92 protein-coding genes, 1 tRNA gene, 1 other RNA gene and 4 pseudogenes are annotated in these 87437 nt (G+C 64.2%); 66 read left to right on the forward strand and 32 right to left on the reverse strand.

Annotated elements, in window-relative coordinates:
• Positions 1 to 59: 59 nt before the first annotated feature.
• Positions 60 to 149 (reverse strand) — tRNA-Ser (locus AU465_RS08025).
• 327 nt (positions 150 to 476) lie between these two features.
• Between AU465_RS08025 and AU465_RS08030 the strand changes: the two genes are divergently transcribed.
• The 3 genes from AU465_RS08030 (at position 477) to AU465_RS08040 (ending at position 2265) form a co-directional block, all read left to right on the forward strand.
• A complete protein-coding gene (locus AU465_RS08030) occupies positions 477 to 1184 on the forward strand; it encodes a 50S ribosomal protein L21 (protein WP_192245642.1) in 708 nt (235 codons plus the stop codon).
• A gap of 100 nt (positions 1185 to 1284) precedes the next feature.
• Positions 1285 to 1554 carry a 50S ribosomal protein L27 gene (rpmA, locus tag AU465_RS08035; protein ID WP_059189273.1) on the forward strand — a complete coding sequence of 90 codons (270 nt, stop codon included), beginning with the start codon at positions 1285 to 1287 and terminating at the stop codon, positions 1552 to 1554.
• Positions 1555 to 1677: 123 nt separating this feature from the next.
• A complete protein-coding gene (locus AU465_RS08040; protein WP_192245644.1) occupies positions 1678 to 2265 on the forward strand; it encodes a GNAT family N-acetyltransferase in 588 nt (195 codons plus the stop codon).
• Between the two features lie 12 nt (positions 2266 to 2277).
• Here AU465_RS08040 and AU465_RS08045 read toward each other — a convergent pair whose 3' ends face one another.
• Complete coding sequence (locus AU465_RS08045) at positions 2278 to 3141, reverse strand: endonuclease/exonuclease/phosphatase family protein (RefSeq protein ID WP_192245646.1); 864 nt, start codon at positions 3139 to 3141, stop codon at positions 2278 to 2280.
• A 152-nt stretch (positions 3142 to 3293) separates the two neighbouring features.
• Here AU465_RS08045 and obgE point away from each other — a divergent pair, with 152 nt between their 5' ends.
• The 5 genes from obgE to AU465_RS08070 all read left to right on the forward strand — a co-directional run bounded on the left by obgE (position 3294) and on the right by AU465_RS08070 (position 8975).
• Positions 3294 to 4331, forward strand: a complete 1038-nt coding sequence (obgE, locus tag AU465_RS08050; protein ID WP_192245648.1) for a GTPase ObgE — start codon at positions 3294 to 3296, stop codon at positions 4329 to 4331.
• A complete protein-coding gene (gene proB, locus AU465_RS08055; RefSeq protein WP_192245650.1) occupies positions 4328 to 5467 on the forward strand; it encodes a glutamate 5-kinase in 1140 nt (379 codons plus the stop codon). The genes obgE and proB overlap by 4 nt, the downstream gene beginning before the upstream one ends.
• 13 nt (positions 5468 to 5480) lie before the next feature.
• A complete protein-coding gene (locus tag AU465_RS08060; RefSeq protein ID WP_192245652.1) occupies positions 5481 to 6767 on the forward strand; it encodes a glutamate-5-semialdehyde dehydrogenase in 1287 nt (428 codons plus the stop codon).
• A gap of 249 nt (positions 6768 to 7016) precedes the next feature.
• The gene (locus AU465_RS08065; protein WP_192245813.1) at positions 7017 to 7604 is read left to right on the forward strand and encodes a nicotinate-nucleotide adenylyltransferase; all 588 of its coding nucleotides are present in this window, start codon (positions 7017 to 7019) and stop codon (positions 7602 to 7604) included.
• An 84-nt stretch (positions 7605 to 7688) separates the two neighbouring features.
• The gene (locus tag AU465_RS08070; protein ID WP_192245654.1) at positions 7689 to 8975 is read left to right on the forward strand and encodes an MFS transporter; all 1287 of its coding nucleotides are present in this window, start codon (positions 7689 to 7691) and stop codon (positions 8973 to 8975) included.
• A gap of 59 nt (positions 8976 to 9034) precedes the next feature.
• Here the strand turns inward: AU465_RS08070 and AU465_RS08075 are convergent, their stop codons facing one another.
• On the reverse strand, positions 9035 to 9886 hold the full coding sequence (locus AU465_RS08075; protein WP_192245656.1) for a mechanosensitive ion channel family protein: 852 nt from the start codon (positions 9884 to 9886) through the stop codon (positions 9035 to 9037).
• Positions 9887 to 10128: 242 nt separating this feature from the next.
• Between AU465_RS08075 and rsfS the strand changes: the two genes are divergently transcribed.
• From rsfS to AU465_RS08115, 8 genes are all read left to right on the forward strand, one after another.
• Positions 10129 to 10506: a ribosome silencing factor gene (gene rsfS / locus AU465_RS08080; protein ID WP_192245658.1), complete on the forward strand. Its 378-nt coding sequence runs from the start codon at positions 10129 to 10131 to the stop codon at positions 10504 to 10506.
• Positions 10507 to 10567: 61 nt separating this feature from the next.
• Entirely contained in the window at positions 10568 to 11050 is a 483-nt protein-coding gene (gene rlmH / locus AU465_RS08085) for a 23S rRNA (pseudouridine(1915)-N(3))-methyltransferase RlmH (RefSeq protein WP_192245660.1), read from the forward strand.
• Positions 11051 to 11197: 147 nt separating this feature from the next.
• Positions 11198 to 12532, forward strand: coding sequence for a murein hydrolase activator EnvC family protein (locus tag AU465_RS08090; protein ID WP_192245662.1), 1335 nt, complete (start codon positions 11198 to 11200; stop codon positions 12530 to 12532).
• Between the two features lies 1 nt (position 12533).
• A complete protein-coding gene (locus tag AU465_RS08095) occupies positions 12534 to 13865 on the forward strand; it encodes a S41 family peptidase (RefSeq protein ID WP_192245664.1) in 1332 nt (443 codons plus the stop codon).
• A gap of 211 nt (positions 13866 to 14076) precedes the next feature.
• Positions 14077 to 15276, forward strand: coding sequence for a divergent polysaccharide deacetylase family protein (locus AU465_RS08100; RefSeq protein ID WP_192245666.1), 1200 nt, complete (start codon positions 14077 to 14079; stop codon positions 15274 to 15276).
• Between the two features lie 33 nt (positions 15277 to 15309).
• Positions 15310 to 15828 carry an RNA pyrophosphohydrolase gene (locus tag AU465_RS08105; RefSeq protein ID WP_192245668.1) on the forward strand — a complete coding sequence of 173 codons (519 nt, stop codon included), beginning with the start codon at positions 15310 to 15312 and terminating at the stop codon, positions 15826 to 15828.
• An 82-nt stretch (positions 15829 to 15910) separates the two neighbouring features.
• Positions 15911 to 17059, forward strand: a complete 1149-nt coding sequence (gene alr, locus AU465_RS08110) for an alanine racemase (protein ID WP_192245670.1) — start codon at positions 15911 to 15913, stop codon at positions 17057 to 17059.
• Between the two features lie 193 nt (positions 17060 to 17252).
• Entirely contained in the window at positions 17253 to 18512 is a 1260-nt protein-coding gene (locus AU465_RS08115) for a D-amino acid dehydrogenase (RefSeq protein ID WP_192245672.1), read from the forward strand.
• Between the two features lie 2 nt (positions 18513 to 18514).
• Here AU465_RS08115 and AU465_RS36370 read toward each other — a convergent pair whose 3' ends face one another.
• The 3 genes from AU465_RS36370 to AU465_RS08125 form a co-directional block, all read right to left on the reverse strand.
• Positions 18515 to 18661 carry a hypothetical protein gene (locus tag AU465_RS36370; RefSeq protein WP_246505921.1) on the reverse strand — a complete coding sequence of 49 codons (147 nt, stop codon included), beginning with the start codon at positions 18659 to 18661 and terminating at the stop codon, positions 18515 to 18517.
• Positions 18628 to 19287, reverse strand: a complete 660-nt coding sequence (locus tag AU465_RS08120; protein ID WP_246505922.1) for a phospholipase D-like domain-containing protein — start codon at positions 19285 to 19287, stop codon at positions 18628 to 18630. Before AU465_RS08120 ends, AU465_RS36370 begins: the two co-directional genes overlap by 34 nt.
• A 290-nt stretch (positions 19288 to 19577) precedes the next feature.
• Entirely contained in the window at positions 19578 to 20018 is a 441-nt protein-coding gene (locus tag AU465_RS08125) for a phospholipase A2 family protein (RefSeq protein WP_192245674.1), read from the reverse strand.
• A gap of 139 nt (positions 20019 to 20157) precedes the next feature.
• Here AU465_RS08125 and AU465_RS08130 point away from each other — a divergent pair, with 139 nt between their 5' ends.
• Positions 20158 to 20724, forward strand: a complete 567-nt coding sequence (locus tag AU465_RS08130) for a hypothetical protein (RefSeq protein ID WP_192245676.1) — start codon at positions 20158 to 20160, stop codon at positions 20722 to 20724.
• 110 nt (positions 20725 to 20834) lie between these two features.
• On the opposite strand, the gene AU465_RS08135 is transcribed toward AU465_RS08130, so the two are convergent.
• On the reverse strand, positions 20835 to 21716 hold the full coding sequence (locus AU465_RS08135; protein WP_192245678.1) for a LysR family transcriptional regulator: 882 nt from the start codon (positions 21714 to 21716) through the stop codon (positions 20835 to 20837).
• Between the two features lie 374 nt (positions 21717 to 22090).
• Here AU465_RS08135 and AU465_RS08140 point away from each other — a divergent pair, with 374 nt between their 5' ends.
• The 3 genes from AU465_RS08140 to AU465_RS08150 all read left to right on the forward strand — a co-directional run bounded on the left by AU465_RS08140 (position 22091) and on the right by AU465_RS08150 (position 24801).
• Complete coding sequence (locus AU465_RS08140; RefSeq protein WP_192245680.1) at positions 22091 to 23587, forward strand: CoA-acylating methylmalonate-semialdehyde dehydrogenase; 1497 nt, start codon at positions 22091 to 22093, stop codon at positions 23585 to 23587.
• A gap of 331 nt (positions 23588 to 23918) precedes the next feature.
• Positions 23919 to 24224 carry a hypothetical protein gene (locus AU465_RS08145; protein WP_192245682.1) on the forward strand — a complete coding sequence of 102 codons (306 nt, stop codon included), beginning with the start codon at positions 23919 to 23921 and terminating at the stop codon, positions 24222 to 24224.
• Between the two features lie 259 nt (positions 24225 to 24483).
• Positions 24484 to 24801: a hypothetical protein gene (locus AU465_RS08150; RefSeq protein WP_192245684.1), complete on the forward strand. Its 318-nt coding sequence runs from the start codon at positions 24484 to 24486 to the stop codon at positions 24799 to 24801.
• A 54-nt stretch (positions 24802 to 24855) separates the two neighbouring features.
• Here the strand turns inward: AU465_RS08150 and AU465_RS08155 are convergent, their stop codons facing one another.
• The gene (locus AU465_RS08155) at positions 24856 to 25560 is read right to left on the reverse strand and encodes a GntR family transcriptional regulator (protein ID WP_246505923.1); all 705 of its coding nucleotides are present in this window, start codon (positions 25558 to 25560) and stop codon (positions 24856 to 24858) included.
• A gap of 68 nt (positions 25561 to 25628) precedes the next feature.
• Between AU465_RS08155 and AU465_RS08160 the strand changes: the two genes are divergently transcribed.
• The 3 genes from AU465_RS08160 to AU465_RS08170 are packed head-to-tail and all read left to right on the forward strand — an operon-like array spanning position 25629 to position 28915.
• The gene (locus tag AU465_RS08160) at positions 25629 to 26558 is read left to right on the forward strand and encodes a dihydrodipicolinate synthase family protein (protein WP_192245686.1); all 930 of its coding nucleotides are present in this window, start codon (positions 25629 to 25631) and stop codon (positions 26556 to 26558) included.
• Positions 26559 to 26572: 14 nt separating this feature from the next.
• A complete protein-coding gene (locus AU465_RS08165) occupies positions 26573 to 27877 on the forward strand; it encodes an NAD(P)/FAD-dependent oxidoreductase (RefSeq protein ID WP_192245688.1) in 1305 nt (434 codons plus the stop codon).
• Between the two features lie 36 nt (positions 27878 to 27913).
• Positions 27914 to 28915: a 4-hydroxyproline epimerase gene (locus tag AU465_RS08170; protein WP_192245690.1), complete on the forward strand. Its 1002-nt coding sequence runs from the start codon at positions 27914 to 27916 to the stop codon at positions 28913 to 28915.
• 21 nt (positions 28916 to 28936) lie between these two features.
• On the opposite strand, the gene AU465_RS08175 is transcribed toward AU465_RS08170, so the two are convergent.
• Entirely contained in the window at positions 28937 to 29824 is an 888-nt protein-coding gene (locus tag AU465_RS08175) for a LysR substrate-binding domain-containing protein (protein ID WP_192245693.1), read from the reverse strand.
• 165 nt (positions 29825 to 29989) lie between these two features.
• Between AU465_RS08175 and AU465_RS08180 the strand changes: the two genes are divergently transcribed.
• The 12 genes and pseudogenes from AU465_RS08180 to AU465_RS08235 all read left to right on the forward strand — a co-directional run bounded on the left by AU465_RS08180 (position 29990) and on the right by AU465_RS08235 (position 42403).
• Positions 29990 to 30376, forward strand: coding sequence for an ectoine synthase (locus tag AU465_RS08180; protein ID WP_192245695.1), 387 nt, complete (start codon positions 29990 to 29992; stop codon positions 30374 to 30376).
• 77 nt (positions 30377 to 30453) lie between these two features.
• Positions 30454 to 30780: pseudogene (locus AU465_RS36375) on the forward strand (HAD family hydrolase); the annotation flags it as partial.
• Between the two features lie 338 nt (positions 30781 to 31118).
• Entirely contained in the window at positions 31119 to 32021 is a 903-nt protein-coding gene (locus tag AU465_RS08190; protein WP_192245700.1) for a branched-chain amino acid ABC transporter permease, read from the forward strand.
• Between the two features lie 88 nt (positions 32022 to 32109).
• Positions 32110 to 33621, forward strand: a pseudogene (gene livM / locus AU465_RS08195) (high-affinity branched-chain amino acid ABC transporter permease LivM); the annotation flags it as partial.
• Positions 33621 to 34793 (forward strand): annotated as a pseudogene (locus AU465_RS08200) (ABC transporter ATP-binding protein); the annotation flags it as partial. The pseudogenes livM and AU465_RS08200, both read left to right, overlap by 1 nt.
• Positions 34794 to 34810: 17 nt before the next feature.
• Positions 34811 to 35539 (forward strand): ABC transporter ATP-binding protein, encoded by a 729-nt coding sequence (locus AU465_RS08205; RefSeq protein WP_192245704.1) that lies wholly within the window; start codon positions 34811 to 34813, stop codon positions 35537 to 35539.
• Positions 35540 to 35555: 16 nt separating this feature from the next.
• Positions 35556 to 35903: a DUF6867 family protein gene (locus tag AU465_RS08210; protein ID WP_192245706.1), complete on the forward strand. Its 348-nt coding sequence runs from the start codon at positions 35556 to 35558 to the stop codon at positions 35901 to 35903.
• A gap of 137 nt (positions 35904 to 36040) precedes the next feature.
• Positions 36041 to 37159 (forward strand): branched-chain amino acid ABC transporter substrate-binding protein, encoded by a 1119-nt coding sequence (locus AU465_RS08215; protein WP_192245708.1) that lies wholly within the window; start codon positions 36041 to 36043, stop codon positions 37157 to 37159.
• 263 nt (positions 37160 to 37422) lie between these two features.
• Positions 37423 to 40881: a pyruvate carboxylase gene (pyc, locus tag AU465_RS08220; protein ID WP_192245710.1), complete on the forward strand. Its 3459-nt coding sequence runs from the start codon at positions 37423 to 37425 to the stop codon at positions 40879 to 40881.
• A 337-nt stretch (positions 40882 to 41218) separates the two neighbouring features.
• Positions 41219 to 41479, forward strand: coding sequence for a DUF2312 domain-containing protein (locus AU465_RS08225; RefSeq protein ID WP_095804728.1), 261 nt, complete (start codon positions 41219 to 41221; stop codon positions 41477 to 41479).
• 176 nt (positions 41480 to 41655) lie between these two features.
• Positions 41656 to 42096: a hypothetical protein gene (locus AU465_RS08230; protein ID WP_192245712.1), complete on the forward strand. Its 441-nt coding sequence runs from the start codon at positions 41656 to 41658 to the stop codon at positions 42094 to 42096.
• Positions 42097 to 42103: 7 nt separating this feature from the next.
• Positions 42104 to 42403, forward strand: a complete 300-nt coding sequence (locus AU465_RS08235; protein WP_192245714.1) for a hypothetical protein — start codon at positions 42104 to 42106, stop codon at positions 42401 to 42403.
• 68 nt (positions 42404 to 42471) lie between these two features.
• Here the strand turns inward: AU465_RS08235 and msrB are convergent, their stop codons facing one another.
• The 5 genes from msrB to AU465_RS08260 all read right to left on the reverse strand — a co-directional run bounded on the left by msrB (position 42472) and on the right by AU465_RS08260 (position 46024).
• Positions 42472 to 42876: a peptide-methionine (R)-S-oxide reductase MsrB gene (msrB, locus tag AU465_RS08240; protein ID WP_192245716.1), complete on the reverse strand. Its 405-nt coding sequence runs from the start codon at positions 42874 to 42876 to the stop codon at positions 42472 to 42474.
• 94 nt (positions 42877 to 42970) lie between these two features.
• Positions 42971 to 44161 carry a vWA domain-containing protein gene (locus AU465_RS08245; RefSeq protein ID WP_192245718.1) on the reverse strand — a complete coding sequence of 397 codons (1191 nt, stop codon included), beginning with the start codon at positions 44159 to 44161 and terminating at the stop codon, positions 42971 to 42973.
• A gap of 10 nt (positions 44162 to 44171) precedes the next feature.
• Positions 44172 to 44576 carry a type II toxin-antitoxin system HicB family antitoxin gene (locus AU465_RS08250; protein WP_192245721.1) on the reverse strand — a complete coding sequence of 135 codons (405 nt, stop codon included), beginning with the start codon at positions 44574 to 44576 and terminating at the stop codon, positions 44172 to 44174.
• A gap of 73 nt (positions 44577 to 44649) precedes the next feature.
• A complete protein-coding gene (locus AU465_RS08255) occupies positions 44650 to 45096 on the reverse strand; it encodes a GNAT family N-acetyltransferase (protein WP_192245723.1) in 447 nt (148 codons plus the stop codon).
• A gap of 88 nt (positions 45097 to 45184) precedes the next feature.
• Positions 45185 to 46024 (reverse strand): AAA family ATPase, encoded by an 840-nt coding sequence (locus tag AU465_RS08260; RefSeq protein ID WP_192245725.1) that lies wholly within the window; start codon positions 46022 to 46024, stop codon positions 45185 to 45187.
• Between the two features lie 138 nt (positions 46025 to 46162).
• Here AU465_RS08260 and ssrS point away from each other — a divergent pair.
• The 4 genes from ssrS to AU465_RS08280 all read left to right on the forward strand — a co-directional run bounded on the left by ssrS (position 46163) and on the right by AU465_RS08280 (position 48839).
• Positions 46163 to 46318, forward strand: a non-coding RNA gene (gene ssrS / locus AU465_RS08265) — 6S RNA.
• Between the two features lie 194 nt (positions 46319 to 46512).
• Positions 46513 to 47094: a 5-formyltetrahydrofolate cyclo-ligase gene (locus tag AU465_RS08270; RefSeq protein ID WP_192245727.1), complete on the forward strand. Its 582-nt coding sequence runs from the start codon at positions 46513 to 46515 to the stop codon at positions 47092 to 47094.
• Positions 47095 to 47176: 82 nt separating this feature from the next.
• Positions 47177 to 48001, forward strand: a complete 825-nt coding sequence (locus AU465_RS08275) for a TIGR00282 family metallophosphoesterase (RefSeq protein WP_192245729.1) — start codon at positions 47177 to 47179, stop codon at positions 47999 to 48001.
• Between the two features lie 70 nt (positions 48002 to 48071).
• Positions 48072 to 48839, forward strand: a complete 768-nt coding sequence (locus AU465_RS08280; protein WP_192245731.1) for a TerC family protein — start codon at positions 48072 to 48074, stop codon at positions 48837 to 48839.
• Positions 48840 to 48864: 25 nt separating this feature from the next.
• On the opposite strand, the gene AU465_RS08285 is transcribed toward AU465_RS08280, so the two are convergent.
• From AU465_RS08285 to AU465_RS08295, 3 genes are read right to left on the reverse strand one after another with little or no spacing between them, the layout of a single operon-like run.
• Positions 48865 to 49332: an SRPBCC family protein gene (locus AU465_RS08285; protein ID WP_192245733.1), complete on the reverse strand. Its 468-nt coding sequence runs from the start codon at positions 49330 to 49332 to the stop codon at positions 48865 to 48867.
• 54 nt (positions 49333 to 49386) lie between these two features.
• On the reverse strand, positions 49387 to 49776 hold the full coding sequence (locus AU465_RS08290) for a VOC family protein (RefSeq protein ID WP_312891224.1): 390 nt from the start codon (positions 49774 to 49776) through the stop codon (positions 49387 to 49389).
• A gap of 29 nt (positions 49777 to 49805) precedes the next feature.
• The gene (locus AU465_RS08295) at positions 49806 to 50288 is read right to left on the reverse strand and encodes an SRPBCC domain-containing protein (RefSeq protein ID WP_192245735.1); all 483 of its coding nucleotides are present in this window, start codon (positions 50286 to 50288) and stop codon (positions 49806 to 49808) included.
• 51 nt (positions 50289 to 50339) lie between these two features.
• Here AU465_RS08295 and AU465_RS08300 point away from each other — a divergent pair, with 51 nt between their 5' ends.
• From AU465_RS08300 to AU465_RS08310, 3 genes are all read left to right on the forward strand, one after another.
• Positions 50340 to 50663 (forward strand): ArsR/SmtB family transcription factor, encoded by a 324-nt coding sequence (locus AU465_RS08300; RefSeq protein WP_192245737.1) that lies wholly within the window; start codon positions 50340 to 50342, stop codon positions 50661 to 50663.
• A gap of 214 nt (positions 50664 to 50877) precedes the next feature.
• Positions 50878 to 51627: a YebC/PmpR family DNA-binding transcriptional regulator gene (locus tag AU465_RS08305; protein WP_192245740.1), complete on the forward strand. Its 750-nt coding sequence runs from the start codon at positions 50878 to 50880 to the stop codon at positions 51625 to 51627.
• An 11-nt stretch (positions 51628 to 51638) separates the two neighbouring features.
• The gene (locus tag AU465_RS08310; RefSeq protein ID WP_192245742.1) at positions 51639 to 51950 is read left to right on the forward strand and encodes an Rdx family protein; all 312 of its coding nucleotides are present in this window, start codon (positions 51639 to 51641) and stop codon (positions 51948 to 51950) included.
• Between the two features lie 30 nt (positions 51951 to 51980).
• On the opposite strand, the gene AU465_RS08315 is transcribed toward AU465_RS08310, so the two are convergent.
• Complete coding sequence (locus AU465_RS08315) at positions 51981 to 52457, reverse strand: anthrone oxygenase family protein (protein WP_192245744.1); 477 nt, start codon at positions 52455 to 52457, stop codon at positions 51981 to 51983.
• Between the two features lie 134 nt (positions 52458 to 52591).
• Here AU465_RS08315 and AU465_RS08320 point away from each other — a divergent pair, with 134 nt between their 5' ends.
• Positions 52592 to 53233, forward strand: a complete 642-nt coding sequence (locus AU465_RS08320) for a TetR/AcrR family transcriptional regulator (RefSeq protein WP_192245746.1) — start codon at positions 52592 to 52594, stop codon at positions 53231 to 53233.
• Between the two features lie 180 nt (positions 53234 to 53413).
• Here AU465_RS08320 and rpmE read toward each other — a convergent pair whose 3' ends face one another.
• The gene (gene rpmE, locus AU465_RS08325) at positions 53414 to 53635 is read right to left on the reverse strand and encodes a 50S ribosomal protein L31 (RefSeq protein WP_040974396.1); all 222 of its coding nucleotides are present in this window, start codon (positions 53633 to 53635) and stop codon (positions 53414 to 53416) included.
• Positions 53636 to 53841: 206 nt separating this feature from the next.
• Between rpmE and AU465_RS08330 the strand changes: the two genes are divergently transcribed.
• The gene (locus AU465_RS08330) at positions 53842 to 55644 is read left to right on the forward strand and encodes an ABC transporter transmembrane domain-containing protein (RefSeq protein ID WP_192245748.1); all 1803 of its coding nucleotides are present in this window, start codon (positions 53842 to 53844) and stop codon (positions 55642 to 55644) included.
• A gap of 22 nt (positions 55645 to 55666) precedes the next feature.
• Here the strand turns inward: AU465_RS08330 and AU465_RS08335 are convergent, their stop codons facing one another.
• Positions 55667 to 57154 (reverse strand): carboxypeptidase M32, encoded by a 1488-nt coding sequence (locus AU465_RS08335; RefSeq protein WP_192245750.1) that lies wholly within the window; start codon positions 57152 to 57154, stop codon positions 55667 to 55669.
• 148 nt (positions 57155 to 57302) lie between these two features.
• Here AU465_RS08335 and AU465_RS08340 point away from each other — a divergent pair, with 148 nt between their 5' ends.
• Positions 57303 to 57656 (forward strand): DUF1304 domain-containing protein, encoded by a 354-nt coding sequence (locus AU465_RS08340; RefSeq protein ID WP_192245752.1) that lies wholly within the window; start codon positions 57303 to 57305, stop codon positions 57654 to 57656.
• A 184-nt stretch (positions 57657 to 57840) separates the two neighbouring features.
• On the opposite strand, the pseudogene AU465_RS08345 reads toward AU465_RS08340, so the two are convergent.
• The 7 genes and pseudogenes from AU465_RS08345 to AU465_RS08375 form a co-directional block, all read right to left on the reverse strand.
• A pseudogene (locus AU465_RS08345) lies at positions 57841 to 58131 on the reverse strand (hypothetical protein); the annotation flags it as partial.
• A gap of 166 nt (positions 58132 to 58297) precedes the next feature.
• The gene (locus tag AU465_RS08350) at positions 58298 to 59326 is read right to left on the reverse strand and encodes a peptidoglycan -binding protein (protein WP_192245754.1); all 1029 of its coding nucleotides are present in this window, start codon (positions 59324 to 59326) and stop codon (positions 58298 to 58300) included.
• Between the two features lies 1 nt (position 59327).
• On the reverse strand, positions 59328 to 60347 hold the full coding sequence (locus tag AU465_RS08355) for a MotA/TolQ/ExbB proton channel family protein (protein ID WP_192245757.1): 1020 nt from the start codon (positions 60345 to 60347) through the stop codon (positions 59328 to 59330).
• A gap of 102 nt (positions 60348 to 60449) precedes the next feature.
• Positions 60450 to 61160 carry a PAQR family membrane homeostasis protein TrhA gene (gene trhA, locus AU465_RS08360; RefSeq protein ID WP_192245759.1) on the reverse strand — a complete coding sequence of 237 codons (711 nt, stop codon included), beginning with the start codon at positions 61158 to 61160 and terminating at the stop codon, positions 60450 to 60452.
• A gap of 109 nt (positions 61161 to 61269) precedes the next feature.
• Positions 61270 to 62070 (reverse strand): inositol monophosphatase family protein, encoded by an 801-nt coding sequence (locus AU465_RS08365; RefSeq protein ID WP_192245761.1) that lies wholly within the window; start codon positions 62068 to 62070, stop codon positions 61270 to 61272.
• Positions 62071 to 62094: 24 nt separating this feature from the next.
• Positions 62095 to 62661, reverse strand: a complete 567-nt coding sequence (gene efp, locus AU465_RS08370) for an elongation factor P (RefSeq protein ID WP_192245763.1) — start codon at positions 62659 to 62661, stop codon at positions 62095 to 62097.
• 130 nt (positions 62662 to 62791) lie between these two features.
• Positions 62792 to 63655, reverse strand: a complete 864-nt coding sequence (locus tag AU465_RS08375) for a LysR family transcriptional regulator (protein WP_192245765.1) — start codon at positions 63653 to 63655, stop codon at positions 62792 to 62794.
• A 101-nt stretch (positions 63656 to 63756) separates the two neighbouring features.
• Between AU465_RS08375 and AU465_RS08380 the strand changes: the two genes are divergently transcribed.
• A complete protein-coding gene (locus AU465_RS08380) occupies positions 63757 to 64773 on the forward strand; it encodes a zinc-dependent alcohol dehydrogenase family protein (RefSeq protein ID WP_192245767.1) in 1017 nt (338 codons plus the stop codon).
• A 7-nt stretch (positions 64774 to 64780) separates the two neighbouring features.
• On the opposite strand, the gene AU465_RS08385 is transcribed toward AU465_RS08380, so the two are convergent.
• The gene (locus AU465_RS08385) at positions 64781 to 65926 is read right to left on the reverse strand and encodes a tetratricopeptide repeat protein (protein ID WP_312891225.1); all 1146 of its coding nucleotides are present in this window, start codon (positions 65924 to 65926) and stop codon (positions 64781 to 64783) included.
• A 1-nt stretch (position 65927) separates the two neighbouring features.
• The gene (locus AU465_RS08390; protein WP_192245769.1) at positions 65928 to 66575 is read right to left on the reverse strand and encodes a thiamine phosphate synthase; all 648 of its coding nucleotides are present in this window, start codon (positions 66573 to 66575) and stop codon (positions 65928 to 65930) included.
• 249 nt (positions 66576 to 66824) lie between these two features.
• Between AU465_RS08390 and AU465_RS08395 the strand changes: the two genes are divergently transcribed.
• Positions 66825 to 67553, forward strand: a complete 729-nt coding sequence (locus AU465_RS08395; RefSeq protein WP_192245771.1) for a class I SAM-dependent methyltransferase — start codon at positions 66825 to 66827, stop codon at positions 67551 to 67553.
• Between the two features lie 15 nt (positions 67554 to 67568).
• Here AU465_RS08395 and AU465_RS08400 read toward each other — a convergent pair whose 3' ends face one another.
• Positions 67569 to 68027, reverse strand: coding sequence for a GNAT family N-acetyltransferase (locus AU465_RS08400; protein WP_192245773.1), 459 nt, complete (start codon positions 68025 to 68027; stop codon positions 67569 to 67571).
• A gap of 182 nt (positions 68028 to 68209) precedes the next feature.
• Between AU465_RS08400 and AU465_RS08405 the strand changes: the two genes are divergently transcribed.
• Complete coding sequence (locus tag AU465_RS08405) at positions 68210 to 68980, forward strand: sulfite exporter TauE/SafE family protein (protein WP_192245775.1); 771 nt, start codon at positions 68210 to 68212, stop codon at positions 68978 to 68980.
• A gap of 40 nt (positions 68981 to 69020) precedes the next feature.
• On the opposite strand, the gene AU465_RS08410 is transcribed toward AU465_RS08405, so the two are convergent.
• Entirely contained in the window at positions 69021 to 69572 is a 552-nt protein-coding gene (locus tag AU465_RS08410; protein WP_192245777.1) for a DUF2269 family protein, read from the reverse strand.
• 532 nt (positions 69573 to 70104) lie between these two features.
• On the opposite strand from AU465_RS08410, the gene rcdA reads away from it, so the two are divergent.
• The 9 genes from rcdA to AU465_RS08455 all read left to right on the forward strand — a co-directional run bounded on the left by rcdA (position 70105) and on the right by AU465_RS08455 (position 75417).
• Positions 70105 to 70635, forward strand: a complete 531-nt coding sequence (gene rcdA / locus AU465_RS08415) for a protease adaptor protein RcdA (protein ID WP_192245779.1) — start codon at positions 70105 to 70107, stop codon at positions 70633 to 70635.
• Between the two features lie 89 nt (positions 70636 to 70724).
• Positions 70725 to 71234 carry a crossover junction endodeoxyribonuclease RuvC gene (gene ruvC / locus AU465_RS08420; RefSeq protein WP_192245781.1) on the forward strand — a complete coding sequence of 170 codons (510 nt, stop codon included), beginning with the start codon at positions 70725 to 70727 and terminating at the stop codon, positions 71232 to 71234.
• 58 nt (positions 71235 to 71292) lie between these two features.
• Positions 71293 to 71562 carry an AbrB/MazE/SpoVT family DNA-binding domain-containing protein gene (locus tag AU465_RS08425; RefSeq protein WP_192245783.1) on the forward strand — a complete coding sequence of 90 codons (270 nt, stop codon included), beginning with the start codon at positions 71293 to 71295 and terminating at the stop codon, positions 71560 to 71562.
• Positions 71540 to 71959, forward strand: a complete 420-nt coding sequence (locus AU465_RS08430) for a type II toxin-antitoxin system VapC family toxin (protein WP_192245785.1) — start codon at positions 71540 to 71542, stop codon at positions 71957 to 71959. Before AU465_RS08425 ends, AU465_RS08430 begins: the two co-directional genes overlap by 23 nt.
• Before the next feature lie 10 nt (positions 71960 to 71969).
• Entirely contained in the window at positions 71970 to 72590 is a 621-nt protein-coding gene (gene ruvA / locus AU465_RS08435; RefSeq protein WP_192245787.1) for a Holliday junction branch migration protein RuvA, read from the forward strand.
• A gap of 68 nt (positions 72591 to 72658) precedes the next feature.
• The gene (locus AU465_RS08440; protein WP_192245789.1) at positions 72659 to 72946 is read left to right on the forward strand and encodes an AbrB/MazE/SpoVT family DNA-binding domain-containing protein; all 288 of its coding nucleotides are present in this window, start codon (positions 72659 to 72661) and stop codon (positions 72944 to 72946) included.
• Complete coding sequence (locus AU465_RS08445; protein ID WP_192245791.1) at positions 72943 to 73347, forward strand: type II toxin-antitoxin system VapC family toxin; 405 nt, start codon at positions 72943 to 72945, stop codon at positions 73345 to 73347. Before AU465_RS08440 ends, AU465_RS08445 begins: the two co-directional genes overlap by 4 nt.
• A complete protein-coding gene (gene ruvB / locus AU465_RS08450; RefSeq protein WP_192245793.1) occupies positions 73344 to 74381 on the forward strand; it encodes a Holliday junction branch migration DNA helicase RuvB in 1038 nt (345 codons plus the stop codon). The genes AU465_RS08445 and ruvB overlap by 4 nt, the downstream gene beginning before the upstream one ends.
• Before the next feature lie 133 nt (positions 74382 to 74514).
• Entirely contained in the window at positions 74515 to 75417 is a 903-nt protein-coding gene (locus AU465_RS08455; protein WP_192245795.1) for a metallophosphoesterase, read from the forward strand.
• 5 nt (positions 75418 to 75422) lie between these two features.
• Here the strand turns inward: AU465_RS08455 and AU465_RS08460 are convergent, their stop codons facing one another.
• Positions 75423 to 76673: a glycoside hydrolase family 5 protein gene (locus AU465_RS08460; RefSeq protein WP_192245797.1), complete on the reverse strand. Its 1251-nt coding sequence runs from the start codon at positions 76671 to 76673 to the stop codon at positions 75423 to 75425.
• Positions 76674 to 76800: 127 nt separating this feature from the next.
• Between AU465_RS08460 and ybgC the strand changes: the two genes are divergently transcribed.
• The 9 genes from ybgC to ftsH all read left to right on the forward strand — a co-directional run bounded on the left by ybgC (position 76801) and on the right by ftsH (position 86844).
• Complete coding sequence (gene ybgC, locus AU465_RS08465) at positions 76801 to 77274, forward strand: tol-pal system-associated acyl-CoA thioesterase (protein WP_192245799.1); 474 nt, start codon at positions 76801 to 76803, stop codon at positions 77272 to 77274.
• A 287-nt stretch (positions 77275 to 77561) separates the two neighbouring features.
• Positions 77562 to 78272, forward strand: coding sequence for a protein TolQ (gene tolQ, locus AU465_RS08470; RefSeq protein ID WP_126097447.1), 711 nt, complete (start codon positions 77562 to 77564; stop codon positions 78270 to 78272).
• 9 nt (positions 78273 to 78281) lie between these two features.
• Positions 78282 to 78743: a protein TolR gene (gene tolR / locus AU465_RS08475; protein WP_127857324.1), complete on the forward strand. Its 462-nt coding sequence runs from the start codon at positions 78282 to 78284 to the stop codon at positions 78741 to 78743.
• A 7-nt stretch (positions 78744 to 78750) separates the two neighbouring features.
• Positions 78751 to 79905, forward strand: coding sequence for a cell envelope integrity protein TolA (gene tolA, locus AU465_RS08480; RefSeq protein ID WP_192245801.1), 1155 nt, complete (start codon positions 78751 to 78753; stop codon positions 79903 to 79905).
• A gap of 80 nt (positions 79906 to 79985) precedes the next feature.
• The gene (tolB, locus tag AU465_RS08485) at positions 79986 to 81266 is read left to right on the forward strand and encodes a Tol-Pal system beta propeller repeat protein TolB (RefSeq protein ID WP_246505927.1); all 1281 of its coding nucleotides are present in this window, start codon (positions 79986 to 79988) and stop codon (positions 81264 to 81266) included.
• Between the two features lie 248 nt (positions 81267 to 81514).
• The gene (gene pal / locus AU465_RS08490) at positions 81515 to 82021 is read left to right on the forward strand and encodes a peptidoglycan-associated lipoprotein Pal (protein ID WP_192245805.1); all 507 of its coding nucleotides are present in this window, start codon (positions 81515 to 81517) and stop codon (positions 82019 to 82021) included.
• 191 nt (positions 82022 to 82212) lie between these two features.
• Positions 82213 to 83361: a tol-pal system protein YbgF gene (gene ybgF / locus AU465_RS08495; protein ID WP_192245807.1), complete on the forward strand. Its 1149-nt coding sequence runs from the start codon at positions 82213 to 82215 to the stop codon at positions 83359 to 83361.
• Positions 83362 to 83412: 51 nt separating this feature from the next.
• Positions 83413 to 84804, forward strand: a complete 1392-nt coding sequence (gene tilS / locus AU465_RS08500; RefSeq protein ID WP_192245809.1) for a tRNA lysidine(34) synthetase TilS — start codon at positions 83413 to 83415, stop codon at positions 84802 to 84804.
• 105 nt (positions 84805 to 84909) lie between these two features.
• Positions 84910 to 86844 (forward strand): ATP-dependent zinc metalloprotease FtsH, encoded by a 1935-nt coding sequence (gene ftsH, locus AU465_RS08505; RefSeq protein WP_192245811.1) that lies wholly within the window; start codon positions 84910 to 84912, stop codon positions 86842 to 86844.
• Positions 86845 to 87437 lie beyond the last annotated feature (593 nt).

Here is an 87437-nt window from a genome sequence, read left to right on the forward strand (position 1 = left end):
GTCACCCATGTCTTAGGTACAAACCGTTACCTATGTCTTCGGGCTGTACACAAGCAGGCTGGCGGAGAGGGAGGGATTCGAACCCCCGATACCCTTGCGAGTATGCCGCATTTCGAGTGCGGTGCATTCGACCACTCTGCCACCTCTCCGCGAGGTCATGGTCGGCCGTTGCCGGCGCGGCGCACTAGATAACGGCTGACTGTCGCAGTTACAAGGCCCTATTCGACCGATTTCCTGCTTCTTGGAAAGCGGCGGCGAGGCTACGGATTGACCTTTGCCGGCACGGCGGCTCGCGGTATCCTCCAAGAGCAAGGTCCGCTCGCCTTGACTTCCGCGCAACCTTCGGTTAGGGACAGCCCGCATTCGGCGTGGGGCTTCTCCGCGCCGCTTGTTTTTTGAACCCGCAGACTGACAAAAAGACGGCCGGACCGCTTGAGGCGGTTCATCAAGGCCGACCGAACAGCGAAAGGCAAAAAATGTTCGCAGTCATCAAAACGGGCGGCAAGCAGTATCGCGTCGCCGCCAACGATCTCTTGAAGATCGAGAAAGTCGAAGCCAAGGTCGGCGATATCGTCGAAATCGGCAATGTGCTCGCGCATGGCGAGGGCGAGAATGTCACCTTCGGCGCGCCGTTCGTCGATGGCGCCATGGTCACGGCGGAAGTCGTCGAGCAGGGCAAGAACCGCACCGTCATCGCTTTCAAGAAGCGCCGCCGCCAGAATTCGCGCCGCAAGATCGGCCACCGCCAGCTGCTGACCACCGTGCGGATCGCCGAGATCCTGCTAGGTGGCGCCAAGCCGTCGAAGAAGGCCGCCGCGAAGCCGGAAGCCAAGGCTGAGGCCAAAGCGGAAGTCGCCGCCGAGGCGAAGGCAGAGGCCGCTCCGAAGGAGCCCAAGGCCAAGAAGGAAGCCAAGGCGGAGACTGCGAAGGAAGAGGCCAAGGCCGAGACCGCTGCCGCGCCGTTGTTCAAGGCGCCGAAGGGCGAGCCGGACGATCTGACCGTGATCAAGGGCATCGGCCCGGTCGCGGCGAAGGATCTTAACGAGCAGGGCATCGTCACCTTCGCGCAGCTCGCCAAGCTGACAGACAAGGATGTCGCCAAGATCGACGAGCACATGCCGTTCAGCGCCGACCAGATCAAGGACTGGCGCGAGCAGGCCAAGGAGCTGGCGAAGAAGAAGTAAGGCTGACTGGCGACAAACGTCGCCGGTACGGACTTGAAACGGAACGCGAACGCGTTCATAAGACCATTCAAGCGCCCTAGGGCGCATCGGAGTTAGTTAGATGGCACACAAGAAAGCTGGCGGTTCGTCGCGCAACGGTCGCGACTCGCACTCCAAGCGTCTCGGCGTGAAGAAGTTCGGCGGCGAAGCCGTCGTCGCCGGCAACATCATCATTCGTCAGCGCGGCACGCAATGGCATCCGGGCACCAACGTTGGCATGGGCACGGACCATACCCTTTTTGCGCTCGAAGCCGGCGCAGTCGCCTTCAACAAAAAAGCCAACGGCCGAACCTACGTCTCGGTAAACCCGATCACCAAAGCAGCGGAGTAGCCGGTTCCGCACCATAACACCGGCGCCCATCTCGGGAACCGGTGTCTGGCCAGGCCAGGAAAGGATCAGGAGAGATGGGCTTCCATCTCTCCTTTTTCATTTTTCTTTGCCCTGGAGGACTAAATGGTTGCCGAAGCGGAAGACACCGAAGACGAAAGTTACGCGATCGACTGCCCGGTGCTCGCCACCGAGCGTCTCGTCATGCGCCCCCCGCGCGAGAGCGATCTCGAGCAACTGGTTGCCTTGGCCGACAACCGCCACGTCGCCGAAATGCTGGCCCGCATGCCGCATCCTTACGGCGAGGCCGAAGGCAGAGCCTTCCTGGCCATGGCCTCGTCGCGCCGCGCCGGCATCGTCTATGCGCTGACGCTTGCCGGCACCGGCACCTTCGTCGGCTGCGCGGGCCTCAACACCACCGATCGCGGGCTGGAGCTCGGCTACTGGATCGGCGAGCCCTACTGGAAGCGCGGTTACGCCACGGAAGCCGCGCACGCGCTGGTCGACCTTGCCTTCCAGAAGACCTCGATCCAGGTGCTGCATGCCTCGACCAGGGTCATCAATCCGGCCTCGCGCCGCGTCATCCACAAGTGCGGCTTCCAGTATGCCGGCCAGGGCATGCTGAACTCGATCGTCGCCGGCCAGGTGCCGGTCGAGCGGTACCGGCTGGACAGGAAGACGTGGACGAGCCTGCGTAACTGGGTGCATTTTTAGGCATGTTGAAATTCAGCTCAGCTCGACCCAGACCGGCAGGTGGTCCGACCCCCGAGCCTGCCGGTCGGTCCACAGGCGCTTCAGCGAGCCCGCGAGCGAGGCGCTGGTGAAGACATAGTCGATGCATTTGTGGCGGGCCGCATCGTTGGGGCGGTTGGGGTCGATCCAGGTGAACAGGCCGGAAACGTCGAGGCGCTGGGCGACGTCGACGGCGAGGTCGGCGGTCAGCGGCATGCCGAACTCGTGGTCAGGGCGCCCGGCGAGTTCGACATATTCGGGCGATCCGCGCAGCATATTGAAGTCGCCCATGACGACGAAGGCCTCCGGATAGGGCAGGTCCGGCAGGCCGATCTCCGGAATGCCGGAAAGGCCGCCGCCTTCCAGCGTGTAGTTCAGCAGGCGCTGGCGCAGGAAACGGATCTGGCTCTGGCGCTCGACGGGGCTGCGGTGGTCGAGATGGGTGGAGTAGAAGCGGATGAAACCGAGCGGGGTCTCGATCAGCGCCTCCAGCGCGCCGCGCTGGAAGTTCATCCTCTCCAGACTGCGGCTGCGCGGCAGCAGGAGATTGCGCGACAAATGAATGGGCGTCGTCGACAGCACCATATTGCCGAGCTGGAAGGTCCTGGTGACGGCGCGGCCGGCATCCAGGCGCGAGCCGATATTGACCTCGAAATTGCTGCCGTAGGCGGCGAAGTATTCCGGCAGCGCCTCGCCGATCTCGGCCACCATATCGCGGTCGCCGTTGCGCGGGTTGTTGCGGGTCACCTCTTGCAGGGCGATGACGTCGGCGCCGCGCACAGCGTCGGCGATGCGGCCGACATCGTATTTTCCGTCGAGGCCGATGCCATACTGGATGTTATAGGTGACGAGCTTCATTCCGGCACTTCCCCAGCCCAGCCAAGCGAACAGTGCTACAGCGTCCTTTGCGAAAGGGCATCCGGCGCTTTAGTCGCAAAACAGCCTCGCCCTTCGCCCCGCCTTGGTTTAGAGCAATCGCGCAAGGCCATCAGCAGAAACTTGAAACTCCGATGAAATTCCTCGACCAGGCAAAGGTTTACATTCGCTCCGGCGACGGCGGCGCCGGTTCGGTGTCGTTCCGGCGCGAAAAATTCATCGAGTTCGGCGGCCCGGACGGCGGCGACGGCGGCCGCGGCGGCGACGTCTGGGCTGAGGCGGTCGACGGACTGAACACGCTGATCGACTACCGCTACCAGCAGCATTTCAAGGCGAAGACCGGCATGCACGGCATGGGCCGCAACATGACCGGCGCCAAGGGCGCCGACATCACGTTGAAAGTGCCTGCCGGAACCCAGGTGTTTGCCGAGGACAACGACATGCTGATCTGCGACCTCACGGTGGTCGGCCAGCGCTTCCTGCTCGCCAAGGGCGGCAATGGCGGCTTCGGCAACCAGCATTTCAAGACCTCGACCAACCAGGCGCCGCGCCGCGCCAATCCGGGACAGCCGGGCGAGGAGCTCAGCATCTGGCTGAGGCTGAAGCTGATCGCCGATGCCGGGCTCGTCGGTCTGCCCAATGCCGGCAAGTCGACCTTGCTGGCGGCCGTCACCGCGGCCAAGCCGAAGATCGCCGACTATCCGTTCACCACGCTTTATCCCGGCCTCGGGGTCGCCCGCATCGACGGCCGAGAATTCGTGCTGGCCGACATTCCCGGCCTGATCGAGGGCGCGCATGAGGGGGTCGGCATCGGCGACCGCTTCCTCGGCCATGTCGAGCGCACGCGCGTGCTTCTTCACCTCGTCTCGGCGCAGGAGGAAAATCCCGGCAAGGCCTACAAGACCGTGCGCGGCGAGCTTGAAGCCTATGGCCATGGGCTGGCCGAGAAGCCCGAGATCGTCGCGCTCAGCCAAGTCGACATCCTCGACGCGGACGCCCGCAAGAAGAAGGCGGCCTCGCTGAAGCGCGCCGCCGGCCGCGCGCCGATGTTGTTGTCGGCCGTCACCGGCGAAGGCGTCGAGGCGGTGCTGCGTGCGCTGATGGCCGTGGTGGCGGAAGCACGCGACGCCGTTCCTGCTCCCGTCGACACGCGCTGGCGGCAAAACCCATGAAATCGCTGAAATCATACCGGCGCATCACCGTGAAGATCGGTTCGGCGCTGCTCGTCGATCGCACGACAGGGCTGAAGCGTGACTGGCTGGCCTCGCTCGCCGACGACATCGCGGTGCTGGCCAATGCCGGCGCGGAGGTGCTCGTCGTCTCGTCGGGCGCCATTGCGCTCGGCCGCACCATTCTCGACCTCGGCAAGCGCGCGCTGAAGCTCGAGGAAAGCCAGGCGGCCGCCGCCGTCGGCCAGATCGCGCTTGCCGGCGCGTGGTCGGACGCGCTTGGCAAGGACGGGCTGAAATCGGGCCAGATCCTCTTGACCCTCGGCGATACCGAGGAGCGCCGCCGCTACCTCAACGCGCGCGCCACCATCTCGACTTTGCTGAAAATGAAGGCGGTGCCGGTCATCAACGAGAACGACACGGTGGCCACTTCCGAAATCCGCTATGGCGACAACGACCGCCTGGCCGCGCGCGTCGCCACGATGATGGGCGCCGATCTTTTGGTGCTGCTCTCCGACATCGACGGGCTCTACACGGCGCCGCCGGCCAAAGATCCGAAAGCAAGGTTCATCCCGGTGGTCGACCGCATCACGCCGGACATCGAGGCGATGGCGGGCGCGGCCGCCTCGGAGTTCTCGCGCGGCGGCATGCGGACGAAACTCGACGCCGGCAAGATCGCCAACGCCGCCGGCACGGCGATGATCATCACCGCCGGCACGCGGCTCTCGCCGCTGATGGCGATCGAGCGCGGCGAACGCGCCACCTTCTTCAAGCCCAGCGCCAATCCGGTGAAGGGCTACAAGACCTGGATCGCCGGCCAGCTCGAACCGGCGGGCCGGCTCACCGTCGATGCCGGCGCCGTCGGGGCGCTGAAGTCGGGCAAGTCGCTGCTGCCGGCCGGCGTCAAGCTGGTCAGCGGCAATTTCTCACGCGGCGACACGGTGGCGATCCTGTCGCCCGAGGGCCGCGAGATCGCGCGCGGGCTGGTTGCCTACGATGCCGCCGATGCCGTAAGGATCGCAGGTTTGAAGACGGCCGAGATCGAAAATGTGCTCGGCTACGAGGCACGCTCGGCGATGATTCATCGCGACGACCTTGTGGTAAGCGTTGCCGGCGACCACGTATTGGCCGAAGAGTGAGCGGAGGATGACCATGCTGAAGCTGCATGAAAAATCCGGGGAAGATACAGTGGCGCTGATGGCCGATATCGGCCGCCGCGCCCGCGCCGCCGCGCGACCGCTGGCCGTCGCTACGACCCAGGCCAAGAATGACGCGCTAGTGGCCATTGCCGATGCAATTCTTCGCAACGAGCAGGCGATCCTCGAGGCCAACGCCATCGACATGTCGAATGGCGAGGAAGCCGGGTTGTCAGTGTCCTTCATGGACCGGCTGAAGCTGACGCCGTCGCGCATCAAGGCGATGGCCGACGGTATCCGCGAGATCGCCGCGCTCAAGGATCCGGTCGGCGACGTTATTGCCGAATGGGATCGCCCCAACGGCCTGCATATCGAGCGCGTGCGCACGCCGCTCGGCGTCATCGGCGTCATCTATGAAAGCCGTCCGAATGTGACGGCCGATGCCGGCGCGCTCTGCCTGAAAGCCGGCAACCCGGTGATCCTGCGCGGCGGCTCGGATTCGATCGATTCGTCATCGGCGATCCATGCCTGCATGGCCGAAGGGCTGAAGGCGGCGGGCCTTCCCGAGGATGCCATCCAGCTGGTGCCGACTACAGACCGCGCCGCCGTCGGCGAGATGCTCAAAGGCTTGAGCGGCAATCTCGACGTCATCATCCCGCGCGGCGGCAAAAGCCTGGTCGGGCGCGTGCAGAACGAGGCGCGGGTGCCGGTTTTCGCGCATCTCGAAGGCATCTGCCACCTCTATGTCGATCGTTCCGCGAAGCTCGACATGGCGGTCAAGATCGCCGTCAACGCCAAGATGCGCCGCACCGGCGTGTGCGGCGCGGCCGAGACATTGCTGGTCGACCGCGCGGTCGCCTCTACGCATCTGGTGCCGATCCTCGAAGCGCTGCGCGCCGCCGGCTGCGAAGTCCATGCCGACAGCGAAGCGATGCAGGCCTTCTCCGACGCCAGCCCTGCGACCGATGCCGACTGGGTGACGGAATATCTCGACGCCGTCATCGCGGTAAAGCTGGTCGACGGCGTCGCCGGCGCGATCGAGCATATCGAAACCTTCTCCTCGCACCACACCGAGGCGATCATCGCCGAGGATGCGCAAGCAGTCGAAAAATTCTTCAACGAGATCGACTCGGCGATCCTCCTGCACAACGCCTCGACGCAGTTCGCCGACGGCGGCGAGTTCGGCATGGGTGCGGAGATCGGCATTGCCACCGGCAAGATGCATGCGCGCGGACCCGTCGGCGTCGAACAGCTGACCTCGTTCAAATACCGCGTGCGCGGGTCGGGACAGGTGAGGCCTTGAAGCTGTTTGCCGCTAGAGCGTGAACCGTTGCGCCTAGGCACCCCCCTCTGTCCTGCCGGACATCTCCCCCTCAGGGGGGGAGATTGGCAGCTTCGCCGACGGCGCTCGTCTTGCAATGTCAGCGATTGGCGAAAGTGGAAGCGACATCTGATCTCCCCCCTTGAGGGGGAGATGCCCGGCAGGGCAGAGGGGGGTGCCTAGCACATGCTTTCCCAGCCCGAGCAGCCCGTCCCCGCCCGCTACCTCAAAATGCCGCATGCCGGCAAAGGTCTCGCCGTCGGCCTGTTCGGCGGTTCCTTCAACCCGCCGCATGCCGGTCACGCGCTGGTGGCCGAGATCGCGCTGAGAAGGCTGGCGCTCGAACAGCTGTGGTGGATCGTGACGCCCGGCAATCCGTTGAAAAGCGCAGGTGAGCTGGCGCCGCTCGCCGAACGCATCGTGCTGTCCGAAAAGATCGCCCGCAATCCGAAAATCAAGGTCAGCGCCTTCGAGGCGACGCACCATGTCCGCTACACCGCCGACACGCTGGCGCTGGTCAAGGCGCGCAATCCGGGCGTCGACTTCGTCTGGATCATGGGTGCGGATAGTTTGCGCGACTTTCATCACTGGCAGCGCTGGCGCGAGATCGTGCTGACCTTTCCGATCGCGGTCATCGACCGCCCGGGCGCCACGCTCTCCTTCCTGTCGTCGGTCGTCGCCAAGACCTTCGACTATGCCCGTATCGACGAAGGCGACGCGCCGCGCCTTGCCCGCATGCAGGCGCCAGCCTGGACCTTCATCCACGGTCCGCGCTCGTCGCTCTCCTCCACCGCGATCCGCAAGGCGGCAAAGGGTTAGGCACCTCGCAGGGCGGAGTGGCGACACCGCCGATGTCGCTTTTACGGCGGCTTTTCGCCCTCCGGTGAGCGATGCTGGCAAGACATGCTGGAGAAGAGCCGCACCACGACCGAGCCGGGCGCGCAATCGGCGCCGCTGGTTGCCATTGCCAGCGTCATCGTGTCGATGGCGCTGATCGCGATCGGCAACGGGCTGATGTTCGCCTTCATTCCCGTGCGGCTCGGCGCCGACGGCTTCGATCCGACCTGGGCCGGGCTGATCGTCACTGGACTTTCGGCCGGCGGGCTCGCCGGCTGCATTCTCACCGGACCTGTGGTCAAGCGCGTTGGCCATGCCCGCGCATTCATGGTGCTTTCGGCGCTGATCGCGCTCTCCAACGTCGCGATCGGCGCCGGACCGATCCCGTTGCTCTGGATCGCGGCGCGGGCGCTTTATGGCTTTGCCATTTGCGGACTGTTCATCGTCGCACAGAGCTGGCTGAACGACGCCTTGCCGAATGCCATACGAGGCCGGGTCATGGCCGTGTTCTACGTCGCCTATATCGGCGGATTGGGCGTCGGCTATGCGACGCTCGCCGCGATCGACATCCAGACAGCGGCGGCGCCGCTGATCGGCATCGCCTTCACCGCGCTGTCCATTCTGCCCGTGGGCATGACGCGGCTTGCCCAGCCGCCCGCGCCGCAGGCGGCTTCGGTGGCGCTCGGGCAAGCCTGGAAGATCTCGCCGGTCGGCGTCGTCGGCATGCTCGCCGTCGGCGGCCTGTCGATGATCATTTCCGGTTTCGCGCCGATCCACGCCACCGCCAAGGGCTACAGCCAAGCGGATGTGGCGCTGCTGTTGTCGGCGATGCCGGTCGGCACGCTGATCCTGCAGATACCGCTCGGCTGGCTCTCGGACCGTACCGATCGGCGTTATGTGCTGGCGGGCGCGGCGGCGCTGGCGGTGGTGGCAAGCCTGCTCGCCATCGCCTTCGACGGCGGAGCGCTGATGGCGCTGGTGGTGATTTATCTCGTCTGGGACGGCGCGTCGGAATCGATCTATTCGCTCTCCAGCGCCCACGCCGCCGATCGCGCCAGGAAGGAGGAGCTGCTGGCGCTCTCGAGCTCGCTGCTTTTTGCCTGGTCGTTGTCCGGCTTCATCGTGCCGGGCATCGTGACAGTGCTTTCGGCTGTCTTCGGCACCGAGACCTTCATCTATGTCGGCATCTTCATCGCTTCGGCGTTCTGCCTGTTCGTGCTGTGGCGCGTGATGGCGGCGCGGCCGACGCCCGCTCCCGCCACCGGCAGCTTCGCGCCGATGTCGGCGCAGACGCCGCTGCCGGTGGAGCTCGCCTTCGCGCCGGACGAGCCGACAGGTCCGACCAGGAACTGAGAAACTTTTTCTTCGCAATTCCGAACGGAAAACCGCGTCACACTTTTCCTGGAATTGCTCTATTGCTTGCGAGCATCCGCAGCCGGCGCCTCGGGCGGCGGCAAGGGGATCGAAATGCCCTCGTTGTCGAAGGCCTGCTTAGCGCGCTTGGTCATGTCGATCTGGGTGGCGAAGTAATCGGCCGCCGACGTCCAGTAGCGCAAGGTAAGCGAAACCGTGGTCTCGCCCAGGCCCGCCACGAAGGCGATCGGCGCCGGCTCGCGCCGGATGCGCTTGTCGGTAACGGCAATGCCGAGCAGCGTCTTTTGCCCACGGTCGATGTCGTTCCATGAGCCGATGCTCAAGCTGATGTCGCAGCGCCTGACGCCGTTGCGGGTGAAGTTGCGCACCGGCTGGTTCCACAGCGTCTGGTTGGGCGCCAGGATGTAGACGCCTTCGACAGTACGCAGCTTGGTCGCGAACAGGCCGATCTCCTCGACCGTACCGGCTATCGAGCCGACCTCGACATTTTCGCCGATGCGGAATGGCCGCAGCGCCAAAAGCATGATGCCGGCGGCGATGTTCTGCAGCGTGCCCTGCAACGCCAGTCCGATGGCCAGGCCGATGGCGCCGATGGCGGCAATGATGGAAGCCGTCTGCACGCCGAACTGGCCGAGCACCATGATGACGACGAGGATCAGGATGGCGTAGCGGACGATCTTCGAGAAGAAATGGCGAAGCGTCGCGTCGAAGCCGTGGATGTGGCCGAGACCGGCGAAGATCGAGCGCTCGGCAAGTCCGGCGACGAAATAGCCGACGATCAGAAGGATGATGGCGCCGATCGCCGAGAAGGAATAGGAGACGATCAGCGTGCTCAGCTGGGCAAGCCCGGCCTGGATGGTGATGAGGGCGCTTTGCGGGTCGGTCGGCATGGATAAGTCCCCATTGGTCAGTGAGCCGATAACCCCTGCCAGGCGTAAAGAGTTCCGATTTTTTCGGGAGCACGGAACCTGCCGAAGAGGGGCCGCGTTGGCACCGGCAGGGCGCCCCGTCTTGAAACTGCAATGGAACTCTGCCTATCTAAGTGATGTCACCTGATTTGCGGGGTGATTTGGTTGTTCTTGTTGGGAAAGGAAACACACTGAGAACAGCACTGCGGAAGAAGGCCGATATCGTGCCTTCGCCGGCCGGGATCAGCGGAAGCGATGCTGCGTCCCTCGCCATCGACACAGTCCTTGCCAGTCTGGAAGACTCCAAGGCCGAAAATATCGTCTCAATCGACATCCAGGGTAAATCGAGCCTCGGCGACTATATGGTCGTCGCATCGGGCCGATCGCACCGTCATGTCTCGGCTGTCGCCGATCATCTCCTCAAGGCGCTCAAGGATGCCGGTCTCGGCATGGCCCGCGTCGAGGGGCTGGCCAGCGCCGACTGGGTCCTGATCGATTCGGGCGACATCATCGTCCATGTCTTCCGTCCCGAAGTCCGCGAATTCTACAATCTCGAAAAGATGTGGCAGGCGCCGGACCTCGAGGAAGAGACCTTGCACTAAGCCATATCGCATGCCGTGACCGTTCCGGTCCGGCGCCGATAGAGTGCTCGCCGAGGCGAGGATGAAGATCACCGTTCATGCCGTGGGCCGGATGAAGACCGGCCCCGAGAGAGAACTCGCCGACCGCTATTTCGAGCGCTTCGCCAAGAGCGGGCCGGCGGTCGGGCTGGAATTTGCCGGCATCGTCGAGATTCCCGAGAGCCGCGGCCAGAGCGCCGACGAGCGTCGCCGCGAGGAGGGCCAGAAGCTGCAGGCCCAGTTGCAGCAAGGCACCGTGCTCATCCTGCTCGACGAACGCGGCAAGGCGCTCTCTTCCGAAGATTTGGCAGCACGCATCGGCCAGTTGCGCGACAGCGGCCGCAAGGCGCTGGTCATCGCGATCGGCGGCGCCGACGGGCATGACAAATCCTTGCGCGAAGAGGCCGATCTGGTGCTGTCGTTCGGGGCGCTGACCTGGCCGCATCAGCTGGTGCGCGTAATGCTCGGCGAGCAGCTCTATCGCCTCGCGACTATCCTGTCCGGGCATCCCTATCATCGCTCTTGAGTCGTCGTTCGCGACATGGCCCCGAAAGCTGGGGATCACGTCCGCTTGCACGGATTTCCGCCTCAATGGCCCGACATCACAGTTGTTGCGGGTGTTCCAACATGGTTGATGGTTCGTTAACGAAGCGGCGGATAGAGTCGAGGCCTGATGTCTGAAGGCTGGAATTCGAGAACGCGCGCCTGGCGCAGCCGCTGCGGCCTGACACTTGTCGCCGCGCTGATTGCGCTCGGGCCGGCCATGGCGGCGGAAAACACGCCCGATGTCGCGCCGGACCCCGACCGGAGCCGGGCCGAATACGAGCAGGTTTCCAAGGAAATCACCTTGTCTTCCGAGCGGCTGGCCAAGCTTGCCGCCGACGTCGCGACGGTCAAGAAGGACCATGCCTCGATCAGCGCGGCGCTGATCCAGTCGGCGATGACCGAGCAGAAGCTCGGCCAGGACATCGAGGATATCGGCGCCAAGCTGGAAGGGCTGAAGGCCGAGGAAGAGAAGCTGCACGCCTCGCTGACGGCGCGGCGCGACGTGCTGGCCGAAGTGCTCGGCGCCCTGCAGCGCATGGGACTCAACCCGCCGCCGGCGATCCTGGTCAAGCCGGAGGACGCGCTGTCATCGGTGCGCAGCGCCATCCTGCTCGGCGCCGTGGTGCCGGAATTGCGCCAGCAGACCGACAGGCTGCTCGCCGATCTCAAGGAACAGACCCGGGTGACGGCCTCGATCGAGGCCGAGCGGGGGCGGCTCACCGCCGCCGTCACCGAGCAGACGGCGGAAAAGAAGCGGCTGACCATGCTGCTCGAAGCCAAGCAGAAGCTGCAGGCCGACACGGAGACGGCGCTCGCGACCGAGAAGCAGCACTCGCAGCAGCTGGCGGCCAAGGCCAGCAGCCTCAAGGATCTCATCGCGTCGCTCGAGGCCGACAAGGCGCGTAAGGCGGCCGACCAGGCCAAGGCGGCCGAGCAGAAATCGGCGGAGGGCGACACGACGGTGTCCACCACGGACCTTGCCGCGACGCCGGTGCCGGAGGGCAACCGTTTGGCCGCTTCCGCCCCGTTCGCGGCGCTGCAGGGCCAGATCGCGCTGCCGGTCATCGGCAAGATCAAGAGGCGCTTCGGGACCGACGACGGCAACGGCGCAATGATGCAGGGCGACATGGTTGCGACACAATCGGGAGCCATCGTCACCGCGCCAGCGGATGGAAATGTGCTTTATGCGGGGCCGTTTCGTTCCTATGGTCAACTCTTGATCCTCAATGCCGGCGACGGGTATCATGTCGTCCTGGCAGGGATGAGCAGAATCAGCGTCGCGACCGGCCAGTCGGTGCTCGCAGGAGAACCGGTCGGCGCGATGGGAGAGGCCCGGGTGGCAAGCACCTCGGCCTCGCAGAATGGAAATGCCACGCCGGAGCTCTATGTGGAGTTCCGCAAGGATGGAAAACCCGTCGATCCGAACCCTTGGTGGGCGGACCGATTTTCTGGAAGGACGTGAAATGATGCGGAAATTGTCGCTTCTGTTTGCCGGCGCGCTGATGGGCGCATCGGCAATGAGCCTGGTCTACGGCGCACCCGGCTCGGCGGCGAACGCTGCGGGTTCCGAGACCTACAAGCAACTGGCGATCTTCGGCGACATCTTCGAGCGCGTGCGCGCGCAGTATGTGACGCCGCCGGACGACAAGTCGCTGGTCGAGAACGCCATCAACGGCATGCTCGCCTCGCTCGACCCGCACTCCTCCTACATGAACGCCGAACAGGCGCAGGACATGCGCGTGCAGACCAAGGGCGAGTTCGGCGGCCTCGGCATCGAGGTCACCATGGAAAACGACCTCGTCAAGGTGATTACGCCGATCGACGACACGCCGGCCGCCAAGGCGGGCGTGCTTGCCGGCGACTACATCGCCAAGATCGACGGCGAAGAGGTGCGCGGGCTCACCCTCAACGACGCGGTCGAGAAGATGCGTGGCCCGGTCAACACGCCGATCAAGCTCACCATCCTGCGCCAGGGCGCCGACAAGCCGATCGAGCTCACGGTCGTGCGCGACATCATCAAGGTCAAGGCGGTCAAGTTCCGGGTCGAGAATGACGTCGGCTACATGAAGATCACCTCCTTCACCGAGAAGACCTATGACGATCTCGAGAACGCCATCGAGACCATCAAGAAGCAGGTGCCGAACGACAAGCTGAAGGGCTATGTGCTCGACCTGCGCCTCAATCCGGGTGGCCTGCTCGACCAAGCGGTGAGCGTGTCGGACGCCTTCCTGAAGCGCGGCGAGATCGTCTCGACGCGCGGCCGCGATCCGAAGGACGTCACCCGCTTCGATGCCAAGCCGAAGCAGGCCGACGACATCGGTGGCAAGCCGCTGGTGGTGCTGGTCAATGGCGGCTCGGCGAGCGCGTCCGAGATCGTCGCCGGCGCGCTGCAGGATCTGCGCCGCGCCACCGTCGTCGGCACGCAGTCCTTCGGCAAGGGCTCGGTGCAGACCATCATCCCGCTGGGCGAGAATGGCGCGCTCAGGCTCACCACGGCGCTCTATTACACGCCGTCGGGCAAGTCGATCCAGGGCAAGGGCATCACGCCCGACATCAAGGTCGAGCAGCCGCTGCCGCCGGACCTGCAGGGCAGGGACCTGACCCGCGGCGAATCGGACCTGAAAGGCCACATCAAGGGTGCCGACGAGGGTGCAACCGGCTCGGGCTCGGCCGCCTATGTGCCGCCGGAACCGAAGGACGACCTGCAGCTGATCTATGCCGAACAGCTGCTGCGCGGCCAAAAGACCGATCCGGCCTTCCCGCCGAACCCGGACAAGGCTGTGCTGAACCAGTAACGGCGGGATGGCCGGAGCATATCGCTCTGGCCGACCGACCGAAGCGATGCAATGCTGCCGGGACCGCGAGGTTCCGGCAGTTTGATTCGGGGACAGGTTGATTCGGCAGCGGGCGCAGGCGCGCCCAAGGTTTTGAATTCGCGCGTGAGCGCTGACGATCGGGTCACCTATGCTGATCCGACCAGCCGCGTCACGGGCTTGGGGATGCGGGTTGGCTGACATCGGCAAGGATATCGAACGCCCGCTCGGACAGACGCTCCGGCCTCAGCGCCCCGCCGCGCGCGGTATCAGCGCCGGCACGCTTGGCGCGGCGGTCGCCATCCTCGCCGTGATCGGCGTTTCCGGTGCGATCGCGTTGCGGGAAAAACCTTTCCGCAAGCCGGAAGAGATGGCCGTTTCGACGCCGAAGGTGACCGTGGCGCCAACCCCCGCGCCGGCACCGGCGGCGACGCCGACACCGGCTGAAGTGGCGACGGCGAGCCCCAACGCGAGCACGCCGATGAAGAGCGGCGGCCCGCAGATCATCCATGTCCAGACCGAAGAAGGCGACGGCCCGCCCAAAGCCGGTATCGTGATCCGCGATCCTTCGGCGCTCGGGCAGAACCTGAAGGTCGCGCATATCCCGGACAGGGCGATGATCGAGGCCAGCGACAGCGGTCCGCTGCCGGTCCGCTCGGCCGACGGCAGGCGGCCGTTCGACGTCTATGCGCGGCCGTGGTCCGGCGCGCGCGGCGCGCGCGTGGCGATCGTCATCGGCGGGCTCGCCGTCTCGCAGACCGGCACGCAGGCGGCGATCGCCAAATTGCCGGCCGAAGTGACGCTGGCTTTCGCACCGCAGGGCAACAGCATCGACCGCTGGATGAAGGCGGCCCGGCAGAGCGGGCACGAGATCGTCATGCAGATACCGCTCGAGCCCTTCGACTATCCGAACGTCAATCCGGGCCGCAACACGCTGACGGTCTCGGCGAGCCCGGACGAGAACCTGAAGAGCCTGTACTGGGCGCTGTCCAGGACGACCAACTATACCGGCGTCATGAACTATATGGGCGCGCGCTTCTCGGCCGATGCGAACGCGATGGGACCGTTCATGGCCGAGCTCGGCAGGCGCGGCCTTGCCTATGTCGACGACGGCTCGTCCGCGCGGAGCCTGGCGCCCGACCTCGCGCTGAAGGACGGCGTCCCGTTCGTGGCCGGCGACATGGCGATCGACGCGGTGCAGGACCGCGGCGAAATCCTCAAGAAGCTGGACAGCCTCGAGGCGACCGCGCGGGCCAAGGGCAGCGCCGTCGGCATCGGCTCGGCTTTCGATATCACCATCGACACGGTGACGTCCTGGATCGCCGAGGCGAAGAAGCGCGGCATCGAGATCGTGCCGATTTCCGCTGTCGCCATCGATCCCCAGAAAGGCTAATCATCGGCTTCTCGCCGATGCCGGAACCCGGAAATGTCCAAGAAGATGATCGATCCCGAGACGTTGCCTTATCGTCCCTGCGTCGGGCTTGTGATCCTCAACCACGCCGGGCTGGTCTGGGTCGGTCATCGCATCGCCGAGCCGGACAGCGAGTTTTCCGGCACGACGAAACTCTGGCAGATGCCGCAGGGCGGTATCGACGAGGGCGAGGAGCCGCTTAACGCGGCGGAGCGGGAGCTTTACGAGGAAACCGGCATGCGCAGCGTGTCGCTGCTTGCCGAGGCGCCGCATTGGATCAACTACGACCTGCCGCCGCATCTGGTCGGCGTCGCCTTCAAGGGGCGCTACCGTGGCCAGACGCAGAAATGGTTCGCCTACCGTTTCGAGGGCGACGAAAGCGAGATTGAGATCAATCCGCCGCCCGGCGGCCACAAGGCCGAATTCGATCAATGGGCATGGCGGCCGATGCGGGAACTGCCCGACCTCATCGTGCCGTTCAAGCGCCAGGTCTACGAGCAGGTGGTGGCGGCGTTCCAACATCTCGCCGGCTAGAGACAGCTGGCCACTACTACCACGGTTGCCGCGCCGGCACCGGCGTCCTAATGATTGCCTTTGATGCAATGAGGGGGTCGCCATGAATGACGACACCGGACGCGGTTTTCTGGCTGTAGCAAATGGCGCCAGCGATTCGACGGTCAGCGAAGCGGCGGCCGGTGCGATCCTGACCATCGATCTCGGCGCCATCCGCGAGAACTACCGGCGGCTCAAGGTGCGGCTGGCGGGGGTGCGTTGCGCGGGCGTGCTCAAGGCGGACGGCTATGGTCTCGGCGCGGCGCAGGTGGCGTCGGCGCTGATCAGGGAAGGTTGCGGCATCTTCTTCGTCGCGCTGCCCGGCGAGGGCATCGCGCTGCGCAAGGCGCTTGGGCCAGGACGCGACATCTTTGTCCTCAACGGCCTGCCGCCGGGCTCCGAATCGGAGGCGGTCGCGGCCGGACTTCACCCCGTCATCAACAGCGCCGCTCAGCTGAAAGCGTGGCGCGAAGCGGCGCGTGCCACCGGTCGAAAGCTGCCGGCCGCGGTCCAGGTCGACAGCGGCATGTCGCGGCTCGGCATGCCGCCGGCCGAAGTCGCCGCACTCGCGAAGGACGCTTTCGACGGCATCGATATCCGCATCGCGATGAGTCATCTCGCTTGCGCCGACGAGCCGCGCAATCCCGCCAACGAAGCACAACGGCTCGCGTTCGAGCGGCTGCGCGGGATGCTGCCCAAGGCACCGGCCTCGCTCGCTAACTCGTCCGGCATCTTCCTTGGATCGCCTTACCACCACGACCTGGCCCGCCCCGGTGCGGCGCTCTACGGCATCAACCCGACCCCGGGCGAGGCCAACCCGATGCAGCCGGTGGTACGGCTGCAGGCCAAAGTGGCGCAGACGCGCAGCGTCCAAGACGGTGCCGGCATCGGCTACGGCCACACCCATCACGCGCGCGGACCGCTCAGGCTGGCCACGATCTCGCTCGGCTATGCCGATGGCTGGCACCGGCGCGCGGCTTCGGCCGCATGGTTCGAGGGCGTGCGGCTGCCTTTCGTCGGGCGTGTTTCGATGGATTCGATCATCCTCGACATCTCAGCGCTTCCGGCCGGCAGGCTGGACGAGGGCGACCTCGTCGAGCTCATCGGCCCGTCGCAAAGCCTCGACGACGCGGCCGCGCATGCCGGCACCATCGGCTACGAGGTGCTGACCAGCCTCGGTGCGCGCTTTCACCGCCGCTACATCGGAGGCTAAAGCCGTATCGCATTGACGAGGCTCCAGGCAGCGCGCTCAAACCTTTGATATGCGTGTCGTTTTCCCAAAGCAGCCTGCACGCTTTCGGGCGACATGTGCCAGGGAGCCCTTGGCGGAGCCGGCAAAATCCGGCAGACAGAAAGCGACGATCCGGGCCCCTTCGGCGGCATGATCGGCTTTGAGGGAGCATAGAATGAAAGTCCTGGTGCTGGGCGGCGGCGTGATCGGGATCACCACCGCTTACTTCCTTTCCGAGACCGGCCACGAAGTCACGGTCATCGACCGGCAGCAGGGGCCGGCGCTGGAAACCAGCTTCGCCAATGCCGGCGAAGTGTCGCCCGGCTATGCTTCGCCATGGGCCGGGCCCGGCATCCCGGTCAAGGCGGTCAAATGGCTCTTGATGAAATACGGTCCGCTGGTGGTGCGGCCGGCCTTCGATCCGCATATGTGGACGTGGCTCATCAAGATGCTGCGCAACTGCACGGCCGAGCGCTATGCGCTCAACAAATCGCGAATGGTGCCTTTGGCCGAGTACAGCCGCGACACGCTGAAGGCGCTGCGTGCCGCGGCCGGCATCAGTTATGACGAGCGGGCCAAGGGAACGCTGCAGCTCTTCCGCAAGCAGAAGCAGCTCGACGGCACCGGCGGCGATGTCGAGGTGCTGAAGAAATACGGCGTTCCCTATGAGGTGCTCGACCGGGACGGCTGCATCGCCGCCGAGCCGGCGCTGGCCGGCGTGCGGGAAAAATTCGTCGGCGGGCTGAGATTGCCCGGCGATGAAACCGGCGACTGCAAGATGTTCACCGACAGGCTGGCCGAGCTTTGCGTGGCGCGCGGCGTCACCTTCGAATACGGCACGACCATCCGGCGCGTCGTCAGGAACCGCAACCGCGTCATCCAGGTCGGCACCGACAAGGGCTGGCGGACGGCGGACGCCTATGTGATGGCGCTGGGCAGCTATTCGGCCCCCTTCATGCGCAAGATGAAGCGGCCGATCCCGGTCTATCCGGTCAAGGGCTATTCGATCACCGTGCCGATCACGGATGCCGCGGCAGCGCCGGTGTCGACGATCATGGACGAGACCTACAAGGTGGCGATCACCAGGCTCGGCGATCGCATCCGGGTCGGCGGCACGGCGGAGATTTCGGGCTTCGACCTTCGCCTGCATGAATCGCGCCGCCGCACGCTCGAGCATTCGGTCGGCGACTTGTTCCCGGGCGGCGGCGACCTCAAGGCGGCGACGTTCTGGTGCGGCTTGCGGCCGATGACGCCGGACGGACCGCCGCTGGTCGGACAGAGCGAGCTGTCCAATCTCTATCTCAACACCGGCCACGGCACGCTGGGCTGGACCATGGCCTGCGGCTCGGCCAAGGTGCTTTCCGACATCATGTCCAACCGTGTGCCGGAAATCAACGCGCTCGACCTCAGCCCGGATCGTTACATCAAGGCTTGACCTCAGAAGGCCTGCCTGACCCACGCTCCGCTGAACAGCGGCCGGTAGGCCCAGCCAATCGTGACATTGGTGGCTACCGGCTGCGAATGGGCGAGATAGTCGTCATAGATCGGCTTCATGCGGCGGTAGAAAGACGGATCGAGCACCACATGCCGTTCTCCGAGTCGTGGAAGAAGCTGCGGTTGTTGAGGTTGACCGAGGAGATGGTCACCAGGCGCTGATCGATCATCATGATCTTCGAATGCAGCACCACGTCGGGTGCCTTGAATTCGCGGATGTCGATGCGGTCGCCGTATTTCTCGACGAACAGCTTGTTGAGCGCGGTGAGAAAGCGGCCGCCGATGTCGCCCCTGAGGTCGATGCGGCCGACGACGTCGATCCTGACGCCGCCGGCCAGCGCCCGGTCGAACGCCCTGGCGAGGCTGGGCGTCAGATTGAGATAGGGATTGACGATCTCGATCCGGTGCTCGGCGGTGTCGATCAGCTCGACGAAGTAGTTTTCGAGCGCGTGGCCGTCCTCGTAGGGCACGGAAACGAAATGCCGCGCCACGCCCTGCGGACGACCGTCGGAACGAACGGGGATGGAAAACGGCCGCGACAGGTTGGTGTCGGCATCGCGCAGCCAGACGGTCGACAGATGCGCGGCGAGTGTTGCGACCGTCGCCTGGTCGGCGATCTCGATGTCGAAGTCGCTCCAGTTGGAATAGTAGTTGAGCGAAAAGCCGTCGGTCCTGCCGTATTGCTGCAGCTCGGGATAGCGCGACAGGTCGATCATTGTGGATGTCGCGCCAGTCGCGACCGAAGCGGCCGGTGCCGTTCGTGCGATCGAGCGCATCGATCCGGCTTTGGGCAAGCAACGCCTCGAACCGTTTTTCATAGGTGGCATTGCCATTGTCCGCGAAGTAATGAGCGCTGGCGATTTCGGCGCCGCTGCCGTCCGCCGAGATGGGCGGACGCGCACAGGTCTCGTCGCCCGGAAAGAAAGCGCAGGCCGAATGGCGGCGCAACCGGCCAGCGCGATCAACGCCAGGCCAAGCAGCAGCCCTGTCACGACGGCTCCTGGCCTCACCCGGTCGCCCCATTCATCGCCTTGAGCTGCGCGGGGTCGCGCGGCGGCATGAAGCCCTGCGGGAAGACCTTGCAGACCGGAAGCGCGAAGGTGGCGATCAAGAGCTCGGCCTCGCCGCGCATCTTCCTTGGCGCGGCCTTGTCATCGCGGATCGTCCTTGCCGAGGCGATCAGCGCGCCGTCGCAGTCGCAATGATTGTGACGGGCGATGTAGCAGGCGTCGTGGATCCGGCAGGCGGCGTCGAGCCGGTCGACCGGCCTGGCCGAGAGATCGCCGGTGCGGGTTCCCGGCCCGCAATAATTGCCGAAGACGAAAGGCGAGGGACGGGCCATCGCGTAGCGGATCGGCTTCGGCAGTTCCGCTTCGGGAACCTTGGCCCACGGGTTGGCACAGTCGGAGAGGCAAAGCAGCGGCAGGATGGCAAGAATGGCTCGCATGTCTGCGCCGGCTTTCCGATATTCCCCCTCGCCATGGCACGGCGAAGCGCTGGTGCCACACTCGCCGACTTTGTGGCAAGCGCAAGGCGGCATGGCGCGCCGGTTGTGCTATCGTCGGTGCGGCGGGGAGGGCGGTGCGATGCGCGCTTTTGTTTTGGCTGCGGGATGTCTGATCTGCGCCTCGGCACTTGCCGCGGACAAAACAGTTCACGACACGGATCACGGCTTTTCGCTCACCTATCCCGAGGGATGGACGAGCGAAAGTACGTCCAGCGATTCCATACGGCTCAAGGTCAAATCCGGCGAAAAGGGCCTGACCTGCAGGGTGTCGGAAAATCTCTACGATCCGACCGCCCCGGACAATCCGCCCGATCCCAGGGCCTTCGTCGAGAAGGACTGGTCGCTGGACGACTGGCAGACACTGATCGGCGCGGCCTTCGGTTCGGCGAGTTTCAGCAACGACAGGCTGGCGCGATTCCCGGACGGCTATCCGGTGCGGGTGGCCGACATGGATTTCCGGCTCGGCGACGGCAATGCCAGCTTCTACGGCCATGCCAGGATCGCCATTTCGATACGCAGCGACCGCTACGGTTTCGTCACCTGCGGGCTGATGGGCGACAGCGCCGAGGAAACCGCCCGGATGTGGGCGCCGCTCGCTGACGAAACCGAGAAGGTTGTGAACTCATTCGTGCTGGATCCGCCCTGAAAGCGGATCTAAAGCGCGTCGCTCTGAAACAGATTCAGGCGACGCGCTTCAGGTTTGTTTTTATGCATGTCGTCTTCCCAAAACCGCTGCACAATTTTGGGCGACATGCATCAAACGAACAACCCCTTTTCCCGCTCCACCGCCTTGGTGATGAAATTGGCGACCAATTGGACGCGGCGCAGCGGCCTCACCGATTCGTGATAGACCAGCCAATAGGCGCGCCGAATGGGCGCCACGATGTCGACCGGCACCAACTCCGGCATCGACCGGGCGACGAAGGTGTGCAGGATGCCGATGCCGGCGCCGGAGCGCACGGCTTCCGCCTGGCCGAGCGCGGAGGAGATGGCGAAGCTCGAGCGCCAGTCAGGGCTGAACTCGGCGGCGTAGTCGAGCGAGGGGCTGACGATGAGATCGGGCACGTAGCCGATCAGCGTGTGCCGGCCGAGATCGGCTGCCGTCCTCGGCAGGCCGTTCGCCTCCGCATAGGCGCGGGAGGCGAACAGCCCGAGCGTATAGTCGACCAGCTTTCCCGCCACCAGCCGGCCTTCGGTCGGCCGTTCGACGGTGATGGCGATATCGGCCTCGCGCCGCGACAGCGAGAAGGAACGCGGCACCGGCACCAGCTGGATGGTGAGCTCGCGGTGGAGCGCGGTCAGCTCGCCGAGCCGCTTGGCGAGGAAAGCGACGCCAAAACCGTCGGGAGCGCCGATGCGCACGGTGCCGGACACGTCGTCGCCCTCGCCGGCAATGGTCGAGCGCGCGGCGATCATATCGCCTTCCATGCGCTCGGCGATGTCGAGGAAACGCTCGCCTGCGGGCGTCAGCTCGCTGCCGGTGGTCAGGCGGCGGAAGAGTTTTGTGCGCAGCGCGTCCTCGAGCGCCGCGATGCGGCGCGAGACGGTGGCGTGATTGAGCTCAAGGCGCTTCGCCGCGCCGAGGATCTGGCCGGCGCGCGCCACGGCGAGAAAGATGCGCACGTCATCCCAGTTCATGGGGAGGGTCCACGCTAATCGTGAGCGTCGCGTTCCCGCCAACCCCCCTCTGTCCTGCCGGACATCTCCCCCGCAAGGAGTGAGATCGGATGTCGCCTCGGCTTTCGCCAATCTCCAACATCGCAGAAAGGGCGGTAAGGCCGAAGCTGCCAATCTCCCCCCTCGCGGGGGAGATGTCCGGCAGGCCAGAGGGGGGTGTGAAGGAACTCAACCTTCAATCCTTTTCAACGATCGAGCAAACCTGCCATTTGCGGCAATTAATGCACAGTCAATGGCCGTTGTCTATTTTCCGCACAACGGTTGCGTTTTGGCTCGCGTTGCCATCGCCGCCGCAAAGGCGGACAATGCCTCATGACCAAACAGGGAGAGAAACCATGATCGAATACGGTCATTTCATCGGCGGCAAGCGCGTCGCCGGCACCAGCGGCCGCAAGCAGGATGTCATGCAGCCGATGGACGGTTCCGTGCGCGCCACGGTGGCGCTGGCCTCGGCGCAGGAACTGCGCGCCGCGGTCGAGAATGCCAAGGCAGCGCAACTCAAATGGGGAGCCACCAACCCGCAGCGCCGCGTGCGCGTGCTGATGAAGTTCCTCGAGCTGGTCCAGCGCGACTATGACGAACTGGCCGACATCCTGGCGCGCGAGCATGGCAAGACCATTGCCGACGCGCGCGGCGACATCCAGCGCGGCCTCGAAGTGGTCGAGGTCTGCATCGGCGCGCCGCACATGATGAAGGGCGAGTTCACCGATGGCGCCGGCCCGGGCATCGACACCTATTCGATGCGCCAGCCGCTCGGCGTCGTCGCCGGCATCACGCCGTTCAACTTCCCCGCCATGATCCCGCTGTGGAAGATCGCTCCGGCGATCGCGTGCGGCAATGCCTTCATCCTGAAGCCGTCGGAGCGCGATCCGGGCGTGCCGATCCGCATCGCAGAGCTGTTCATCGAGGCCGGCCTGCCGGAAGGCGTGCTGAACGTCGTCAACGGCGACAAGGAAGTGGTCGACGCCATCCTCGACGATCCGGACATCAAGGCCGTCGGCTTCGTCGGCTCGACGCCGATCGCGCAGTACATCTATGCGCGCGGCTGCGCGGCCGGCAAGCGCGTGCAGTGCTTCGGCGGCGCCAAGAACCACATGATCATCATGCCCGACGCCGACATGGACCAGACGGTCGATGCGCTGGTCGGCGCCGGCTACGGCTCGGCGGGCGAGCGCTGCATGGCGATCTCTGTCGCCGTGCCGGTCGGCAACGACACCGCCAACCGGCTGATGGAAAAGCTGGTGCCGCGCGTCGAAAGCCTTAAGGTCGGTCCGTCGACGGACTCTTCCGCTGACTTCGGTCCGCTGGTGACGGCGCAGGCACTGGAGCGCGTGAAGGGCTATGTCGACATCGGCGTCAAGGAAGGCGCCAAGCTGGTCGTCGACGGCCGCGGCTTCAAGATGCAGGGCTATGAGAACGGCTACTATATGGGCGGCTGCCTGTTCGACAACGTGACGGCCGACATGCGCATCTACAAGGAAGAGATTTTCGGGCCGGTGCTCTCGGTGGTGCGCGCGCCGACCTACGAGAACGCCATCAAGCTCGCCAACGAGCACGAGATGGGCAACGGCGTCGCCATCTTCACCCGCGACGGCGACGCGGCGCGCGACTTTGCTTCCAGGGTCCAGGTCGGCATGGTCGGCGTCAACGTGCCGATCCCGGTGCCGATCGCCTACTACACCTTCGGCGGCTGGAAGGCGTCGTCCTTCGGCGACCTCAACCAGCATGGTCCGGATGCGTTCCGCTTCTACACCAAGACCAAGACGGTCACCTCGCGCTGGCCGTCCGGCATCAAGGACGGCGCGGAATTCGTCATCCCGACGATGAACTGACCGGACAAAGTCCAACATTTGAGAAAGCGCGACGCAAGCCGCGCTTTCTTTTTGGAACCCACGAGGGGAGGCTATTTGGCCTCCCCTCCATTCATAGCAGGCAAACTTTGTCGCGCCTCCGGGTGCGTCCCATCAAAGTTCAGCGCAACTTTAGGTACATGACTTTCGACGCAGCGCGTCCTGGGAGCATCTGCGAATTCTAATAATTCCGTCGCCGTGTGATGGAACCAACACACCATCATCCGCCTTAGGCTGTATTCCTGCCGTGTGCAGGCCAATCAAACAGCGCCGGTGGCAGCCGGGGTTCGCGTCTGGCGCGAGGAGGTGTCAGATGACACGATGCCTTTTGACGACAGTGTTCCTTGCGGCGATTGCAGTGTCAGCCGCAACCGCTCAGGCCAATGCGGCCGCGCAATGCGCTCCACGCGCCGACATCATCAAGGCACTCGGCGACAAGTTCCACGAGAGCGAAGCAGGACGCGGGCTGATCAATCCGAACGTCGTGCTCGAGATTTTCGTTTCCGACCAGGGCAGTTGGACTGTGCTGGCCTCCGATACCAAGGGCCAGAGCTGCATCCTGTCCGTCGGCGAGGGCTGGGACAGCCCTACGATCGCGGCAGCCATGCCGGGCGCTTGAACATCGAGGATGCCGGGCCGAGCGTCTTGCCACGGTTTTTGCGCGAAGGCCGACCCAGATGCCCTCCAGTAGCGCCGCTTGTTTACCGGGCGCAGCTTCACCATATCGAATGCAGGGAGTGATAAATCTCCCTGCGACAGACCGGAAACCAGAAGGAGTGACGCGATGAAGACGTCGAATCCGGCCTGGAGCGTTCCGGCACACTGAGGTGGCCGAATGTGCCTCCCTTGCCGGAATGCGAAGGCGAAGGAGGTGCCCCATGGCACGCGTATTTTCGTTCCGATGGATCAAACTGGCGGCGGTTGGCGCCGTGATGGCGCTGTCGTCTTTCCCCGCGCAGGCGCAAGTCATCTGCGGCGGCCATGACTATCTGGTCTCGAGACTGGCGGCGACCTTTGAGGAGAAGCGGCTGGGGTACGGCGTGGCCGGAGAAGTGGCCATCTTCGAGGTGTTTGTGTCGGCGAGCGGAACCTGGACCATCCTGATGACCGACGTCAAAGGCCAAAGCTGCATCCTGGCGGCGGGCGACGGATGGGAAGACACGCTGGCCACCGCGGTCCGGCAGCCGGGTGGCTGAGCCGAGCAATTCCAGGAGAAACGGAGCAGTTCAGCGAAGGCTGAACTGCTCCGGTCAGCGCGTCGCGGCCACCTCGGCGTGGCCGCGCAGCAGCGCCATCAGTTTCTTGGCATCCTTGGCGGCGGCTTCCTCGTCGCCGTCGAGGATCGAGCGGATCAGCGCGACATGATGCTCGGCCGATTCCGCTAAGCCGGTGTCTGCCTTGTAGCGGAACCAGAAGCGCCGGCTATGCGTCTGCAGGGGTGCGGCCACGCGCGCTGCGAAGGGATTGTCGGCGGCAATCGCCAGCGCTTCGTCGAGCTGCTTGTCGGCCTGGATGAAGGCAAGCACGTTGCCGGAGATCACCGCCTTCTGCATGGCAAGGGCCGCCTCGTGAAAAAGGTCGGCGGCCTCGCGGGTGACGAAGCGAGCGGCGGAGCGGGCGAGCACCACCTCGACGCCGCGCCTGGCGTCGATGACGCGCAGCCAGTCGCCGGGGTGGAGCGGCGCGACCGCGATCCCGGCGCGTGGCCTGATATCCAACAGGCCTTCCCAGGCAAGCCTCTGGATCGCCTCGCGCACCGGGGTGCGCCCGAGACCCAGCCGCTCGATCAGAGCGCCTTCGGTGACGAAGCTCGACGGCGCCAGCTCGAGGGTTACGATCATGTGCTCCAGCGCGCGATAGGCCTTGGTCGCCGCCGGTTCGAAGGTCGTGTTGGTCTCAATGGATATCAGCGGGGAGATCAATGACAGGCTCCTGATATATTTTTCATATATCATAACGGATTCAGCGTTGACAGGCCAACTCTTAATAGATATACGGCTGATATATCAGAAGAGGAATAGCCATGTGGGCCGGAGTTTTCCCCGCAGTCACGACCAAATTCACCACCGACGACCGCCTTGACCATACCGAGATGGAGCGCTGCTATGGGCTGCAGATGGAGGCCGGCTGCGACGGCATCATCGTCTGCGGCTCGCTCGGCGAAGGGCCGATGCTGTCGCATGACGAGAAGATCGAGGTGCTGAAGACGGCTCAGAAGGTCGCCGGCAACAAGCCGGTGCTTCTGACCGTCAACGAGCCCGGCACCCGCGAGGCGGCAAGCATCGCGCGCCGCGCCGCCAAGGAAGGCGCCAATGGCCTGATGGTGGTGCCGAGCCCAATCTACCACACCGACCGGCAAGAGACGGTCGCCGCACTGCGCGCCGTGGCCGAAGCCGGCGACCTGCCGGTCATGATCTACTCCAACCGGCTCGCCTATCGCGTCGACGTCACCGTCGACCTGATGGAGGAGCTGGCATCGGACAAGCGCTTCGTGGCCATCAAGGAATCGTCCGACGACATCCGCCGCTCGACCGAGATCATCAATCGCCTCGGCGACCGCTACGACCTCTTCACCGGCGTCGACAACCTCGCCTTCGAGGCGCTGTCGGTCGGCGCCATCGGCTGGGTGGCCGGCCTCGTCACCGCCTTCCCACGCGAGACCGTCGCCATCTACCAGCTGATGAAGCAAGGCCGCCGCGAGGAGGCGCTGAAGATCTACCGCTGGTTCCGGCCGCTGCTCGACCTCGATGTCTCGACCTATCTGGTCCAAAACATCAAGCTTGCCGAAGTGCTGGCGATCGATACCAATGACCGCGTTCGCATGCCGCGCCAGCCGTTGTCGGGCGAGCGCCGCAAGGCGGTGGAAAAGATCGTCAAGGATGCGCTGGCCATGCGGCCGCAACTGCCGGCGGATTTTTCTCGATCGGTGGAGAGCATGGCAGCGGCCGAGTAAGGGGCAGCATTCGCGTGCAGGGAAATTCCGAAGAGGGGCACCGCCCCTCATCCGCCCTCCGGGCACCTTCTCCGCGTGAACGGGGAGAAGGTGAAGACATCGCCATCATAGGCGGCGGCATCATCGGCATCTGCGCCGCGGTCTACCTCGCCGAGGCGGGGCGCGGGGTCACCATTTTCGACCGCACCGGCATCTGCGAGGAGACGAGCTCCGGCAACGCCGCCGCCTTCGCCTTCTCCGACGTGCTGCCGCTGGCGCATAAGGGCATGATCAGGCAATTGCCGAAATGGCTCGCCGATCCGCTCGGGCCTCTCGCCATCCCACCAGCCTATCTGCCCAAGCTCCTTCCCTGGCTTTTCCGCTTCTGGCGCGCGGGTGCCGCCAAGCACTACGAGGCAAGCCTCGCGGCGCAGGCCGGCATGATGAAGCTCGCCGAGGCCGAATGGATGGGCCTGCTCGACCGCTCCGGCACGAGGCCGATGCTGCGCGAGGACGGCTCGCTGGAACTCTACGAAAGCGAGGCCGAGTTCCGCGCCGCGCTGCCGGGCTGGGCGGAGCGCGAGCGCTTCGGCATCGGCTTCCGCCATGTCGAGGGGGAGGAGATGGCTGCCCTGCAGTCGGGTCTCGCGCCACGCTTCGTCAAGGGCACCTTCGTGCCGAGCTGGAAGACGGTCGCCGATCCGAAGCTGCTCGGCAAGGCGGTCTGGGCCTATGCGGAGAAGCTCGGCGCCCGCTTCGAGCATGCGCGCATCGAGCGTATCGAGGCCGGAACAAATGGCGCCACGCTCACGCTTGCCGACGGCACGATCCGAAAGACGAAGCAACTTGTCATCGCCGCCGGCGCCTGGTCGCACCTTCTGGCCAAAGATCTCGGCGACCGCATCCCGCTGGAGACCGAGCGCGGCTACAACACCACGCTGCCGCTGTCGGCCTTCGACGTGAAACGGCAGCTGATCTTTTCCGGGCACGGCTTCGTCATCACACCGCTGGAAACGGGCTTGCGCGTCGGCGGCGCCGTCGAGCTCGGCGGCATCGAACGGCCGCCAAATTTCCAGCGCTCGAAGGCGATGCTGGAAAAAGCCAGGCGTTTCCTGCCCGGGCTCGATCCGTCGGGCGGCCGCGAGTGGATGGGCTTTCGCCCGTCGCTGCCGGATTCGCTGCCGGTCATCGGCCGGGCGCGGGCGCCGAACGTCTTCTACGCTTTCGGCCACGGCCATCTCGGCCTGACCCAAGCGGCTGCGACCGGCCGCTTGATCCGAGATCTCGTTCTCGGGCAGACGCCGCTCGATCTCTCTCCGTTCCGCCCGCAACGGTTCTGACAATTCTCCAGAATTCTGATATTTCAGGGAACCATCATGGCCAAGAAATCCTTCTTCTGCATCGACGGCCACACCTGCGGCAATCCTGTCCGGCTGGTCGCCGGCGGCGGGCCGCTGCTTGAAGGCGCGACGATGATGGAACGGCGGGCGCATTTCCTCGCCGAGTATGACTGGATCCGCACCGGGTTGATGTTCGAGCCGCGCGGCCATGACGTGATGTCGGGCTCGATCCTCTATCCGCCGACGCGGGAGGAGTGCGATATCGCCATCCTCTTCATCGAGACCTCGGGGTGCCTGCCGATGTGTGGCCACGGCACCATCGGCACCGTGACGATGGCGATCGAGCACGGACTGGTGAAGCCGAAGACGCCGGGCGTGCTCAAGCTCGACACGCCGGCGGGCCTGGTCGTCGCCGAATACAAACAGGTCGGCGAATATGTCGAGGAGGTGCGCATCACCAACGTGCCGTCCTTCCTCTACGCCGAAGGGCTGACGGTGGAATGCCCCGTGCTTGGCGAGATCAGGGTCGACGTCGCCTATGGCGGCAATTTCTACGCCATCGTCGAGCCGCAGGAGAACTACCGCGACATGGCCGACCATTCGGCCGGCGACCTCATCGCCTGGAGCCCGGTGGTGCGCCAGCGCCTCAACGAGAAATACTCATTCGTGCATCCGGAGAACCCCGGCATCAACCGGCTGTCGCACATGCTGTGGACCGGCAAGCCGAGAGATGCCGAGGCCGATGCGCGCAACGCCGTCTTCTATGGCGACAAGGCGATCGACCGCTCGCCTTGCGGCACCGGAACTTCGGCGCGGATGGCGCAGCTCCACGCCAAGGGCAAGCTCAAGGCGGGCGACAGCTTCGTGCATGAATCGATCATCGGCTCGCTGTTCAAGGGCAGGGTCGAAAGAGAGGTCAGCGTCGCCGGCAAGCCGGCGATCATCCCCTCGATCGGCGGCTGGGCGCGCATGACCGGATTGAACACCATCTTCATCGACGATCGCGATCCGTTCGCGCATGGGTTCATTGTCACCTGATGCTGTCAAAGGTCGAGAGCGTCACGCAGTTTCGCCATCGGTCGAAACCTGATCGCGGAACCAGTCGGCAAATGTGATTTCGGCGGTCGAAGGCTGCGCCGACATGGTGAGAAAGTAGCCCTTGTCCCTGTCGGTCGCGATATCGGAGACGACAACGAGATCGCCGCGCCGCAACTCCTCGCGAAAGACCTCGATCGGGCATAGGGCGACGCCGTGGCCGGCAATAACGGCCGTCGCCAGTATATTGAAATCAGCAAAGACAGGCCCGTTGCCGACATCGGCTCCGGCCATGCCGGCTTGCGAGAACCAGTCGCGCCAGCCCTGACGAGTCTCGTCATGCAAAAGGTCCGCCGCGGCAATATCCGCCGGCGTGCCAAGCTGGCCTTTGCGGGCGAGGTAGTGCGGGCTGCAGGCGGGCCGGCTGATGCGGGAAAAGAGGCTGAGGCTGGCAGCCCCTGGAGATGGATCGGCGCCGAGGGTGATCAGGATATCGTTGTCGTCGTCCTCGAGCCGGTCTTCGGCTTTCGCATAGGCGACACGGATCGCAATCTCGGGGTGGCGAGCAGTAAAGTCCGAAAGGCGCGGGACCAGCCACCGGCTGGCAATGGATGGGATGCAGCCCACGGACAGCGACGCAGCAACTGCGTTCCTGCGGATACGCCGGCAGGCGGCGGCAAGGTCGGAAAGCGCCGCCGTCGCCGAGGCCTGCAGGGCAAGCCCGGCGTCGGTCAAGCGAACCTTGCGGGCATCCCTGTGGAACAAGGGCACGCCGAGCCATTCCTCCAGCCGCCTGATCTGATGGCTGATCGCCGGATGGGTGACATGCAGCTCCTCGCCCGCAGCCGAAAAGCTGAGATGGCGCGCAGCGGCCTCGAAAGCGCGAATGGCGTTCAGCGGCAAATAGTCCATCTGTAAATTTTTCTAATGCATTGGGCGAAAATCGGTCATTTGAACTTCGCCGCGGCTTACGACATTTCTTGAACCCTGCTTCGAAGTTAGCGGATCGAAGCGCCGAAAACCATACAGTCCGAGAGCATATTCGGCTTTCGGTGCAAACCACAGGAAAGAGATGCCATGTTCACCAGGCAGTTAGCTGATGTAGAAAAAACTGACTTCTTCGTCGACTGGGGCAATGGCACAAGCCATCGGTTGCTCACCCAGCGGGACGGCATGGGATTCACGGTCTGTCACACCGTTGTGCGGGCCGGCAGCGAGTCGCGGCTTCAATATCGCCGCCATCTGGAAGCCTGCTATTGCATTTCCGGCAGCGGTGAAGTCGAAGATATGTCCGGCGCGATCCATCGCATCGAGACCGGCACGATTTACGTTCTCGATGCCCATGACGATCACTACCTTCGCGCCGATGCAGCCGGCGACATGGTGCTGGTCAGCGTCTTCAATCCGCCCCTCAACGGCACCGAGAAGCATACCCTCAACGGAGACGGAGGATCTGCTTACTGACCTTTTGCGCAGGCGCTGTTCTTCGGGAGCGGTCCAGCTTTTTGATAGAATCGCCGACCCGCTCCACGTATGTTTTCATCGACCGCTTCATCACCGCGCAGCAGGCCGGCGCCTATAAGCAGGCCCGGCAGATCTTCGATTTCGCCCGCAAAGCGCTTGGCGTCGACCGCGGCGATATCGTCCACTTCTGTGCCAGTCCCCCATCTCGATCTCGCGGCCGCCCGTGATCTCGGATTCCGCACTATGCGGATCGACAGAGGGACTGGCCGCAAACCGCTGCCCGACTACGTGCCGAACGCTGTTTTCCGACACTCGATCCTATGCCGCCCTTCCTGGGGTCGACCATCTTAGGCGAAGGAGAATGTCGACAGTTGCGGCGCGCTGTCGCATGGCTGTCACACTGATGGGAATCCTGACCCTACGCGATGCGCAGGGCCGCAAAACGGACCGACTCCATTGACGCAAGAAATCCGCACTTCAACTTATTTTGACGGCAATTTCTTCGAAATGGCGGGCATGATACGGCTGAATCGTCAAAGACATTGCGTTGTGCCAATGATAGGGTCCGCGATAGTCCAGGGGCTGGGTGCGAAAAAACGGGCAATCGGGTGGCGTGCTTCCAAACCACGCCCGGCGATTGAAGAATCACGTTGCAATCCGGGCTCGAAACTTTACGACTAAGGGAAATACGAAAAGGAGTGCGACCCGGGAACGGTCGACATTCCAGGGGAGCCGCATAACTATGCAGTACTTCGTCCAGCAGCTTATCAACGGGCTGACGCTGGGATCTATCTACGGGCTGATCGCGATCGGCTATACGATGGTCTACGGCATCATCGGCATGATCAATTTCGCCCATGGCGACATCTTCATGGTCGGCGCCTTCACAGCCCTCATCGTCTTCCTGATCCTCGGCGCGCTGTTCTATTCCGTGCCTGTCGTGGTGGCGCTCCTGATCATGATGATCGTGGGCATGCTGCTCACCAGCCTCTACAACTGGACGATCGAGAAGGTGGCCTACAGGCCGCTGCGCGGCTCGTTCCGGCTGGCGCCGCTGATCACCGCCATCGGCATGTCGATCGCGCTGTCCAACTTCGTGCAGGTCACGCAAGGGCCGCGCAACAAGCCGATCCCGCCGCTGGTCAGCCAAGTCTATACCATCGACGGCATCAGCGTCTCGCTGAAGCAGATCATCATCGTGCTGGTCACCGCCGTGCTGCTGGCGATCTTCTGGTATCTCGTCAACAGGACGGCATTGGGACGGGCGCAGCGCGCCTGCGAGCAGGACCGCAAGATGGCAGCGCTGCTCGGCGTCGACGTCGACCGCACCATCTCCATCACCTTCATCATGGGCGCGGCGCTTGCCGCGGTCGCCGGCACGCTGTTCCTGATGTATTACGGCGTGGTGGTCTTCTCCGACGGCTTCGTGCCGGGCGTGAAGGCCTTCACGGCGGCGGTGCTCGGCGGCATCGGCTCGCTTCCAGGCGCGGTGCTTGGCGGGTTGCTGATCGGCTTCATCGAGAGCATGTGGTCGGCCTATTTCTCGATCGACTACAAGGACGTCGCCGCCTTCTCGATCCTGGCGATCGTGCTCATCTTCCTGCCATCCGGCATCCTGGGCCGGCCTGAAGTCGAAAAGGTCTGATCCCATGGCGGTTACCGTATCTCCGGAGCGCGACGTCGTCGCCACTCCCGTCCAACGCGCTTTCCGCGAAGCGCTCTATGCCGGCGCCATCGCGCTCGGCCTGTTCGTGCTGTTCATCGGTCTGAGAACAGACCAGAACATCAGCAACGAACTGATCCTGGTGCGGCGCTGGGGCCTGCTTGCCCTGGTGGTTGTCCTCACCGCTGTCGGACGCTTCCTTTATGTCGCTTATGCTCAACCCTTCGCGGCCAGCCTAAAGGTCGCCGATGTTGCCACCGGCCTGCTGCCGGAGAGTATGGCGACGCGCTTCTTCCGGCTTCCGTATTTCATTGCGGCCATCGTCATAGCGTTTGCACTTTTGGTGTTGGCCGGTTCGCTCGATGGACTGCTGGGGCCGGACCTTGCCGGCTATGCGCGGTTCCTGCGGGCGCTGGCCATTATCTATGCCGTAGCTTCTGTGATGTTTTACTTCCGCAGCTTCATTCATGCTCACTTCTCGGCATTGGGCGTCAGTGCGCTGGCGTTGTACCCGGTCATCGTCGTCCTTACGCTTGCGCTATATACAGGATCTGTAGCTGGGGGGTTCCAAGGCTCGCTGAAGTGGGTCGATAATTTCGGCATCCAGATCCTGATCTATGTGATGCTGGCCTGGGGGCTGAACATCGTCATCGGGTTGGCCGGACTGCTCGATCTCGGCTACGTCGCCTTCTATGCGGTCGGCGCCTATGCCTACGCGCTGCTCGGCACGCATTTCGGCCTGTCGTTCTGGATCCTGCTGCCGGCCGCCGGCTGCATGGCCGCCTTCTGGGGCGTCATGCTCGGCTTTCCGGTGCTGAGGTTGCGCGGCGACTATCTGGCGATCGTGACGCTCGCCTTCGGCGAGATCATCCGCCTTGTGCTGATCAACTGGCGCGAGGTGACCAACGGCTCGGCCGGCATATCCGGCATCCCGAAAGTCTCCTTCTTCGGCCTGATGTCGTTCAACGTCTCTGACCCGAACTACATCGCCAAGGTGCTGAACATCGCCACATCGAGCGCCTACTACAAGATCTTCCTTTACTATCTGATCCTCGGACTCTGTCTTTTGACCGCCTTCGTTACCATCAGGCTGCGCCGGCTGCCGGTCGGCCGTGCCTGGGAAGCGCTTCGCGAGGATGAGATCGCCTGCCGCTCGCTCGGCATCAACACCACCACCACCAAGCTGACCGCGTTCGCCACCGGCGCCATGTTCGGCGGCTTCGCCGGCTCGTTCTTCGCCGCCCGGCAAGGCTTCGTCAGCCCTGAATCCTTCGTCTTCCTGGAATCGGCGATCGTCCTTGCCATCGTCGTGCTCGGCGGCATGGGCTCGCTGGCCGGCATCGCCGTGGCGGCGCTGGTGATGATCGGCGGCACCGAGGCGCTGCGCGAACTCGACTTCCTGAAGCGGGTCTTCGGTCCCGATTTCACGCCGGAACTCTACCGCATGCTGCTGTTCGGCATGGCCATGGTGATCGTCATGCTGTGGAAGCCGCGCGGCTTCGTCGGCAGCCGCGAGCCGACCGCCTTCCTCAAGGAGCGAAAAACGGTCTCAGGTTCCTTCACCAAGGAGGGCCATGGCTGATGAACGCGCAAGCTTCCGCAGACGATCTCATCCTGCAGGTCGAGCACCTGTCGATGAAGTTCGGCGGCCTGGTCGCCATCGGCGACCTGTCCTTCCAGGCCAGGCGCGGCGAGATCACCGCGCTGATCGGGCCGAACGGCGCCGGCAAGACGACTGTGTTCAACTGCATCACCGGCTTCTACAAGCCCACCGAGGGTATGATCACGCTGAACAAACGTGACGGCTCGACCTATCTGCTCGAGCGCCTGCCCAACCACGAGATCCCGGCGCGCGCCAATGTGGCGCGCACCTTCCAGAACATCCGCCTGTTCTCTGGCATGACGCTGCTCGAGAACCTGCTGGTCGCCCAGCACAACAAGCTGATGAAGGCCTCGGGCTACACCTTCCTCGGCCTGTTCGGCTTCCCGAGCTATCGCCAGGCCTCGGCCGAATCGATCGATCTCGCCAGGCACTGGCTGGAGAAGGCCGACCTCGTCGACCGCGCCGACGATCCGGCCGGCGACCTGCCATACGGCGCGCAGCGTCGGCTGGAGATCGCGCGCGCCATGTGCACCGGGCCGGAGCTTCTGTGCCTCGATGAGCCGGCCGCAGGCCTCAATCCGAGAGAGTCGGCGGCGCTCAACGAACTCTTGATGGACATCAAGAACAGCACGTCGATCCTGCTGATCGAGCACGACATGTCGGTGGTCATGCAGATCTCCGACCATGTCGTCGTGCTCGAATATGGCCGCAAGATCTCTGACGGCAATCCGCAGTCGGTCCGCACCGACCCGCGCGTCATCGCCGCCTATCTCGGCGTCGACGACGAGGAGGTCGAAACCGTGCTCACCGAAGTCGGCGACGAGGATGTCATCGAGCAGCTCGATACCGGACCGGACGCGGCGCATGGGCCGGGCAATTCCGCTTCGATGATGGCGGGGCCGGTTTCCGATACTGTCGAACACGCGGACGAAGGCGAGCGGGTCACGGTATCGAAAGGCGCCTCGAAAGCGGCTCAGGTCGACGCGCGCTCGGCGTCTGTCGCCGGCAAGCCCGCTCCGGTAGCCAAGAAGGCCGCGAAGGTCAGCACCGCAAAAGCAGCGCCGAAGAAAACGGCCGCCAAGGCTGCAGCCGCGAAAGCCGACAGCGCCTCGAAGGGTAAGCAAGCGGCGGCCAAGCCCGCAGCGGGCAAGCGTGGGGGGCGTAAGTAATGGCCGGCACAATGCTGCTCGATATCAAGGGCGTGCAGACCTATTATGGCAACATCCGCGCGCTGAACGGTGTCGACGTCACCGTCAACCAGGGTGAGATCGTGGCGCTGATCGGCGCCAACGGCGCCGGCAAGTCCACGCTGATGATGACCATCTTCGGCGCGCCGCGCGCCCGCGCCGGCACCATCACCTTCGCCGGCACCAACATCACGCAGATGCCGACGCATGAGATTGCGCGGCTGCGCATCGCCCAGTCGCCGGAAGGACGCCGCATCTTCCCGCGTATGACGGTGATGGAAAACCTGCAGATGGGTGCCAGCATCGACAACCTCAAGCACTTTGACGAGGATGCCGAGAAGGTGTTCGCACTGTTCCCGCGGCTTAAGGAGCGCATCAACCAGCGCGGCGGCACGCTTTCGGGCGGCGAGCAGCAGATGCTGTCGATCGGACGCGCGCTGATGGGGAGGCCGAAGCTGCTCCTGCTCGACGAGCCGTCGCTTGGATTGGCCCCGCTGATCGTCAAGCAGATCTTCGACGCCATTCGCGAGCTCAACAGGTCGCAGGGGCTGACCGTGTTCCTGGTCGAGCAGAACGCCTTCGGCGCGCTCAAGCTCGCCAATCGCGGCTACGTCATGGTCAACGGCAATGTGACGATGAGCGGCACCGGCAAGGACCTGCTCGCCAATCCGGAAGTGCGCGCCGCCTATCTCGAAGGCGGGCATCACTAAGAGGGGGTTCTTCATCATGCAAGGCATTCTCTACGAAGAGGCCTCGATCTGGCATTTCCTGTTCGTCACGGGCCTTCTCGGCGGCGGGGCAGCATGGATGACCGGCAAAGCCGTGGCCCAGACCTGGGGCACCTACGTCCGGCTGTTCCTTTACATGCTTGGCCTCGGCATCGGGGTAAGGTTCATCCATCATGCCCTGTTCGATGGCACGATGTTCTCGCTGCATTATTACATCGTCGATACCATCGTACTGATGATATTCGGCTTCCTCGGCTATCAATACACGCGCACCAACCAGATGGTCACACAATATAATTGGCTCTACGAACGAGCTTCCCTATTGAGCTGGAAACCGAAGGGTTGAGGTTCATGCTTAACGTCGTTTCAGGGATGAATCGGCGTGACAAGTGCCTGAAAATCGGCATTCTATGCTTTCTGCGATAAGGGTGGGCATCGCATGAAAGTGTCATCCACGCCCACTCCGTAAATGGGAGCGTTTCAATGAAAAAATCACTTTTGTCCGCCGTGGCGCTGACCGCGTTCATCGCGTTCAGCGGCAGCGCGTGGGCCGACATCCTGATCGGCGTCGCCGGTCCGATCACCGGCCCGAACGCCGCCTTCGGCGCGCAGCTGCAGAAGGGCGCGGAACAGGCGGTCGCCGACATCAACGCGGCGGGCGGAATCAACGGCCAACAGCTCAAGCTCGAGATCGGCGACGACGTCTCCGATCCCAAGCAGGGCATCTCGGTCGCCAACAAGTTCGTCGCTGACGGCGTCAAGTTCGTCGACGGCCACTTCAACTCGGGCGTGACCATTCCCGCGTCGGAAGTCTATGCCGAAAACGGCATCCTCGTGATGACGCCGGCCGCAACCAATCCGAAGCTCACCGAGCGCGGCCTGTGGAACACCTTCCGCACCTGCGGTCGCGACGACCAGCAGGGCAAGGTGGCGGGCGACTACATCGCCAAGAACTTCAAGGACGCCAAGATCGCCATCATCCACGACAAGACGCCTTACGGCCAGGGCCTCGCGGACGAGACCAAGAAGAACCTGAACGCCAACGGCATCACGGAAGTGATGTATGAAGGCGTGAACGTCGGCGACAAGGACTTCTCGGCCCTCATCGCCAAGATGAAGCAGAACGGCGTCACCCTGATCTATTGGGGCGGTCTGCACACCGAAGCCGGCCTGATCATCCGTCAGTCTGCCGACCAGGGCCTGAAGGCGCCGCTGTTCTCGGGCGACGGCATCGTCTCCAACGAACTGGCCTCGATCGCCGGCGACGCCGTTGCCGGCACGCTCAACACCTTCGCTCCGGATCCGCGCAAGAATCCGGCCGCCAAGGAAGTGGTGGAGAAGTTCCGCGCCTCCGGCTTCGAGCCGGAAGCCTACACGCTCTACTCCTACGCTGCCATCCAGATCATCTCCCAGGCTATCGCCAAGGTCGGCTCCGCCGACGATGCGCAGAAGGTTGCCGAGGTGATCAAGTCCGGCGGACCATGGAAGACGGCCATCGGCGAGATCGGCTATGACGCCAAGGGCGACATCACCCGCCCGGACTACGTCATCTACGAATGGAAGAAGGGCGAGGACGGCAAGTACGGCTACTTCGAGAAATAAGCCGGCAAACAGACGCCGACTTTTTTGGGATGCCCGGCGCTCAGCGCCGGGCATTTTCATTGGCGGATACTTCTTCCTCCCCTCGACCCCGACGAGAGCGCCGGCAAACCGTCCCTTGAACCGCCGAGCGGAAGAATAACGGCGTTTGGCGCAAACGAGCGATTTAAATCGTTTTAGCTGTCGCGCGATTTTGTTTGCGCTGCAGCATTTTCACGCTAATCATTGCGCCGTTCCTCTCACCTTCCGCTGCTGGAGCCCAGTCCTTGGCAATCACGAAGATCCTCGTCGCCAACCGGTCCGAAATCGCCATCCGCGTCTTTCGCGCGGCCAACGAACTGGGTCTCAAAACCGTGGCGATCTGGGCGGAAGAGGACAAATATTCGCTGCACCGCTTCAAGGCCGACGAAAGCTACCAGGTCGGGCGCGGGCCGCATCTCGCCAAGGATATGGGGCCGATCGAGAGCTACCTTTCGATCGAAGAAGTGATCCGCGTCGCCAGGCTGTCCGGCGCCGACGCCATCCACCCCGGTTACGGCCTTTTGTCGGAGAGTCCGGAATTCGCCGAGTCCTGCGCTGCCGCCGGCATCACCTTCATCGGGCCGAAGCCGGAAACGATGCGCCGGCTCGGCAACAAGGTCGCAGCGCGCAACCTGGCGATCGAGGTCGGCGTGCCGGTCGTGCCCGCCACCGATCCGCTGCCGGACGACATGGAAGAGGTGAAGAAGCTCGCCGCGCAAATCGGCTATCCGGTGATGCTGAAGGCCTCGTGGGGCGGCGGCGGCCGCGGCATGCGCGCCATCCGCTCGGAGGCCGACCTCGCGCGCGAGGTCATGGAAGGCAAGCGCGAGGCGAAGGCCGCCTTCGGCAAGGACGAGGTCTATCTCGAAAAGCTGATCGAGCGCGCCCGCCATGTCGAGGTGCAGGTGCTCGGCGACACGCATGGCAATGCCGTGCATCTGTTCGAGCGCGACTGCTCGATCCAGCGCCGCAATCAGAAGGTCGTCGAACGCGCGCCGGCTCCCTATCTCAGCGAGGAGCTGCGCCAGGAGCTCTGCGGCTATGCGCTGAAGATCGCGCGCGAGACCAGCTATATCGGCGCCGGCACGGTCGAGTTCCTGCAGGACGCCGACACCGGCAAGTTTTACTTCATAGAGGTCAACCCGCGCATCCAGGTCGAGCACACGGTCACCGAGATGGTGACGGGCATCGACATCGTGAAGGCGCAGATTCACATCCTCGACGGCTTCGCCATCGGCACGCCGGAATCCGGCGTGCCGATGCAGAAGGACATCAAGCTCAACGGCCACGCGCTGCAGTGCCGCATCACCACCGAGGATCCGGAGCACAATTTCATTCCGGACTATGGCCGCATCACCGCCTATCGCGGCGCCACCGGCTTCGGCATACGGCTCGACGGCGGCACCGCCTATTCGGGCGCGGTCATCACCCGCTTCTACGATCCGCTGCTCGAAAAGGTGACGGCCTGGGCGCCGACGCCGGCCGAGACGATCGCGCGCATGAACCGGGCGCTGCGCGAGTTCCGCATCCGCGGCGTGGCGACCAACCTCACCTTCCTCGAAGCGATCATCAATCACCCGAGCTTTGCCGACAATTCCTACACCACCAAGTTCATCGACACGACGCCGGAACTGTTCCAGCAGGTGAAGCGGCAGGACCGCGCCACCAAGCTTCTCAACTACCTGGCCGATGTCAGCGTCAACGGCCATCCCGAGACGCGCGGCCGGCCGATGCCGAAGGCCGACGCGGCGGCGCCTGTCGTGCCCTATCTCAACGGCAAGGTGCCGGACGGCAGCAAGCAAAGGTTCGATGCGCTCGGACCGGAGAAGTTCGCCTCCTGGATGCGCGGCCAGACCCAGGTGCTGGTCACCGACACGACGATGCGCGACGGCCACCAGTCGCTGCTCGCCACCCGGATGCGCACCTATGACATCGCAGGCATTGCCGGCACCTATGCGCGGGCGCTGCCGCAGCTGTTGTCGCTGGAGTGCTGGGGCGGCGCCACCTTCGACGTCGCCATGCGCTTCCTCACCGAGGATCCGTGGGAACGGCTGTCACGGGTGCGTGAAGCCGCACCCAACCTTCTGCTGCAGATGCTGCTGCGCGGCGCCAACGGCGTCGGCTACACCAACTATCCCGACAATGTCGTGCAGCATTTCGTCAGACAGGCAGCCGCCGGCGGCGTCGACCTGTTCCGTGTATTCGACTGCCTGAACTGGGTCGAGAACATGCGCGTCGCCATGGACGCGGTGGGCACCGAGGGCAAGCTGATCGAAGCGGCGATGTGCTACACCGGCGACATCCTCGATCCGGCGCGCGCAAAATACGACCTCAAATACTATGTCGGGCTGGCGAAGGAACTGGAAGCGGCCGGCGCGCATATCATCGCCGTCAAGGACATGGCGGGCCTGTTGAAGCCGTCGGCGGCGCGCGTGCTGTTCAAGGCGCTGCGCGAAGAGACCGACCTGCCGATCCATTTCCACACGCACGATACGTCCGGCCTGTCGGCGGCGACGGTGCTGGCGGCGGTCGAGACCGGCGTCGACGCCATCGACGCGGCGATGGATTCCTTCTCGGGCAACACCTCGCAACCCTGCCTCGGCTCGATCGTCGAGGCGCTCAAGGGCACGGAGCGCGACCCGGGACTCGATCCGCAGTGGATCCGCCACGTCTCCTTCTACTGGGAAGCGGTCCGCAACCAGTATGCCGCCTTCGAGAGCGACCTCAAGGGTCCGGCCTCGGAAGTCTATCTGCACGAGATGCCGGGCGGCCAGTTCACCAATCTCAAGGAACAGGCGCGCTCGCTCGGGCTCGAAACGCGCTGGCACGAGGTGGCGCAGGCCTATCACGACGTCAACCTGATGTTCGGCGACATCGTCAAGGTGACGCCGTCGTCGAAAGTGGTCGGCGACATGGCGCTGATGATGGTGAGCCAGGACCTCACCGTCGCCGACGTCGAGAACCCGGCGAAGGACATCGCCTTCCCGGACTCGGTCGTCTCGATGCTGCGCGGCGATCTCGGCCAATCGCCCGGCGGCTGGCCGCAAGCGCTGCAGAAGAAGGCGCTGAAGGGCGAAAAGCCGATCACCGTCCGGCCGGGCTCGCTGCTCAAGCCGGCGAACCTGAAGGCCAGCCGCAAGGAGATCGAGGAAAAGCTCGAACGCAAGCTCACAGAGTTCGAGTTCGCCTCCTGGCTGATGTATCCGAAAGTGTTCACCGACTTTGCCGCCGCGCAGGAATCCTACGGCCCGGTCAGCGTGCTGCCGACGCCGACCTATTTCTACGGCATGAAGTCGGAAGACGAGATCTTCGTCGACATCGAGAAGGGCAAGACCTTGGTGGTGCGCTGCCAGGCGTTCGGCGATGTCGACGACAAGGGCATGGTCACCGTCTTCTTCGAGCTCAACGGCCAGCCGCGCCGCGTGAAGGTGCCGGACCGCGCCCACGGCGCCTCGGCCGCCAAGGCGCGGCGCAAGGCGGAACCCGGCAACGAAGCGCATATCGGCGCGCCGATGCCGGGCGTGGTCTCAGCGCTTGCGGTTGCCGCCGGGCAGGCCGTCAAGGCGGGCGATGTGCTGCTCTCGATCGAGGCGATGAAGATGGAGACCGCGCTGCATGCCGAGCGCGACGGCGTGGTCGCCGAAGTGCTGGTCAAGGCCGGCGACCAGATCGACGCCAAGGATTTGCTGATCGCTTTCGGGTAGGTGTATTGAGATTCAGGTGAGGCCGGTCTGCAAACGCCGGCTTCCTGCGCTTCCGGCCTTCGCCGGCCGAAGCATCCATGACTGAGAATGGCGTGGCAGTTTAAGGCTACGGCCGGCGTAGGCCGGTGCTCACGTACCTTAAGTACGCTCCGCTCCGGTTCTCGGAAGCCACCATTCTCAGGCCGGCTTGACCTGAATCCCAACACACCCTAGGGCGTGCGTAACCCTTCATGCCGCATCGATAATGTCTTGACCCGCCGCGCGTGCTCGGGCATCGAACCCGCTCCAATTTTGCCGGGGCGGGAATCGCCGTGGCGCAAAAAACGCGGAGAGAAAAATGGCCGACGAGATCACCGAGACCAGCCAGACTGTAGCCGCCGGCCAGCTGCGCGCCATCATCGAGCGCATCGAGCGGCTCGAGGAAGAGAAGAAGACGATTTCCGACGACATCAAGGACGTCTATGGCGAGGCCAAGGGCACCGGCTTCGACACCAAGGCGATCCGCACCATCATCCGGCTGCGCAAGAAGGACCAAGCCGAGCGCCAGGAGGAGGAGTCGATCCTCGATCTATACAAGGCCGCGCTCGGCATGGTCTAAGAGACTGTTTGGAAATTCTACTCCGGCGGCCATCTGATGGCGTTTTCTGCGCTTCCGTTGCTCACGGACCAAATGTCCGCTGCGCTACGGTTCTCGAAACCACCACCATATGACTCGCCAGAGCGAATTTCGAAACAGTCTCGGCCAAGCCGTGATGGTAGCGCGAGCAGCCGGCCATGAGCGAGTTCGACTTCGGCGGGCGCCGCGCTTCGGAGTTCCGCCATCGCGGTTTCTGGGCGCTGTTCGCCGAACGGCACCCGGGAGAAAGGGCACGGCTGGCGAGGCGCGGTCCTTGGTTCTGGCAGCGCGGCTTGCCGGAGTTTGCCCTGGTGCTTTCCATGTATGTCGCGCCGAGCGAGAATGTGGTCGGCGTCTTCTTCGGCCGCAACGAAAAGCTCGGCGCAACGGAAGTCTGGACACGGCTGAAGCCGTTTCAGCCGGCGATCGAGGCGCGGCTGAAGCTCAGGCCGGAGCAGAGCGCGCAGAACCTCGGCATCAATTCGCAGTGGCAGGTCAACTGCTTCGCCGAGGACAACTGGCCGGCCATGGCCGACTGGCTGGTGACGGAATGCTCACGCTTCGAGCGCGCCGTGACTGAAGTGCTGGGGCGGGAGTAGACCGCAGATGCTTGCCGGCTTCTTCCGCTCGCGCTGGCAAGGCAGAGCTTCGCCCGACCGGCTGTTCTGGCGCGACATGCTGCTTGCCGGCACGGCGATCAACATTGCCTCGTCGGCGCTGGCGCTCGTCCTGCTCGGGCTGAAGCTGCCGCTCTGGCTGGTTCTCACAGTGCATTTCCTCGCCGTTCCCTACAACATCTTCCTCTCCCTTGCCGTCTGGCGGACGGCGGAAAAGACCGGCGGCGCCAAGGCCTCGCTGATGATGCTGGGCTCGGCGCTCTGGCTGATCGCGACGGTCATTGTGTGAGGACGCACAGCAGATGCGCATAAAAAAGGGCGGCCGAAGCCACCCTTTCCAAACTGACGGGGTACCGGTCAGGCCGCCGGCTCGAACTGCAGCGCCACGCCGTTGATGCAGTAGCGCAGGCCGGTCGGCGGCGGGCCGTCCTCGAAGACATGGCCGAGATGGCTGCCGCAGCGCGAGCAATGACATTCGGTGCGAACCATGCCGTAGCTGCGGTCGACGGTGGTCTCGATCGAACCAGGCACCGGATCGTTGAAGCTCGGCCAGCCGGTGCCGCTCTCGAATTTCAGCTTGGATTCGAACAGCGGCTGGTCGCAACCGACGCAGAAGAAAGTGCCGGCGCGCTTCTCGTAAAGCAGGGCGCAGCTGCCGGGACGCTCAGTGCCGTGGTTGCGCATGACGGCATATTGCTCCGGCGTCAGCCGGGCTCGCCACTCGGCATCGGTGCGGGTGACGGGGTAGGCGTGGGTGTCCATGAAATCTCCTCGGCCTTGGCGGCTCGTTGTTGGTGGGCAGCCTATATTCGCGCAAACATAGGCATTTGTTACAAACGCTGCCAGCGAAAGCGGGCTAGTGCTTGCGGGACAGCTGCCTCGTCGCCGCTTCGAGCCCGGCAAGCGTCAGTGGGAACATCCGGCCGCCGAAGATATCGTTGATCATCGCGATCGAGTGCGTGTAGCGCCAGTTCTTCTCAGCTTCCGGGTTGAGCCAGATCGCATTCGGCCATTGCTGCAACAGCCTTGCGAGCCAGACGCTGCCGGCTTCCGGGTTCCAGTGCTCGACCGAGCCGCCGGGATGGGCGATCTCGTAGGGGCTCATGGAGGCATCGCCGACGACGATGACCTTGTAGTCCGACCCGTATTTGTGAAGCAGGTCGAAGGTCGGGATGGTCTCGGCAAGGCGGCGGCGGTTGTCCTTCCAGACGCGCTCATAGAGGCAGTTGTGGAAGTAGAAATATTCGAGTTGCCGAAACTCGGCGCGCGCGGCGGAGAACAGTTCCTCGACGGTGCGGATATGGTCGTCCATCGAGCCGCCGACGTCGAAGAACATCAAGAGCTTCACTGCGTTGCGCCGCTCGGGTCGCGTCTTGACGTCCAGATAGCCGTGCTCAGCTGTGGCATGGATGGTGCCAGGCAGGTCGAACTCTTCCTCGGCGCCCTCGCGCACCCAACGACGCAGGCGCTTCAGCGCCACCTTTATATTGCGGGTGCCGAGCTCGACGGCATCGTCGAAATTCTTGAACTCGCGCTTGTCCCAGACTTTTACCGCGCGGCGATGCCGGCTTTCGTGCTGGCCGATGCGCACGCCCTCCGAATTGTAGCCATAGGCGCCGAATGGCGAGGTGCCGCCGGTGCCGATCCATTTCGAACCACCCTGGTGGCGACCCTTCTGCTCCTCCAGACGCTGCTTCAGCGTCTCCATCAGCTTCTCGAAGCCACCCAGCGCCTCGATCAGCTTCTTCTCTTCTTCGGTCAGGTGCTTTTCGGCAAGCCTGCGCAGCCATTCCTCGGGGATGTTGGCGACATCGACGGCATCCGGCCCGGCAAGCGCCTCGACGCCCTTGAAAACATGCGCGAACACCTGGTCGAAACGATCGATGTGGCGCTCGTCCTTCACCAGGGCCGAACGCGCGAGGTAGTAGAAACCCTCGACGTCATAGTCGACGAGCCCAGCCTCCAGCCCTTCGAGCAGCGACAGATATTCCCTGAGCGAAACGGGAACCCGCGCGGCCTTCAGTTCGAGGAAGAAGGGAATGAACATGATCGGATAGTTATCTGTGTCCCTCGATTTTTTCTCGAGCAGCACTCGCAATGAAAGCAGAGCGCGTGAGGCCATGACGGCCGGCCTCTTCGTCGATTGCCGCCAAGAGGCCGGCGTCCAGCGAAAGATTGGCCCTTACAGGTCGCCCGGAATCGATCAGCACAGGAATCATCACTGCCGACTCGCCGGCGCTACTGTCGATTTCATCCGCCCGCAATAGGTCCGCCACGGTCCGGGGGGCTGGCATGGGCAAATGTTTAGCCAGCCGTGCTTCGGCCCATCCACGTATCGCTGAGGTCGCATCCGCGATCGCTTCCTCGGGATTCGCGCCGCCGCCATGACAGCCAGGAAGATCGGGAACGCGCACCCCCCAAATGTCGTCCGCACCGTCGAGAATTTTGACATAATGAGTCATTCAACTTGTCCTCAAATCCATCCGGCAAGCCGGGCGATAGATCGCGCGACGCCCGGAGACTGCTCCCGATGCCTTACAGCAGATCGTACTCGATGAAGCCTGTCCGCCGCGCGACATGGTCGTAGAGCCTGCGCGCGGTGGCGTTGGTCTCGTGCGTCATCCAATAGACGTTCTTCACGCCGATCTTGCCGGCCTCCTCTTGCACGGCTTTGATCAAGGCCGCGCCGACACCCTTGCCGCGCACCTCCGGGTCGGCGAACAGGTCCTGCAGGTAGCAGTTGTTTTTCTCCGACCAGCACGAGCGGTGATAGAGATAGTGGGTGAGGCCGACAGCGCTGCCGTGAAACGTGGCGATAAAACCTTTCGGCTCGAATTCGCCTGCCGAGAACAGGCGCTTCCAAGTGACGTCGTAGACCTCGTCCGGCAGCTTGGTCTCGTAGAAAGTGAGGTAGGCGGTCCACAGCCGCCGCCAGTCGGCGTGATCGGACTGGGCAAGCGGGCGGACGGTGATCTCGGACATGTTTTCCTCCAATGTTTTGGTCGGAAGCTGCGACAGCGGCCGCTTGCCGGCAACGGTCCACAGCTGGAGAAAGCGCTATTGCTGTCGCCTATCCCTGGCGCCTGGCCATGAAGGCCAGGCGTTCGAAGAGGTGTACGTCCTGCTCGTTCTTGAGCAGCGCGCCATGCAGTTTCGGCAGCGCGTTCTTCGGGTCGGCTCGCAGATCCTCGGGCGCGATGTCGTCGGCGACCAGCAGGCGGATCCAGTCGAGCGCTTCGGAGGTCGAGGGCTTCTTCTTCAAGCCGGGCACGCCGCGGATCTCGTAGAACTGGGTGAGCGCCGCCCGCACCAGGTTCTGCTTGATGCCGGGATAATGCACGTCGACGATCCGGTGCAGTGTGTCGATGTCGGGGAAGCGGATGTAGTGGAAGAAGCAGCGGCGCAGGAAGGCGTCGGGCAGTTCCTTCTCGTTGTTCGAGGTGATGATGACGATCGGCCTCAGTGCCGCCCTGATCGTCTCGCCGGTCTCGTAGACGAAGAACTCCATCCGGTCGAGTTCCTGCAGCAGGTCGTTGGGGAACTCGATGTCGGCCTTGTCGATCTCGTCGATCAGAAGCACGACTTTTTTCGGTGCGGCGAAGGCGTCCCACAGCTTGCCGCGCTTGATGTAGTTCTTGATGTCGCTGAAGCGGTCGTCGCCGAGTTGGCTGTCGCGCAGGCGCGAGACCGCGTCATATTCGTAAAGGCCCTGCTGCGCCTTTGTGGTGGATTTGACATTCCATTCGATGAAATCCAGCCCGAGCGCCGCCGCCACCTGGCGTGCCAGCTCGGTCTTGCCGGTGCCGGGCTCGCCCTTGACCAGCAAGGGCCGCTCCAGTGCGATCGCGGCGTTGACCGCCACCATCAGATCCTTGTCGGCAACGTAAGCCGCGGTGCCTTCGAAACGCATTTCTTCTCCTATCCGAGCGGCGGGACCGTAAGGAGCCATGCGCACGCGTGCAAGCTTTAACGGCCATTCGTTTCCGCCGTTCGTTTGTCACCTTTCGTTTCTCTGGCGCTCGGCCAAGCGTCGGCCTATATTGGCGCTGGCGGTCTGCGCTTCCCGGCAGGAGAAACTTATCCCCGGGGCCTTATCGATCCTTGGGGAGCTGTCCCTGGGAAGACTCGTGGGTTTTCTCACACGGCGCCCACCTACTTTGTAGGCACCCGGGATCGACCTCTCCACCGGTTGTGTGGATCGTCACTCGTCGAAAAGCCCATATTTGGCGGATTTTGTCGTTGCGCCGTTTTGTGCGGTGCTCACGAACGAAAAGTTCGCTCCGCTATCTTTTTTTGCGCATGATCTTTCACCGAACCGCTGACACTTCGGTGGATCATGCGGTAGAAAACGTCGCTCCTAAAACTCCACCCAAATCTGACCTTTTCTAGCGTCCACGCATGACACCTTCCAAAGACCTGAAAAAACGGCTTCGTAAGGAAGCGCTGGCCCGGCGCGATGCGCTCGATGAATTCTGGCGTGTGGAGATCGCGCTCGAAATGGCCGAGACCGCGAAGGATGAGATCGCCGTGGAGCCAGGCCAGATCGTCTCCGGCTTCTGGCCGATGCGCTCCGAGGTCGATGTGCGGCCGCTGATGTTCGCCTTGCGTGAGAAAGGCGCCAGGCTCTGCCTGCCGGCAATCCTCGACAAGACCACCATCGTCTTCCGCGAATTGGTACGTGGCGCGCCGATGGTCGAGATGGGCTTCGGCACGGTCGGGCCGCATGAGGAGGCGGAAGAGCTCGATCCTTCGCTGATGCTGGTGCCGCTCGCCGCCTTCGATGCGCGCGGCCACCGCATCGGCTATGGCGCCGGCTATTACGACCGGGCGATCGCGAGGCTGGCCGACAAGGGCCTGCCGCCCCGGCTGATCGGCATCGCTTTCGACTGCCAGGAGGTTCCGATGGTGCCGGATGAGAACCACGACGTGATCATCCCGGAAATACTGACCGAGAGCGGGTTGCGCCGGTTCACACCGTAATTGTAGAAAAGCGTCTGAGAACGCATGATCTTTGCGGAAAGTCATGCAGCTTTTGCTTGGCGGACTTTCGGCACGGGATCATATGAGACTTCTCTTCCTCGGCGACATGGTCGGAAAAACTGGGCGCACGGCGGTGTGGGAACAGCTGCCTGGGCTGATCTCCGATTTCAAGCTCGATTTCGTCATCGTCAATGGCGAGAATGCCGCCGGCGGCTTCGGCATCACCGAGGAGATTTTCCGCGAGACGCTTGCGGCGGGCGCCGACGTCGTCACCACCGGCAACCATGTCTGGGATCAGCGCGACGCGTTGATCTTCGCGCCGCGCGAGGAGCGCTTCCTGCGCCCCTCCAATTTTCCCAAGGGCACGCCGGGGCGCGGCTCGGGCGTCTACATCGCCAGGAACGGCGCGCGGGTGCTGGTCGCCAACATCATGGGGCGCGTCTTCATGCATCCCGAGCTCGACGATCCTTTCCAGGCCGGCGAGCGCGAGCTTGCCGCCTGTCCGCTCGGCGAGCAGGCCGATGCGGCGGTGATCGATTTCCACGCCGAGGCGACCTCGGAAAAGATGTGCTTCGCGCATTTCGTCGACGGCCGCGCCAGCCTGGTGGTCGGCACCCATACGCACCAGCCGACCGCCGACCACCAGATCCTCAAGGGCGGCACCGCCTATATCTCGGATGCCGGCATGTGCGGCGACTATGACTCCTCGCTCGGCATGGACAAGGAAGAGCCGCTCAACCGCTTCCTGTCGAAAGTGCCGAAGGGCCGCTTCGAGGCGGCGAGCGGACCAGCGACGCTCTGCGGCATCGGCGTCGAGATTTCCGACCGGACCGGGCTTGCCGAGAAGATCGCGCCGTTTCGTCGCGGCCCCCGGCTGGAGGAAACGGCGCCATCCTTCTGGCCGTGACATTGATATGAGAGAGGCCAGTACCTAACTGGCGACAAAACTGCTCTAGATCGTAGAGGGGACGACCTTCATGCAGCTTGTCGAATTCCTGGCGCCGCACCTTGCTTTCGTTTCCGATCCGACCGCGTGGGTCGCACTGTTGACGCTGGTGGTGCTGGAGGTCGTGCTCGGCATCGACAACCTGATCTTCATCTCGATCCTCACCAACAAGCTGCCCGAAGCGCAAAGGGCACGCGCGCGCCGGCTCGGCATCTCGGCGGCGCTGGTCATGCGGCTCATCCTGCTCGCCACGATCTCGATCATCGTGCAATTGACGGCGCCGGTGTTCACGGCGTTCGGTCACGGCTTTTCCTGGCGCGACCTGATCCTGATCGCCGGCGGCCTGTTCCTGGTGTGGAAGGCGACCAAGGAGATCCACCACACGGTCGACCCGCAGGACCATCAGGACTCGATGGTCGGCGGCACGCTGCAGATGAGCCTGGCCGGCGCGATCTTCCAGATCCTGCTGCTAGACCTCGTCTTCTCGATCGACTCGATCATCACAGCCGTCGGCATGACCGACGAGATCGCCATCATGTACATCGCGGTGATCGTGGCGGTGAGCGTGATGATGGTGGCGGCGACGCCGCTCGCCAATTTCATCGCCAGGAATCCCACAATCGTCATGCTGGCGCTGGGCTTCCTGCTGATGATCGGCATGACGCTGATCGCCGACGGCATGGGCTACCACGTGCCCAAGGGCTACATCTACGCCGCCATGGGTTTTTCCGCCCTGGTAGAGGGGCTCAACATGCTGGCGCGGCGGCGGAAAAAGCAAGGCTCGGGCGGCGAGCACTGAGCCTCGGCCGGGGCGGCAAGCACTGCTATTCGGACGCAACGCCCTTGGGGTGGCGATCGCCGATCAATCCCAGCGCCACACCCTTTTCCAGCCAGGCCTTGGCGCCGGCGAGCACCAGCGAGAAACCGCCGGTGGATTCGACTGCCTGCTTTACCTGTTCGTCGCCAGAGCCGGCAAAACCGAAATTGCGGACTTCGAGGAAAGTTGCGTCGCCAGGCATCTCGGTGAAGGTCCAGACGACGGTGGTCGGCGGCTCGCTCCATTGCATGACGAGCTTTTCGTTGGGAACGATCTCGCTGACCTCGACCTTGGTCGAAACGCCATACATGCGCCACTCCCACTGAACCGTCTTGCCTTCGTCCAACCGGCCACTGGAATGCGTGAACCAGAATTTCGTCGTGACCGACGGATCGACGATCGCCTCGAAAACTTCGGCGACCGGCCGGCGGATCAGCATGCCGGTCTCGGCGGTCGGGGTTTCGCGGAGTTCCATGGTGGCCTCCTTCCATTGCAGGCATATTGAATCTGCTGCGGCCTTTGAGCCGCGTCAGGGCAGATTGATCTGCCAGGAGACGCCGAACCTGTCGTTGAGCCAGGCGAAACGTTGGCTGAAGCCGTAATTGCCGGGCGGCATCAGGAACGCGCCGTCCTTGGACAGAACGTCGATGATCTGCTCCTGTTCCTGGTCGGACGAACAGTCGACGAAGAACGAGACCGACGGCGTGAAGGCGAAGGCGTGGTGCACCGGGCTGTTGAAGATCATCACCTCCGTGCCGCCGATCGAGGCGCGGGCCAGCTTGACCGTCCCTTCGGGTCCGTCCTCACCGGCGCCATAGCGCGTGACGTCGAGGACGCTGCTTTCCGGAATGGTCTCGCAATAGAGGGTCATGGCCTCCTCGGCCCGACCTTCGAACATCAGGAATGGCGTTACTTTCACGGCAGTCCTCCCTGGCTCAGAGATTGGGCTCAGATGTTGGTTTCGTTGGCGGGTTCGCCCTTCATCTCGCTGCGATAGTAGCCGTCGCGCAAGTTGATGCCGTATTCGAGATAGGCCTTCATGCAGGCGAGCATTTGCGACCAGCCCTCGCAGTTGAGGTAGGATTTCTTCAGGCCGGTCTCGCCTTCGTGCCAGCCGGCCTCGGCGATGGTGACGAAGGTGCCGCCGTCGTCCAGCGGCTCGAAATTCATCTCGATGCGGGTCTTGTAGGCCGGCTTGCCCTCGGTATCGGTCGCGTCCCAGCGCAGCACGATGCGCTTGTCCTTGGTCACCTCATCGACCTCGACCGGCACCGTCTTCCACCAGGTGACGGTGGTGCCGGCGATCAACGGAGCGGAGGCGCCGCCTATGGTGGTGAAATAGCCGCTGAGCTTCGTCGGATTGACCACAGCGTCGAAGACCTCGGCGACCGGTTTGCCGATGCGTCCGGAAATCCTGAATCCAAGAGACATATCCACAGCTCCTTCCTTGCTCCTTGAAATGATATGTTATAGAAACATAACATGTCAAGTCAAACTGCGGACGACCATGTTTTCAAGGCCTTGGCGCATCCGCGCCGGCGCGAGTTGCTGGACCGGCTGAAGGATCAGCCGCAGACCACGGGCGCGCTCTGCGAGGCTTTCCCGGACATGGACCGCTGCACGGTGATGATGCACCTCAAGGTGCTTGAGGAAGCCGCTCTGGTCGTCGCAAAGCGCGAGGGGCGCGAACGCTGGAACCATCTCAACGCTTTGCCGATCAAGCAGATCCACGACCGCTGGATCAGCCAGTATGCCGGCCATGCCATCAGTATCCTCGACCGGCTCAAATCGGATCTGGAGGGCTGACAAAATCCTCACGAGGCTGGCTTCGGCGCCGGCTCGACGGCCCGGCTGGACGAATTGAGCCGATTTATCTATAAGCCGGCCATTCCGACAGAGAGCGCCGCGTGCCTTTGCAGGCATGGCTCAGACGTTCTGAAAATTTGAATTCGAGCATTTTGCCGATGCCGGGTGATCGCGCCCGGCTAAAAATGCTCTAGCCGAACACGACAGGGGTGCCATGGCTGGCCATTCGCAGTTCAAGAACATCATGCACCGCAAGGGCCGCCAGGATGCGGTGCGGTCGAAAATGTTTTCCAAGCTGGCGCGCGAAATCACTGTCGCCGCCAAGACCGGCACGCCGGACCCGGCGATGAACCCGCGGCTGCGCCTTGCGGTGCAAAACGCCAAGGCGGTGTCGATGCCGAAGGACAACATCCAGCGCGCCATCAACAAGGCCTCCGCCGGCGATGCCGAGAACTACGAGGCGGTGCGCTACGAGGGCTACGGCCCGGGCGGCGTGGCGCTGATCGTCGAGGCGCTGACCGACAACCGCAACCGCTCCGCGTCCAATGTGCGCGCAGCCTTCACCAAGGCCGGCGGGGCGCTCGGCGAAACCGGCTCGGTGTCCTTCATGTGGGACCGGATCGGCGAGATCTACTATCCAGCTTCGGCCGGCAGCGCCGACAAGGTCATGGAGGCCGCGATCGAGGCGGGCGCCGACGATGTCGAGTCGGACGAGGAAGGCCACACCATCTACTGCGGCTTCGAAAATCTCGGCGAGGTGTCGAAGTCGCTCGAAGCCGCGCTCGGCGAGGCGGAATCGGTAAAGCCGATCTGGCGGCCGCAGAACAACGTCCCGGTCGACGAAGAGCGGGCGCAATCGCTGATGAAGCTGGTCGCCACCCTCGAGGACGATGATGACGTGCAGAGCGTCTACGCCAATTTCGAGGTCGACGACGAGACGATGGCCAAGCTCAGCGCGGCCTGAGCCAGCCCGCCATGAGCGAAACACTGCTTCCCACCATCCGCATCACCTATTGCACGCAATGCCAGTGGCTGTTGCGTGCCGGCTGGATGGCGCAGGAACTCCTTTCCACCTTCGGCACCGATCTTGGCGAAGTGACGCTGGTGCCGGGCACCGGCGGTATCTTCACCATTTCCTGCAACGACGTGCTTATCTGGGACCGCAAGCGCGACGGCGGCTTTCCGGATGCGGCGAAGCTGAAGCAGCTGGTCCGCGATGTCATCGATCCGGATCGCGATCTCGGCCATGCCGACCGCAAAACCCACAAGAAGACAGACCCCGCCTGAAGCGGGGTCTTTGCATTGCGGAGTGCCTCTTCAGATCAACGCCATGATGAAGCACGCCATCGCGACGATCGCGGTGACGGTGCGGACGTGGTTCCACATCACCCATTCGCTTAGATAGTTCGTCCACACCACGGCGCCGTTGGCGCTTGCCGGGTCGACGGCGGCCAGCGCATCGTTGAGCGGCACGTTGAAGACCATGGTCACGATCGGGTTGCCGATCGGGTAGATCACGGCGCCGGCGAGCAGCCAGTACGAGCCTGACTGGCTCCAGCCGAAGAGAGCTGCAGCGATGAGCACCAGGCAGATGAGACCGGTGCCGAACAGCGCCGTCATGAAGGTCGGCGTGATCACCGTAATGCTGATCGAGTTCATGGCTGCAATGCCGCCTGCAGCCGGCAGCCTCGCAAGTGCCGGCATGACGAAGTTCGAGAAGGCGAAGAAGACGCCGCCGACCACGCCGGAGCCGATCGCGGCGATGAAGGCGAGGGTGGGGAGAAGTTTTATCATCTCAGTTGCTCCAGATTGGTTGACGGTCCAGATCAGAACGTGAGTAATATTCACATTTGCAAAACGTGATAAACCCTCGTATTTTTCGAGTCAAGCCAATTTTCCAGGTTTCGAAAATCGTCTCGGAGTGGGTCATGGAAGACAAGGTTGCTGCCAAGGCCGAGCAGGCGGCCATCGCTTCACCACGACGGGCGCCAACGCAGCAGCGCAGCCGCGAGCGGGTCGAGCGGATGCTTGCCGCCGCCTCGGCGCTGATTGCCGAACAGGGCAGCGACGCCATGCGCATGGGCGAGGTGGCGGAAAGGGCAGGGGTGTCGATCGGCTCGCTGTACCAGTTCTTTCCGGACAAGCGGGCGATCGTCTGGGCGCTGGCCGAGCGCTACACGGCTGAAAGCCAGGCCTGCATCGCCGCGGCGCTGAAAGACGTCAGCGATGCCGAAGGCCTGAAACAGGCGTTTTCGGAGTTGGTCGACATCTACTACCGCCTGTTCCTGGCCGAGCCGGTGATGCGCGACATCTGGTCGGGCACGCAGGCCGACAAGGCACTGCGCGAGCTTGAGCTCGCCGACAGCCGGGCCAATGCCGAATTCCTGGTGGCGGTGCTGAAGCGATTGCGGCCGGATGCCGACCCGGTCGAACTGGAAACGACGGCATTCCTCGTCTGGCAGATGGGCGAGGCCGCCGTGCGGCTGGCAATATCCGTCGACCGCGGGGAGGGCGACAGGCTGGTCGCGGCCTACAAGCGCATGGCGCTGAGGGAGTTGTTGGCTGAGTAGGATGCTCCCACCCTCCCCCTTGTGGGGAGGGTCGCTGCGAAGCAGCGGGGAGGGGGCGGCGCCAGACCCCACCCGGACCTTCGGTCCGACCTCCCCACAAGGGGGAGGTAGGGCAAGTGCATGCAACAAAAAACCCGCCACGAAGGCGGGTTTTTGATCTGCGACAAAGCGGAGAAGGGCTTAGAGGCCGAAACCTTCGAAGCGCTTCTTGAACTTCGACAGGCGGCCGCCGCGGTCGAGCAGGGTCTGCTGGCCGCCGGTCCAGGCTGGGTGCGTGGTCGGGTCGATGTCGAGGTTCATCGTGTCGCCTTCCTTGCCCCAGGTCGAGCGGGTCAGGTATTCGGTGCCATCGGTCATGACGACCTTGATGGTGTGGTAGTCGGGGTGGATATCGGCCTTCATTGTCTTATTTCCTGGCTTGCTGGCGCCGGTGACGGGCCTAAGGCCTGCGTCGATGCGCCCCTTTTTAAAACTCGAAGCCGCAGCTAATGAAAAGCCACGGCTTCTAAAACGGTCGGCGAGCCTATACATCAGCCGGAATTGAATCACAAGGCCGCGGCAAGCGCATATTGAAGCGCATGACCGGCAAGCGGCCAGAGGAAACGCTCATGGCGGATATCGGTGTCAGTGGAGACGGGCGCAAGCGCTCGATCCGGCCGCTCAGAAGCCTTTTTCCGTATATCACCCGCTACCGGAAACTGGCGGTCGGCGCCATCATCTCGCTGATCCTGGCGGCGGCGACGACGCTCGCCCTGCCGATGGCCGTGCGGCGCATGATCGATCACGGCTTCCAGGCATCGGGCTCCACCTTCATAGCAGAATATTTCGCCGCGCTTGTGGCGATGGCGGCGCTGCTGGCGGCGGCATCGGCCAGCCGCTACTACTTCGTCATCACGCTCGGCGAGCGGGTCGTCGCCGATATCCGTCGCGACGTGTTCGCCCATGTCACGACCTTGTCGCCGGCCTTTTTCGACAAGGCGCATTCCGGCGAGATCGTTTCGCGGCTCGCCGCCGACACGACACAGGTGAAGTCCGCTGTCGGGGCCACTGCCTCGGTCGCGCTGCGCAATCTCATCCTCGGCCTCGGCGCCGTGGCGATGATGGTCTTCACCAGCCCAAAACTTTCCGGCCTGGTCATCGGCGCCATTCCGCTGATCGTGCTGCCGCTCGTCGCCTTTGGCCGCTCGGTGCGGCGCAGGTCGCGCCTGGCGCAGGATACGCTGGCCGAGGCCACCGCCTATGCCAGCGAGCAGATCGGCGCGGTGCGCACGCTGCAGGCCTTCACCAACGAGAAGCTGGTCACAGGGCATTTCTCGGCTGCGGTGGAAGCGGCTTTCGAGGCGGCGCGCATGTCAGTCTTTGCCCGCTCCTTCCTCACCTTCTTCGCCATCTTCATGATCTTCTCCTCGGTGGTGGCGGTGCTCTGGTTCGGTTCGCGCGATGTGCTTGCCGGCACGCTGTCGCCGGGCACGCTCGGCCAGTTCCTGCTCTATTCGGTGTTCGCCGCCGGCGCGCTCGGTGCCTTGTCGGAGGTGTGGAGCGAGCTGTCGCAGGCGGCGGGCGCAGCCGAGCGGCTGACCGAGATCCTGGCTGAGAAGCCCGCCATCCAATCGCCCGTCGATCCGCTGCCGCTGCCCGCTAAGGCCAAGGGCGCGATCAGCTTCGACGATGTCTCCTTCTCCTACCCGGCGCGGCCGGATCGGGCCGCAGTCCATGGCCTCAGCTTCCAGGTGAAGCCGGGCGAGACGGTGGCGATCGTCGGGCCGTCAGGCGCGGGGAAAAGCACGGTCTTCTCACTGATCCTGCGCTTCTACGATCCGGAAAGCGGGCGCATCGTCATCGACGGCGTCGACGTGCGCGAGGCCGATCCGGCCGCCGTGCGCGAGCGCATCGCCATCGTGCCGCAGGACGTCACCATCTTCGCGGCGAGCGCGCGCGACAATATCGGCTTCGGCCGGCCGGGCGCCAGCGACGCGGGGATCGAGGCGGCGGCAAAGGCGGCCCTTGCCGACGAATTCATCGGCAAGCTCGAAAAGGGCTATGACAGCCAGGTCGGCGAGCGCGGCGTGACGCTCTCCGGCGGCCAGCGCCAGCGCGTCGCGATCGCCCGCGCCATCCTTCGGGACGCGCCGATCCTTTTGCTCGACGAGGCGACCTCGGCGCTCGACGCCGAAAGCGAGACCTTGGTGCAGACGGCACTGGAGCGGCTGATGCAGGGCCGCACCACTATCGTCATCGCCCACCGGCTGGCGACGGTGCTGAAGGCCGACCGGATCCTCGTCATGGAAGGCGGCCGCATCGTCGAGGAAGGCACCCATCAGAGCCTGGTCGTCAAGGGCGGCATCTATGCGCGGCTGGCCAAGCTGCAGTTCGAGACCGGGGCCAGCGCCTTCAGGGGCGCGGCGGAGTAGACCTCCAACCGCCCGGCAAGCGCTATGCTTCGCCGTAGCGCCTGCGCAAGTGGTCGGTGAAGTAGGCGGCGTTGAGCCTCTCGCCGGTGGCGCGCTCGAGCAGTTCCGGCGTCGACCAGCGCGAGCCCTGCGACCAGATCCTTTTGCGGCGCCAGTCGTTAATGGCGCTGAAGTCACCTTTGGCGAGGTCCTTGTCCGCGGACGGGTGCTCCCTGGTCAAGGCGGCCCATTGCTGCGCCGCCATCATCGCGCCCAGCGTATAGGACGGGAAATAGCCGAAGGCGGCGCCCGGCCAATGCACGTCCTGCATCGGTCCGTCGGCCGGGTTGTCGATGGTCGACAGGCCGAGATAGTCGCGCATCTTGCCGTCCCATGCCTCGGGCAGCTCGGCGACTTCCAGCCGGCCGGAAACAAGCTCCTGCTCGAGCTCGTAGCGCAGGATGACGTGTAGCGGATAGGTGACTTCGTCGGCGTCGACGCGGATCAGGCCGCGCCCGACGTGGTGGACGTGCGGCAGGATGTCGTCGAGCGACCAGGCTTCGCCGAGATGCTTCTCGACCACCGGCAATGCCCAGCGCCAGAAGGCTGGGTTCCGGCCGATCTGCTTCTCGACGAACAGGCTCTGGCTCTCATGCACTGCCATGCCGCGCGCCCTGCCGAGCGGCCAGTGCGACCAGGCTTTCGGCAGGTTCTGCTCGTAGAGCGCGTGGCCGGTCTCGTGCAGCACGCCCATTAGCGCCGACAGGAAATCGGAGGTCTTGTAGCGGGTGGTGATGCGCACATCGGTCGGCACGCCGCCGCAGAAGGGATGGTGCGACACCGACAGCGAGCCGTGCGTGAGGTCGAAACCGACCGCCGTCATCATGGCAAGGCCAAGCTCGCGCTGACGGTCGATGGCGTAGCTGCCGGAGAGCGGCTTCAGCGGATGTTTGGCCAGCCGCGCATCCTGCACGGCCAGCGCGTGCGGCAGGAAATCCTTGAGGAAGGCCTTCAGCTCGGCAAACACCGGCGTGATGTCGGCGGCGCGATTGCCCGGATCGTACTGCTCCATCAGCGCGTCATAGGGGGCAAGGCCGAGCGCGTCGGCGCGCAGTGCCGCCTCTTCGCGCACCAGCGCCACCACGCCTTCCAGCGCCGGCAGGAAGCCCGCCCAGTCGTTCTTGGCGCGCAGGTCGCGCCAGAGCTGCTCGGAACGCATGCGCGCGACCGTCTGCCGCTCGACGAATTCGACCGGCAGGCAGGTGAGGTTGGTGTATTGCCGGCGCAGTTCCCGCACCGCCGCCTGCTGCTCGTCGTTCAGCGGCTCGGCTTCGGCCGCGGCGATCCAGTCGCCGATCGCCGGCGCGGTCGCCTGAGCGTGCAGCATGCCGGCAAGGGCGGACGTCGCCTCCGCGCGCTTCTCGCCGCCGCCCACCGCCATATGGGTCGCCTCGTCGGCGCCGAGGATGGCCAGCGCATGCTCCAGCGCTTCGAGCTTGTGGCCGAGTTGGTCGAGTTTTTGGAAGGACATGGATGGTTTCCGGCTGCAAATGGGCTGGCGCGAAAAGATACCAAGGCATCGAGCTTGGCAACCCTGATCCGCCGGTTGCGGGTCAGCCCGTCTTGCCTTGCAACAGCGTAGCGTGATCAATGCTCGATGCGAACGAGCGGAGGGGACAATGATCGGCAATATCCTGGTCGGGCTGGTAGCGCTGATCCACTGCTACATCGTCTATCTGGAGATGGTGCTCTGGGACACGCCGCGCGGGCACAAGGCGTTCAAGCTGACGCCCGAATTCGCGAGCGCCTCAAAAGTGCTCGCCGCCAACCAGGGGCTCTATAACGGCTTTCTTGCCGCAGGCCTGATCTGGGGCCTCTATCTCGGCGACGGCGGGTTCCGGATCAAGATATTCTTCCTGCTTTGCGTTGCCATCGCCGGCCTTTACGGCGCGGCGACCGTCGGCCGGAAAATCCTGTTCATCCAGACCGTGCCGGCAGTGCTTGCCATCGTCGCGCTCTGGCTCGGCCTGTGATCAAAGGACGTGATCGAAAAAGGACGCCCTTGGGCTAAAGCGCATCGCCCTGAAACGGATTCAGGCGACGCTCTTTAGGTCTTTGTTTTGATGCATGCCGTTCCCCCAAAACCGCTGCGCACTTTGGGCGACATGCACAGGTCCCTCGGGCGCCAGGTGGTCCCTTCCGTTTCCTCCGAAGACTTCAATCGTTCGGGTAGTGACCGCCGTCGGAGCCGTCGCCCATCAGGAAGCCGCTGCCGGTGTCGACCATGAGTTTCTGGTCGACATGGTCGAGACGGCGCAGCAGGTCGTGATATTGCGTGGCGGGAATCCTGCCATGATCCGAGCCGGCGACCTTCTCGGCGGCCTGGCTGATATGAGCGGCGCGCATATGCAACTGCTGCGCCTCGGCGGCCGAGATGGTGTTGGCTTCCCGCGCATCCCTGATGCCTTGGTCCACACCCTGGATCTGCTCGATGAGGCTGGTCACGCGGAGGCATCGCCGGCGGTTCCCGGCCCTGCGCGGCAAACTAGGAGCGTCAATTTGCGATGTGTAATTAAAAAAAGATAATGTCTTCAGGCATTGTCGCCGGCCGTTTGCGCCCTAGAGTTGAGCCGGCGAACAAATTCGCGTTCGCGTGAGTTCGCGTGATGCCGGATCAACGTTCGGTGAGTTTCAGCTCAATACGGCGGTTCTTGCTGCGCGCGTCGTCGGTGTCGGCCGGATCGAGCGGCTGGAATTCGCCGAAGCCGGCGGCGACCAGCCGGTTGGCCGGCACGCCGTTCTCGATCAGGAACTTCACCACCGAGGTCGCGCGCGCCGTCGAGAGCTCCCAGTTGTCGCGATAGCGGCCGGTGCCGGACAGCGGCTTGTTGTCGGTGTGGCCGTCGACGCGCAGCACCCAGCTGATCTCGGGCGGGATTTCCTTCTGCAGTTCGATGACGGCGTCGGCGAGCTTCTTCATCTCGACCTTGCCGGCATCGTTGATCACGTCGGAGCCGGTGGGAAACAGCACTTCCGACTGAAAGACGAAGCGGTCGCCGACGATGCGGATGTTCTCGCGGTCGGCGAGGATCTCGCGCAGCCGGCCGAAGAAATCGGAGCGGTAGCGGTTGAGCTCCTGGACACGCTGCGCGAGTGCCACGTTCAGGCGGCGGCCGAGATCGGCGATCTTGGTGTTGGACTCGCGGTCGCGCTGCTCCGAGACGTTGAGCGCGTCCTCGAGCGCTGCGATCTGCTTGCGCAGCGCCGCGATCTGCTGGTTGAGGATCTCGACCTGGCTCAGCGCCTGCTGGCTGATCTGGCGCTGGTTGTCGAGCTCGCCGGAAAGGGCCGTGGCGCGCTTGTTGGCCGCATCGCCGGCGCCGGCGCCTTGCTCCAGCAATTGCTGAAGACGGCTCTTTTCCGCTTCCGCCGCCGACAGCGAGGCCTGCAGGTTGGCGAGCGTATCTTCCTTGTCCTGGCTGTTCGAGCGCTCCAGCGCGAGCAACTGTGTCAGTTCGTTGATCTGCGAGTTGAGGCGGTTGAGCACCGTGTCCTTGCCGGAGATTTCGCGGCTGAGCAGGAACTGCGCCAGCACGAACACCGTGAGCAGGAACATGATGGCGAGCAGAAGCGTCGACAGCGCGTCGACGAAGCCCGGCCAGTAATCGATCCGGCGATCGGCGCGCCGCCTTGCCAGCGCCACGTCAGTGGACCCCTTGCTTCTTAAGCGCGTCGGCGATCTTCTCCAGCGTGTTGCGCATCGCCTTCTGCTCGTCGGACTGTGCCTCGACCCAGTCGCGCATGATCTGCTGCTCGGAGCGCATGTTCTTGACCAGTCCGGAAATGCCGTCCGCCAGGTTGGCCATGGCGGTGGCAACGCGCGGGTTGGAGCCGCCGCCGTTCTCCTGCAGGCTGCGCAGCCGTTCCGACAACAGGCGGATTTCCTCCGACGGCTCGGCGCGGGCCTGGTCGGAGACCACGATGTCGGACGACAGGTCGGTGACCGAGGACAGCCAGTTTTCGAGCTCGGTGTAGAAGCGGGTCTGGGCGCGGCCGGCCTGCAGGTCGAGGAAGCCGAGCACCAGCGAACCCGAGAGACCGAACAGCGAGGACGAGAAGGCCGTGCCCATGCCGGCGAGCGGCGCAGACAGGCCCTGCTTCAGCGCGTCGAGCACGGCGGCGGCATCGCCGCTGCCGGGGTCGAGCGCCTCGATGGTCTCGCGGATCGAGGCGATGGTGTTGAGCAGGCCCCAGAAGGTGCCGAGCAGGCCGAGGAACACCAAGAGCCCGACGAGATAGCGCGAGGTGTCGCGGCTTTCATCGAGGCGGGTGGCGATGGAATCGAGCATGGTGCGCATCGAAGAGGTCGAGAAGGCGATCGTCGATGAACGGCCGATCATCGCCTTCATCGGCGCCAAAAGCACCGGCTCGGTTGTCTCGGAGCCGGCGCGGAAGGAATTGACCCAGCGCACTTCCCTGAACAGCCGGCCGACCTGGGTGAAGGCGAGCAGGATGCCGACGACAAGCACGCCGATGATCAGCCCGTTGAGGCCGGGATTGCTGGAGAAGGCGGTCGAGATCTGGCGGGTGAGGATGGCGGCGATGAAGGCTACGATGATCAGGAAGATCACCATGGTGAGCAGGAAGACCTGCGGGCTCGACAGTTTGTGCGGATCGTAGACCAGGACATCCGAGCGCCTGCCGAAGGATCTGAGAAAAGCCATCCGTGCCCCGTTTCCGATGCCACCCGCCGCAGAATTGCCGCGACTCTAAACGGAATTGTGACCAAATTGAATGGCGCTTGGCAATATCGCCGCCAGCAAGGTTTAGAACCTACTGATGACCAGGCAGTCGACCATGGCGGCCAGATGCAGCCCGGCGCCGGTGACGACGAAGCCGTGCCAGACGGCATTGTGGAAGCGCAGGCCTTTCCAGGCGAAGAAGATGACGCCGCAGGAATAGACGATGCCGCCGGCAATGAGCAGCACGACGGAGGTCGTCGGCAGCGTCTCCACCAGCGGCCCGGCCAGCACCACGCCGCTCCAGCCGATCGCGAGGTAGAAGACGATCGCCAGCCGGTCGTAGCGTCCGGGCAGGAACATCTTGATCGCGATGCCCGCCGCCGCCGCGCTCCACACGATGACGATCATGGGCAGGGCAAGCGGCGAAGTGTTCAGCTGGGCCAGGAAAGGCGTATATGTGGCGGCGATCAGGAGATAGATCGCGGCATGGTCTAAGCGGCGCAGGATCCACTTCGCCGGCCACGATATCGGCCACAAATTGTAGGCCAGCGACACCGACAGCACGGTGAGCAACGACACCACGTAGAAGACGGCGGCGACATATTCGCCCGGGCCGGAACGGAAGGCAGCGAGCGCCAGGAAGGCAGAACCGGCCGCGATCGCCAGCACGATGCCGACGGCATGGACGATGCCATCGGCGATCATCTCGCCGCGCGAATAGTGCCAGCGACCCACAAAAGGGACTTCGATCTGAGTCCCGATTTCGAGATGGGACTTTGCGCGTGCGTCGTTCATGGTTGGTCCTTGAAGCCCTATCTGGGCAGTCGTGGACCAGTATTTCAAGCTTCGGTTGCGGTTTTGCGACTGCGGCGCTTCAGCGCGCCGGGCTCGCCGGTGCCACTTCTCAACGGGACGGGAGCGGCTTCTTCACGGTCTTGAGCAGCGCCCGCTGGATGACCTCGTTGCCGGCGACGACCGAGCCGCGCTCCAGCATTTCCTGTCCGCCCTCGAAGTCGGAGACGAAGCCGCCCGCCTCGCGGATCAACAGCAGGCCGGCGGCGATATCCCAGGCGGAGAGGCCTACTTCCCAAAACCCGTCCATGCGGCCGGCCGCGACATAGGCGAGGTCGAGCGAAGCGGAGCCGAGACGGCGAACGCCGGAGACTTCGGCCATGACGTTACGCAATTCGATCAGGAAATTGCCGTGCTGGCCGCGCCCGAGATGCGGCACGCCGCAGCCGATCACGGCATCGGTGAGCTTGCCGCGCCCGGCAACGCGCAGCCGGCGATCGTTCATGAAGGCGCCGCCGCCGCGCTCGGCGGTATAGAGCTCGTCCATGGCCGGATTGTAGACGACGCCGGCGACGATCTGGCCCTGGCGCTCGAGCGCGATCGAGACCGCGAAGAGCGGGATGCCATGCAGGAAGTTGGTGGTGCCGTCGAGCGGGTCGACGATCCAGCGATGCTGGCCGTCCTCGCCTTCGACGGCGCCGCGCTCCTCCATCAGGAAGGCGTAGCCCGGCCGCGCCTTCGACAGCTCGGCAAAGACAATCTCTTCAGCCTTGCGGTCGGCCTGGCTGACATAGTCGCCAGGTCCCTTCATCGAGACCTGCAGGTTCTGCACCTCGCCGAAATCGCGCGACAGGGAGCGGCCGGCCTTCATCGCGGCCTGGACCATGACATTGAGGAGAGCGGAGCGCGCCATTTTTTCTTCCTGCTTCTTGGCCGTTTAGTCTGCGCGGCGCACGTAAGTGATCTCGTTGGTGTCGACGACGATCCGCTCGCCGGCCGAGATGAAGGGCGGCACCAGCACGCGGACGCCGTTTTCCAGCACCGCAGGCTTGTAGGAGGAGGCCGCCGTCTGGCCCTTCACCACCGGGTCGGCCTCGGTGATGGCCAGCGTCACCTGGTCGGGCAGCGAGATGCCGATCGGCCGTTCCTCATAGAGTTGGACCGTCACCATCATGCCGTCCTGCAGGAAAGCGGCGCGTTCGCCGACAAAATCCTTCGGCAGCTCGAGCTGCTCGTAGCTCTCGGTGTCCATAAACACCAGCGCGTCGCCCTGCTCGTAGAGGAAGGAAAAATCGTTCAGGTCGAGCCGGATCTGCTCGACGGTCTCGGCCGAGCGGAAGCGCTCGTTGAGCTTGGTGCCGTTGATCAGGTTCTTCAGCTCGACCTGGTTGTAGGCGCCGCCCTTGCCGGGCTTCACGGTGTTGGTCTTGACCGCCACCCACAGGCCGCCATCGTGCTCGATGACATAGCCGGGACGGATTTCGCTGCCACTGATCTTGGCCATGTTGAACTGATCCGGAATGAGATTTTTTCGCGCGGAGCGCGCTTTGGCGCCTCCAAGACCACAAATCGCATTGAGTGGCAAGGGAGGGCGGCAAGGGAGCATCGGATCGGCGCGGCGCCGCCAGCCGAGGTCAGCCCTCGATATCGATGACCTTGCCGACGGCCTCGGCGATGGCGGCGGCGACCTTTTCCAGACGGTTGAGATGAGGCGAGCACAACGCCACCACCGGCATGGAAAGGTCGAGATCACCGACATCGACAAGCTCGACATCGTCGGGCAGTACCCGCGCCGCCAGCCGCAGCGGTACAAGCCCGAGACCATGCCCCCGGCGCACCCATTCCATCTGCATGGTAGGGTCTTGGATCTCGGCGGCAACAAGCAGGCGCTGCCGGTCGCCCAAGGCGGACCGAAGTCTCTGGCGCGCGTCGCAAGGCTCGGGGCTCAGCACCCAGGGCATGTCTGCGAGCACAGAGTGCCTTGGATCTGAGGCAAGGCCGGCGCGCGCCAAGATGCCAAGACGTTCCGTGCCGACGATGTCACTGTCTTGATCACCGGTCGCCCGCAACACGATCGCCATGTCGAGCTGGCCGCGCCCGAACTGTTCGATCAATTCGGCGCTCCAGGCAGTCCGCAGACGCAAAGAGACTTTTGGATATGCGGCGGCCGCGCCGGCAATGGCGCTCGCTACACTGGCGTCGGACAAGCCGTGCGCCAGGCCGACGCGCAACACGCCCTGCGGCTCGGCATCCGACGCGAAGGATTTCAGCGCTTCCACCGAGGCCAGGATGTCCTTGGCGCGCGCCAGCACTTCCAATCCTGCCGCTGTCAGGCATGGCGGTTTCTGCCGGCGGTCGAGCAGCGTCGTGCCGAGCATGTCCTCCAGCCGCTGCATCTGGCGCGTCACTGCCGGCTGCGTCAGCGGCAGCCGCGACGCCACTTTCTGGATCGAGCCTTCCTCGGCGAAAAGGACAAGGGTGCGTAATTCCTCTAGCATGCGGATGTTCTCAATGCATAATAATTGTGAATATTATGAATTTGAAATCCGATGTCGCGCAAGCGATTTCTCTTCCGACGCACTCAGCGAAGGAAAACCAAATGCGCACGATCGAATTGCAAGCTCCCGGCGGCATTGAAAACCTCAGGATGGTCGAACGGCCGATGCCGAAGCCGGGTCGTCAGGAAATCATCATCAGGGTCAAAGCGAGCGCGCTCAACTACCGCGACGTCGAGATCGTGCGCGGCAGCTATCACACGATTTTCGCCCTGCCGCTGGTGCCGCTTTCCGATGGTGTCGGCGAGGTGGTGGCCGCCGGCGCGGAGGTCAGCCGGTTCAAGGTCGGCGACCGCGTATGCGGCACGTTCTGGCAGCGCTGGGTGGGCGGCAGCTTCGTCATGGCCGAGGCTTCCTACCAACGTGGCGGCCCGATCGACGGGATGCTCAGCGAATTGGCTCGGCTGGATGAGCAGGCCGCGGTTCTTGCTCCTTCTCATCTTAGCGACATCGAGGCAGCGACGCTGGCCTGCGCCGGCGTGACCGCCTGGCATGCGCTGTTCACCGAAGGCAATCTGAGGCCTGGTGAGACTGTGCTCAGCCTTGGCACCGGCGGCGTGTCGCTGTTTGCCGTGCAATTTGCCAAGGCAGCCGGCGCCCGCGTCATCGTCACCTCGAGCAGCGACGAGAAGCTTGCCCGAGCCAAGGAACTCGGCGCGCATGACGGCGTCAACTATAGCAACAACCCGGATTGGGGGTCGGCTGTGCTGGAGCTGACCGATGGGCGCGGCGCCGATCATATCATCGAAGTGGGCGGCCCGCAGAGTTTCGCGCAGTCGCTCAAGGCAGCGGCGCGCTGCGCGCAGATCAACGTCATCGGCTATCTCGGCGGCAGCGAAGGGGCGATCAATCCGCTCGACATCTTCCGTCGCCAGGTGAGGGCGCGCGGCATACCGGTCGGCTCACGCGAATCCTTCGAGGCGATGAACCGGGCGATTGCGGTCAATGGCCTGCGGCCGGTGATCGACAGGGTGTTTCCCTGGCAAGAGGCGGCGGACGCGCTTCGGTACCTCGAGCACGGCTCGCCTTTCGGCAAGGTGGTGCTCGATCACACGCTATAAGGCGGTGTTAAGGCAGCCGGTTCGCCTTCTGCAGCGCCTGCTTGGTCTGGCCGTCGTCGAGGCCCTGCAGGAAATCGTCCATCTGCGGGTCGATCAGTCCGGCGCGGCGGGCGACGATATACCAGGCTCCGGCCAGGATCAGGTCCGGGTCGGTGCCGATGCCGCCCATATAGAGCTTGGCGAGGCGGTTCTGGGCGGCGACGTTGCCGCCCTCGGCCGCCCGCTTCATCCAGGCGAAGCCCGATTTCAGATCGCGCCCGCCGCCGCGCCCCTCGATCATCCAAGCGGCGAGATCGATCTGCGCGGTGTCGTAGTTCTGCCGGGCGGCCTGCGCCAACAGGACGCGTGCCTTGGCGTCGTCGCGCAGCTTGCCGCCCGCGCCGTTGGCGTAGAGTTGCGCCATCGCGTATTCGGCGTCGGCAAGGCCGGTGCCGGCGGCGCGTTCATAGTAGACGGCCGCCTTGCCAAGGCCGGCATCGCCCGGATCCTGCTGGACGAGCAATTGCGCGAAGTTGAACTGGGCCAGGCGGTTGCCTGCCTCGGCGGCGGCCTGCATCAGCGCATAGGCTTCCTTGTCGTCCTTCTTCACATAACGGCCGTCGAGCAGCATCAGCGCATACTGGAACTGCGCTTCCGGCACGCCCTGCTCGGCGGCGAGCCCATACCATTTCGCGGCCTCTGCCGCGTTGAGCGGAACGCCCAGCCCGCGCGACAGGATCTCGGCGACCAGCGTCTGGGCCGCGGGGTCGCCGTTCTTGGCCCGGACCATGGCAAGGTTGTAGGCGGTCTTATAGAGCCCGCGCTGGAAGGCGCCGTAGGCGGCGTCCGGCGGCTTGGCGCCGAAGCGATCGGGATTGACGGTATCGGCCGATGGCGGTTGAAGCGTTGCCGGCTGCGGCAGCTGTGTTTCGATCGGCTTGTCGGCATGGACCGCGCCGGCATTCGGGGCGCCAGTATTCGGGGCGCTTGTAACAGGGGCGACCGTATTGGGAGCGCCCGTATTGGGAGGGCTTGTGTTTGGCGCGCTCGTGCCCGGTGTGCTCGTGTCCGGCCTGGGCTGCGGCACCGGCACGGTTTCCGTGCCCGCCGCCGCGGCCGCCTGGATCGTCAAGGCAGCGGCCAAGACCGTGAAGGAAAGCCGGGACCAGCGCACGTCAGTCCTCGAAGCGCGGCGCGGTTTCGTCGAGCAGCGCGTTGGCGGCGGCGATCGCCGCGCGCGGATCGAGTCCCTCGGCGAAGACGGCGCTGGAGAGCGCCACGAATTCGGCTCCTGTGGCCGCTACAGTCTCCACCGAGGCGAGCTCGGACCCGGCCATCACGATGCAGGGGATCTGGATCATCTGCGCCCACCATTCGCCGAGCGAGAGGTTGCGTGGATGCGGCTCCGGCTTGTTGTCGTAACCGAAGCGGCCGAAGAACATGTAGTCGGGCCGCTCCTCGCCGAGGCCCAGCGCCTCGTCGCGGGTCTTGGCGCCGCCGGCGCCGACCGTCATCTTGTCTGCCAGGCGCTCGATCGTCTCGGCGAGCTCCCGGCGGTTTGCCTCGACATGGATGCCGTCGGCGTGGACGCGGCCGGCGATGCGGCTGTCGCCGGCGATGATGACGGCGATGCCGGCGGCTTGAGCGACCGGCACGATCTTCTCCGCGAAGGCCTGGAAGGCGGCATCGTCCATGCCGTTGTCAGGCAGGATCAGCGAGGCGATATCGCCACCGTCGAACGCCGCGCAGATGTGCTCGGCCGTCGCAAGCGGCGGCGCGATCAGCACGATGCGGCAGCGGTTGGGCGGCGTTGCTTCATTCATCGGTCTTCGATCCCGGTTCTCGCCTATGCCGGGCGAAGATGGTTGCATTGCGGCATAGAGCAAAGCGCCTGGCTTGAACAGGAGGCCTGCGAAGATAGCCGCCGAAATGCATCGCGACAGCGGCGGCTTGCGCCAATTTCGGGGACTGGCAGACGGCCTGTGGAAACCCAGTGGAAGCCCCCGATGGAAGTCCCCAGTGGAAGCCAATGAGACGTCCGCTAGGTTGGCAAACGAAAGCACGGAAAGAGCATGGCGCAAAACATCTACGATCAGGCTGATTTCTTCGAAGGCTACAGCCGCCTCGGCCGTTCGGTGGAAGGTCTGGATGGCGCGCCCGAGTGGCCGGCGTTGCGCGCCATGCTGCCGGAAGTCGATGGTGCGCGCATTGTCGATCTGGGCTGCGGCTTCGGCTGGTTCTGCCGCTGGGCGCGCGCGCAAGGAGCCAGGGAGGTTCTCGGCCTCGACCTGTCGGAGAAGATGCTTGCCCGGGCGCGCGCCGCCGGCGCCGACGACGCCATCACCTATGAGCGGGGCGACCTCGACGAGCTCAGCCTGCCGAAGGCGTGCTTCGACCTCGCCTACAGCTCGCTTGCCCTGCACTATGTCGGCGATGTCGCGCGGCTGTTCGCGACGCTCCATCAGGCTCTGGTTCCCGGCGGGTCCTTCGTCTTCTCCACGGAGCACCCGATCTACATGGCCCCGGCCAATCCGGGCTGGTCCGTCGATGCCGCGGGCAAAAAGACTTGGCCCGTCGATCGGTATCTGATCGAGGGGCCGCGCACGACCGACTGGTTGACCAGGGGTGTGGTGAAGCATCACCGCACCATCGGCACCACGCTCAACCGCCTGATCAAGGCCGGCTTCACCATCGGACATGTGGAGGAATTCTGTCCGACGGATGCGCAGATCGCCGCCAGGCCGGAACTGGCCGAAGAGCTCGAGCGGCCGATGTTCCTCCTTGTTCAGGCGAGGCGATGAAGGCCCTGCGGCGGGTTAGAGGTCCAGCTTGTAGCCGATATGGCTGGCCTTGAAGCCGAGCCGTTCGTAGAAGCGGTGGGCGTCGAGCCGGCTCTTGTTGGTCGTCAACTGGACGACCCTGCAGCCGCGCTCGCGGCATTTCTCGATCGCCCATTCCAGCAGGCGCTGTCCCAGCCCTTCGCCGCGCCGGCTCGCCGCGACACGCACCGCCTCGATCTGGCCGCGCCAGGCGCCCCGCATCGACAGCCCTGGAAGAAAGCTGATCTGCAGAGTGCCGATGACCTCGGCGCCGTCCGTCATCACCGCCAGGAACTGGCTCGGGTTGCCGTCGATCGCCGCGAAGGCATCCTGATAGGCTTGCGCCAAAGGCACGCTCGCATTCTCGCGGGCGCGGCCAAGCGCGTCATCGGCGAGCATCGCGACGATCGCCGGGAGATCGGCTTTCTCCGCGCGTCGGATCTGGACTTCGCTCATTGTCAAAACCTCGGGCTGGGCCGGCGACTTTATGCATGGCCCCGCCGCTTGCCGCAAACCGGGAAGGCTGGGTTACGGACAGTTGATCTCGCCGGCCTGCCGACGGGGCGCATCGGCTATCGCGCTCTTCCGCTTTGTGGTCTATTGCAGGTTCTCCCGCCACCTCCAGCCGTTCCCATCCTATGTCAGGTCTGCTCAGCGATCCCTTGTTCTATGCCGCGGCCATTCCGGCGGTCATCCTCGTCGGCCTGTCGAAGGGCGGCTTCGGCGGCGCCGTCGGCTTCGTCGGCGTGCCGCCGATGGCGCTGGCCATTCCGCCGGTGCAGGCCGCAGCCATCCTGCTGCCGATCCTTTGCCTGATGGACATCGTTTCGGTGTGGACATGGTGGGGTGTCTATGACCGCAGGATGCTGATCGACATGATGCCGGGCGCTGTCATCGGCATCGGCCTGGGCTGGCTGACGGCGGCCCTGGTGACCGAGGAGATGGTGCGGCTGATCGTCGGCGCCGTCGCGCTGATCTTCGTCCTGCGCTGGATCTATCTGCAGTTCCGCCATGGCGCCCACCATGCGGCGGAGCCGAACCGAATCGCCGCGGCCTTCTGGGGCACGGTTGCCGGCTTCACCAGCTTCGTCGCCCATGTCGGCGGCCCGCCGTTCCAAGTCTACGCGCTGCCGGTCCGGCTCGACCCGAAGGTGCTGTCGGGGACGGCGGCGATCTTCTTCGCCGCCACCAATGCGCTGAAGCTCGTTCCCTATTTCGCGCTCGGCCAGTTCGACGCCACCAACCTCACCGCCTCGGCGGTGCTGATGCCGCTGGCGCCGCTTTCGACCATCGCCGGCGCCTGGCTGGTGCGCCGCATGCGGCCGGAAGTCTTTTATCCGTTCACCTACGCGACGGTGGCGGTGGTGGCGGTCAAGCTGCTCTGGGACGGTATCGCCGGACTTATGTAACAGATGGGGCGGCTCAGCAGCCGCCCCTGCAATCGCGGTCTCAGGCCGCGCTTGGCACCATCTGGCGGCCGCCGCCAAGGGCGAGCGCCGCGCCGGCCGCCACCACCAGCGTCATGCCGGCGAGGATGCCGATGTCGTGGAGCGTAGGCTTCAGCACCATGTCGGCGATGATCACCAGCATCACCGCATAGTCGAAACGCGCCCAGCTCATCATGCGCTGGCCGATGGCGAGAACCGCAGGCGTCACGCCTTCCTTGGCGACCATGGCGCCCATCCGCTCGCCGGTCGGCTTGAAGACGAGCATTCCGATCGAAAAGGTCGTCGCGTAGCCGGCGAGGCCGATGACGATCCATAACTCGGAAAAGCCGACCCAGAAGCCGCACATGATGAGGCCGAAGATCAGCGTGAGCATCGACATCGGCGCGAAGAAGCGGCCGCCGAGCTCACCGCTGGCGCGCATCGCCTGCAGCTTGTCCTCGATGTTGCCGGCACGCTCGGCAAGCATGCCGAGCAGGAAGAGGACGAAGCCGCCGCCGACCCACAGGATGGCCGAGACGACGTGAAGGAATTTGACGATCGAGTACCAGTCCATGGTGTGCTCCTGGATTTCTTGATTTGCGGCGGCGGCGATTGCGCCGACCGTTGAGAGGAGCCGGCGTTTAGCGCGGGGCGTGTTTCGGAACGATGTCGCGGCGGCGGCCAGCATGTTTCGGCGCTGCGATCAGCAGCCGAAAATCCGGTTTGCGCGCGTCGAGCAGACAGAGCTGACCCGTCCCGTTCCGGCACAGGAAGGCCCGTTCGGACAAAAATTCCGCCCGGCGTTAAGGCTTCATTAAGCTTTACAGGCGTTTACTACGACCATCCAGTTTGTCTGGATTCTTACCGAGTGGTTGGAGCCACTTTGTTTGACGCCTCCCTGTTAAACTCCTGAGAGCCGCCTTATCCGCGGCTCTTTTTTTGTCCGCCGGCGGAAGGCCAGGGGCGCGGCCCGGCGTTAACCGTTTGTTAAACATGCGCTTGCCTTCATGGGCATCGAAGCGCATTTTCAAGCCTCAGTCGTTTAAGGGTGCAGGACGTATCGGCAAGGATGCCGAATCGGCTTGCGGCAGTGCAGGGGCGTATCGATGACCGAGCCTTCGAAAGGCAGCGCGAAAACCATAAAACTCGCGGAACGCCGGGTTTTCTCCCAATCCTTCAAGCCGCTTTACCAGGAGGGCATGGGCCTGGTTGAACAGGCGGCCGAATATCTCGACGGCAAGGGCAGGCTCGAAGCCAAGAAGTTGTCGCGCACGGCGGCGACGCTCTATGCGGCCGAATCGATGCGGCTCACCACCAGGCTGATGCAGGTCGCTTCCTGGCTGCTTCTGCAGCGGGCGGCGAATTCCGGCGAGATGACCCGCGACCAGGTCGCTTCGGAGAAATCCAAGGTGCGGCTCGACACCGCTTCCGCGCATGACGAGGCGCTGGGCTGGAACGAGCTGCCGAAGGAATTCCTGGACCTGGTGAGCCGGTCGCTGCGTCTGCAGGCGCTGGTAAAGCGCATGGACGAAGAAATCTACGGCGGCGCCATGAACGACGCGCCGGCCGCCGGCCGCCGCGCCAACCCGGTTTCCGACCAGATTAGTCTGCTGAACACGGCCTTCGCACGCGGCTAACCGGCAGTTCCGCGCCGACGGGCGCAAAGCCGTTTCTGGTTTGTTCACAATTCGCTGGCATCGCCATGCGCCGAGGTTAGACTTGGCGCATGGGGGAAGTGATTCGCATCATCGGCATCGATCCGGGGCTGAGGCGCACCGGCTGGGGCATCGTCGAGAGTCTCGGCAATTCTTTGCGCTTCGTCGCATCCGGCACCGTGCGCTCCGACGACAAGGCATCGCTCGCGGTAAGGCTCTGCCAGTTGCATGACGGGTTGGCCGAGGTGCTGCATCAGGCCATGCCGCATGAAGCGGCGGTCGAGCAGACCTTCGTCAACAAGGATGCCACAGCGACGCTCAAGCTCGGCCAGGCCCGCGGCATCGCCATGCTGGTGCCGGCGCGCGCCGGGCTGGTTGTCGCCGAATATGCCCCCAACGCGGTCAAGAAAGCCGTGATCGGCGTCGGCCATGGCGAGAAGAAGCAGATCCACATGATGGTGAAGGTGCTAATGCCGAAGGCGGTGTTCGAGACCGATGACGCGGCCGACGCGCTGGCCATCGCCATCTGCCACGCGCATCACCGCCAGAGCGTCGCCTACCGGATGGCTGTTGTGGGATAGCCTGTTCTTGACTTGTTCGCGGCGAGGAAGTAAGTAAGTAATACCTACGAGGTATTACATGCGCGTGACCACCAAGGGGCAAGTGACGATCCCCAAGCAGATAAGGGACCATTTGGGAATTGGTCCCGGTTCCGAAGTCGAGTTCTTGGCAACGAACGATGGCGCTCGGCTTGTCGCCGTCAACGAAAACCTTTCGGAAGAGGAAGCGTCCCGCAGGTTCAGGGATACTCTCGCCAGCATGGTGGGGATCTTGAATCTCAAGGACATGACCGCCGATGAATATGTGGAATGGCTGAGGGGGCCGCGTGAAGATCTCGACGTTGATTGACACGAATGTGCTGATCGACGTCTGGGGGCCGGGCGGATCCTCGACGGAATGGTCGGCCAACGCCGTCGCCTCCTGTCGGCGCGAAGGCGCGTTGGTAGTAAACACAATAGTCTGGTCCGAACTTGCCCCGCTGATCGCGACGGAGGCGCAGCTTAAAAGAGCGGCCGACATGCTTGAGATCGACCGTGAGCTTGTGCCGTGGGAAGCGGCATTTGTGGCCGGTGTCGCGCACTCCCGTTACCGCCGCGCCGGCGGCGTTCGGGAGCGGACGCTGCCCGACTTTTTCATTGGCGCTCATGCCGCCGTTGCCGGGCACCGTCTTTTGACGCGCGACCCCGCTCGGTATCGTAGCTATTTTCCCGACCTCGAGATCATCTCTCCGGAAACGCACCCATGAAAGCCAGGACATGATCGGCAAGCTGAAAGGCACGCTGGATGAGATCGACGAGGATTCCTGCGTCGTGGACGTGCATGGCGTCGGCTATGTCGCCCATTGCTCGGCCCGCACACTAGCGTCGCTGCCGTCGCCTGGCGAAGCGGTGGTGCTGTTCATCGAGACCTACGTGCGCGAGGACATGATCCGGCTCTACGGGTTCCAGAGCGCGCTCGAGCGCGAATGGTTCCGCCTCTTGATGAACAATGTGCAGGGCGTCGGCGCCAAGGTGGCGCTGGCGGTGCTGTCGACGCTGGCGCCGGCCGACCTCGCCAATGCGATCGCGCTGCGCGACATCGCCATGGTTTCCCGCGCGCCGGGTGTCGGCAAGAAGGTGGCCGAGCGCATCGTCACCGAGTTGAAGAACAAGGCTCCGGCCTATGGCGGCCCCGGCAACGGCACGATCGGCCTCAGACAGGAGCTCGGCGAAGGCGTGGCGCCTGCGCCGATCACCGATGCCGTATCGGCGCTGGTCAATCTCGGCTATTCGCGCGACATCGCCGCCAACGCGGTTTCGGCAGCGCTGAAATCAGCCGGCGAGGGGGCGGATGCCTCGAAGCTGATCCGTTTCGGCCTGAAGGAGCTCGCGCGATGAGGTGATTGCTGGAAAAAGAAATTCCGACTATCATATAGATGGTAAGAAATTTTTCGGAAAGTAAGGAAATGGGTGCATTCGCCAGTCTCACGTCGAAGGGCCAGCTTACAATTCCAAAGGACGTTCGGGACGCGTTGTCGCTCAAGACCGGCGACATGATCGCCTGGACGGTTGTGGATGGCTATCTGGTCGGGACACCGCGCAATCTCGATTTTGCCGACCTCGCTGGATTTCTGGGCGATCCGCCCGGCGGCCCAGCCTCGCTGGAAGAGATTGACGCCGCAGTGCGGGATGCCGTCGGCCGACATGTAGTCGGTGACAAGCCTCGGGGTGGGCAAGAGGGCGGCGGCGAGTGACGTCGATAGGCATCGATACCAACGTTTTGCTTCGAATGGTGTTGAACGATGATGCGGAGCAAAGGGCAAGAGCCCTTGCGTTTGGCAAGGATCTCAACGAGGAAGAACCCGGCTTTGTGAGTTTGATCGTCCTGGTCGAATTCAGTTGGTCTCTGCTTTCGCGCTATAGGATGCCGAAAGAGCAGGTGCAGGCGGCAATCCAGAGGCTGCTGAAAGTCAAGACACTGGCTTTCGAGGATTTCGATGCCATCGTGGTCGCGCTCGAACGATCGAGTTCACCGCAGGTGGACTTTGCCGACGCACTGATCGCGGAGCACAATCGAAATCTGGGTTGCTCGCACTCTGTCACGTTCGATCAGCGCGCAGCAAAGTCAATTGTCGGCATGGAGCTGCTCGGATGAACCTTTCGCCCCGCCTCATTGCCCCAGACAAGCGCGGCGAGGATGCCGACCAGACCTTGCGGCCGCAGTCGCTCGACGAATTCGTCGGCCAAGCGGCGGTTCGCGCCAACCTCAAGGTCTTCGTCGACGCCGCCAAGAGCCGCGGCGAGGCGCTCGACCATGTGCTGTTCGTCGGCCCGCCCGGGCTCGGCAAGACGACGCTGGCGCAGATCATGGCGCGCGAGCTCGGGGTCAACTTCCGCTCGACCTCGGGGCCGGTCATCGCCAAGGCAGGCGATCTGGCCGCGCTGCTCACCAACCTCGAGGAGCGCGACGTGCTCTTCATCGATGAGATCCACCGGCTCAATCCGGCGGTGGAGGAGATCCTCTATCCGGCGATGGAGGATTTCCAGCTCGACCTGATCATCGGCGAGGGGCCTGCGGCGCGCTCGGTCAAGATCGATCTCGCCCGCTTCACGCTGGTCGCCGCGACGACCCGGCTCGGGCTTTTGACCAATCCGCTGCGCGACCGCTTCGGCATTCCGGTCAGGCTCAATTTCTACACGGTCGAGGAACTGGAGCAGATCGTGCGCCGCGGCGCCCGCATCCTCTCGATGCCGCTCGGCGACGACGGCGCGCTGGAGATCGCTCGCCGCGCCCGCGGCACGCCGCGCATCGCCGGCAGGCTCTTGCGCCGGGTGCGCGATTTCGCCTCCGTCGCCGGAGACGGCCATGTCGACAAGCGCATTGCCGACGAGGCTCTGACGAGGCTCGAAGTCGACGGGCTCGGCCTGGACGCGCTCGACCGCCGGTATCTCTCGATGATCGCCCGCAATTTCGGCGGCGGGCCGGTCGGCATCGAGACGATCGCGGCTGGGCTGTCGGAACCGCGCGACGCCATCGAGGACATTATCGAGCCCTATCTCATCCAGCAGGGCTTCATCCAGCGCACGCCGCGCGGCCGCGTGCTGACCGCCAATGCCTGGCGGCATCTCGGCCTCGACGCGCCGAAGGACCTCGCGCAGCAGCAGATTAGCCTGTTTCAGGAAGAGTAACGGACATTTGTTCGTCGGGCGCGCGTGGAACGGCCTGTCTGCGCAAATCTCCGTCGCTCCGCCAAGGTGAAGGCACAATTGCCGCGTCTAAGACAAGCTGGTTGATGGAATCCCAAGGGGCTTGGGCCAGCTGATGATCACCAGACGTGGCTTCCTGCGCCTCATCGGCGGCTCGTTCCTGTCGATGGTGTCGCTCAGCGCCTATGCGGTCGGTGTCGAGCCGATGCTTTTGACGCATGTGAAGCGCTACACCCTGACGCCGCCGCACTGGCCGCCCGGGCTAAAGCTCCGTATGGTCGCACTTGCCGACATCCACGCCTGCCATCCCTGGATGACGCCGGAGCGGATCGCCTCGCTGGTCGAAAAGACAAATGCCTTGCAGCCGGACCTGATCGTGCTCCTTGGCGACTATGTCGACGGAATGCGCCTGGTGACGGCCGACGTGTCCGCACCGGATTGGGCCTCCGCTCTTTCAGGGCTGAAGGCACCGCTCGGCGTGATCTCGATCCTCGGCAATCACGACTGGTGGCACGACCACGCAGCGCAGCGGGCCGAAGCCGGGCCGACGGCCGCGCGCAAGGCACTGGAGAGCGTCGGCATCCCGGTGCTGGAAAACGACGTCGTGCGGCTGGAGAAAGACGGGCACGGCTTCTGGATCGCCGGACTTGCCGACCAGCTGGCGATCCGGCCAAGCAAAGCCCTGGGCCGTCATGGCTTCAAGGGCCTGGACGATCTCGGCGGCACGCTCGCCAAGGTCAGCGACAGCGCGCCCGTCATCCTGCTCGCGCATGAGCCGGACATCTTCCCGAAAGTCCCGTGGCGGGTTTCCCTGACGCTGTCCGGCCACACCCATGGCGGGCAGGTGCGGGTGTTCGGCTATTCGCCGGTGGTGCCGTCCGAGTTCGGCAACCGCTACGCCTATGGCCATGTTGTCGAGAACGACCGCAACCTGATCGTTTCCGGCGGGCTCGGCTTCAGCATCGTGCCGGTGCGCTTTGGTGTGCGGCCCGAAATCCTGCAGATCGATTTGGGCTAGGCCGCCTAGCGAAGCGATCTGATCGCGTCCATCACGTTGGGCTCGGCCTTGTCGCCGTCGAAGGCACCGACGATGCCGAAGGCGCCGCCATAGCCCCATACCGACCAGGAGAAGCCATGCGCCTCGGCGCGCGCGATCATGTCCCTGACATAGGCGGCGCGGTATTCGGCAGGCATCACATAGGCATTGCCATATTCCTGGCGGATCATGCCGAATTCACCCAGCGTGATGTCTTGCGGCTTGATGCCGTTGGCTTTCGCCCAGTCCTCGACGGTCTTGAACGGCGCATCCATCTGGCCAACGAGCTTGTCGGGGCTGTCCATGCTGGCGACCTGCTCGTCGAGATAGGCAAGCATGCTGCTGCGGCGCGTCCATGGCGCCTCGGCCTTGATCCGGTCGCGGATCGTCTCCAGCGCCACATCGAGCCGAGCGCGCGGCACCGCGGTCAAAGGATAGGGAAGGCCGGTGACGTAGCGGATGAAGTCACCGGCCCAGGTCGCGCCCTGATGCGTCAGAAGGAACGGGTCGTAGGAGTGGAAAGTCCAGATGATGTTGTCGTCGGGTATCGCCTTCGGGTCGATCTTCGCCAGCGAGGCCGCGTTCGAATAGCAGCCGCCGGTGAGGATGAGTGTCAACCAGGTGGCGGAAGATCGCGCCGCCGCGAACAATTTCTTCTGGCGGTCCGGCCAGAGGTTCGTGCCGTTCTCGCCGCAATCGACGATCGGCTCGTTCATCAGCTCGAAGGCGACCCGGCCTGGGTCTTCTTGCGACAGCGTATGCGCCATCTTGCGCACGACCTCGACATAGGCGTCGAAGGTTGCGGGATCGTCCATCACCTCGCCCATGCCGATCTTGCGGCTGCCGCCGGCCGGGATGAGATGCAGGTCGACGATCACTTTCAGCCCGGCGCGGTTGATCATGCGCGCCGAGTCCAGCACACTGGCGTAGAGGTCGTCGCGCAGCGCAAGCGTCTCGCCGGACAGGAAGGGCGAGGGATCGACCGGCATGCGCAGGAAATCGAAACCGACATCCTTCAGCGCCTTGAGGTCATCCTCCTTCAGGAATTTGCGCCATTCCGGATAGGGCAGGATGGCGTCCGGGTCGTTCCATTTCTCCTCGCCGGTCCAGGTCGTCCACTGGTCGAGATTGAGGCCGCGCTTCATCGAGAACGTCGCCGCCTGGCACGGCAATGCCAGGGCGGCGAGCGCGAGCAGCGCCGCGATCGAGGTCTTGATCATCGAGCCCAACAGTGCCATCCGGTTCCCGCGCAGTGCGTGTCGCCCAAAAGCATGCAGCGGTTTTGGGATAACGACATGCACGAAAGAAATTGCCTAAAGTCCATCGGGCTTTAGGTGCCCGTTCGGGCCAGAAAAGGAAAGCGCAATGGACGATCGTGGTGAATCCGCGGCACTCAGCGCCGGGCTTTCCGGAGCGCTGACGGAATTCGGCCATCGCCTGATGGCCCGGGTCTACTATGCCGACACCGATTTCTCCGGCGTCGTCTATCACGCGCGCTATCTGGAATTCCTCGAGCGCGGCCGCTCGGATTACCTGCGGTTAGCCGGTGTCCATCACACTGAGCTTCTGGATGGCAAGCATGGCGAGCGCATCGTCTGGGTAGTCAGACGCATGGAGATCGACTTCCGCACACCGGCGCGCATGGACGACATCCTCACCATCGATACGCGCACCGAGGACATTTCGGGCGCCCGCATCTTCATGGCGCAGCAATTGAAGCGCGGCGGCGAAGTGCTGGTCGAGGCGAAGGTCGAAGCCGCGATCATCGGCGAGAACGGCCGGCCGAGGCGGTTTCCCAAGGAATGGATCGCCGCCTTTATGCCGAAGGCAAGCGATTGATCTCGGGACACTAACCGGACGGCTGCAGGCATAGGGCTTGCCGGCGGGGCGCGGCAATGCGCCGCGCTTCATATCCTAACCCATCCTTAACCATAACGGTTCATGAAGGAATTGGTGAAGATCGGCGCAATTCGTGCGCCTTCCTTTCACCAATATTTGCCCTGAAAAGGCCGCGAAACGGTGCATTCGGGGCTTATCCCGCAAGCTTCAAGCTTCGCGCGATCGGACCAAAGGGATGCCCATGGGCCAGCCGCCAGCGATGCCCGGAAAATCTTAAGGACGTAGTCATGGAAAACATTGCACTCGCCGACCCGGGCGCGCATTTGTCGATATGGGCCTTGTTCATGCAGGCCGGCTGGGTGGTCAAGCTGGTCATGATCGGCCTGCTTTGCGCCTCGATCTGGACCTGGGCGATCATCATCGACAAGCTCGTCGCCTATAGCCGCATGCGGCTGGCGCTCAACCGCTTCGAGCAGGTGTTCTGGTCGGGGCAGTCGCTCGAAGACCTCTATCGCACGCTGTCAGACCGCAAGACCACCGGCATGGGCGCGATCTTCGTCGCCGCCATGCGCGAATGGAAAAAGAGTTTTGAAAAGGGCGCAAAATCGGCGCTGGCGCTGCAGACGCGCATCGACAAGGCGATGGACCTGGCGCTGACGCGCGAGATGGAAAGGCTGGAAGGACGCCTCGGCTTCCTCGCCACCACGGGCTCGGCCGCACCCTTCATCGGCCTTTTCGGCACCGTCATCGGCATCATGACATCTTTCCAGGCGATTGCCGCCTCGAAGAACACCAGCCTGTCGGTCGTGGCGCCCGGCATTGCGGAAGCGCTGCTCGCGACGGCCATCGGCCTGCTCGCGGCCATTCCCGCGGTCATCGCCTACAACAAGCTGTCGTCGGATGCGAACAAGATCGCGGTGCGCATGGAAGGGTTCGCGGACGAGTTCTCCGCCATACTCTCGCGCCAAATCGATGAAAAAGTCGCGCAGAAGGCCTGAGGTACGATCATGGGGATGTCTGCTGCTAGCGCAGGTGGCATAGGGCGAGGCGGACGCGGCCACAGGCGCCGTGGCCGCCATCATGGCCTGATGTCGGAAATAAACGTCACGCCGATGGTCGACGTGATGCTGGTGCTTTTGATCATCTTCATGGTCGCGGCGCCGCTGCTCACCGTCGGCGTGCCGATCGACCTGCCGGACACACAGGCCAAGGCGATGAATGTCGACACGCAGCCGATCACCGTGTCGATCAACGCGACCGGCCAGATCTACCTGCAGGAAACCGAGATCCCGATCGAGGAGCTGGTGGCGAAGCTGCAGGCGATCTCGAAGACGGGTTACGACGAGCGCATCTTTATCCGCGGCGACAAGTCGACGGACTACGGCACCGCAATGAAGGTCATGGCCCGCATTTCGGCGGCTGGCTACAAGAACATCGGCCTGGTTTCGCTGCAGGAACAGGACCAGTAGACGAAAAATGAGGACCGGCCTCACCACATCGGTCATCTTGCATGCGGTGGCGTTGGCCTTCGGGCTGTTCACGCTGTCCTCGCCGCCTGCGATGCCGGCCAGCGACGTGGAGTCGGTGGCGGTCGACATCGTGCCGATGGAGGCCATCGCGCAGACGCTGCAGGGCGACAAGAAAGCGGTCATGCATGAGAAGCCGGCGCCGCTGCCGACCAAACGCCCGGATATCGTTCCCGATGCCCAGAAGGTCGGCGAGAACAGCGTCGACACCGACAAGCCGGTGACGGACGAGGCAAAGCCGAAGCCGGTCGAGAAGACGTCCGCGCCGCCGCCGGCGCCGACGCCGACCGAAAAGCCCGCCGCCGAGGACGTGCCGAAGCCGCAGGAAAAACCGAAGCCGGTGCCTGCGACCGAAGTGGCGCCGACGCCGGCGCCGAAGGAAGAGGTCAAGCCCGAGCCGGTCAAGCAGACGGATCCCAAGCCGACGCCGGCCAAGGAGCCGACCCCCGCGCCGCCGAAGGACACGACCGCCGCCATCCAGAAGGAAGAGGTGAAGCCGGACGCCGTCGCCGAGGCGATCGCCAAGGAACAGCCGACCGACGAGGCCAAGCTTCCGGACTCCGCTCCGGCACCCGAGGCGCGGCCGAAGCCGCAGCCGGCTCCGGCCGAGAGCGCCAAGGCGCCGGAACGCAAGGACGCGGAAAAGCCGGTCAAGGAGGCCTCCTCGAAGCCGAAGTCGGATGAGAAGCAGTTCAACGCCGACGAGATTTCCGCGCTGCTCGACAAGCAGAAGCCGTCCGGCGGCGGCGCCAAGCGCTCGACGCAGCAGTCGTCGCTCGGCGGCGAGAAGGACCAGGGTCAGAAGCTTTCCAAGTCCGAGCAAGGCGCGCTGGAAAATCAGCTCAGCGGTTGCTGGACCTTGCCTGTCGGATTGGAAGGTTCGGAGAACTTCGTCGTCGTGGTCCGGTTCAATCTCGATACCAACGGCAAGCTCGACGGCCGTCCGTCGGTCGAGCAGTCGAGCGGCAATCGGCAGTTCGACGAAAGCGCCGTGCGCGCGGTTCAAAAATGCGATGTGGCCGGCCTGCAGGTTCCTGCCGGCAAGCAGGACATCTGGAACGACATCCGGGTCACCTTCGACCCAAGGGAGATGCTTGGCCTCTAGGGCCGGGCATCCGAGCCATCAAAGAAGAGAAGCGAGAAGACATGAGATCTTTCCTCAAGCCGCTCCTGACGATTGCAGCCATGGCGCTGGGTATGACGGCCGGCGCCACCTTGCCGGCCTGGGCGCTCGTCGAGCTCAACGTCAACAAGGGCAATGTCGAGCCGCTGCCGATCGCTATCACGGATTTCCAGTCCGGCGATGCGCTCGGCGCGCAGATCACGGAGATCGTCACCGCCGACCTGAAGCGCTCCGGCCTGTTCGCGCCGATCGACAAGAGCGCTTTCATCGAGAAGATCTCGGGCCCGGACGCCACGCCGCGCTTCGACGACTGGAAGGTGATCAATGCGCAGGCGCTGGTGACGGGCAGCGTCGGCAAGGAGGCCGACGGCCGTATCCGCGCCCAATACCGGCTGTGGGACACGTTTGCCGGCCAGCAGATGGCGGGCGAGCAGTTCTTCGCCAATGATGCCAACACCAGGCGCGTCGCCCATATCATCGCCGATGCGATCTATGAACGGCTCACGGGCGAGAAGGGCTACTTCGACACGCGCGTCGTCTTCGTCGATGAATCCGGCGCCAAGAACGCGCGCAAGAAGCGGCTCGCCATCATGGACCAGGACGGCGCCAATGTGCGCTACCTGTCGGACGGCCGCTCCATCGTGCTGACGCCGCGCTTCTCGCCGAACCGGCAGGAAATCACCTACATGTCCTATGAGAGCGGACAGCCGAAGGTCTATCTGCTGCAGATCGAGACCGGACAGCGCGAGTTGGTCGGCAACTTTCCCGGCATGACGTTTGCGCCACGCTTCTCGCCCGACGGCCAGAAGGTGATCATGAGCCTGCTGCGCGACGACGGCAACTCCAACATCTTCGCCATGGATCTGAGAAGCCGCACGACCACGCGGCTCACCAATTCGGTCGCCATCGACACCTCGCCGTCCTATTCGCCGGACGGCTCGCAGGTCGTCTTCACCTCCGACCGCGGCGGCGGCAGCGGCCGTTCGCAGATCTACGTCATGGGCGCCGACGGCTCCAACCCGCACCGCATCTCCTTCGGCGACGGCGTCTATTCGACGCCGGTATGGTCGCCGCGCGGCGACCTCATCGCCTTCACCAAGCAGAGCGGCGGCGAATTCCAGATCGGCGTCATGAAGACCGACGGTTCGGGCGAGCGCATCCTGTCCTCCGGCTTCCAGCAGGAGGGGCCGACCTGGGCGCCGAACGGCCGCGTGCTGATGTTCTTCCGCGACTCCGCCGGCGGGCCGAAGCTGGTCACGGTCGATCTCACCGGCCGCAACGAGCAGCAGATCCCGACGTCGAACTTCGCCTCGGATCCGGCCTGGTCGCCGTTGCTGGAGTGAGGGGAAGTGGGGAATTGAAGAACTGAGGAATTGAAGAACTGAAGAAGCGGGCCGAAATCCCGCTTTTTCACGTCTTGGTCGCGTTTTGGCCGCATTTCCGCCTACGGTCCGCGCATCTTGGGCGCCTGGCGGGATGGCCGAGGACGGCGGCCGAAACCAAATATTAACTGTGTTTCTTGAACCGCGGTTAACCCAAACGTGGTTACTGGGTGATCAACGAAATCACTCGAATGCGAAGGAGAGGCGGCATGGGCCGTATCGCAGCACTTACCAGAAACCCGGCAATGATCGCGCTGGTGGCGGCCCTCGCCATCACCGGTTGCGCCTCGAAGAAGACCCCGAACAGCGCGGCCGATCTCGGCCTGAATGGCGCCGGCGCCGCCACGCCCGGCTCGGCGCAGGACTTCACCGTCAACATCGGCGACCGCATCTTCTTCGACACCGACTCTTCGTCGATCCGCGCCGACGCGCAGACGACGCTGGGGCGCCAGGCGCAGTGGCTCAACCAGTACAGGCAATATGCCATCGTCATCGAAGGCCATGCCGACGAGCGCGGCACGCGCGAGTACAATCTGGCGCTGGGCGCCCGCCGCGCCGCCGCCACCCGCGACTTCCTGGTTTCCAAGGGCGTCGGGGCCAATCGTCTGAAGACGATCTCCTACGGCAAGGAACGCCCGGTCGCCGTCTGCGACGACATCTCGTGCTGGTCGCAGAACCGCCGCGCCGTCACCACGCTCTCCGGCGCCGGCTCCTGACGTTTCGTCAGGCGGCAAAAATACAACATCGCGGCATGAAAGGCGGCCTCAGGGCTGCCTTTTTCATATGCGACCGCTTGAAACAAAATTTGGCCGAAGTCTCGCGTCCTGCTAAGAGCGCGAGGGCGCTTCCTCCCATTCCGATTTGGAAAGGCGCATCAAGGCCAACAGGTTTCACGGCGAGAGATAGAATGCATTTCAGAACGGTCCTGAGCGGCACGCTTGCGCTGCTGCTCGTATCAAGCATCGCAGGCGTCGCCGCCCCGGTGGACAGCGGGCAATCTTCCGACAGCGGGTTCACCTTCCACCTGCCGACGCTCGGCATCTTCGGCGACAAGAAGAAGGCCGAGCCGGCGCAGCTGGCGCAGCAGGACGGCGCCGGCATGACCGGTCTGGAAGATCAACTGCGCCAGATGAACGGCAAGATCGAGGAGCTCAATTTCCAGATCCTGCAAATGCAGGAGCAGATGCGCAAGCAGCAGGAAGACAACGAGTTCCGCTTCCAGCAGCTCGAAGGCGGCTCGCAGGGCGCCAAGCCCGCCGGGCAGAAGAAATCCGAGACCGCGCCGCAGGATGGCAATACCAGCAACGGCAACACGAGTATGGGCGATGCGGGCACCGGCGACAGCGGTACCGAGACCGGCGCCCAAGCCCCGGCGACGCAAGCTCCGGCCGGCGCGGCTGCGCAGGACGGCGGCGGCAAGAGCGTCGGCGACGTCATCGTCGAGTCGCAGGCCGGCGACCCGGGCAAGCTGATCACCGGCGCGCCGCCGAAGACCTTCGGCACCATCAAGGTCGACAAGAACGGCAATGTCGTTAACGCCGAACCCGGCGCGCAGGCGAGCGCCCCGGCCGAGGCTCCGGCGGCCACGGCGAGCGCGCCGACCGCCGAGAGTCCGGCCAAGAGCGGCAAGAACAAGTCGGGTGGCACGGTGGTTGCGGCACTGCCTTCCACCAACGATCCGGACGAGCTCTACCGCAACTCCTACCAGTTCATCCTGTCTGGCGACTATCCCACCGCCGAGCAGGGGTTCCGCGATCATATTTCCCGCTTCCCCAAGGACGCCAAGGCGGCGGACGCGCATTACTGGCTGGGCGAATCCCTGCTTGGCCAGCAGAAATACCGCGACGCGGCGGAGGTTTTCCTTGCCGCCAGCAAGGATTATCCGAAGGCCAAGAAGGCGCCCGACATGTTGTTGAAGCTCGGCGTGTCGCTGGTCGGCCTCAAGCAGAACGACGTGGCCTGCGCCACCTTCAGCGAGATCGGCAAGCGCTATCCGGATGTTTCCGGCACGCTCAAGGAGCGCATCAAGCAGGAAAAGGCGCTGGCGTCGTGCTAGCTTGCATGTCGCTGTCCCGAAACCGGGATCACTTTTGGGCGACATGCACTGATGCTCGGCACCGGGCCTGACCTTTCGGACGACCTTTTTTCAGACTTCGACTTTTCCACCGGCGCCGTTGCAGCCGTGTCCGGCGGCAGCGACTCGACCGCCCTTCTCCTTCTCCTCAAGCACCACCTCGACCGAACCCTGCCCGCGGCAAGGCTGCTTGCGGTGACGATCGATCATGACCTGAGACCAGGTTCGGCAGCCGAAGCGCAAGCGGTGGCCCGGCTCTGCGCCGAGCACGGCATCGCGCATCGCACGCTCATCTGGTCCGGCGGCAAGCCGTCGGCGGGCCTTCCCGCCGCCGCGCGCGAGGCGCGCTATCGGCTGCTGGCCGAGGCGGCGGAGGCAGAAGGCATCCGCCTGATCCTGACCGGCCACACCGCCGACGACCAGGCGGAGACCGTGCTGATGCGGCAAGCTCGTGAAGAGAAGGCCCGCGACGAGGATGCGCGCGACGGCCGCGGCTTGGCCGGCATGGCGCCCGCCACGCTCTACGATTGGCGTACATGGATCGCCCGACCGCTGCTCGGCACGCGCCGCGCGGTATTGCGCGAGATGCTGGAGCGCCGCGGCATCGGCTGGACCGAGGATCCGACCAATGTCGACCGGCGTTTCGAGCGGCCGCGCATGCGCATCGCGCTTGCAGGCGACGACGGCGAAGCGCGCTTTGCGCAAGTAATCGCCAAGGCCGGGCACGCAGCCGCCGAGCGCGAGGACCTCGGCCGTCGCGCGGCCGCGCTGATCGGCGCCCTTGCCGACAGCCCGGCTTCAGGGCTCATCCGCCTCGATCGCGATCTCGCCAATGGCGAAGACAGCGAAGCGGCCGTCTATGCGCTGCGCATCCTGCTCGCCACGGTCGGCGGCGTCTCGTTCCTCGTCGAGGAGGCACGTTGCCGGGCGCTGTTCGAGCGTCTCCGGTCCGGGGCGCTTTGCGCCACATTGTCGCGGACAGTGGTCGATGCGCGCCGGACCGGCATCTTTCTGCATCGCGAGGCCCGCAATCTGCCCGCCGTTCCGGCAAAGGACCAGGCCCTTTGGGACGGTCGGCGGAGGATCACATTGAGCGACAGATCGGGCGGGTTGGTGATCGCCCCTGTAGGGCCTGCCGCCGCCAAACGATTTGCCCCGGAAGGTGGCGTGCCGGCAAGCGTGCTGCGCAGGGCGCTCGCCGCAGAACCCGCGCTGTGGCGCGGCGGCGAACGCCTTGATTTTGCTGGCGGTGACGCCCCGGCGTCGCCAATGGCAATCGTCCCGGTGGTGTCGCCTTTCGCCCGCTTCCTGCCGGCCTTCGATCTCAAGCCCGCGGCAGCGGTCGCCACGCTGATCGGCGCGCCGCCGCTGCCGCCATTGCCTTTTCGCGGCCATGATCGCGGCGGAGCATGGGCGAAAGCTTAACCGAGGCGTGCTGTTATGCTTGGCAAGGGGAGGCGCTCTCCCTATGTTAGGCCCAAGCCTCCTCCATCATCGTGGGTCCGCGCGCGGACGCCAACAGGACAATAGATGAATCCGAACTATCGCAACCTCGCGCTCTGGGCGATCATAGCGGTCCTGCTCATCGCCCTGTTTAACCTTTTCCAGACGCCGCAGACGCGCGGCGCTTCCAGCGAGATTGCCTATTCGCAGTTCCTGCAGGATGTCGCGTCCGGCCGGGTCAAGAGCGTGACCATTGCAGGCGCCCGCATCTCGGGCAACTACACGGACAACGCCAACGGCTTCCAGACCTATTCGCCCGGCGATCCGTCGCTGGTCTCGAGGCTGCAGGACAAGAACGTCACCATCAACGCCCGGCCTGAAACCGACGGCTCCAACTCGCTGTTCGGCTACCTGATCTCGTGGCTGCCCATGATCCTGATCCTCGGCGTGTGGATTTTCTTCATGCGCCAGATGCAGTCCGGCTCCGGCCGCGCCATGGGCTTTGGCAAGTCGAAGGCCAAGCTGCTCACCGAAGCGCATGGCCGCGTCACCTTCCAGGACGTCGCAGGCGTCGACGAGGCCAAGGAAGACCTTGAGGAAATCGTCGAGTTCCTGCGCGATCCGCAGAAGTTCCAGCGCCTCGGCGGCAAGATCCCGCGCGGCGTGCTTCTGGTCGGCCCTCCCGGAACCGGCAAGACGCTGCTCGCCCGCTCGGTCGCCGGCGAAGCCAATGTGCCGTTCTTCACCATCTCCGGCTCGGACTTCGTCGAGATGTTCGTCGGCGTCGGCGCCAGCCGTGTGCGCGACATGTTCGACCAGGCCAAGAAGAACGCGCCCTGTATCATCTTCATCGACGAAATCGACGCGGTCGGCCGTCATCGCGGCGCCGGCCTCGGCGGCGGCAATGACGAGCGCGAGCAGACGCTGAACCAGCTCCTGGTCGAGATGGACGGCTTCGAGTCCAACGAAAGCATCATCCTGATCGCCGCCACCAACCGGCCCGACGTGCTCGACCCGGCGCTGCTGAGACCCGGCCGCTTCGACCGCCAGGTCGTGGTGCCGAACCCCGACATCGTCGGGCGCGAAAAGATCCTCAAGGTGCATGTGCGCAACGTTCCGCTGGCGCCCAATGTCGACCTCAAGGTCATCGCGCGCGGCACGCCGGGCTTCTCCGGCGCCGACCTGATGAACCTCGTCAACGAATCCGCGCTGATGGCGGCGCGCCGCAACAAGCGGCTCGTCACCATGGCCGAGTTCGAGGACGCCAAGGACAAGATCATGATGGGCGCCGAGCGCCGCTCGTCGGCGATGACGCAGGCCGAGAAGGAGCTCACCGCCTATCACGAGGCCGGCCACGCCATCCTGGCGCTCAACGTGCCGACGGCCGACCCGCTGCACAAGGCGACCATCATCCCGCGCGGCCGCGCGCTCGGCATGGTCATGCAGCTGCCGGAAGGCGACCGCTATTCGATGAGCTACAAATACATGATCTCCAGGCTCGCGATCATGATGGGCGGCCGCGTCGCCGAGGAGTTCAAGTTCGGCAAGGAGAACATCACCTCCGGCGCCTCCTCCGACATCGAGCAGGCGACGAAGCTGGCGCGCGCCATGGTCACGCGCTGGGGCTTCTCCGACAAGCTCGGCCATGTCGCCTATGGCGACAACCAGGAAGAGGTCTTCCTCGGCCATTCGGTGGCGCGCACGCAGAACATTTCGGAAGAGACGGCGCAGATCATCGATGCCGAAGTGCGCCGGCTGATCGACGATGCCTATTCGACGGCCAAGACCATCCTGACCAAGAAGAAGAAGGACTGGATCGCGCTGGCCGAAGGGCTGCTCGAATACGAGACGCTGACCGGCGAGGAGATCAAGCAGCTGATCGCCGGCCACAAGCCCGCCCGCGACCTTGGCGACGACACGCCGCCCAGCCGTGGCTCGGCCGTGCCGAAGGCCGGCACCGGCGGCCGCCGCAAGAAGGGCCCCGAGCCCGAAGGCGGCATGGAGCCGCAGCCGCAGGGCTAATTCTGGAAGATAACTACCAAAGAACGCCGCGGCCACTGCCGCGGCGTTTTGTTTGGGAGGTCGCAGAGGGTTTGCGAGTCATTCCTGCGACGTTGGCGTTTGGCGAAAGCCGGCGCGACAGCCAATCTCCCCCCTTGTGGGGAGATGCCCGGCAGGGCAGAGGGGGGCGCTGTCCCGCCGGCATGTCAAGTCTTGGGGTTCCTCGCCCACGCTGAAAGCGAGGGAGAGGTGCCGCGAAGCGGCCGGAGAGAGGGGCCCTCATACGGCAATTCCCTCTCAGCCTCTCCTTCACAACGGGGGCGTTAGGAAGTCAGCGTCGAGTTCCTTCGCGCCCCCCTCTGTCCTGCCGGACATCTCCCCCACAAGGGGGGAGATTGGCGGCGTCGCCGCCGGCGCTTCTCAGCCTGCGGCCCTCCTGGCATCGCCCAACAAAAAAGGCCCGCGTACCTCGGCGTCGCCGCCGGCGCTTCTCAGCCTGCGGCCCTCCTGGCATCGCCCAACAAAAAAGGCCCGCGTACCTTGCGATGCGCGGGCCTTTTTTGACTAGGGTCAGGACTCATTGATCCAGAAGATGAAGGCTGCAGCGAAGGCGA

It is taken from the genome of Mesorhizobium silamurunense (assembly GCF_014843905.1).
Classification (GTDB): domain Bacteria; phylum Pseudomonadota; class Alphaproteobacteria; order Rhizobiales; family Rhizobiaceae; genus Mesorhizobium; species Mesorhizobium silamurunense.

Excerpts from the sequence above, each read along its gene's own strand:
- AU465_RS08070 (WP_192245654.1), top strand. The coding sequence starts at position 7,689 with ATGCTGGAGAAGAGCCGCACCACGACCGAGCCGGGCGCGCAATCGGCG.
- rlmH (WP_192245660.1), top strand. The coding sequence starts at position 10,568 with ATGAAGATCACCGTTCATGCCGTGGGCCGGATGAAGACCGGCCCCGAG.
- ftsH (WP_192245811.1), top strand. The coding sequence starts at position 84,910 with ATGAATCCGAACTATCGCAACCTCGCGCTCTGGGCGATCATAGCGGTC.
- AU465_RS08270 (WP_192245727.1), top strand. The coding sequence starts at position 46,513 with ATGACACCTTCCAAAGACCTGAAAAAACGGCTTCGTAAGGAAGCGCTG.
- AU465_RS08330 (WP_192245748.1), top strand. The coding sequence starts at position 53,842 with ATGGCGGATATCGGTGTCAGTGGAGACGGGCGCAAGCGCTCGATCCGG.
- rpmA (WP_059189273.1), top strand. The coding sequence starts at position 1,285 with ATGGCACACAAGAAAGCTGGCGGTTCGTCGCGCAACGGTCGCGACTCG.
- AU465_RS08120 (WP_246505922.1), bottom strand. The coding sequence starts at position 19,287 with ATGATCGACCTGTCGCGCTATCCCGAGCTGCAGCAATACGGCAGGACC.
- AU465_RS08250 (WP_192245721.1), bottom strand. The coding sequence starts at position 44,576 with ATGACTCATTATGTCAAAATTCTCGACGGTGCGGACGACATTTGGGGG.
- AU465_RS08225 (WP_095804728.1), top strand. The coding sequence starts at position 41,219 with ATGGCCGACGAGATCACCGAGACCAGCCAGACTGTAGCCGCCGGCCAG.
- efp (WP_192245763.1), bottom strand. The coding sequence starts at position 62,661 with ATGGCCAAGATCAGTGGCAGCGAAATCCGTCCCGGCTATGTCATCGAG.
- AU465_RS08380 (WP_192245767.1), top strand. The coding sequence starts at position 63,757 with ATGCGCACGATCGAATTGCAAGCTCCCGGCGGCATTGAAAACCTCAGG.
- alr (WP_192245670.1), top strand. The coding sequence starts at position 15,911 with ATGAATGACGACACCGGACGCGGTTTTCTGGCTGTAGCAAATGGCGCC.
- obgE (WP_192245648.1), top strand. The coding sequence starts at position 3,294 with ATGAAATTCCTCGACCAGGCAAAGGTTTACATTCGCTCCGGCGACGGC.
- AU465_RS08300 (WP_192245737.1), top strand. The coding sequence starts at position 50,340 with ATGTCAAGTCAAACTGCGGACGACCATGTTTTCAAGGCCTTGGCGCAT.
- AU465_RS08245 (WP_192245718.1), bottom strand. The coding sequence starts at position 44,161 with ATGTTCATTCCCTTCTTCCTCGAACTGAAGGCCGCGCGGGTTCCCGTT.
- AU465_RS08375 (WP_192245765.1), bottom strand. The coding sequence starts at position 63,655 with ATGCTAGAGGAATTACGCACCCTTGTCCTTTTCGCCGAGGAAGGCTCG.
- AU465_RS08045 (WP_192245646.1), bottom strand. The coding sequence starts at position 3,141 with ATGAAGCTCGTCACCTATAACATCCAGTATGGCATCGGCCTCGACGGA.
- AU465_RS08455 (WP_192245795.1), top strand. The coding sequence starts at position 74,515 with ATGATCACCAGACGTGGCTTCCTGCGCCTCATCGGCGGCTCGTTCCTG.
- ybgF (WP_192245807.1), top strand. The coding sequence starts at position 82,213 with ATGCATTTCAGAACGGTCCTGAGCGGCACGCTTGCGCTGCTGCTCGTA.
- AU465_RS08175 (WP_192245693.1), bottom strand. The coding sequence starts at position 29,824 with ATGGACTATTTGCCGCTGAACGCCATTCGCGCTTTCGAGGCCGCTGCG.
- AU465_RS08125 (WP_192245674.1), bottom strand. The coding sequence starts at position 20,018 with ATGCGAGCCATTCTTGCCATCCTGCCGCTGCTTTGCCTCTCCGACTGT.
- AU465_RS08295 (WP_192245735.1), bottom strand. The coding sequence starts at position 50,288 with ATGTCTCTTGGATTCAGGATTTCCGGACGCATCGGCAAACCGGTCGCC.
- AU465_RS08095 (WP_192245664.1), top strand. The coding sequence starts at position 12,534 with ATGATGCGGAAATTGTCGCTTCTGTTTGCCGGCGCGCTGATGGGCGCA.
- AU465_RS08130 (WP_192245676.1), top strand. The coding sequence starts at position 20,158 with ATGCGCGCTTTTGTTTTGGCTGCGGGATGTCTGATCTGCGCCTCGGCA.
- AU465_RS08150 (WP_192245684.1), top strand. The coding sequence starts at position 24,484 with ATGGCACGCGTATTTTCGTTCCGATGGATCAAACTGGCGGCGGTTGGC.
- rcdA (WP_192245779.1), top strand. The coding sequence starts at position 70,105 with ATGACCGAGCCTTCGAAAGGCAGCGCGAAAACCATAAAACTCGCGGAA.
- AU465_RS08155 (WP_246505923.1), bottom strand. The coding sequence starts at position 25,560 with ATGATATATGAAAAATATATCAGGAGCCTGTCATTGATCTCCCCGCTG.
- AU465_RS08405 (WP_192245775.1), top strand. The coding sequence starts at position 68,210 with ATGTCAGGTCTGCTCAGCGATCCCTTGTTCTATGCCGCGGCCATTCCG.
- AU465_RS08365 (WP_192245761.1), bottom strand. The coding sequence starts at position 62,070 with ATGGCGCGCTCCGCTCTCCTCAATGTCATGGTCCAGGCCGCGATGAAG.
- AU465_RS08060 (WP_192245652.1), top strand. The coding sequence starts at position 5,481 with ATGCTGAAGCTGCATGAAAAATCCGGGGAAGATACAGTGGCGCTGATG.
- proB (WP_192245650.1), top strand. The coding sequence starts at position 4,328 with ATGAAATCGCTGAAATCATACCGGCGCATCACCGTGAAGATCGGTTCG.
- AU465_RS08395 (WP_192245771.1), top strand. The coding sequence starts at position 66,825 with ATGGCGCAAAACATCTACGATCAGGCTGATTTCTTCGAAGGCTACAGC.
- AU465_RS08170 (WP_192245690.1), top strand. The coding sequence starts at position 27,914 with ATGGCCAAGAAATCCTTCTTCTGCATCGACGGCCACACCTGCGGCAAT.
- ruvA (WP_192245787.1), top strand. The coding sequence starts at position 71,970 with ATGATCGGCAAGCTGAAAGGCACGCTGGATGAGATCGACGAGGATTCC.
- AU465_RS08075 (WP_192245656.1), bottom strand. The coding sequence starts at position 9,886 with ATGCCGACCGACCCGCAAAGCGCCCTCATCACCATCCAGGCCGGGCTT.
- AU465_RS08210 (WP_192245706.1), top strand. The coding sequence starts at position 35,556 with ATGCAAGGCATTCTCTACGAAGAGGCCTCGATCTGGCATTTCCTGTTC.
- tolR (WP_127857324.1), top strand. The coding sequence starts at position 78,282 with ATGGGGATGTCTGCTGCTAGCGCAGGTGGCATAGGGCGAGGCGGACGC.
- AU465_RS08145 (WP_192245682.1), top strand. The coding sequence starts at position 23,919 with ATGACACGATGCCTTTTGACGACAGTGTTCCTTGCGGCGATTGCAGTG.
- AU465_RS08275 (WP_192245729.1), top strand. The coding sequence starts at position 47,177 with ATGAGACTTCTCTTCCTCGGCGACATGGTCGGAAAAACTGGGCGCACG.
- AU465_RS08390 (WP_192245769.1), bottom strand. The coding sequence starts at position 66,575 with ATGAATGAAGCAACGCCGCCCAACCGCTGCCGCATCGTGCTGATCGCG.
- tilS (WP_192245809.1), top strand. The coding sequence starts at position 83,413 with ATGCTCGGCACCGGGCCTGACCTTTCGGACGACCTTTTTTCAGACTTC.
- rpmE (WP_040974396.1), bottom strand. The coding sequence starts at position 53,635 with ATGAAGGCCGATATCCACCCCGACTACCACACCATCAAGGTCGTCATG.
- pal (WP_192245805.1), top strand. The coding sequence starts at position 81,515 with ATGGGCCGTATCGCAGCACTTACCAGAAACCCGGCAATGATCGCGCTG.
- AU465_RS08215 (WP_192245708.1), top strand. The coding sequence starts at position 36,041 with ATGAAAAAATCACTTTTGTCCGCCGTGGCGCTGACCGCGTTCATCGCG.
- trhA (WP_192245759.1), bottom strand. The coding sequence starts at position 61,160 with ATGAACGACGCACGCGCAAAGTCCCATCTCGAAATCGGGACTCAGATC.
- AU465_RS08400 (WP_192245773.1), bottom strand. The coding sequence starts at position 68,027 with ATGAGCGAAGTCCAGATCCGACGCGCGGAGAAAGCCGATCTCCCGGCG.
- AU465_RS08440 (WP_192245789.1), top strand. The coding sequence starts at position 72,659 with ATGGGTGCATTCGCCAGTCTCACGTCGAAGGGCCAGCTTACAATTCCA.
- AU465_RS08260 (WP_192245725.1), bottom strand. The coding sequence starts at position 46,024 with ATGCGTTTCGAAGGCACCGCGGCTTACGTTGCCGACAAGGATCTGATG.
- AU465_RS08255 (WP_192245723.1), bottom strand. The coding sequence starts at position 45,096 with ATGTCCGAGATCACCGTCCGCCCGCTTGCCCAGTCCGATCACGCCGAC.
- AU465_RS08235 (WP_192245714.1), top strand. The coding sequence starts at position 42,104 with ATGCTTGCCGGCTTCTTCCGCTCGCGCTGGCAAGGCAGAGCTTCGCCC.
- AU465_RS08160 (WP_192245686.1), top strand. The coding sequence starts at position 25,629 with ATGTGGGCCGGAGTTTTCCCCGCAGTCACGACCAAATTCACCACCGAC.
- AU465_RS08115 (WP_192245672.1), top strand. The coding sequence starts at position 17,253 with ATGAAAGTCCTGGTGCTGGGCGGCGGCGTGATCGGGATCACCACCGCT.
- AU465_RS08310 (WP_192245742.1), top strand. The coding sequence starts at position 51,639 with ATGAGCGAAACACTGCTTCCCACCATCCGCATCACCTATTGCACGCAA.
- AU465_RS08460 (WP_192245797.1), bottom strand. The coding sequence starts at position 76,673 with ATGGCACTGTTGGGCTCGATGATCAAGACCTCGATCGCGGCGCTGCTC.
- AU465_RS08135 (WP_192245678.1), bottom strand. The coding sequence starts at position 21,716 with ATGAACTGGGATGACGTGCGCATCTTTCTCGCCGTGGCGCGCGCCGGC.
- tolA (WP_192245801.1), top strand. The coding sequence starts at position 78,751 with ATGAGGACCGGCCTCACCACATCGGTCATCTTGCATGCGGTGGCGTTG.
- msrB (WP_192245716.1), bottom strand. The coding sequence starts at position 42,876 with ATGGACACCCACGCCTACCCCGTCACCCGCACCGATGCCGAGTGGCGA.
- AU465_RS08410 (WP_192245777.1), bottom strand. The coding sequence starts at position 69,572 with ATGGACTGGTACTCGATCGTCAAATTCCTTCACGTCGTCTCGGCCATC.
- AU465_RS08230 (WP_192245712.1), top strand. The coding sequence starts at position 41,656 with ATGAGCGAGTTCGACTTCGGCGGGCGCCGCGCTTCGGAGTTCCGCCAT.
- AU465_RS08425 (WP_192245783.1), top strand. The coding sequence starts at position 71,293 with ATGCGCGTGACCACCAAGGGGCAAGTGACGATCCCCAAGCAGATAAGG.
- ruvC (WP_192245781.1), top strand. The coding sequence starts at position 70,725 with ATGGGGGAAGTGATTCGCATCATCGGCATCGATCCGGGGCTGAGGCGC.
- AU465_RS08040 (WP_192245644.1), top strand. The coding sequence starts at position 1,678 with ATGGTTGCCGAAGCGGAAGACACCGAAGACGAAAGTTACGCGATCGAC.
- AU465_RS08315 (WP_192245744.1), bottom strand. The coding sequence starts at position 52,457 with ATGATAAAACTTCTCCCCACCCTCGCCTTCATCGCCGCGATCGGCTCC.
- AU465_RS08320 (WP_192245746.1), top strand. The coding sequence starts at position 52,592 with ATGGAAGACAAGGTTGCTGCCAAGGCCGAGCAGGCGGCCATCGCTTCA.
- AU465_RS08140 (WP_192245680.1), top strand. The coding sequence starts at position 22,091 with ATGATCGAATACGGTCATTTCATCGGCGGCAAGCGCGTCGCCGGCACC.
- AU465_RS08355 (WP_192245757.1), bottom strand. The coding sequence starts at position 60,347 with ATGGCTTTTCTCAGATCCTTCGGCAGGCGCTCGGATGTCCTGGTCTAC.
- AU465_RS08335 (WP_192245750.1), bottom strand. The coding sequence starts at position 57,154 with ATGTCCTTCCAAAAACTCGACCAACTCGGCCACAAGCTCGAAGCGCTG.
- ybgC (WP_192245799.1), top strand. The coding sequence starts at position 76,801 with ATGGACGATCGTGGTGAATCCGCGGCACTCAGCGCCGGGCTTTCCGGA.
- AU465_RS08305 (WP_192245740.1), top strand. The coding sequence starts at position 50,878 with ATGGCTGGCCATTCGCAGTTCAAGAACATCATGCACCGCAAGGGCCGC.
- AU465_RS08180 (WP_192245695.1), top strand. The coding sequence starts at position 29,990 with ATGTTCACCAGGCAGTTAGCTGATGTAGAAAAAACTGACTTCTTCGTC.
- tolQ (WP_126097447.1), top strand. The coding sequence starts at position 77,562 with ATGGAAAACATTGCACTCGCCGACCCGGGCGCGCATTTGTCGATATGG.
- AU465_RS08065 (WP_192245813.1), top strand. The coding sequence starts at position 7,017 with ATGCCGCATGCCGGCAAAGGTCTCGCCGTCGGCCTGTTCGGCGGTTCC.
- ruvB (WP_192245793.1), top strand. The coding sequence starts at position 73,344 with ATGAACCTTTCGCCCCGCCTCATTGCCCCAGACAAGCGCGGCGAGGAT.
- tolB (WP_246505927.1), top strand. The coding sequence starts at position 79,986 with ATGGCGCTGGGTATGACGGCCGGCGCCACCTTGCCGGCCTGGGCGCTC.
- AU465_RS08285 (WP_192245733.1), bottom strand. The coding sequence starts at position 49,332 with ATGGAACTCCGCGAAACCCCGACCGCCGAGACCGGCATGCTGATCCGC.
- AU465_RS08205 (WP_192245704.1), top strand. The coding sequence starts at position 34,811 with ATGGCCGGCACAATGCTGCTCGATATCAAGGGCGTGCAGACCTATTAT.
- AU465_RS08090 (WP_192245662.1), top strand. The coding sequence starts at position 11,198 with ATGTCTGAAGGCTGGAATTCGAGAACGCGCGCCTGGCGCAGCCGCTGC.
- AU465_RS08105 (WP_192245668.1), top strand. The coding sequence starts at position 15,310 with ATGTCCAAGAAGATGATCGATCCCGAGACGTTGCCTTATCGTCCCTGC.
- AU465_RS08340 (WP_192245752.1), top strand. The coding sequence starts at position 57,303 with ATGATCGGCAATATCCTGGTCGGGCTGGTAGCGCTGATCCACTGCTAC.
- AU465_RS08190 (WP_192245700.1), top strand. The coding sequence starts at position 31,119 with ATGCAGTACTTCGTCCAGCAGCTTATCAACGGGCTGACGCTGGGATCT.
- AU465_RS08030 (WP_192245642.1), top strand. The coding sequence starts at position 477 with ATGTTCGCAGTCATCAAAACGGGCGGCAAGCAGTATCGCGTCGCCGCC.
- AU465_RS08280 (WP_192245731.1), top strand. The coding sequence starts at position 48,072 with ATGCAGCTTGTCGAATTCCTGGCGCCGCACCTTGCTTTCGTTTCCGAT.